The organism is Synechococcus sp. Minos11 (assembly GCF_014279855.1).
Lineage (GTDB): Bacteria > Cyanobacteriota > Cyanobacteriia > PCC-6307 > Cyanobiaceae > RCC307.
The window spans coordinates 1,567,424-1,673,248 of the sequence record NZ_CP047953.1 but is presented as its reverse complement, the minus strand read 5'-3'; the positions used below and the strand labels follow the sequence as shown (position 1 = coordinate 1,673,248).

At 62.3% G+C, this 105,825-nt stretch carries 125 protein-coding genes and 2 tRNA genes (2 of these 127 only partly in view); 56 read left to right on the top strand and 71 right to left on the bottom strand.

The window, feature by feature from the left end:
- The 3 genes in view from SynMINOS11_RS09435 to SynMINOS11_RS09425 are tightly spaced (each overlapping or abutting the next) and all read right to left on the bottom strand, a layout consistent with a single transcriptional unit that may run on beyond the window.
- Positions 1-465, bottom strand: the 5' portion of a protein-coding gene (locus SynMINOS11_RS09435) for a nicotinate-nucleotide adenylyltransferase (protein ID WP_186548149.1). The gene continues 168 nt to the left of window position 1, outside the view; the window shows 465 of its 633 coding nt (coding positions 1-465); its start codon is at positions 463-465; its stop codon lies off the left edge, out of view.
- Positions 462-1,751 (bottom strand): GTP-binding protein, encoded by a 1,290-nt coding sequence (locus SynMINOS11_RS09430; protein WP_186548147.1) that lies wholly within the window; start codon positions 1,749-1,751, stop codon positions 462-464. Before SynMINOS11_RS09430 ends, SynMINOS11_RS09435 begins: the two co-directional genes overlap by 4 nt.
- Complete coding sequence (locus tag SynMINOS11_RS09425) at positions 1,751-2,749, bottom strand: CNNM domain-containing protein (RefSeq protein ID WP_043737227.1); 999 nt, start codon at positions 2,747-2,749, stop codon at positions 1,751-1,753. The genes SynMINOS11_RS09430 and SynMINOS11_RS09425 overlap by 1 nt, the downstream gene beginning before the upstream one ends.
- 66 nt (positions 2,750-2,815) lie before the next feature.
- Between SynMINOS11_RS09425 and SynMINOS11_RS09420 the strand changes: the two genes are divergently transcribed.
- A complete protein-coding gene (locus SynMINOS11_RS09420; protein ID WP_186548145.1) occupies positions 2,816-4,126 on the top strand; it encodes an aminopeptidase P N-terminal domain-containing protein in 1,311 nt (436 codons plus the stop codon).
- A gap of 2 nt (positions 4,127-4,128) precedes the next feature.
- Here SynMINOS11_RS09420 and SynMINOS11_RS09415 read toward each other — a convergent pair whose 3' ends face one another.
- Together SynMINOS11_RS09415 and SynMINOS11_RS09410 are read right to left on the bottom strand one after the other, a co-directional pair.
- Positions 4,129-5,268: a calcium:proton antiporter gene (locus SynMINOS11_RS09415; RefSeq protein WP_255445376.1), complete on the bottom strand. Its 1,140-nt coding sequence runs from the start codon at positions 5,266-5,268 to the stop codon at positions 4,129-4,131.
- Positions 5,269-5,301: 33 nt separating this feature from the next.
- On the bottom strand, positions 5,302-6,051 hold the full coding sequence (locus SynMINOS11_RS09410; protein ID WP_186548141.1) for a TIGR01548 family HAD-type hydrolase: 750 nt from the start codon (positions 6,049-6,051) through the stop codon (positions 5,302-5,304).
- A gap of 83 nt (positions 6,052-6,134) precedes the next feature.
- Between SynMINOS11_RS09410 and SynMINOS11_RS09405 the strand changes: the two genes are divergently transcribed.
- Complete coding sequence (locus tag SynMINOS11_RS09405; protein WP_186548139.1) at positions 6,135-6,629, top strand: 30S ribosomal protein PSRP-3; 495 nt, start codon at positions 6,135-6,137, stop codon at positions 6,627-6,629.
- Between the two features lie 140 nt (positions 6,630-6,769).
- Here SynMINOS11_RS09405 and atpC read toward each other — a convergent pair whose 3' ends face one another.
- Both atpC and atpD read right to left on the bottom strand, forming a co-directional pair.
- Positions 6,770-7,177 (bottom strand): ATP synthase F1 subunit epsilon, encoded by a 408-nt coding sequence (atpC, locus tag SynMINOS11_RS09400; RefSeq protein WP_011936278.1) that lies wholly within the window; start codon positions 7,175-7,177, stop codon positions 6,770-6,772.
- A 34-nt stretch (positions 7,178-7,211) separates the two neighbouring features.
- Positions 7,212-8,678, bottom strand: coding sequence for a F0F1 ATP synthase subunit beta (gene atpD, locus SynMINOS11_RS09395; RefSeq protein WP_186548136.1), 1,467 nt, complete (start codon positions 8,676-8,678; stop codon positions 7,212-7,214).
- Between the two features lie 212 nt (positions 8,679-8,890).
- On the opposite strand from atpD, the gene groES reads away from it, so the two are divergent.
- Positions 8,891-9,202: a co-chaperone GroES gene (gene groES, locus SynMINOS11_RS09390; protein ID WP_043737222.1), complete on the top strand. Its 312-nt coding sequence runs from the start codon at positions 8,891-8,893 to the stop codon at positions 9,200-9,202.
- Between the two features lie 44 nt (positions 9,203-9,246).
- Positions 9,247-10,890, top strand: a complete 1,644-nt coding sequence (groL, locus tag SynMINOS11_RS09385) for a chaperonin GroEL (RefSeq protein ID WP_011936275.1) — start codon at positions 9,247-9,249, stop codon at positions 10,888-10,890.
- Positions 10,891-10,994: 104 nt separating this feature from the next.
- Here groL and secG read toward each other — a convergent pair whose 3' ends face one another.
- Positions 10,995-11,225, bottom strand: coding sequence for a preprotein translocase subunit SecG (gene secG / locus SynMINOS11_RS09380; protein WP_186548134.1), 231 nt, complete (start codon positions 11,223-11,225; stop codon positions 10,995-10,997).
- 15 nt (positions 11,226-11,240) lie between these two features.
- The gene (gene gpmI / locus SynMINOS11_RS09375) at positions 11,241-12,797 is read right to left on the bottom strand and encodes a 2,3-bisphosphoglycerate-independent phosphoglycerate mutase (protein ID WP_043738263.1); all 1,557 of its coding nucleotides are present in this window, start codon (positions 12,795-12,797) and stop codon (positions 11,241-11,243) included.
- A 176-nt stretch (positions 12,798-12,973) separates the two neighbouring features.
- On the opposite strand from gpmI, the gene pyrR reads away from it, so the two are divergent.
- Positions 12,974-13,549, top strand: a complete 576-nt coding sequence (gene pyrR / locus SynMINOS11_RS09370; protein WP_186548132.1) for a bifunctional pyr operon transcriptional regulator/uracil phosphoribosyltransferase PyrR — start codon at positions 12,974-12,976, stop codon at positions 13,547-13,549.
- Here pyrR and SynMINOS11_RS09365 read toward each other — a convergent pair.
- From SynMINOS11_RS09365 to SynMINOS11_RS09355, 3 genes are read right to left on the bottom strand one after another with little or no spacing between them, the layout of a single operon-like run.
- Complete coding sequence (locus SynMINOS11_RS09365) at positions 13,542-13,763, bottom strand: ferredoxin-thioredoxin reductase variable chain (RefSeq protein ID WP_043737217.1); 222 nt, start codon at positions 13,761-13,763, stop codon at positions 13,542-13,544. The two genes, pyrR and SynMINOS11_RS09365, sit on opposite strands and share 8 nt — an antisense overlap.
- A gap of 33 nt (positions 13,764-13,796) precedes the next feature.
- A complete protein-coding gene (locus SynMINOS11_RS09360) occupies positions 13,797-14,645 on the bottom strand; it encodes a hypothetical protein (RefSeq protein WP_186548130.1) in 849 nt (282 codons plus the stop codon).
- Positions 14,642-16,162, bottom strand: a complete 1,521-nt coding sequence (locus SynMINOS11_RS09355) for an Hsp70 family protein (protein ID WP_255445375.1) — start codon at positions 16,160-16,162, stop codon at positions 14,642-14,644. Before SynMINOS11_RS09355 ends, SynMINOS11_RS09360 begins: the two co-directional genes overlap by 4 nt.
- 95 nt (positions 16,163-16,257) lie before the next feature.
- Here SynMINOS11_RS09355 and SynMINOS11_RS09350 point away from each other — a divergent pair, with 95 nt between their 5' ends.
- From SynMINOS11_RS09350 to SynMINOS11_RS09340, 3 genes are read left to right on the top strand one after another with little or no spacing between them, the layout of a single operon-like run.
- On the top strand, positions 16,258-16,560 hold the full coding sequence (locus tag SynMINOS11_RS09350; RefSeq protein ID WP_050815552.1) for a hypothetical protein: 303 nt from the start codon (positions 16,258-16,260) through the stop codon (positions 16,558-16,560).
- A gap of 54 nt (positions 16,561-16,614) precedes the next feature.
- A complete protein-coding gene (locus SynMINOS11_RS09345; RefSeq protein WP_043737209.1) occupies positions 16,615-16,845 on the top strand; it encodes a DNA-directed RNA polymerase subunit omega in 231 nt (76 codons plus the stop codon).
- Positions 16,845-17,207 (top strand): DUF1818 family protein, encoded by a 363-nt coding sequence (locus tag SynMINOS11_RS09340; RefSeq protein ID WP_011936266.1) that lies wholly within the window; start codon positions 16,845-16,847, stop codon positions 17,205-17,207. The genes SynMINOS11_RS09345 and SynMINOS11_RS09340 overlap by 1 nt, the downstream gene beginning before the upstream one ends.
- Here SynMINOS11_RS09340 and SynMINOS11_RS09335 read toward each other — a convergent pair.
- From SynMINOS11_RS09335 to SynMINOS11_RS09310, 6 genes are all read right to left on the bottom strand, one after another.
- Positions 17,204-17,962 carry a hypothetical protein gene (locus SynMINOS11_RS09335; RefSeq protein ID WP_186548126.1) on the bottom strand — a complete coding sequence of 253 codons (759 nt, stop codon included), beginning with the start codon at positions 17,960-17,962 and terminating at the stop codon, positions 17,204-17,206. The two genes, SynMINOS11_RS09340 and SynMINOS11_RS09335, sit on opposite strands and share 4 nt — an antisense overlap.
- A 63-nt stretch (positions 17,963-18,025) precedes the next feature.
- Positions 18,026-18,505 (bottom strand): EVE domain-containing protein, encoded by a 480-nt coding sequence (locus tag SynMINOS11_RS09330; protein WP_186548124.1) that lies wholly within the window; start codon positions 18,503-18,505, stop codon positions 18,026-18,028.
- A complete protein-coding gene (gene murD, locus SynMINOS11_RS09325) occupies positions 18,502-19,878 on the bottom strand; it encodes a UDP-N-acetylmuramoyl-L-alanine--D-glutamate ligase (protein WP_186548122.1) in 1,377 nt (458 codons plus the stop codon). Before murD ends, SynMINOS11_RS09330 begins: the two co-directional genes overlap by 4 nt.
- A gap of 19 nt (positions 19,879-19,897) precedes the next feature.
- Positions 19,898-19,969 (bottom strand) — tRNA-Val (locus SynMINOS11_RS09320).
- A 71-nt stretch (positions 19,970-20,040) separates the two neighbouring features.
- Positions 20,041-20,826: a photosystem II S4 domain protein gene (locus SynMINOS11_RS09315; protein WP_186548120.1), complete on the bottom strand. Its 786-nt coding sequence runs from the start codon at positions 20,824-20,826 to the stop codon at positions 20,041-20,043.
- A 5-nt stretch (positions 20,827-20,831) separates the two neighbouring features.
- Positions 20,832-21,329 carry a hypothetical protein gene (locus SynMINOS11_RS09310; protein WP_186548118.1) on the bottom strand — a complete coding sequence of 166 codons (498 nt, stop codon included), beginning with the start codon at positions 21,327-21,329 and terminating at the stop codon, positions 20,832-20,834.
- A gap of 56 nt (positions 21,330-21,385) precedes the next feature.
- Here SynMINOS11_RS09310 and serA point away from each other — a divergent pair, with 56 nt between their 5' ends.
- From serA to SynMINOS11_RS09290, 4 genes are all read left to right on the top strand, one after another.
- On the top strand, positions 21,386-22,972 hold the full coding sequence (serA, locus tag SynMINOS11_RS09305; protein WP_186548116.1) for a phosphoglycerate dehydrogenase: 1,587 nt from the start codon (positions 21,386-21,388) through the stop codon (positions 22,970-22,972).
- Positions 22,973-22,976: 4 nt separating this feature from the next.
- On the top strand, positions 22,977-23,882 hold the full coding sequence (prmA, locus tag SynMINOS11_RS09300; protein WP_186548114.1) for a 50S ribosomal protein L11 methyltransferase: 906 nt from the start codon (positions 22,977-22,979) through the stop codon (positions 23,880-23,882).
- A gap of 145 nt (positions 23,883-24,027) precedes the next feature.
- On the top strand, positions 24,028-24,327 hold the full coding sequence (locus SynMINOS11_RS09295) for a ferredoxin (RefSeq protein ID WP_011936258.1): 300 nt from the start codon (positions 24,028-24,030) through the stop codon (positions 24,325-24,327).
- A 64-nt stretch (positions 24,328-24,391) separates the two neighbouring features.
- The gene (locus SynMINOS11_RS09290; RefSeq protein WP_011936257.1) at positions 24,392-24,799 is read left to right on the top strand and encodes a hypothetical protein; all 408 of its coding nucleotides are present in this window, start codon (positions 24,392-24,394) and stop codon (positions 24,797-24,799) included.
- Between the two features lie 26 nt (positions 24,800-24,825).
- Here SynMINOS11_RS09290 and psbV read toward each other — a convergent pair whose 3' ends face one another.
- Together psbV and rnz are read right to left on the bottom strand one after the other, a co-directional pair.
- Positions 24,826-25,329 (bottom strand): photosystem II cytochrome c-550, encoded by a 504-nt coding sequence (psbV, locus tag SynMINOS11_RS09285; protein ID WP_043737196.1) that lies wholly within the window; start codon positions 25,327-25,329, stop codon positions 24,826-24,828.
- Between the two features lie 79 nt (positions 25,330-25,408).
- Positions 25,409-26,368 (bottom strand): ribonuclease Z, encoded by a 960-nt coding sequence (gene rnz, locus SynMINOS11_RS09280; RefSeq protein ID WP_186548112.1) that lies wholly within the window; start codon positions 26,366-26,368, stop codon positions 25,409-25,411.
- A gap of 48 nt (positions 26,369-26,416) precedes the next feature.
- Between rnz and SynMINOS11_RS09275 the strand changes: the two genes are divergently transcribed.
- Genes SynMINOS11_RS09275 through SynMINOS11_RS09265 form a run of 3 tightly spaced genes read left to right on the top strand, consistent with a single transcriptional unit; the run spans position 26,417 to position 31,967 of the window.
- On the top strand, positions 26,417-27,610 hold the full coding sequence (locus tag SynMINOS11_RS09275) for a SpoIID/LytB domain-containing protein (RefSeq protein WP_255445374.1): 1,194 nt from the start codon (positions 26,417-26,419) through the stop codon (positions 27,608-27,610).
- Positions 27,607-28,371, top strand: coding sequence for a glucosamine-6-phosphate deaminase (locus SynMINOS11_RS09270; protein WP_255445373.1), 765 nt, complete (start codon positions 27,607-27,609; stop codon positions 28,369-28,371). The genes SynMINOS11_RS09275 and SynMINOS11_RS09270 overlap by 4 nt, the downstream gene beginning before the upstream one ends.
- Positions 28,371-31,967 carry a hydantoinase B/oxoprolinase family protein gene (locus SynMINOS11_RS09265; protein ID WP_186548110.1) on the top strand — a complete coding sequence of 1,199 codons (3,597 nt, stop codon included), beginning with the start codon at positions 28,371-28,373 and terminating at the stop codon, positions 31,965-31,967. The genes SynMINOS11_RS09270 and SynMINOS11_RS09265 overlap by 1 nt, the downstream gene beginning before the upstream one ends.
- Before the next feature lie 2 nt (positions 31,968-31,969).
- Here SynMINOS11_RS09265 and SynMINOS11_RS09260 read toward each other — a convergent pair whose 3' ends face one another.
- The gene (locus SynMINOS11_RS09260) at positions 31,970-32,584 is read right to left on the bottom strand and encodes a PCC domain-containing protein (protein ID WP_186548108.1); all 615 of its coding nucleotides are present in this window, start codon (positions 32,582-32,584) and stop codon (positions 31,970-31,972) included.
- A 39-nt stretch (positions 32,585-32,623) separates the two neighbouring features.
- Between SynMINOS11_RS09260 and SynMINOS11_RS09255 the strand changes: the two genes are divergently transcribed.
- Positions 32,624-33,262 carry an alpha/beta family hydrolase gene (locus SynMINOS11_RS09255; protein WP_011936250.1) on the top strand — a complete coding sequence of 213 codons (639 nt, stop codon included), beginning with the start codon at positions 32,624-32,626 and terminating at the stop codon, positions 33,260-33,262.
- Here SynMINOS11_RS09255 and SynMINOS11_RS09250 read toward each other — a convergent pair.
- The 3 genes from SynMINOS11_RS09250 to truB are packed head-to-tail and all read right to left on the bottom strand — an operon-like array spanning position 33,259 to position 35,672.
- Complete coding sequence (locus SynMINOS11_RS09250) at positions 33,259-34,020, bottom strand: YebC/PmpR family DNA-binding transcriptional regulator (protein WP_186548106.1); 762 nt, start codon at positions 34,018-34,020, stop codon at positions 33,259-33,261. The genes SynMINOS11_RS09255 and SynMINOS11_RS09250 overlap by 4 nt on opposite strands.
- 6 nt (positions 34,021-34,026) lie before the next feature.
- Positions 34,027-34,719, bottom strand: coding sequence for a hypothetical protein (locus tag SynMINOS11_RS09245; RefSeq protein ID WP_186548104.1), 693 nt, complete (start codon positions 34,717-34,719; stop codon positions 34,027-34,029).
- A complete protein-coding gene (gene truB / locus SynMINOS11_RS09240; RefSeq protein ID WP_255445372.1) occupies positions 34,716-35,672 on the bottom strand; it encodes a tRNA pseudouridine(55) synthase TruB in 957 nt (318 codons plus the stop codon). Before truB ends, SynMINOS11_RS09245 begins: the two co-directional genes overlap by 4 nt.
- On the opposite strand from truB, the gene SynMINOS11_RS09235 reads away from it, so the two are divergent.
- Both SynMINOS11_RS09235 and SynMINOS11_RS09230 read left to right on the top strand, forming a co-directional pair.
- The gene (locus SynMINOS11_RS09235; protein ID WP_186548103.1) at positions 35,671-36,420 is read left to right on the top strand and encodes a class I SAM-dependent methyltransferase; all 750 of its coding nucleotides are present in this window, start codon (positions 35,671-35,673) and stop codon (positions 36,418-36,420) included. The genes truB and SynMINOS11_RS09235 overlap by 2 nt on opposite strands.
- Positions 36,420-36,857 (top strand): DUF2127 domain-containing protein, encoded by a 438-nt coding sequence (locus SynMINOS11_RS09230; protein ID WP_011936245.1) that lies wholly within the window; start codon positions 36,420-36,422, stop codon positions 36,855-36,857. The genes SynMINOS11_RS09235 and SynMINOS11_RS09230 overlap by 1 nt, the downstream gene beginning before the upstream one ends.
- On the opposite strand, the gene rpmA is transcribed toward SynMINOS11_RS09230, so the two are convergent.
- Together rpmA and rplU are read right to left on the bottom strand one after the other, a co-directional pair.
- Positions 36,844-37,107 carry a 50S ribosomal protein L27 gene (gene rpmA, locus SynMINOS11_RS09225; RefSeq protein WP_011936244.1) on the bottom strand — a complete coding sequence of 88 codons (264 nt, stop codon included), beginning with the start codon at positions 37,105-37,107 and terminating at the stop codon, positions 36,844-36,846. The genes SynMINOS11_RS09230 and rpmA overlap by 14 nt on opposite strands.
- A 47-nt stretch (positions 37,108-37,154) precedes the next feature.
- A complete protein-coding gene (gene rplU / locus SynMINOS11_RS09220) occupies positions 37,155-37,565 on the bottom strand; it encodes a 50S ribosomal protein L21 (protein ID WP_011936243.1) in 411 nt (136 codons plus the stop codon).
- A gap of 145 nt (positions 37,566-37,710) precedes the next feature.
- On the opposite strand from rplU, the gene SynMINOS11_RS09215 reads away from it, so the two are divergent.
- Genes SynMINOS11_RS09215 through kaiC form a run of 3 tightly spaced genes read left to right on the top strand, consistent with a single transcriptional unit; the run spans position 37,711 to position 40,484 of the window.
- Positions 37,711-38,592 carry a circadian clock protein KaiA gene (locus SynMINOS11_RS09215; protein ID WP_186548101.1) on the top strand — a complete coding sequence of 294 codons (882 nt, stop codon included), beginning with the start codon at positions 37,711-37,713 and terminating at the stop codon, positions 38,590-38,592.
- Positions 38,589-38,921 carry a circadian clock protein KaiB gene (gene kaiB, locus SynMINOS11_RS09210; protein WP_011936241.1) on the top strand — a complete coding sequence of 111 codons (333 nt, stop codon included), beginning with the start codon at positions 38,589-38,591 and terminating at the stop codon, positions 38,919-38,921. The genes SynMINOS11_RS09215 and kaiB overlap by 4 nt, the downstream gene beginning before the upstream one ends.
- Before the next feature lie 24 nt (positions 38,922-38,945).
- Positions 38,946-40,484, top strand: a complete 1,539-nt coding sequence (gene kaiC / locus SynMINOS11_RS09205; protein ID WP_043737180.1) for a circadian clock protein KaiC — start codon at positions 38,946-38,948, stop codon at positions 40,482-40,484.
- A gap of 1 nt (position 40,485) precedes the next feature.
- Here kaiC and SynMINOS11_RS09200 read toward each other — a convergent pair whose 3' ends face one another.
- Positions 40,486-42,438 carry a HAMP domain-containing sensor histidine kinase gene (locus SynMINOS11_RS09200; protein WP_370586201.1) on the bottom strand — a complete coding sequence of 651 codons (1,953 nt, stop codon included), beginning with the start codon at positions 42,436-42,438 and terminating at the stop codon, positions 40,486-40,488.
- Positions 42,439-42,489: 51 nt separating this feature from the next.
- A complete protein-coding gene (gene purD, locus SynMINOS11_RS09195; protein ID WP_186548099.1) occupies positions 42,490-43,785 on the bottom strand; it encodes a phosphoribosylamine--glycine ligase in 1,296 nt (431 codons plus the stop codon).
- 24 nt (positions 43,786-43,809) lie between these two features.
- Between purD and SynMINOS11_RS09190 the strand changes: the two genes are divergently transcribed.
- Genes SynMINOS11_RS09190 through SynMINOS11_RS09150 form a run of 9 tightly spaced genes read left to right on the top strand, consistent with a single transcriptional unit; the run spans position 43,810 to position 53,309 of the window.
- Positions 43,810-45,990, top strand: a complete 2,181-nt coding sequence (locus SynMINOS11_RS09190) for a hypothetical protein (protein WP_186548097.1) — start codon at positions 43,810-43,812, stop codon at positions 45,988-45,990.
- Positions 45,987-46,742, top strand: coding sequence for a phosphoribosylaminoimidazolesuccinocarboxamide synthase (gene purC / locus SynMINOS11_RS09185; RefSeq protein WP_186548095.1), 756 nt, complete (start codon positions 45,987-45,989; stop codon positions 46,740-46,742). Before SynMINOS11_RS09190 ends, purC begins: the two co-directional genes overlap by 4 nt.
- Positions 46,743-46,771: 29 nt before the next feature.
- Positions 46,772-49,075: a BamA/TamA family outer membrane protein gene (locus tag SynMINOS11_RS09180; protein ID WP_186548093.1), complete on the top strand. Its 2,304-nt coding sequence runs from the start codon at positions 46,772-46,774 to the stop codon at positions 49,073-49,075.
- A 2-nt stretch (positions 49,076-49,077) separates the two neighbouring features.
- Positions 49,078-49,965 carry a UDP-3-O-acyl-N-acetylglucosamine deacetylase gene (gene lpxC, locus SynMINOS11_RS09175; RefSeq protein ID WP_186548091.1) on the top strand — a complete coding sequence of 296 codons (888 nt, stop codon included), beginning with the start codon at positions 49,078-49,080 and terminating at the stop codon, positions 49,963-49,965.
- Positions 49,966-50,424 (top strand): 3-hydroxyacyl-ACP dehydratase FabZ, encoded by a 459-nt coding sequence (fabZ, locus tag SynMINOS11_RS09170; protein ID WP_186548089.1) that lies wholly within the window; start codon positions 49,966-49,968, stop codon positions 50,422-50,424.
- Positions 50,425-50,426: 2 nt separating this feature from the next.
- Positions 50,427-51,251, top strand: a complete 825-nt coding sequence (gene lpxA, locus SynMINOS11_RS09165; RefSeq protein ID WP_186548087.1) for an acyl-ACP--UDP-N-acetylglucosamine O-acyltransferase — start codon at positions 50,427-50,429, stop codon at positions 51,249-51,251.
- Positions 51,251-52,429, top strand: a complete 1,179-nt coding sequence (gene lpxB / locus SynMINOS11_RS09160) for a lipid-A-disaccharide synthase (protein WP_186548085.1) — start codon at positions 51,251-51,253, stop codon at positions 52,427-52,429. Before lpxA ends, lpxB begins: the two co-directional genes overlap by 1 nt.
- A complete protein-coding gene (msrA, locus tag SynMINOS11_RS09155) occupies positions 52,426-53,091 on the top strand; it encodes a peptide-methionine (S)-S-oxide reductase MsrA (protein WP_186548084.1) in 666 nt (221 codons plus the stop codon). The genes lpxB and msrA overlap by 4 nt, the downstream gene beginning before the upstream one ends.
- 26 nt (positions 53,092-53,117) lie before the next feature.
- A complete protein-coding gene (locus SynMINOS11_RS09150) occupies positions 53,118-53,309 on the top strand; it encodes a hypothetical protein (protein ID WP_011936229.1) in 192 nt (63 codons plus the stop codon).
- Here SynMINOS11_RS09150 and SynMINOS11_RS09145 read toward each other — a convergent pair.
- The 6 genes from SynMINOS11_RS09145 to SynMINOS11_RS09120 form a co-directional block, all read right to left on the bottom strand.
- Positions 53,306-53,536: a hypothetical protein gene (locus tag SynMINOS11_RS09145; protein WP_186548082.1), complete on the bottom strand. Its 231-nt coding sequence runs from the start codon at positions 53,534-53,536 to the stop codon at positions 53,306-53,308. The genes SynMINOS11_RS09150 and SynMINOS11_RS09145 overlap by 4 nt on opposite strands.
- 24 nt (positions 53,537-53,560) lie before the next feature.
- Positions 53,561-54,439, bottom strand: coding sequence for a sigma-70 family RNA polymerase sigma factor (locus SynMINOS11_RS09140; protein ID WP_186548081.1), 879 nt, complete (start codon positions 54,437-54,439; stop codon positions 53,561-53,563).
- A 92-nt stretch (positions 54,440-54,531) separates the two neighbouring features.
- Positions 54,532-54,831, bottom strand: a complete 300-nt coding sequence (locus tag SynMINOS11_RS09135) for a hypothetical protein (RefSeq protein WP_011936226.1) — start codon at positions 54,829-54,831, stop codon at positions 54,532-54,534.
- Between the two features lie 21 nt (positions 54,832-54,852).
- Positions 54,853-56,358 (bottom strand): leucyl aminopeptidase, encoded by a 1,506-nt coding sequence (locus SynMINOS11_RS09130; RefSeq protein WP_186548079.1) that lies wholly within the window; start codon positions 56,356-56,358, stop codon positions 54,853-54,855.
- A gap of 45 nt (positions 56,359-56,403) precedes the next feature.
- The gene (locus SynMINOS11_RS09125; protein ID WP_186548077.1) at positions 56,404-56,973 is read right to left on the bottom strand and encodes a GIY-YIG nuclease family protein; all 570 of its coding nucleotides are present in this window, start codon (positions 56,971-56,973) and stop codon (positions 56,404-56,406) included.
- Between the two features lies 1 nt (position 56,974).
- Positions 56,975-57,562: a hypothetical protein gene (locus SynMINOS11_RS09120; RefSeq protein WP_186548075.1), complete on the bottom strand. Its 588-nt coding sequence runs from the start codon at positions 57,560-57,562 to the stop codon at positions 56,975-56,977.
- A 99-nt stretch (positions 57,563-57,661) separates the two neighbouring features.
- Here SynMINOS11_RS09120 and SynMINOS11_RS09115 point away from each other — a divergent pair, with 99 nt between their 5' ends.
- Both SynMINOS11_RS09115 and tyrS read left to right on the top strand, forming a co-directional pair.
- Positions 57,662-57,985: a DUF1825 family protein gene (locus SynMINOS11_RS09115; RefSeq protein WP_186548073.1), complete on the top strand. Its 324-nt coding sequence runs from the start codon at positions 57,662-57,664 to the stop codon at positions 57,983-57,985.
- Between the two features lie 46 nt (positions 57,986-58,031).
- Positions 58,032-59,279 (top strand): tyrosine--tRNA ligase, encoded by a 1,248-nt coding sequence (tyrS, locus tag SynMINOS11_RS09110; protein ID WP_186548071.1) that lies wholly within the window; start codon positions 58,032-58,034, stop codon positions 59,277-59,279.
- A gap of 1 nt (position 59,280) precedes the next feature.
- Here the strand turns inward: tyrS and SynMINOS11_RS09105 are convergent, their stop codons facing one another.
- Positions 59,281-59,721 carry a cupin domain-containing protein gene (locus SynMINOS11_RS09105; RefSeq protein WP_011936220.1) on the bottom strand — a complete coding sequence of 147 codons (441 nt, stop codon included), beginning with the start codon at positions 59,719-59,721 and terminating at the stop codon, positions 59,281-59,283.
- Positions 59,722-59,746: 25 nt separating this feature from the next.
- On the opposite strand from SynMINOS11_RS09105, the gene pyrF reads away from it, so the two are divergent.
- On the top strand, positions 59,747-60,499 hold the full coding sequence (gene pyrF / locus SynMINOS11_RS09100) for an orotidine-5'-phosphate decarboxylase (RefSeq protein ID WP_186550811.1): 753 nt from the start codon (positions 59,747-59,749) through the stop codon (positions 60,497-60,499).
- On the opposite strand, the gene SynMINOS11_RS09095 is transcribed toward pyrF, so the two are convergent.
- From SynMINOS11_RS09095 to hpf, 5 genes are read right to left on the bottom strand one after another with little or no spacing between them, the layout of a single operon-like run.
- Positions 60,496-61,668, bottom strand: coding sequence for a glycosyltransferase family 4 protein (locus SynMINOS11_RS09095; protein ID WP_186548070.1), 1,173 nt, complete (start codon positions 61,666-61,668; stop codon positions 60,496-60,498). The genes pyrF and SynMINOS11_RS09095 overlap by 4 nt on opposite strands.
- Before the next feature lie 37 nt (positions 61,669-61,705).
- Positions 61,706-63,112, bottom strand: coding sequence for an MFS transporter (locus SynMINOS11_RS09090; RefSeq protein WP_186548068.1), 1,407 nt, complete (start codon positions 63,110-63,112; stop codon positions 61,706-61,708).
- Positions 63,079-63,897 carry a DNA repair protein RecO gene (gene recO / locus SynMINOS11_RS09085; RefSeq protein ID WP_186548066.1) on the bottom strand — a complete coding sequence of 273 codons (819 nt, stop codon included), beginning with the start codon at positions 63,895-63,897 and terminating at the stop codon, positions 63,079-63,081. The genes SynMINOS11_RS09090 and recO overlap by 34 nt, the downstream gene beginning before the upstream one ends.
- A complete protein-coding gene (gene deoC, locus SynMINOS11_RS09080; RefSeq protein WP_011936215.1) occupies positions 63,894-64,568 on the bottom strand; it encodes a deoxyribose-phosphate aldolase in 675 nt (224 codons plus the stop codon). Before deoC ends, recO begins: the two co-directional genes overlap by 4 nt.
- A 4-nt stretch (positions 64,569-64,572) precedes the next feature.
- A complete protein-coding gene (gene hpf, locus SynMINOS11_RS09075) occupies positions 64,573-65,136 on the bottom strand; it encodes a ribosome hibernation-promoting factor, HPF/YfiA family (protein ID WP_011936214.1) in 564 nt (187 codons plus the stop codon).
- 49 nt (positions 65,137-65,185) lie between these two features.
- Between hpf and lipB the strand changes: the two genes are divergently transcribed.
- From lipB to queA, 6 genes are read left to right on the top strand one after another with little or no spacing between them, the layout of a single operon-like run.
- Positions 65,186-65,878, top strand: coding sequence for a lipoyl(octanoyl) transferase LipB (gene lipB, locus SynMINOS11_RS09070; RefSeq protein WP_011936213.1), 693 nt, complete (start codon positions 65,186-65,188; stop codon positions 65,876-65,878).
- Positions 65,871-67,823: an AMP-binding protein gene (locus SynMINOS11_RS09065; RefSeq protein WP_186548064.1), complete on the top strand. Its 1,953-nt coding sequence runs from the start codon at positions 65,871-65,873 to the stop codon at positions 67,821-67,823. The genes lipB and SynMINOS11_RS09065 overlap by 8 nt, the downstream gene beginning before the upstream one ends.
- A gap of 46 nt (positions 67,824-67,869) precedes the next feature.
- The gene (locus SynMINOS11_RS09060; RefSeq protein WP_011936211.1) at positions 67,870-68,310 is read left to right on the top strand and encodes a YlqD family protein; all 441 of its coding nucleotides are present in this window, start codon (positions 67,870-67,872) and stop codon (positions 68,308-68,310) included.
- Positions 68,311-68,352: 42 nt separating this feature from the next.
- Positions 68,353-69,687, top strand: coding sequence for a dihydrolipoamide acetyltransferase family protein (locus SynMINOS11_RS09055; protein ID WP_186548062.1), 1,335 nt, complete (start codon positions 68,353-68,355; stop codon positions 69,685-69,687).
- 57 nt (positions 69,688-69,744) lie between these two features.
- Positions 69,745-71,592: an APC family permease gene (locus tag SynMINOS11_RS09050; RefSeq protein ID WP_186548060.1), complete on the top strand. Its 1,848-nt coding sequence runs from the start codon at positions 69,745-69,747 to the stop codon at positions 71,590-71,592.
- 38 nt (positions 71,593-71,630) lie between these two features.
- Positions 71,631-72,719, top strand: coding sequence for a tRNA preQ1(34) S-adenosylmethionine ribosyltransferase-isomerase QueA (gene queA / locus SynMINOS11_RS09045; RefSeq protein WP_186550809.1), 1,089 nt, complete (start codon positions 71,631-71,633; stop codon positions 72,717-72,719).
- Between the two features lie 48 nt (positions 72,720-72,767).
- Here queA and SynMINOS11_RS09040 read toward each other — a convergent pair whose 3' ends face one another.
- From SynMINOS11_RS09040 to SynMINOS11_RS09025, 4 genes are all read right to left on the bottom strand, one after another.
- Positions 72,768-73,367 (bottom strand): superoxide dismutase, encoded by a 600-nt coding sequence (locus SynMINOS11_RS09040; RefSeq protein WP_011936207.1) that lies wholly within the window; start codon positions 73,365-73,367, stop codon positions 72,768-72,770.
- 82 nt (positions 73,368-73,449) lie between these two features.
- The gene (locus SynMINOS11_RS09035; RefSeq protein ID WP_186548058.1) at positions 73,450-74,076 is read right to left on the bottom strand and encodes an FKBP-type peptidyl-prolyl cis-trans isomerase; all 627 of its coding nucleotides are present in this window, start codon (positions 74,074-74,076) and stop codon (positions 73,450-73,452) included.
- A 29-nt stretch (positions 74,077-74,105) separates the two neighbouring features.
- Complete coding sequence (locus SynMINOS11_RS09030; RefSeq protein ID WP_011936205.1) at positions 74,106-74,435, bottom strand: phasin family protein; 330 nt, start codon at positions 74,433-74,435, stop codon at positions 74,106-74,108.
- A gap of 29 nt (positions 74,436-74,464) precedes the next feature.
- On the bottom strand, positions 74,465-75,106 hold the full coding sequence (locus SynMINOS11_RS09025) for a Crp/Fnr family transcriptional regulator (protein ID WP_186548056.1): 642 nt from the start codon (positions 75,104-75,106) through the stop codon (positions 74,465-74,467).
- 122 nt (positions 75,107-75,228) lie between these two features.
- Here SynMINOS11_RS09025 and SynMINOS11_RS09020 point away from each other — a divergent pair, with 122 nt between their 5' ends.
- From SynMINOS11_RS09020 to SynMINOS11_RS09010, 3 genes are all read left to right on the top strand, one after another.
- Positions 75,229-76,614 (top strand): apolipoprotein N-acyltransferase, encoded by a 1,386-nt coding sequence (locus SynMINOS11_RS09020; protein WP_255445371.1) that lies wholly within the window; start codon positions 75,229-75,231, stop codon positions 76,612-76,614.
- Positions 76,615-76,682: 68 nt separating this feature from the next.
- Complete coding sequence (locus SynMINOS11_RS09015) at positions 76,683-76,871, top strand: hypothetical protein (protein ID WP_255445370.1); 189 nt, start codon at positions 76,683-76,685, stop codon at positions 76,869-76,871.
- 3 nt (positions 76,872-76,874) lie between these two features.
- Positions 76,875-77,150, top strand: a complete 276-nt coding sequence (locus tag SynMINOS11_RS09010) for a hypothetical protein (protein ID WP_011936201.1) — start codon at positions 76,875-76,877, stop codon at positions 77,148-77,150.
- Here the strand turns inward: SynMINOS11_RS09010 and SynMINOS11_RS09005 are convergent.
- Both SynMINOS11_RS09005 and SynMINOS11_RS09000 read right to left on the bottom strand, forming a co-directional pair.
- Positions 77,147-77,317 carry a hypothetical protein gene (locus tag SynMINOS11_RS09005; RefSeq protein WP_186548051.1) on the bottom strand — a complete coding sequence of 57 codons (171 nt, stop codon included), beginning with the start codon at positions 77,315-77,317 and terminating at the stop codon, positions 77,147-77,149. The two genes, SynMINOS11_RS09010 and SynMINOS11_RS09005, sit on opposite strands and share 4 nt — an antisense overlap.
- A 19-nt stretch (positions 77,318-77,336) precedes the next feature.
- Positions 77,337-77,756, bottom strand: coding sequence for a DUF2721 domain-containing protein (locus SynMINOS11_RS09000; protein ID WP_011936199.1), 420 nt, complete (start codon positions 77,754-77,756; stop codon positions 77,337-77,339).
- A gap of 253 nt (positions 77,757-78,009) precedes the next feature.
- Here SynMINOS11_RS09000 and SynMINOS11_RS08995 point away from each other — a divergent pair, with 253 nt between their 5' ends.
- Together SynMINOS11_RS08995 and SynMINOS11_RS12985 are read left to right on the top strand one after the other, a co-directional pair.
- Complete coding sequence (locus tag SynMINOS11_RS08995) at positions 78,010-78,246, top strand: hypothetical protein (RefSeq protein WP_011936198.1); 237 nt, start codon at positions 78,010-78,012, stop codon at positions 78,244-78,246.
- Between the two features lie 115 nt (positions 78,247-78,361).
- A complete protein-coding gene (locus tag SynMINOS11_RS12985; RefSeq protein ID WP_255445369.1) occupies positions 78,362-78,496 on the top strand; it encodes a hypothetical protein in 135 nt (44 codons plus the stop codon).
- On the opposite strand, the gene SynMINOS11_RS08990 is transcribed toward SynMINOS11_RS12985, so the two are convergent.
- The gene (locus SynMINOS11_RS08990; RefSeq protein ID WP_186548049.1) at positions 78,482-78,796 is read right to left on the bottom strand and encodes a gamma-glutamylcyclotransferase family protein; all 315 of its coding nucleotides are present in this window, start codon (positions 78,794-78,796) and stop codon (positions 78,482-78,484) included. The genes SynMINOS11_RS12985 and SynMINOS11_RS08990 overlap by 15 nt on opposite strands.
- Here SynMINOS11_RS08990 and SynMINOS11_RS08985 point away from each other — a divergent pair.
- The 3 genes from SynMINOS11_RS08985 (at position 78,795) to SynMINOS11_RS08975 (ending at position 80,743) form a co-directional block, all read left to right on the top strand.
- Positions 78,795-79,883 (top strand): DUF819 family protein, encoded by a 1,089-nt coding sequence (locus SynMINOS11_RS08985; RefSeq protein ID WP_186550807.1) that lies wholly within the window; start codon positions 78,795-78,797, stop codon positions 79,881-79,883. The two genes, SynMINOS11_RS08990 and SynMINOS11_RS08985, sit on opposite strands and share 2 nt — an antisense overlap.
- Positions 79,884-80,116: 233 nt before the next feature.
- On the top strand, positions 80,117-80,287 hold the full coding sequence (locus SynMINOS11_RS08980; RefSeq protein WP_186548047.1) for a hypothetical protein: 171 nt from the start codon (positions 80,117-80,119) through the stop codon (positions 80,285-80,287).
- Between the two features lie 126 nt (positions 80,288-80,413).
- The gene (locus SynMINOS11_RS08975) at positions 80,414-80,743 is read left to right on the top strand and encodes a hypothetical protein (protein ID WP_186548045.1); all 330 of its coding nucleotides are present in this window, start codon (positions 80,414-80,416) and stop codon (positions 80,741-80,743) included.
- A 55-nt stretch (positions 80,744-80,798) separates the two neighbouring features.
- Here the strand turns inward: SynMINOS11_RS08975 and SynMINOS11_RS08970 are convergent, their stop codons facing one another.
- Positions 80,799-81,056, bottom strand: coding sequence for a hypothetical protein (locus SynMINOS11_RS08970; RefSeq protein WP_186548043.1), 258 nt, complete (start codon positions 81,054-81,056; stop codon positions 80,799-80,801).
- On the opposite strand from SynMINOS11_RS08970, the gene SynMINOS11_RS08965 reads away from it, so the two are divergent.
- Positions 81,040-81,225 carry a hypothetical protein gene (locus SynMINOS11_RS08965; RefSeq protein ID WP_186548041.1) on the top strand — a complete coding sequence of 62 codons (186 nt, stop codon included), beginning with the start codon at positions 81,040-81,042 and terminating at the stop codon, positions 81,223-81,225. The genes SynMINOS11_RS08970 and SynMINOS11_RS08965 overlap by 17 nt on opposite strands.
- Before the next feature lie 392 nt (positions 81,226-81,617).
- On the opposite strand, the gene SynMINOS11_RS08960 is transcribed toward SynMINOS11_RS08965, so the two are convergent.
- The 6 genes from SynMINOS11_RS08960 to SynMINOS11_RS08935 form a co-directional block, all read right to left on the bottom strand.
- Positions 81,618-81,815: a hypothetical protein gene (locus tag SynMINOS11_RS08960; protein ID WP_186548039.1), complete on the bottom strand. Its 198-nt coding sequence runs from the start codon at positions 81,813-81,815 to the stop codon at positions 81,618-81,620.
- Between the two features lie 404 nt (positions 81,816-82,219).
- Positions 82,220-82,399, bottom strand: a complete 180-nt coding sequence (locus SynMINOS11_RS08955; RefSeq protein ID WP_043737153.1) for a hypothetical protein — start codon at positions 82,397-82,399, stop codon at positions 82,220-82,222.
- 84 nt (positions 82,400-82,483) lie between these two features.
- Positions 82,484-82,657, bottom strand: a complete 174-nt coding sequence (locus SynMINOS11_RS08950) for a hypothetical protein (RefSeq protein WP_186548037.1) — start codon at positions 82,655-82,657, stop codon at positions 82,484-82,486.
- 84 nt (positions 82,658-82,741) lie between these two features.
- Positions 82,742-83,044: a hypothetical protein gene (locus tag SynMINOS11_RS08945; protein ID WP_186548036.1), complete on the bottom strand. Its 303-nt coding sequence runs from the start codon at positions 83,042-83,044 to the stop codon at positions 82,742-82,744.
- A 68-nt stretch (positions 83,045-83,112) separates the two neighbouring features.
- Entirely contained in the window at positions 83,113-83,388 is a 276-nt protein-coding gene (locus SynMINOS11_RS08940) for a hypothetical protein (RefSeq protein ID WP_186548034.1), read from the bottom strand.
- Between the two features lie 175 nt (positions 83,389-83,563).
- Positions 83,564-83,869, bottom strand: a complete 306-nt coding sequence (locus SynMINOS11_RS08935) for a hypothetical protein (protein ID WP_050815481.1) — start codon at positions 83,867-83,869, stop codon at positions 83,564-83,566.
- 119 nt (positions 83,870-83,988) lie between these two features.
- Here SynMINOS11_RS08935 and SynMINOS11_RS08930 point away from each other — a divergent pair, with 119 nt between their 5' ends.
- Positions 83,989-84,180 (top strand): hypothetical protein, encoded by a 192-nt coding sequence (locus tag SynMINOS11_RS08930; RefSeq protein ID WP_186548032.1) that lies wholly within the window; start codon positions 83,989-83,991, stop codon positions 84,178-84,180.
- Between the two features lie 633 nt (positions 84,181-84,813).
- A complete protein-coding gene (locus tag SynMINOS11_RS08925) occupies positions 84,814-85,170 on the top strand; it encodes a hypothetical protein (protein ID WP_186548030.1) in 357 nt (118 codons plus the stop codon).
- Positions 85,171-85,198: 28 nt separating this feature from the next.
- On the opposite strand, the gene SynMINOS11_RS08920 is transcribed toward SynMINOS11_RS08925, so the two are convergent.
- Positions 85,199-85,405: a hypothetical protein gene (locus tag SynMINOS11_RS08920; protein WP_186548028.1), complete on the bottom strand. Its 207-nt coding sequence runs from the start codon at positions 85,403-85,405 to the stop codon at positions 85,199-85,201.
- A gap of 435 nt (positions 85,406-85,840) precedes the next feature.
- Between SynMINOS11_RS08920 and SynMINOS11_RS08915 the strand changes: the two genes are divergently transcribed.
- On the top strand, positions 85,841-86,095 hold the full coding sequence (locus SynMINOS11_RS08915; RefSeq protein WP_186548026.1) for a hypothetical protein: 255 nt from the start codon (positions 85,841-85,843) through the stop codon (positions 86,093-86,095).
- Positions 86,096-86,115: 20 nt separating this feature from the next.
- Here the strand turns inward: SynMINOS11_RS08915 and SynMINOS11_RS08910 are convergent, their stop codons facing one another.
- Positions 86,116-86,508 carry a putative quinol monooxygenase gene (locus SynMINOS11_RS08910; RefSeq protein WP_186548024.1) on the bottom strand — a complete coding sequence of 131 codons (393 nt, stop codon included), beginning with the start codon at positions 86,506-86,508 and terminating at the stop codon, positions 86,116-86,118.
- A gap of 241 nt (positions 86,509-86,749) precedes the next feature.
- Positions 86,750-86,893, bottom strand: a complete 144-nt coding sequence (locus SynMINOS11_RS08905; protein ID WP_186548023.1) for a hypothetical protein — start codon at positions 86,891-86,893, stop codon at positions 86,750-86,752.
- Between the two features lie 827 nt (positions 86,894-87,720).
- Between SynMINOS11_RS08905 and SynMINOS11_RS08900 the strand changes: the two genes are divergently transcribed.
- A complete protein-coding gene (locus tag SynMINOS11_RS08900) occupies positions 87,721-88,434 on the top strand; it encodes an SDR family oxidoreductase (RefSeq protein WP_186548021.1) in 714 nt (237 codons plus the stop codon).
- Between the two features lie 300 nt (positions 88,435-88,734).
- On the opposite strand, the gene SynMINOS11_RS08895 is transcribed toward SynMINOS11_RS08900, so the two are convergent.
- The 5 genes from SynMINOS11_RS08895 to argF form a co-directional block, all read right to left on the bottom strand.
- Positions 88,735-88,971: a hypothetical protein gene (locus SynMINOS11_RS08895; protein ID WP_186548019.1), complete on the bottom strand. Its 237-nt coding sequence runs from the start codon at positions 88,969-88,971 to the stop codon at positions 88,735-88,737.
- 45 nt (positions 88,972-89,016) lie between these two features.
- A complete protein-coding gene (locus tag SynMINOS11_RS08890; protein ID WP_186548017.1) occupies positions 89,017-90,072 on the bottom strand; it encodes a fatty acid desaturase in 1,056 nt (351 codons plus the stop codon).
- Positions 90,073-90,316: 244 nt separating this feature from the next.
- Positions 90,317-90,389: transfer RNA gene (locus tag SynMINOS11_RS08885), tRNA-Ala, on the bottom strand.
- Between the two features lie 41 nt (positions 90,390-90,430).
- A complete protein-coding gene (lexA, locus tag SynMINOS11_RS08880) occupies positions 90,431-91,045 on the bottom strand; it encodes a transcriptional repressor LexA (RefSeq protein WP_011936172.1) in 615 nt (204 codons plus the stop codon).
- Between the two features lie 56 nt (positions 91,046-91,101).
- Positions 91,102-92,040 carry an ornithine carbamoyltransferase gene (argF, locus tag SynMINOS11_RS08875; RefSeq protein WP_186548015.1) on the bottom strand — a complete coding sequence of 313 codons (939 nt, stop codon included), beginning with the start codon at positions 92,038-92,040 and terminating at the stop codon, positions 91,102-91,104.
- A 114-nt stretch (positions 92,041-92,154) separates the two neighbouring features.
- Between argF and SynMINOS11_RS08870 the strand changes: the two genes are divergently transcribed.
- Positions 92,155-93,159 (top strand): hypothetical protein, encoded by a 1,005-nt coding sequence (locus tag SynMINOS11_RS08870; protein WP_186548013.1) that lies wholly within the window; start codon positions 92,155-92,157, stop codon positions 93,157-93,159.
- A gap of 1 nt (position 93,160) precedes the next feature.
- On the opposite strand, the gene ftsH is transcribed toward SynMINOS11_RS08870, so the two are convergent.
- Positions 93,161-95,041: an ATP-dependent zinc metalloprotease FtsH gene (gene ftsH / locus SynMINOS11_RS08865; RefSeq protein ID WP_186548011.1), complete on the bottom strand. Its 1,881-nt coding sequence runs from the start codon at positions 95,039-95,041 to the stop codon at positions 93,161-93,163.
- A gap of 82 nt (positions 95,042-95,123) precedes the next feature.
- Between ftsH and SynMINOS11_RS08860 the strand changes: the two genes are divergently transcribed.
- Positions 95,124-95,786, top strand: coding sequence for an SOS response-associated peptidase (locus SynMINOS11_RS08860; protein ID WP_186548009.1), 663 nt, complete (start codon positions 95,124-95,126; stop codon positions 95,784-95,786).
- Positions 95,783-96,502, top strand: coding sequence for a potassium channel family protein (locus SynMINOS11_RS08855; RefSeq protein ID WP_186548008.1), 720 nt, complete (start codon positions 95,783-95,785; stop codon positions 96,500-96,502). Before SynMINOS11_RS08860 ends, SynMINOS11_RS08855 begins: the two co-directional genes overlap by 4 nt.
- Here the strand turns inward: SynMINOS11_RS08855 and ribD are convergent.
- Genes ribD through SynMINOS11_RS08830 form a run of 5 tightly spaced genes read right to left on the bottom strand, consistent with a single transcriptional unit; the run spans position 96,478 to position 102,085 of the window.
- Entirely contained in the window at positions 96,478-97,542 is a 1,065-nt protein-coding gene (ribD, locus tag SynMINOS11_RS08850; RefSeq protein ID WP_186548006.1) for a bifunctional diaminohydroxyphosphoribosylaminopyrimidine deaminase/5-amino-6-(5-phosphoribosylamino)uracil reductase RibD, read from the bottom strand. The genes SynMINOS11_RS08855 and ribD overlap by 25 nt on opposite strands.
- A 10-nt stretch (positions 97,543-97,552) precedes the next feature.
- Entirely contained in the window at positions 97,553-98,035 is a 483-nt protein-coding gene (locus SynMINOS11_RS08845) for a DUF3122 domain-containing protein (RefSeq protein WP_011936166.1), read from the bottom strand.
- Positions 98,032-100,533 carry a GH116 family glycosyl hydrolase gene (locus SynMINOS11_RS08840; RefSeq protein WP_186548004.1) on the bottom strand — a complete coding sequence of 834 codons (2,502 nt, stop codon included), beginning with the start codon at positions 100,531-100,533 and terminating at the stop codon, positions 98,032-98,034. The genes SynMINOS11_RS08845 and SynMINOS11_RS08840 overlap by 4 nt, the downstream gene beginning before the upstream one ends.
- Positions 100,534-100,571: 38 nt before the next feature.
- Positions 100,572-100,805 carry a hypothetical protein gene (locus SynMINOS11_RS08835; protein WP_186548002.1) on the bottom strand — a complete coding sequence of 78 codons (234 nt, stop codon included), beginning with the start codon at positions 100,803-100,805 and terminating at the stop codon, positions 100,572-100,574.
- Between the two features lie 53 nt (positions 100,806-100,858).
- Positions 100,859-102,085 (bottom strand): autotransporter outer membrane beta-barrel domain-containing protein, encoded by a 1,227-nt coding sequence (locus SynMINOS11_RS08830; protein ID WP_186548000.1) that lies wholly within the window; start codon positions 102,083-102,085, stop codon positions 100,859-100,861.
- 733 nt (positions 102,086-102,818) lie between these two features.
- Between SynMINOS11_RS08830 and cbiE the strand changes: the two genes are divergently transcribed.
- Positions 102,819-104,045, top strand: a complete 1,227-nt coding sequence (cbiE, locus tag SynMINOS11_RS08825; protein WP_186550805.1) for a precorrin-6y C5,15-methyltransferase (decarboxylating) subunit CbiE — start codon at positions 102,819-102,821, stop codon at positions 104,043-104,045.
- On the opposite strand, the gene SynMINOS11_RS08820 is transcribed toward cbiE, so the two are convergent.
- The 3 genes in view from SynMINOS11_RS08820 to SynMINOS11_RS08810 are tightly spaced (at most 8 nt apart) and all read right to left on the bottom strand, a layout consistent with a single transcriptional unit that may run on beyond the window.
- Complete coding sequence (locus SynMINOS11_RS08820; RefSeq protein WP_186547998.1) at positions 103,963-104,427, bottom strand: DUF192 domain-containing protein; 465 nt, start codon at positions 104,425-104,427, stop codon at positions 103,963-103,965. The two genes, cbiE and SynMINOS11_RS08820, sit on opposite strands and share 83 nt — an antisense overlap.
- 8 nt (positions 104,428-104,435) lie before the next feature.
- Complete coding sequence (locus tag SynMINOS11_RS08815; protein WP_186547996.1) at positions 104,436-105,143, bottom strand: winged helix-turn-helix domain-containing protein; 708 nt, start codon at positions 105,141-105,143, stop codon at positions 104,436-104,438.
- Positions 105,140-105,825, bottom strand: the 3' portion of a protein-coding gene (locus SynMINOS11_RS08810) for an NAD(+) kinase (protein WP_186547995.1). Its footprint extends 235 nt past the window's final position; the window shows 686 of its 921 coding nt (coding positions 236-921); its start codon lies off the right edge, out of view; it ends in the stop codon at positions 105,140-105,142. Before SynMINOS11_RS08810 ends, SynMINOS11_RS08815 begins: the two co-directional genes overlap by 4 nt.

The window sequence follows — 105,825 nt, the reverse complement described above, 5'->3', positions numbered from 1 at the left end:
AGGCAGCTGCGCCACTTGCGGGCAGAGCGCCTGCAGCCGCTGGAGGTCGCCGGCTTGCATCGGCCAGCCTTGGCGCTGCACCACGGCGATCGAACAGCCGGGTAGCCAGGCTTCAACGGCATACCAGCTGGGGATTTGTGCCACCAGATCGGTGCCCACCACAAACACCAGATCGTCATCAGGGAAACAGCGGCGGGCCGCTTCGATGCTGTCGATGGCGCGGCGGCTGCTGAAGTCCTGGCGTAGCTGCAGCCGATCGCTACCAGCCTGCTCGGTGAGGCTGTTGACTACGGCTCCCAGCAGGGCCGCCCGCACGTCAAGGGGTGCACCGTGTTGCTTGAACGGGTTGTCACTGGCCCAGGTGCAAACCCGCGGGAAGAGTTGCATCAGCCCAGCGAGCACGGCGCGATGTCCCACCGTCGGCGGGTCCGCGCTGGTGCCAAACAGCGCCAGCTGGGATGTCATGGCAACCCCACTTCGGGGCTCCAGCTCTGGTGGTGAGCCAGCCAGCGTTGGGCTTGGGGGTCAGCCCGTTGCAAGCGGCGCAACAGGCTGGCGGGCCTGGCGGGCCCCCGGTGGGCTGAGAGCAGCAACTGACGGGCGGCCTCGCGGCCTGTGATGCGGGTGCCATGCACCGCCAGGGCGGCTTGGGCGAGGGCTACTGGGGCCGCCGGAGCCAGGCTGAGCCCGCCACTGAACGGCGCGGCCATCAGCAGCAGCTGTTTGATCAGGCTCAAAGCCCCTTGCAATCCCCACTGCACACCGCCAATCACCAAGCTCTGCCGGCCCACCCGTTGCAGCAGTCGCCGAGCGGAGGGGCCGCGTAGCCGCACGCCATAGAGCTGGGCCAGTTGCACAATCAAGGTGCTGTCGACTGCAGCACTGCCGGCTAAATCCAGCAGCATCAAGGGGTTGGCGGCCAGCCCCGCGGCTTTGATGCTGGCGCAGCGGCCGATCAAGGCTTGGGCAGCCTGCTGGCGCTGGCCGAGGCGCCAGGCCAACAGCTGCGCGCTGAAGTGATCGGCTGCGCGCAGGCTGTTGAGGGCCAGCAGCAATTCCCCGTGGGCCTCGAGAAGTTGATCGAGGTGCTGCTGCAACGCTCCTAACTCCGATGCTGCGGCTTGGCGGCGCACGCGGCCATCGGCGAGCACAACCGGCCGCCTTGGCGCGGCGGCCACCCACAGCAGCGGCTCATCGCTGCCGCAGCGCGCCTGGATGGTCTCTGTGAGTTGGTGGCGCTCCGCCTGGCTGTAAGTGTCAGCCCGGTTGGCCACCAGCAAAGTGGGCTTGCCGCTGTCTTGCAGGGTGCGGAAGGCGGCCAGTTCCGGCGCGCTGATGTCGCCGTCGATCACCATCACCACCAGGTCGCTGCCGGTGGCTACTCGCCGTGCCAGGCGCTCCCTAGCCGGAGCAGCGATCTCATCAATGCCGGGGGTATCCACCAGCTGCAGCAGCCCTCCATCGCCCCAGGTGCGGTTCCAAGGCACGGCTTGCTGCCGCCGGGTGCTGCCATGGGCCACATCGGTGGCGAGGGCTTCATCGCCGATCAAGGCGTTGATCAAGCTGCTTTTGCCAACGCCAACCCGGCCAAAGACCGCCACCCGGAGTTGCCGTTCCTGCAGCCGCTGCAGCTGCCGGTCGAGGCCTTGCAGCTCCGGTCCCAGCACCGATTGCTCGCGGCGGCTGAGCTGCAATCCTTCCCGCCATTGGATCAGGGCACGGGTGATGGTGGCGCTGCGCTGCTTGTCCATCAGGCTTGCGGCTCCACCCGGGGGCGGGTCCAGCCCGCCAAAACGGCCAGAACGACTTCAGCGCCGATGAGGCCAACAAAAGCGCCAAATTCATCGACCACCACACGCACCGAATCGCGGCTGCGGCGAAAACTGGTGAGCAGCCGATCAGCGCGGATCATCTCAGGCACGAATTCCACCGGCTCGGAAACGCTGGCGGCGGTGGCGTGTCCGCGGCCTTGCACCAGAGCGGTGAGCAATTGATCGCGGCTGGCCACCCCCAGCACTTCATCCACCTCAGCGCCCAGCACTACCCACCAGGGGGAGTCGTCCGTGAGGAGCAAATCGCGCAGCTCGTCGAGCCGCGTTGAACCATTGAGCGTGGGGGCGGAGACCCGCGGCAGCATCAAATCTCTGGCCGTGAGGTCATTGAGTTGAAACACCTTGGCGATCATCGCGGCTTCATCGGCCTCAATGCGTCCCTTTTGCGATCCCAGCCTGGCCAGCAAGCGAATTTCGCTTTCATCGGTGGTGAGCTCGTTTTCCTCACTCAGCGCTGGCATCAACCGTTCGAGCAGCAGCACCAGTGGCATGCCCAGCTTCAGCAGCAGCGCCAGGGCTGGTGCGGCGAGCAAGGCAGTGCTGGCTGCGGTGCGGGTTCCAAAGGCCTTCGGGACGATTTCGCCCAAAACGATCACCAGCACGGTGAAGCTGAACGAGAACACCGTCAGGGCGGTTCCCTGCAGGCCGTGGTGATGGAACACAACAGCGGCCAGGGCGCCCAACATCAAGCTGCCGAAGATGTTGAAGAGGTTGTTGGTGATCACCAACATCACCAAGACCCGGGCCAAGCGGCCCTTGAGGTTTTGCAGCAGTTGGGCCCCTTTAACCCCGCGCCCCACCATCTCGTGCACCCGCAGGGGGCTCACCGTCAGCAGGGCGGCTTCCACGCCAGAACATAGGGCTGAACCCGCCAGCAGGATGAGCACCAGGCCCGCTAAAAGGAGGAAATCGCTCACTGCACCCGGCGGCGGGCCAACCTGACACACTCATTTAACCGCCTGCACCAAGGCCCGACAGACCCCGTGCCGATCAATTACGCCCAACGGCGCCAGCAATTCCTTGATGCACTCGAGGGGCAGGCCGCTGTGATTCCTGCGGCGGCGCTGATGCAACATCACGCCGATGTGGAGTTTCCCTTCCGTCAGGACAGTGATTTTTGGTACCTGACCGGTTTCGATGAGCCGGGGGCTGTGGCCCTGTTCCTTCCCCACCGGCCAGGCAACTCCTTTGTGCTGTTTGTGCCCGCCAAAGATCCCACTGCCGAGGTTTGGCATGGCTTCCGCTGGGGCACCGAAGGGGCGGTGGCGGAATTTGGGGCCGATGTGGCCCATCCGTTGGAGCAGCTCGAGGCGCTGCTTCCCGACTACCTCCAAGGGGCGGAGGGGATTTGTTTTCGAGTGGGGCGTCACCCCGACCTCGAAAAGCTGGTGCTGCGCTGCTGGTCGAATCAGCTCGATCGCGCCTCACGCACGGGTGAAGCGATGCGGCAGCTCACGGCTCCGTGCCCAATCCTGCATGCGATGCGCCTGCGCAAAGACGCGGGGGAATTGGACCGATTGCGCCAGGCCTGCCGGATCAGTGCGGAAGCCCACGAACGCGTCCGCGCCTTGGTGCAGCCAGGACAAAACGAGGCGGAGGTGCGCGCCAACTTGGAGCAGCACTTCCTTGCCTGTGGCAGCCGCGGTTTTGCTTATCCCTCGATCGTCGCCGGGGGCGATAACGCCTGCATCCTTCACTACACCGCCAACAACGCCCCGCTGAACGATGGCGACCTGCTGCTGATCGACGCGGGTTGTTCGGTCAGCGACTACTACAACGGCGATATCACCCGCACCTTCCCAATCAATGGCCGCTTCAGCCCTGAGCAGCGCGACCTCTACAGCCTGGTCTTGGCGGCTCAAGAGGCCGCCATTGCCAAGGTGTCGCCGGGATCAACCGCTGAGGCGGTGCATGAAACCGCCGTGCGCGTGTTGGTGGAAGGCCTGTTGGAGCTGGGGCTGCTGCGCGGCAGCGTCGATGCCGTGATTGAGCAAGACGCTTACCGCCACCTCTACATGCACCGCACCGGCCACTGGCTCGGCCTGGATGTGCACGATGTCGGCGCCTACCGGCTTGGGGAGCACCCGGTGAGCTTGGAGACCGGGATGGTGTTGACGGTGGAGCCAGGCCTTTACATCAGTGATCGCTTGCCGGTGCCGGAGGGGCAGCCCGCCATTGAGGAGCGCTGGAAAGGCATCGGGATTCGCATCGAAGACGATGTGGCGGTGGTCGATGGGGGCGCTGAGGTGCTCACCGCCGCCGCCCTCAAGAGTGTGGAAGCGATGGAGCGCTGAGTTCAGACCAGCTCCAGCACGAACCAGAACAGAAACACCACGAGCAACATCAGCCCTTCGCTTCCCAGCACGCGGCTGTGGGGGCGCAGCAGAAACAAGGTGAGCGAGAGGAGCACCATTTCATATTGCTCCAGCCCCAAGATCACCTTGGTGCCAGTCACTTCTCCGATGAGCAGCACCGCAGGAACCGTCAGGCTGATTGTGGAGAGCACCGAGCCATAGAGGGTGTTGAGGGCCCGCTGCAACTTGCCTTTCCGCGTTGCTTGGATCGCATTGATGGCCTCCGGCAGCAGGATCAGCATCGCCACGAGGATGCCAGCCAGGGAGCTGGGCAAGTGCAGCTCATTGACCCCGCGCTCAATCAGTTGGCCCATGGATTCAGCGATCACCACCACGATCGCCAGGGTTCCCATCAGCAGGGCGGCGGCTTGCCAGGGGCCCCCTTCGAGTTCGGCGTGATGGCGGCTTTCTGGATTGCCGCCCTCGTCGGCAAACATCTCCATGAAGAAGCCGCGGTAGGCACCGGTTTGGTTGAACAGGAACAGGCCGTAGACCACCAGTGCGGTGACGGAGAGAACGATGTTCAGCGGCAGGCTGAAATTGCCTTCAGGGCTGTCGTTGCTGAAGTTGGGAATGATCAGCACCAGCACGCTCATCGTGCCGATGAGGTTGTAGTAGACCATCGCCCCGGCCTTGTTCGTGGCCGCCAGGTCTTCGACCCGCATCGGCTGATCACGGTCTTTTTTCTGCATGCGGGAGGTGAGGGCCATGCACAACCCGGTGATGCCGGTGAGGGCCACCATCAAGACCGAGAACATCGAATCCCGGGCCAGGGTGGGATTCGATTCCCCCGTCAGCATCGTGCTGCCAATCAGGGCCAGCTCAATCACGATCACCGAACCGGTGAGCACCAGCGTCCCGAAGGGCTCACCCAACTCTTCCGCTAACAGTTCCGCCTGGCGGGCCACCTGCAGCGAGAGCACCACCACGACGCTGCCCAGCAGGATCAGGCCCAGCACGATGGTGCTGGCGCTACCAGCCAGGAGCCATTCCAGGACTCCGGTGAAGCTCAGCAGCGCCAGCACGCCCGCTCCAATGGAGAGCGTGGCGAGCTCAGGCAGCAGAAGGCGCAGGCGATTCAACGCAGCAGGACGGTTGTCCTCCACACCTTGAACTCAGTGTTGAGGGATTGTCAGCTGATCAATGAAAAAAAGCAGCTCTGGGGTGCTGCCCAGGATGTGATCGGCACCGGCCTGCAGCAGTTGCTGCTCATAGGCCTGCCGCGCTTGGGTTTGGCCATGCAGGTGGGGAGGTGCCACCGCCAAGCTCAGCCAGGGCTGCTCAGGTCGTTGTTGCCGGGCTTGGATCACGGTTTGCACATCGGCAACGGTGTCGCCGAGATAGAGCACTGGGGTTTCAGGGGTTGGGCGTAATTGGTCGCTGAGGCGGATCAACCCGGTGGGATCGGGTTTGTCTGGTGCATCGCCCATGGCAATCAGCGGTGGCTGCTGCAGTTTCAGTCGTTGCTGCAGCACATAGCGGGCTGATGGCGGTTCAGCGCCGCTGACAAATCCCCAGCGGCATCCCTTGGCACTCAGCTGAGCAAAAAAATGGGGTTCCACCAGCAGGGGCTCACTGCCAATGAACCCTTGCCATTGGCTGGGCTCCCCGTCGGGATCGCCGCCGAAATAAAAACTGCTGAACACCGCCACCAAGGCATCTCGCTCTGGCAATGCAACGCCTTGGCGGCGCAAGAGCTCCAAGCTGGCGTCCCAATCGTTGTTCCAGCGCCCCTCGCCTTTGAGGGCATCCACACAGGCGGCATCGGGCCGCCAATGGCTGTAGTGATGCACCGTTTCCACCAAGGCCCGGCGGTAGCTGCCAGAGACATCGCGGATCACGCCATCGATGTCGAACAGCACCACAGGAGCTGGAGCGATGGGTGCTGATGCGGGGGCTGGTAGGTTAGTCGTTTGCCTGCCCCGCCAGGTCTTTCGCTGTACCTCCCTTGAGCACCGAAACGAGCCCCGTGACTGAAACCGAGACCGCAGCTGCGCCAAGCGAGGAGGCAAGCCCAAGCACTGCTTCCACAGCGACTGAGAGCGCGACTGCATCCAGTGGCATGAAGACTGCCACGGAGCATCTGGCCCGCTCCACGGTGGATGCTGATGGCGTCCCCAGTGGTTACACCCCGAAAGCTGACGAAGGCCGCTTTCTGCTGAAGATTCTTTGGCTGCCTGAGAACGTTGCTCTGGCCGTTGATCAAATCGTTGGTGGTGGCCCCAGTCCGTTGACTGCTTACTTCTTCTGGCCCCGTGAAGATGCCTGGGAAACCCTCAAAAGCGTGCTCGAGAGCAAGAGCTGGATCACCGAAAACGAGCGCGTTGAGGTCCTCAACAAAGCCACTGAGGTGATCAACTACTGGCAAGAGGAAGGCAAAGGCAAGAGCCTTGATGAGGCCAAGCTCAAGTTCCCAGAAGTCACCTTCTGCGGTACGGCCTGATTGGTTGTTCCGTTGTTGTTTGGAATCCAACCGGGGCTTGAAGCCCCGGTTTTTTTGTGCCTGTTTGTCCCAAAAAAAGAACAAAAAAAAGACGGCGCGAAGGCCGTCTTGCTGGTTGCTGAATTGGAACGTGGTGTCGTTCAGTTCGCCTTGGTGGCTTGCAAGCGAGCGCGCGCTTTCTGGAAAGCTTGCTGAGCTTTGATCTTGTCAGGGCTGTTGGGCTGACCATCAAATTTGCTCCAAGCCTGCTCAGCTTCGCTGAGTTGCTTTTGGGCTTCTTCAGCATTGATACCGCTAGCGGGCTCGGCGGCATTGACGAGCACGCTGACTTCGTCGTCGTCGACTTCAGCAAAGCCACCCATCAGGGCGATGGCGGTCCACTGGTTGCCATCGCGCATCCGCAGCACACCCACATCAAGGGCGGTGAGCAAGGAGACGTGACCAGGAAGCACACCGAGCTGACCGGTGGTGCTGGGCAGGATGACTTCGTCAGCCTGACCATCGAAGACGTTCTGATCGGGGCAAAGCACCCGCAGAGTTAGGGCCATGGATTGAAAACCTCAGAAACGGGGAAGGAAGGGATCAACCCTTGGCTTCAGAGCGGATCTTCTCGGCTTTGGCCTTGACCTGATCAATGTTGCCCACCAGGTAGAAGGCAGCTTCAGGCAGATCATCCAGCTCGCCGGAGAGGATCATTTGGAAGCCCTTGATGGTTTCATCAAGCTTCACGTATTGGCCAGGCATGCCGGTGAAGATCTCAGCCACGAAGAACGGCTGGGACAGGAACTTCTCGACCTTGCGAGCACGGTCCACGGTCAGACGGTCGTCTTCCGAGAGTTCGTCCAGACCCAGAATCGCAATGATGTCCTGGAGCTCCTTGTAGCGCTGCAGGGTGGACTGCACAGCGCGCGCGGTCTTGTAGTGCTCATCGCCCACAACGGCGGGCTGGAGCATGGTGCTGGTGGAATCCAGGGGATCCACAGCGGGATAGATGCCCTTGGAAGCCAGGCCGCGGCTCAACACGGTGGTGGCGTCGAGGTGGGCGAAGGTGGTGGCTGGTGCCGGGTCAGTCAGGTCGTCAGCCGGGACGTAGACGGCCTGAATGGAGGTGATGGAGCCCTCGAGGGTGGAGGTGATGCGCTCCTGCAGCTCACCCACGTCGGTGCCCAGGGTGGGCTGGTAGCCCACAGCAGAGGGCATGCGGCCCAGCAGAGCGGACACCTCAGAGCCAGCCTGCACAAAGCGGAAGATGTTGTCGACGAACAGCAGCACGTCCTGCTTGTTCACATCGCGGAAGTGCTCAGCCATGGTCAGAGCGGAGAGACCCACGCGCATGCGGGCGCCGGGGGGCTCGTTCATCTGGCCGTAGCAGAGGGCAACCTTCGACTTGGAGAGGTCATCGGCGTTGATCACGCCGGAGTCCTTGAATTCCTCGTAGAGGTCATTGCCTTCACGGGTGCGCTCACCCACGCCGCCGAACACGGACACACCGCCGTGCTCTTTGGCGATGTTGTTGATCAGTTCCTGAATCAACACGGTCTTGCCCACGCCGGCACCGCCGAACAGGCCGACCTTGCCGCCCTGGCGGTAGGGAGCCAACAGGTCGATCACCTTGATGCCCGTCTCGAACACCTTGGGCTTGGTCTCTAGGTCGGTGAGCTTGGGGGCGCTGCGGTGGATCGGAGCGGTGGCGTCTGTTTTCACAGGACCCTGCTCGTCGACGGGCTCGCCAAGCACGTTCATGATTCGGCCCAGGGTGCCTTCGCCCACGGGCACAGAGATCGGAGCGCCGGTGTCGACGGCTTCCATGCCACGCACCAGGCCGTCGGTGCCACTCATGGCGACTGCGCGAATGCGGTGATCACCGAGAAGCTGCTGGACTTCAGCAGTCAGAGCAATATTTTGTCCTGCGGTGTTTTTACCCTCGATCCGCAGAGCGTTGTAGATGCGAGGCAGCTTGCCGGCGGGGAATTCAACGTCCAGCACAGGGCCAATGACCTGGCGGACGACTCCTTTCGTACCGGATGTGGCTTTTGCTGCTGCGGCCATGGGTTAAAGCGTTGGGGCGGAAAGGCAGCGCCTTTCGGGCCGGGCAACCTTACCACTGCAGATGCGCTCTTTTTGGGGAGGTTCGGGGAACCGTCCATCTGTCCCAATTGCGACACGGAACGTCACAGGGATACGTTGGCACTCGAGGGCTGTGAGTGCCAGATCGGCGCTGCAGGCTCTCGCCACCAAGTTCTGAGATCAACCATCCACGTATGGCTGCCGTATCCCTCAGCGTGTCCACCGTGAAGCCTCTCGGTGACCGCATCTTCATCAAGGTCTCTGCCTCCGACGAGAAAACCGCCGGCGGCATCCTTCTCCCTGACACCGCCCAGGAAAAGCCCCAAGTGGGTGAAGTCGTCCAGATCGGCGCTGGAAAGCGCAACGACGACGGCAGCCGCCAGGCTCCTGAGGTGAGCGTGGGCGACAAGGTTCTGTATTCCAAGTACGCCGGTACCGACATCAAGCTCGGCAGCGATGAGTACGTCCTGCTCAGCGAGAAAGACATCCTGGCGGTCGTCTCCTGACCGCGACGCTGAGTCCTTAAACGCTTCCTTTATTTCCTCCCCCCATGGCCAAGCGCATCATTTACAACGAGCAGGCTCGCCGCGCTCTTGAAAAAGGCATCGATATCCTCACCGAGTCGGTTGCTGTCACCCTCGGCCCCAAAGGCCGCAACGTGGTGCTCGAGAAGAAGTTCGGAGCTCCTCAGATCATTAACGACGGCGTCACCATCGCCAAGGAGATCGAACTCGAGGATCACATCGAGAACACCGGCGTTTCCCTGATCCGTCAGGCCGCCTCCAAAACCAACGATGCCGCTGGTGACGGCACCACCACCGCCACCGTCCTGGCTCACGCCATGGTCAAGGCTGGTCTGCGCAACGTGGCTGCTGGCGCGAATGCCATCTCCCTGAAGCGCGGCATTGACCAGGCCGCTGTGTTCCTCGTGAGCAAGATCGAGGAGAACGCCAAGCCGATCACCGACAACAACTCGATTGCCCAGGTGGGCGCCATTTCAGCCGGTAACGACGACGAAGTCGGCAAGATGATCGCTGACGCCATGGAGAAGGTCGGCAAAGAGGGCGTGATCTCCCTGGAAGAAGGCAAGTCCATGACCACCGAACTGGAGGTCACCGAGGGCATGCGCTTTGACAAGGGCTACATCTCCCCTTATTTCGCGACCGACACCGACCGCATGGAAGCGGTGCTCGAAGAGCCCTACATCCTGTTGACCGACAAGAAGATCGGTTTGGTTCAGGACCTGGTGCCCGTGCTCGAGGCCATCGCCCGGACCGGCAAGCCTCTGCTGATCATTGCCGAGGACATCGAGAAGGAAGCCCTGGCCACCTTGGTGGTCAACCGCCTGCGCGGCGTTCTGAATGTGGCTGCCGTCAAGGCCCCCGGCTTCGGCGATCGCCGCAAGGCCATGCTCGAAGACATGGCTGTGCTGACGGCTGGTCAGCTGATCACTGAGGACGCTGGCCTCAAGATCGAAAACGCCAAGATCGAGATGCTGGGCACCGCCCGCCGCATCACGATCAATAAGGACACCACCACCATCGTTGCCGAAGGCAATGAGGTGGCCGTGAAGGCGCGCTGCGAACAGATCCGCAAGCAGATGGACGAAACCGAGTCCACCTACGACAAGGAGAAGCTGCAGGAGCGCCTCGCCAAGCTGGCTGGTGGCGTGGCTGTGGTGAAGGTGGGTGCGGCCACCGAAACCGAGATGAAGGACAAGAAGCTGCGCCTCGAGGACGCCATCAACGCCACCAAGGCGGCTGTTGAAGAAGGCATCGTCCCTGGTGGCGGCACCACCCTGGCGCACCTGGCTCCTGCTCTGACCGAGTGGGCCAACCAGAACCTCAGTGGTGAAGAGCTGATTGGCGCCAACATCGTGGCTCAGGCCCTCGATGCTCCCCTCAAGCGCATCGCTGAAAACGCCGGTGCCAACGGCTCCGTCGTGGCTGAGAACGTGCGCCATAAGCCCTTCAGCGAGGGCTTCAATGCCGCCTCGAACGAGTACGTCGACATGCTGGCTGCCGGCATCATCGACCCCGCCAAGGTGACCCGCTCTGGCCTGCAAAATGCCGCGTCCATCGCTGGCATGGTGCTGACCACCGAGTGCATCGTGGTTGATCTTCCTGAGAAGAAGGAAGCAGCTCCTGCCGGTGGCGGCATGGGCGGCGGCATGGGCGGCGACTTCGACTATTGATCTCGCCCGGGGGCCTGCGGGCCCCCATCGCTTTGCCAAACAAAAGCCCCCGCGGAGGCGGGGGCTTTTTCATGTCGAGAGGAGTCGGTGGTTGATGGGGAGGCTCAGCTAAGCCAGCCACCACTGAGGATTACCGCTAACCCCAGAAACGTGACCAGCAGGGTCCAAGTGATGCGATTGAGGGTCGCCTCTGCGCTGCGAGCGCTCGTGAACATCGAGCCACCACTTGAAGCGATCCCTCCCATGCCATCGCCCTTGGGGCTGTGGAGCAAGACCGAGATGATCAAGATGATGCCGCTGGCCGACCAGACGTAACTCAGGGTGGTTTGAAGCATCGCTCGCGACTGGTGTCAGGCCAATGTACGGCCGCCGAGGGCGGCGGTGCTGGCCACCAGGCTTTGGCCGCTCATGGCTGCAGGCACTGGGATGTTCAGCAGCTGCAGCACGGTGGGAGCGATATCCGCCAGGCCGCCATCACTGCGCAGCTGCACATCGCCGCCGAGTCCAGCCAATTTGCGCTTCTCCCCTTCCACCAGAACAAAGGGCACTGGATTGGTGGTGTGGGCAGTCCAAGGCCGTTGATCAGGCCCTTGCATCATTTCAGCGTTGCCGTGATCTGCGGTGATCAGCAGGGTGCCTCCCATCTGGCCGGTGGCATCCAAAATCCGTCCGATGCAGCGATCCACGCAGCCAATGGCCTCAACGGTGGCTTCCATGTCGCCGGTGTGCCCGACCATGTCGGGGTTGGCGTAATTGATCACCACTAGTGAATAGATCCCCTTCTTGATTGCTGCTACGCAGCCGTCGGTCAGCTCATCGGCTGACATGTGAGGCGACTGGTCATAGGTGGCCACCTTGGGGGAGGGCACCAGGTGACGGTCTTCCCCAGGGAAGGGCTTTTCCATCCCACCGTTGAGGAAATAAGTGACGTGGGGATATTTCTCGGTCTCCGCTGTGCGGAACTGGCGCAGCCCGGCGCGTGCCACCACTTCACCCAGCAGATCGTCGAGGGACTCTGGTGGAAAGGCCACAGCCACCGGCAGGGTTTTGTCGTATTGGGTGAAGGTGACCACCGGCAGGGGGGTAATCAGCTGCCGCTCAAAGCCTTGGAAGGTTGAGTTCACAAATGCTGCGGTGAGCTGCCGCATCCGATCGGGGCGGAAGTTGAACAGCACCAGCGCATCGTTGGGCTCAATCAGCTCCGGCGCGAAGCGAACCGGCTCCAGGAATTCGTCGCTGGTGCCATCGCTATGGGCTGCTTTCACCACATCCAGCGGTGAGGCGCTGCTCACAGGGCTGGCTTCGGTCAGCAGGCGATAGGCCTTCTCAACGCGCTCCCAGCGGTTGTCGCGGTCCATAGCCCAATAGCGGCCACAGAGGGTGGTGAGTTGCCCAATGCCGGCCTGCTGAATCTGCTCATCGAGGGTTTGCAGGTAGCCAGGGGAGCTGTCGGTGGGTGTATCGCGGCCATCGGTGATGCCGTGGATGCACACCTGCTGGATGCCAGCAGCCGCAGCCCAGCGCAGCAGGCCGCCCAGGTGATTGATGTGGCTGTGAACGCCCCCATCGGAGAGCAGTCCGACCAGGTGCAAGCGGCCACCTGAAGCTTTCAGGTCTGAAGCCAGCGCCTGCAGGGCCGCGTTCTCGCCCAGTTGATTGTTTTGAACAGCCTGGCTGATGCGCACCAGCTCCTGGCGAATCACGCGCCCGGCGCCGATGGTGAGGTGGCCGACTTCGGAGTTGCCCATCTGGCCGTCGGGCAGCCCCACATGGGCGCCGCTGGCCTCAATCAAAGCGTGGGGATAGGCGTGCCAGAGGGCATCCATGATCGGCGTGGATGCGGCATGGATGGCGTTGTGCTTCTGTTCCGGCGTGTTTCCCCAGCCGTCAAGCACCGCCAGTACCACTGGTGCCACCGGTGGTAACGAGGATTTTTTCAGACTCTGATCAGCGGTTGGGGGAGAAGTCGCCGTCAACCGATCGCTCCCGTCATCTGAGGGCAAATTACATCCCACCGGCGTGAGAACCCACTTCGGTAAGGCTGCCGTCAGGTTTTCCCCATCAGCTCCACTAACCTGAGGCCATGAGCCGTGGATCACTGCCAACCGAGGCCTGTGAGCGGCGAACCCTGCTCGATCCGCAGGATCTGCAGCGCACGGTTGCACGCTTGTGCTCCCAAGTTTTGGAGTCAGCAGGAGATAGCAAGCGCTTGCTGCTGCTGGGGATTCCCACCCGCGGTGCCGCTCTGGCGCGCGTCTTGGCCACTGAGTTGGAGCGAGAACTCGGCCACGCGGTGGATCAGGGAGTCCTGGATCCCACCTTTCATCGCGACGACCTCGAGCGCGTGGGCACGCGCTTAGCCGAGCCCACGGCGTTGCCGGTTCCTGTCGAAGGTCGTGAGGTGGTTTTGGTCGATGACGTGGTCTTCACTGGCCGCACCGTGCGCGCGGCTCTGGAGGCTCTGCACACCTGGGGTCGCCCCGCCTGCGTGAAATTGCTGGCCATGGTGGATCGCGGCCACCGGGAGCTGCCGATTCAGCCCGATTTTGTCGGCCGTGTGGTGCCCACCAGCCGCCATGAATTCATCCACCTGATGTTGCAAGAGGTGGATGGGGAAGAGGGGGTTGTCCTGCTGCGTCCGCTCCAGGACATCAGCTGATCGCTTCGAGTTCCTCGGCGCGGAAGTGGGCCTTGTAGCGGCCAAAGGCCACGATCACCGGGAGGGTGGGGCTGATGGTGCGCCCCTTCCAGTCGTTCAGCACGGTGGCCACATCGCCCTCTTGGCCCTGCATGTCAAAGGCTTGGCCGCGATGTTCTGGATGGGTGAACACCACCACAGACTCCTTTACCCGGACACGGTCACCCTGCTGCATGGCTGCGACTCTCAAGCCAGCACATCCTGTCACTCAACGTTGGCAGCTGCTCTCCGGCCCCTGTTCCAAGACCTGCCCGCCGAGTTCGCTGCAGCCCAGTTCGAATGCCTGCCAGGCGCTTAACCCCAGCGAGAGGTGGCGCTGCACGGCGGCATCGAGTTCGCTGTCGGAGATTGGTTGGTCGCCGCTGTCGCGGTGGCTGTCTTTGGGTTGATTGCTGCGCTGCATCGCTGCGGCTTGACGACTGACGTCGGTGCGCAGGCTCAAGGCTTTGCGCTGCCACCAGGGGTGGTTCAGCTGATTGAGCTGATCCAAGGCTTCCCACCAATCCTCTCCAGCAGCGGCACTGGCGGCTTGGCTGTAGGCGTAGCGGTTGGCAGCCCAGTGGTCCTCCAGCGTGGCGTGGAGCTGCTGCCCATCGGGGAAGCGGGTTTCGCCACTGCTGGTGAGCAGGGCCATGGCCTGGCGGGCCTCGCCGCGCTGGTAGGCCTCCATGGCTTGGCGTTGAATCTGCTGGCGCCATTGCTGCAGCCGCCGCTCTTCGACAGCTGGGTTGCCGCTGCGCAGCACCAGTTGGCGCTGTTGGTCGAGTGCTAACCGCAGCCGTTGTTGCTCCCAGTTGCGGCTGGCTTGCGTGCGCAGGCAGCCCGCCACGATGGCCTGCTCTTCGCTGTTGAGTTTGCGGAGCGCCGCCAGCTGTTCGCCCAGCCTCAAACAGGTATCGAGTTGGTCGTTGTCGACCGCTTGAGCCAGGCGGGCCGGGAGCTGGCTCTGCCACCAGCCCAACGACAGCGCCACGGCCCCCACCAGGCTGATGGAGCTCCAGATCCAAACCTTGGGTAGTCGCGAGCGGCGCGGCGACACCGGGGGAGGGCAAGTCACTCCACAATGCCGAGGATTTGGCGGGAGAGTCGTTGCTCGCCAACAAGATCAAACCCCTCCAGCCAAAGCTGCCGTTCGGCGTCGACCCCGAAGCGCAGCCGCAGGCAGTCTTGGCCTTCTTGAGCACCCGCTGGCAGAGGGATCTCCAACGCCGGTTGGTTCCAGGGCCGCACGCTGGCCTCGCCGGCCTCCTGACTGCGGAGCACCGGCAGATCATCAATAAACACCACCTCGGCCCTGGATTCACCGCTCGGGGTGCCCAGTTGCACCTCAACGCAGGCTTGATCACCGCGGCTGGCTAAAACCAGCTCCAGGGGTTGCGGGGTTGGCCAGGCTTGCCCGGGTAAAAACAGGGGATGCCAGCGCTGGTTCTGCAGCCTCCGGTCCCAGCAGCGCAGGCTGATGCCGTGTTGCAACACATCCATCACCTGCAGGGCTGGAGTCATGGCCAAGGCGCCGAGCACCACGGCTTGCAGGGGTTGGGTGACCAGGAGCTCTGTTTTCGGCAAGCGGCGCTGCAGCCACTGCTGCACCCAGGGCAGTGCGCTGCCGCCACCGACGGCCATCACCGCATCGATGGAATCAAGTGATTCGCCAGCCCGCCGGGCCGCAGCTTCCACTTCATTGAGCAGGCCATCCAAGAGCGGCTCCAGGCCGGCGGCGTCCAGCACGTTGTTGAGCTCCCGCCGGCTTCCTTGCAACGGCCGGGGCCCTGCCTCGCTTTCCAGCACCACTTGAGCGCTGGTGGTTTCGCTTAAGGCGCATTTGAGTGCCTCAGCAGCGTTCAACCAGGCCTGCGGAGCTGGTTCAGGGGCTCCTAAAGCTTTGGCCCACCAGCGATCGATCATGCGCCCGCCCAGGCTGATTCCCGCTTTGCCCAGCACCTTGGCGGTGCGCTGTTGTTGTCCTGGACGTTCCGCTAAGGAGCGGCCCGCAAAGCGCAGCAGTTGGGCCATGGGCATGGCGCGGCCTTCGCCCCCCTCCAGCCTGACCAGCGCCAGATCGGTGGTGCCGGCGCCGATATCGAGAACCAGCACCAGGCTTCCAGGCGATAGGCCTGCGCCAAGGGCAGCTGCTGTGGGTTCATCCACCAGGGCTACTTCATCAATGGCGAGGGACTCGGCCCACCGCTGCAGCCAGCGCCGATAGCCCGCGAAGCCCTGGACCGGCGCGGTGAGCACCAGCCGTTGGGGCTGGATGGTCTGCGGCAGCCGTTTCCAAATGCCTTGAAGCAAGGCCTCAGCCGCCTGCTCAGCTGCGGTTGGGGCATTGCTTTGCCCGAGCAGCGCTTTGAAATCCCGCAGGCACTCGGCTTCGCTGCCGGCTTCGATCACTTGCTGCCCCAACAGCCAACGGCTGCCGCCGCTGGGGCTGACCAGGCTGGGAATGCTGGCATCGCTTGTGGAGCGGCTGAGGGGCGCTAAAGCCAGCACTTCCCCAGGGCTGCCGGGTGCTGCTTGCCAGCCCACCAGGGTGCTTGAGCTGCCCAAGTCGATCGCAAGGGTCCCCTGGCTCAAGGCAAATCCTTTCCTGAATGCTGAAACCATTGCAGAAAGTACGGCCATCCACACCCAGCGCGGTTCACATTGAGATCAATGAGTCCGGGTATGAGATGGCTGGCGAGCGGTTGTTGCGGGCTGTGCTCTCGTTTTACCGGGAGGAGACCGAAGATCTCGCCCGGCTCGAGCCGTTGCTGAGTTGCCGCCTCAGCCGCGGGTGGTCGGCCTTGCGGATTGATTGCAGCGACCGTCTTCACCTCGAGCAGATCAACGAGTTGGTTCCGTTGCTGCGGGCTCCTTTGGATGCGTTGCAATTGGTGCGTCAAATCCGCTTGATGGCCCCTGGTGTGCCTGATCGCATCTATCCCGTGCGGGTCCCCCAGCTGCACGACGGACAGGCTTCAACCGCTGAGTGACATGAGTGCCGAGATAAGATTGAGAGTCCGAAGGGCGGTTTGAGCCGCAGCGCGATGTATCTCACTCAGCAACCGGAAGCCAAGGATCTTGCCAAGCGTGGTGAAAGCTTGATTCGGAAGTCGAGCAATCGCTACTTGACCACCGTCCGGGTTGCCTTTCGCGCCAAGCAGCGCCGTTTCGATGACTTTGAAGGGCTGCTCGATGACTCGATGGTGAAGCCTGTGCAGCGCGCCATCATCGAGCTCAGTGACGAGCAGGATCAGCCTGATCTTCTGCCTGGTTGATGCAGGCGGAGGGAGCGGGTTGGCGCTTGGCCGTCGATCCATCCCGCGATGGCTATCAGGCCTTAATCGGTGGTGAGGGCTGGGCGATTGAGCTCAGCCTCGAAGAGCTGGCCTCGCTCAGCGCGCTATGCGTGCGCCTGCAGGAGCAGCATCTCGCCATTGCAGACCAGCTGATGGCAGAAGAAGTGATCGAGATCGCTTTGGAGCGGGGCCCCTGGTGGTTGGAGCTCAGCGGTGATCGCGAGCGCTGGGGGCTTCGCTTCGTGTTGAGCTCTCCCAATGGCCGTGGCGCGGAGGGGATGTGGCAGCCTCCGGCCAGTGGGGAACTGTGCTTGGCACTGGCGAAAGCCGGCAGTTTCTAGTTGGCCTGCAAAAAGCCGGTGCGGTCGTCGCTGCCGAAGAGGTGTTGGTAAGCCGCCACCAGGCTGCAAATCACAACCGGAGCTGCCACCAGCAAGCCCACGCCAAAGATGAGCACGCCCAGCAACACAATCAGGATCATCAAGGCCCCAAAACCCAGCACGCCGAAAAACTGAGGGTCCACGCCCTGGCGCCCCGCTTTGAACGCTGGCACTGGGCTATCACCGCGGGCAATCACCAGGGGCAAGTGGAACATCTGCGTGACGCCCACATAGATCATCACCAGCAAACCAGCCAGCAAGGGCAAGGCGCTGAGCTCGAAGCGGATCAGGCTCAGCAGCGCTCCTGAGAGCCCCGCGATGATCAAGATCAAGATGTTGACGCCGAGTAGCAGCAGGGCCATCAAGAACAGACGCCCCATGGCGTTTCCATCCCAGCGGAAGAAATCGTCCCAGCTGGGTTTGCGGCCCGACAGCGCAATCCAGGCGCCGCGGAACAGGCCGATATTCATCCAAAGGCTGACCAGCACATTGAGCACCAGCCCGATGACCACGACCAGGCCCCAGCCGATGGCACCAAAGCCTTCGCTATCGCCGCCATTGCTGCCCAAGTCTTGCAGCCACTGGGTGAAAAAGGTGAGCACCAACCCCAGCAGGGTGAAACCCACAAACACCCAGGGGGCGCGGGTAAAGGCTTGCCAGCCGCGGCTAATCGAGCCGCCAATCGGCAGAGGTGCTGTTGACCCGGCTGCCGTCATCTCGTTGCCCCGCATTTGGGCGGAAATTAGCTCTGCTTAGCGGCTGCTGCCATGAAGGGATGCTTAGGGCGTGGCTGGCCCGAGCAGCGCAAGCAGTCGCTCGGCGCTGGCGCCGATCACTGGAAGGATGGATAGGCGGTTGCCCCGCTTGATGACTCCCAGCTCGTCTTCGGTAAAAGACTGGCGCAGGTCATCGAGGCTGAGCATTGCGGCAAAACGGCCCACATAGCGAAGCTTCACGCAATCCCAGCGCGGCGCTTCGGGTTTGGATTTGGGGTCGAAGTATTTGTTGTCCGGCTCGAATTGGCTGGGGTCGGTGATGCCCGTCTCCACTACCTCCATCAGGCCAACAATCCCCGGTGGCTTGGCATTGGAGTGATAAAAAAACGCGCGATCACCCACTTCCATGCTCCGCATGAAATTGCGGGCCTGGTAGTTGCGGATGCCATCCCACAGCGTGGTCTCCTCGGCCTTGAGGTGGTCAATTCCATAGACATCGGGCTCGCTTTTCATCAGCCACCACTTGGGTTCAGGTGCGCTCATGCCATGGCCTCCACCAACTGACGGAAATGATCACCCCTGACCTCGAAATCGCGGTATTGGTCAAAGCTGGCGCAGGCCGGTGAGAGCAGCACCGCTTGGCAGTTGAGCTGTTCGGCCAGCCGGCGTGCCAGCGGCAGCGCCTGATCAAGGTGCTCCTGCTGCTCGATCACGCCGGGATAGCCAGCACTGCCGAGCAGTTCGCGGAAGGTGCTTTGTGCTTCGCCGAAGAGCACCACAGCCGCTGCTTTCTGGCCCAGGGCCTCCAGCCAGGCGCCGGGCTCTCCGCGTTTGGCGCGCCCACCAGCCAGCACCACCAGCGGGCGTTCCAGCGACTGCAGGGCCACCAATGAGGCGTCGTAGTTGGTGGCTTTGCTGTCGTTGAAATAGGTGATGCCGCTGAGCTCGCGGATGCGTTCCAAGCGATGGGGCACGCCAGGGAAGCTGCGGCAGCCCGCTTCGATTTGAGCGGGGCTGAGGCCGCACTCCAGGGCCACAGCCGTCGCCAAGGCCAGGTTCTGGCGGTTGTGGGCGCCAGGCATGGCCAAGGCTGCGCAGGGAAACAGCGGCCCGGTTTGATTGCAGAGCTGTTCGCCACTGACCCATAGATGCGGGGTCATCGCAGCGCTGAATTGGTCTTTGTCGCCGCCGCTCACCCAAAGCGCTTGGGGCCACTCGGCTGCATGGGCGTAGAGATCGCGATCATCGGCATTGAGAAATTGCCGCCCGCTCTGCTGCAGCAGCCCCGCCTTGATGCTGCGGTAGCGCTCGAGCGTGCCATGGCGATCGAGATGGTCAGGGGTCAGCGTGGTCCAAACACCAATGCTGGTCTGCACCGATGGCGCCGCTTCGATCTGATAGCTGCTGAGTTCCACCACCACCCGTTGAGGCTGCTCCCCCTCGAGGCAGGCGAGGGCGAGTTCAGCGGCGGAGGCACCGATGTTGCCGCAAGCCGGAGCATCGAGGCCCCCCTGTTGCAGCAGATGGGCCACCAGGGACGTGACGGTGGTTTTGCCATTGGTGCCGGTGATGCCAATCCAGGGGATGCCCGCCATGGCCTGCCAGGCCACTTCCACTTCACCGACGACGCGGCAGCCCCGATCGCGCAATTGGTTGAGCACCGGATGATCGAAGGCAATGCCAGGGCTGATCACCACTGTCGAGGGCCAGCGTGGCAAGGCCTCAAAGCTCTCCAACGCCAGGGGCTTGCCCAGCTCCACCTGAATGCCGATGGCGTTGAGCTCATCGGCCCGTCGCTTCAACTCAGCGCTGCTGTTGCTCTCCAATAGCCACACGTCGGCACCGCGCGCGTTGAGGAGCCGCGCTGCGCCGATGCCAGAGCGGCCCAAACCCACCACCACGACAGGAACTTGCATGCTTGGTGAATGGTTGAAATGGGCGATACTGGAATCGAACCAGTGACTCCTACCGTGTCAAGGTAGTGCTCTACCTCTGAGCTAATCGCCCGCTGGGCTTTGGCCAGGCGGGAGGCCCGCTAGCCGTTGGCCGAGAAAGGAACTTACCACCACACCGAAGGCCTACCGGCGCCGCGTCATTTGCAGGCGCCAGCGGTCCCGTTTGGTGCGATCCACACGATCCAACACCAGTTCGCCCCGCCCCTCCAGCTGGACGCGCTCTCCGCTTTGCAGCTCGCGGCTCGGTGTGGTCACCACGGCCCAATCCACGCGGATGCGTCCTTGACGGATCCAGGTGGCCATCTTGCTGCGAGAAACCCCAAAACCAGCTGATGCAATGGCATCGAGCCGCAGGGAGGCTTCCACGCTGGTCAGGCTTTTGCTGCTGCTGGCCTGGCTGGGCAGCCGGCTCCAATCCCCGGCTTGCAGCTGGCAGTCCACGCTGCGCACCTGAAGGGATTGCTCCTGCAGGCGTTCAGCCATGGCGCTGGTGACGATCACCAGAGCGCCGCGATCACCGCGCACCAACACATCGCCAAGGTGGAGCGGATCGATGCTGTGCTGGTCGATCAAGGCCGCCCGGATCGCCGTTGGCTCAGCGGGGTCAAAAAGGAAATTGCCGCTCACCTCGACCAGCGCCAGTGGCGCTGGCTCGCCGGCATCAGCTGCTTGATCGCTGCGGCTGATCTGCAGCAGGCGCCGCTCAGCTTGAGGAAAGCCACCGGCACTGCGCAGGTGCAGCTCGCCTAAAGGGGCGAAGCGCTCTTCAGCCTCCTCGCGCTGGGGACCTGTGAGGAAGGCGCTCCAGCTGGGCTGATAGGTGCGCAGCACCACTTCGGCTTGCTGAATGAGGGCTTCGAGGGCCTGGGGATCGCGGGTCCCTTCGAGCAGGTCGCGGCGCGGCAACATGGCGCTTAATCGTCCTTGAGCCGCACGACGCTGGCCGGGCGGCAGCGCTGGATCAAGGCCCAGGGCACCATTTCGCTTTGGATGGCATCAATCAACAGCACGCATTGGCCTTCGTTGAGGCGATTGCGCACCACGCGAATTTGGTCATCGCGGTCGCTGGTCACGCTGGCTGCAGCGGCATAGCTGCCCATCCAGCCAGATCCCAGCCCCAACAAGCCTCCAATCAAGGGCTGGCCGATAGGACCGGCGAAAGCAAAGGTGTCGAGGTTGGTGATGAAGGTGAACACCATGCCGGCACCGAAGCCAAAGGGCAGCAGCCAGGTGGCCATTTGCCGTTGGCGCCCCTGACGCTGCAGCGCTGGGTTGAGCTCCACCACCTGCTCTGGCTCGATCCCGCCGCTGCCCACCGCACGCAGTTGCAGCCCCGGTTGCCCGTCCAAGAGGGCCTTGAGTTCGGAGCGGCTGCCTGTGTCCTTCAGCAGCACAGCCACGCACAGTCCCATCAGTTTTGGCCCTTCAGCAGTGGTCTCTACACTGGACCACCGCATGCCTGCGGACGATGACAAAAGTTTTGGTGTCTGACCCCATCGACCAAAAGGGGATCGACATCTTGTCCCAGGTTGCCCAGGTCGATGTGCGTACGGGCCTGCCAGCTGACGAGCTGAAATCCATCGTTGGCGAGTACGACGCCTTGATGATCCGCTCCGGCACCCAGGTGACGGCGGACATCATCGAAGCGGCGCCCCGCTTGAAGATCATCGGCCGCGCCGGCGTTGGCGTCGACAACGTTGATGTTCCGACGGCCACCAAAAACGGTGTGCTGGTGGTCAACTCACCGGAAGGCAACACGATTGCGGCCGCTGAGCACGCCCTGGCGATGATGCTGGCCCTCTCGCGGCACATCCCTGCAGCCCACAGCAGCACGGCCTCTGGTGGTTGGAACCGCAAGGCTTATGTGGGCAATGAGCTCTACAAAAAGACCCTCGGTGTGGTGGGTCTTGGCAAGATCGGCTCCCATGTGGCCCGTGTGGCCCAGGCCATGGGTATGGAGGTGCTCGCCTACGACCCCTTCATCTCCAGTGAGCGGGCGCAGCAGTTGCGGGTCCGTCTTCGCCCACTGGACGCGCTGTTCAAAGAAGCCGATTACATCAGCCTGCACCTGCCCCGCACGCCAGACACCGAAAACCTGGTGAATGCTGAGCTGATCGCCACGATGAAGCCCAATGCGCGGCTCGTGAACTGCGCCCGCGGCGGCATCATCAATGAGGCGGACCTGGCGGCAGCCCTGAACAACGGCGTGATCGCCGGCGCTGCGCTCGATGTCTATGCCAATGAGCCGCTGGAGGCGGATTCCCCGCTGCGTGGCGACTGTGATCGCCTGATCCTCACGCCCCATTTGGGAGCCTCCACCGAAGAGGCTCAGGCCAACGTGGCCATCGATGTGGCCGAGCAAATCCGCGATGTGCTGCTGGGCTTGCCAGCCCGCAGCGCCGTCAACATCCCAGGCCTGACGCCTGATGTGATGGAGCGGCTCAAGCCCCATCTGCAGCTGGCTGAAACCCTTGGCTTGCTGATTAGCCAGCTGTCGGGCGGCCCCGTGCAGGAGCTGCAGGTGCTGCTGCAGGGTGAATTTGCGGAGCACCCGAGCCAGCCGTTGGTGGTGGCCTCGTTGAAGGGCCTGCTCAGTTCGGCGTTGGGCGATCGCATCAACTACGTCAATGCAGCCCTGGAGGCCAAGCAGCGCGGCGTGCATGTGTTGGAGGTCAAAGACGAGGCCAGCCGTGATTTCGCTGGTGGCTCGTTGCAGCTCTCCTGCCGCAATGCCAATGGCAGTCACACCGTGACGGGTGCTGTCTTTGCCGATGGTGATCTGCGCATCACCAGCATTGATGAGTTCCCCTTGAATGTGCCCCCAAGCCGGCACATGCTGTTCACGCGGCACCGCGACATGCCTGGAATTATCGGCAATTTGGGTTCCTTGCTCGGTGAGCACAACGTCAACATTGCCTCGATGCAGGTGGGCCGCCGCATCGTCCGAGGTGATGCCGTGATGGTGCTCAGCCTGGATGACCCCATCCCCAGCAGCACCCTCACCAGCGTCAAGGACATCAACGGCATTCAGGAAGCCCACCCCGTCACCCTGTGATCTGATGCCTGCCGCTGCTCAACCCTCTTGGTGGCGCCTTGAGCTGGAGCCTCCCGGTGAGCTGGAGGAATCCCTGCTGTGGCGCCTCGAGAGTTTGGGGGTGCACCGCTTAGCGGTGCGTTTCCGTCCTGAAGCCCCCGAGCAGCGCACCCTGCAGGCGTGGTTGCCCGAGGTGGATTGGCCCGATCCAGAGCGGCTGGCTTTGGCTGAAGCCTTGGCTCAGATGGCCGAGCCCTTTGGCGTTGCATTGCCCCCGCTGCGCTGGGAGCTGCAGCCTGAAGAGGACTGGGCCCTGAGCTGGAAGCGGCATTGGCAGCCCGATCCGGTGGGGCTGCGCCTCTTGATCCTGCCCGCCTGGCTCCAGGTGCCCGCTGAACATGCCGAACGCCTGGCGCTGTTGATTGATCCAGGCAGTGCCTTTGGCACCGGCTCTCACCCCACCACACGCCTTTGCCTCGAAGCGCTGGAGAAGCGTTCGCTCACTGGCTCGCGCGTGGCTGACCTGGGCTGCGGCAGCGGCATCCTCGGGATTGCCTCGCTGGTCCTCGGCGCCAGAGAGGTGCTGGCCAGCGACACCGACAGCCTGGCCGTGCGGGCCACGGCAGAGAACGCCGCACTCAACCAAGCCGGGGCGCATCTACGGGTGCAGCTGGGTTCAGCTGATGTCTTGCAGCAGTTGCTGGCTGGGGCCCCAGCTGATCTGCTGCTCTGCAACATCTTGGCGCCGGTGCTCACGGCCCTGACGCCGGCTTTCTCGGAGCTGCTAACAGCGCGTGGGGAGGGCTTGCTCAGCGGTTTGCTTGTGGATCAAGCGCCCGCGTTAACGGCGCACCTGGAAGCCCATGGCTGGCGGGTGACAACCGAGGCAGAGCAAGGGCGTTGGGCCTTGCTGGCCATCCAGCGAGCCTGAGCGGAAGTCATATAAATCTGGCTTATATGTGCTCGATGATCCATTGGCCTTGCCCGGCCTGGGGCACTGATGGGCCCTGATCAGGTGTACAACAGTGCCGCCCCACAGGCCCGGCTTGCCGCGGACCTGAGCAACGATTATTCCCATGGCGTCCTACAAGGTCACCCTCGTCTCGGAAAGCGAAGGCCTGAACAAGACCATCGAAGTCCCCGACGACCAGTACATCCTCGATGCTGCTGAAGAGCAGGGAGTCGACCTCCCCTATTCCTGCCGCGCTGGCGCTTGCTCCACCTGCGCCGGCAAGCTCACCGCTGGCACCGTTGACCAGAGCGACCAGAGCTTCCTCGACGATGACCAGATCGAAGCTGGTTTCGTGCTGACCTGCGTGGCCTACCCCACCAGCGACTGCACCATCAAGACCCACGCTGAAGAAGAGCTGTATTGATCAGCTGCTTTCCATAAGCGTCCTTCAAGCCACCCCTTGAGGGTGGCTTTTTCGTATCTGCACCATGGCCGCGACAGCTTCTGTGACCCACGATCAGCTGCTGCCATCAGGCAGTGAGCAACCCAGTCCTGGGGGCATGTACAGCTTTCGGGTGCTGGGGCCCTGCTGCCGCTTGTTTGATCGCGAAGAGCTGCCTTGGCCCTGCTGCCGCTTGCAATGGCGCAGCAAGGAGCCCAGTTGGCGCCGGGTGGGAAAGCGCTTTGTTCCCGACCTGGCCGCCCGCCGCTGCCCCTCCTATGCCGTGGAGTTGCTGCAACCTGGGCTGCGACCTACCCCCACGGTGTTGACCCTGTTTGCTGAACGCCTGAGCCCTGAGCTCCAGGGCTGGTGGTACAGCCGCCGCCCGGAGCAGGAGCAACCACTCCCTGACCCCCCAGACACAACAAAGCCCGCCGTTGAAGCGGCGGGCTGAAAGCTGTTGGGTTTAGCAGGGCTGAATCAGAAGTAGATCTTGCCGCCGCCCCACTGGGTTCCCTGCGCTTTCGGGGACGTCAGGATGTAACCGGCCATGCGGCGCAGGTCTTCATCGTTGAGATCGCGCATTTTTACAAACACGTCGGCGCTGCGCATGCTGGGGTGGAATTCAGCGATCGAGATCTCACCGTCATAGGAGGTGGGATCTTTCATGTAATCCACCAGGGCATCCACGGAGTCCCGAGGCGGGGTAGCCAGGGCCAGAGTCTCGGGATCAAGTCCCACGTTCTGGTTGGTCTTGGTGATGCCACCGGCGTGGCATTCGCCGCAACTGTTGTTGAACACCTTGCGCCCGGCTTTGATCTCGGACTCGGTGAAGGTCACCGTGCTGCCGCTGGCATCCGCCGGAACAGTCAGAGTTTCTGCGTCCCACTGCACGGCATGGGCCGCTGGGGCCAAGAGCAGCAAGGCGATGGGCAGGAGCAGCAGAGCGCCGAGACGCCGTAGACCCTGAAGAACGGTGCGCATGGAGTGGGGCAAAAGAGACAGTCTCCTGAGCCCTTGTATCACGCGCAGGCACTGCTCCGGGGCTGAATCGTCATGCCACTCACAGACTGTTGCAGGCCGTGGTGCTCACTTCGATGCAGAGGAAGTCCTTGGCCAGCACGGTGTTGGGAAAGATCGCCTTGGCTTCCTGCAACAAATCATCCGGGCTTTCGGTCGCCCCAGGCACGTAGCGCGGGCTCAGGTGCGTGAGGGCCAGTTGCTGTACGCCTGCTTCCGCTGCGGTCTGCGCCGCCATGGTGCTGGTGGAGTGCTGGCGTTGATAGGCCATCGCGGCATCGCGATGGGAAAAGGTGGCTTCGTGGATGAGCAGATCAGCCCCTTGGGCCAAGGCCACAGCGCGCTCGCTGAACACCGTGTCGGTGCAATACACAACGGAGCATCCCGGCTGCCTGGGCCCGCAGAGCTCGCGGCCATCGATGCGCCGCCCGTCGGCAAAGGTGACGGTTTCTCCGGCTTTGAGGCGCGCAAACTCTGGCCCTGGCGGCAGCCGCATCGCTTTGGCCTTGGCAATGTCAAAGCGGCCTGGGCGCTCGCTTTGCTGCACGCGATAGCCAAAGGCAGGCACCCGGTGTTTGAGCGGTGCGCAGCAGACGCTGAACTCCCCATCGATGAGCAGGGGTTCGCCGCTGTTGGCCGCTGATTCCACCGGGTGAAAGCGCAGGGGATAGCCAATCCGAGTGGCGGAGTGCTGCAGGGCACTCAGCACAAAGGCCTCCAGGGGTTCGGGGCCATAAAGGTCGACCCCATCACAGGTTCCCGCCATGCCCAGGCTGGCCAGCAAGCCTGGCAAGCCGAAGACATGGTCTCCATGCATGTGGGTGATGAAGATGCGCCTCAGCTGGGAGACACGCAGCTCGCTGCGCAGGAATTGGTGTTGGGTGGCTTCGCCGCAGTCGAACAGCCACAGGTCGGCGCGCTGCGGCAGACGCAGAGCCACCGCAGAGACATTGCGGCTGCGGCTCGGGACTCCGGAACTGGTGCCGAGAAAAGTGACCTGCAATGGCGCTGGTTGGCTGCCCCAGCTTTGATGGTGCCACGGCAAAGCTCAATGAACCTGCGTTGGACCTTTGGCAGCCTCATGGGGCTGCTCCTGCTGCTCTGGCCTGGGGCGGCCCGCTCCGCCCAAGAGCCCCAGGTGCGGGTGTTGTTGGCCCAAGCAGCCGCCTTAAGGGTTGTTCCCGTTGCCGGCAGCAGCCTCACCCTGCGCGATGGCCACGGCAGGCTGTTGGGTCAGCGCGATGAAGGCCTCACCTTGCGGGCCTCTCGCGGCCGCATTGCCGGTGTTGCGGGCGAGCCCCAGCTGTTGTGGCTGCTGCCTGAGCAGCCCAACGGCAGCTTCTGGCTGCAACAGCGGCGTTACCGCGGTGCGTTGCTGGTGCAGCTCAAAGAGGGGCGCTTGCAGGCCATCAATCGTCTGGGTGTGGAGAGCTATCTCCCCAGCGTGGTGGGAGCTGAGATGCCCCACCAATGGCCTGCTGAGGCCCTGCGCGTGCAGTCGGTCGCAGCACGCACTTATGCCCTGCGGCAACTTCGGCCTGGGGCGGATTACGACCTGGATTCCACCCAGCGCAGCCAGGTGTACCTCGGCTTGGAATCCGAGACCCCCAGCACCCGCAGCGCTGTGGCCAGCACCCGGGCCCAGGTGCTCAGCCATGGCAGCCGGTTGATTGAAGCGGTGTTCCACAGCAGCAGCGGTGGCCGCACCGAAAACAGTGGCGAGATCTGGCGCAACCAACTGCCCTATCTCAAGAGCGTGCCGGATTTTGATCAGATCAGCCCGGTGTATCGCTGGAGCAAGCCCCTGGACGCTGAGCAGTTGCTTGAGGCCTTCAGCGAAACCGGCGGCGCCGAACAGATTGAGGCTGTGCAGCGCACCAGCACCGGACGCCTTAAGCGTGTTGTGGTGCGCGGGCCCGGCGGAGAGATCGAGTTGCCGGCGCGCGAGTTGCGCCGCCGCCTCAAATTGAAAAGCACCTACGTGCGCTTTGACCCCCCTGAGCCCAACAGTGGTCCGTTTGGGGACTCCGAGGATTGGCTCAACCCCGCGCCTGGGCCCCAACCCCAACTCATCGCCAAAGGCCGCGGCTTTGGCCACGGCGTTGGCATGAGCCAGTGGGGCGCCTATGGCCTCAGCCTTCAAGGCAAGGGCTATGCCGCGATCTTGAGGCACTACTACCCCGGAGCCAAGCTGGACCTCTATCAGGCACCCAGCGCCTGGCCCAAACCACCCCCGCAGCCGTGACGGCATTCCCTTTCCAGCTGGTGCAGCGCGATGAGCCCGCGGCGTTGATGCAGGCCTGCAGCCAGCATCTGGAGCAGTGCCTTCAGCAGCGCCTCTCTGAGCCCAGTCCGCGGCCTTTGGGCCTGGCCACGGGCCGCACGATGGAACCGCTCTACGGCGCCTTGGTGGCGCGTCTGCAGCGCTGGCCCCAGCCGCAGCTGCAGCAATTGCGCCGCCAGTGGCTCAGTTTCAATCTCGACGACTATGTCGGCTTAAAGGCCGGCGACCCCTCCGGCTACGGCGCCTACATGCAGAAGCATTTGGGTCAGCCCCTTGGCTTGGGTCCTGGGCAGCTCTGTCTGCCGGAAGCGGCTGCGGCCGATCCTCAGGTTGTGGCACTGGCCTACCAACAGCGCCTGGCTGCCGCTGGTGGTGTTGGGGTGCAGTTGCTGGGATTGGGCAGCAATGGCCATGTGGGGTTCAACGAGCCCCCCTGCGGCGCCGAGGTGGGCTGCCGGGTGGTGCAGCTCTCTGTGGCCACGCGGGCGCAGAACGCTGGCCTGTTTGGTGGCGACCCGCAGAAAGTTCCCCAGTCCGCCATCACCCTTGGGCTCAAGGAGATCCTTGAGGCCACAGAGATCCATCTGGTGGTCACCGGCAGCGGCAAGGCCGCAATCCTGCAGAAGCTGCTCAACGAAGGCCCCAGCGAGCAGTTGCCAGCCAGTTGGTTGCGGCAGCACGGGCGCGTCTGGCTTTGGGTGGATCGGGCCGCTATGGGCTGATGGCCTGGCAGTTTTGGGTTGATCGCGGCGGCACCTTCACCGATGTGGTGGGCCGTGACCCCCAGGGGCGCCTGCAGGTGCGCAAGGTGCTCTCGGTGCAGCCTGAGCAGACCGGTGATCCAGCGGTGAGCGCCATTCGCGGCCTCTTGGATCTGCCACCTGGGGCGGCGATTCCCGCAGGCTGCATCGAAGAGCTACGCCTCGGCACCACCGTGGCCACCAATGCCCTGCTGGAGCAGGCCGGCGATGGGGTGCTGCTGATTACCAACGAGGGCTTGGCTGATGTGTTGCGCATTGGTGATCAGCACCGGCCGGAGTTGTTTGCCTTGCAGATCCAGCGGCCAACTGGTCTTGAGCAAGCCGTTGTGGAGGTGGCTGGCCGGTTGGATGCGCGGGGCGAGGAAATCGCTCCCTTGCGGCTGGATGGCCGCCTGCGCCAGCAGTTGCAGCAGTCGCGAGCTGCCGGGCTGCGCAGCTGCGCGATCGCCTTGATGCACGCCTACCGCAACCCCTGCCATGAGTTGGCCTTGCAGCGCTTGGCCCGGGAGCTGGGCTTTGAAACGGTGGTCTGCTCCCATCAGGCGTGCCCCCTGCCGCGGCTGGTGCCCCGCGGCCAGACGGCCTTGGTGGAAGCGGCGGTGTCTCGCGTCTTGCACACCTATTTGGCTCAGGTGCGTGGTGATTTGGGGGAGGCCACCGCGTTGCGGGTGATGGGATCCAGCGGAGCGCTGCTGGACCCTTCGACCTTGCTGGCCAAAGACACGATCCTCTCTGGCCCTGCGGGCGGGATGGTGGGTGCTGCCGCGGCAGCGCAACAGGCCGGTGTGGCCGCTGGGGCCCTGGTGGGGTTCGACATGGGCGGTACCTCCACCGATGTTTTTTGCATTCCAGCCGGTGTGGGCCTTGAGGCCTTGGAGCGCAGTCCCCAGACCGAGATTGCTGGGCTGACGCTGCTCGCCCCGCGGCTTCCGATTCACACCGTTGCCGCCGGTGGGGGCTCGATCCTCAGCACAGACGAGCAGCGCCTGCAGGTGGGGCCGCGCTCAGCCGGCGCTGATCCAGGACCTGCCTGTTACCGCCGGGGCGGGCCGCTCTGCCTCACCGATGCCCATCTGCTGTTGGGTCGCTTGCAGGTGGCCCATTTCCCAGCGGTGTTTGGCTCCCAAGGTGATCAGCCGCCCGATCTGGCGGTGGTGCAGCAGCGCTTTGCAGAGCTGGCCGCACCGCTGGGGCAAAGCGTTGAGGCCTTGGCCCATGGCGCGCTTGATCTGGCCGTTGAGACCATGGCTGCGGCGATTGAACAGGTGTCGCTGTTCTGCGGCCACGACATTCGCGGTGGGGTGCTGGTGGCCTATGGCGGTGCTGGCGGCCAGCTGGCCTGCCGCTTGGCTGAATCCCTGGGGCTGGGGCGGGTGCTGCTGCATCCCCTCGCTGGGGTGCTCTCGGCTTGGGGCATTGGCCAGGCCCAAGAGCGCCGCTGGCGGCAGCGCGCCGTGCGTGAACCGCTCAGCCTTGAGTTGCTGCAGCACTTGCAGCAATGGCTGGTCCAGCAGGAGGCTGCTGACGGCCCCCAGCGCCGTTTGGAATTGCGTGATCAAGCCCATGAGCAGGGCTTGCTGCTGCCCTGGCCAGTGGGTGCGGGCCCCGCTGAGCTGGAGCTGGCCTTTGCTGAGGCCCATCAGCATCGCTTTGGCTATCGCCCTGCTGCTGGAACGCGGTTGGTGGTGGAACGCCTTGAGGCCGAGTGGCCGCTGCCCAAGCCAAGGGAAGCCACCACCAGCTGGACGGCACCAGCCCTGGAAACATGGCCACCAGCACCAGCCACCGCGCCGGTGCATATCCCCGGACTGGGTTGGCAGCCCGTGCCGGTGGTGCCCCGCGCCAGCCTGCATCCCGGCCAGAGCCTGGTGGGGCCAGCGCTGATTCCGGAAGCCACTGGTTGCACGGTGCTGGAGCCCGGCTGGACGGCTGCCGTCGATGGCCTTGGCAATCTGCTGCTGGACCAGCAGGCCTCGGTTGCGGCGCCCAAGCCGCAAGCTGTTGACCCAGCCAGCGCTGATCCGGTGGAGCTGGGACTGTTTCACCATCGCTTTATGGCCATTGCCGAGTGCATGGGGGAGCGCTTACGGCTCACCAGCCGCTCGGTGAACATCCGCGAGCGGCTTGATTTTTCCTGCGCCCTGTTTGATCGCCATGGCGCCCTGGTCGCCAATGCGCCCCACATCCCGGTGCATCTGGGCTCCATGGGCGAGGTGGTGGCTGATCTGCTCAGCCAGGTGCAGGCCGGGGTGCGTCCAGCCCTGCAGAGCGGAGAAACCCTGCTCAGCAATGACCCGTTCCATGGCGGCACCCATCTGCCCGACATCACGGCCATCACCCCGGTCTTTGCCGGCCAGGCGGAGCCGGTGGCGTTTGTGGCGTGCCGCGGTCATCACGTGGATGTGGGTGGTACAACCCCTGGTTCGATGCCGCCCTTCAGCCAAACCATTGCTGATGAGGGGCTGCGTTTGAGGCAGTGGCCGTTGGTGCGAGAGGGCCGTTTGCAGCTTGAGGCCTGGCAGCAGCGGCTGGCCCAAGAGCCGCAACCGCCCCGCTCCCCTGAGCTGCTGTTGGCCGATTTGCAGGCCCAGGTGGCAGCCAATCAGCTGGGCCTGCAGCAGCTGGAAGCCTTGATGGCCACCAGCGGCGTGGAGCTGGTACAGCGCTACATGGGCTTTGTGCAAAGCAATGCGGCAGCCGCGGTTCGGCGCGTGCTCTTCACCCTGGAGGACCGTCAGTTTGATGTGGAGCTCGACAACGGCGCGCGCTTGCAGCTGGCCATCAGCGTGGACCGCTCAGCAGGCCGCGCCAGGCTTGATTTCAGCGGCACCTCCGTGCAGGGCAGCCATAACTTCCATGCGCCCTTGGCGGTCACCAAGGCGGCGGTGCTCTACGCCTTTCGCGCCTTGGTTCCTGAGCCGATTCCGCTCAATGCTGGCTGTTTTGAGCCCTTGGATCTGGTGGTTCCCAAGGGGTGCTTGCTCAATCCCGAGCCGCCGGCTGCGGTAGTGGCCGGCAATGTGGAAACCTCTCAGGCCCTCTGCAACTTGCTGTTTGGGGCCATGGGCGTGATGGCGGCAGCCCAAGGCACGATGAACAATCTCAGCTTTGGCGATTCCAGCCGCCAGTACTACGAAACGATCGCCGGCGGCACTGGAGCTGGCGCAGGCTTTGCTGGAGCCGATGGCATCCAAAGCCATATGACCAATTCCCGGCTCACCGACCCTGAGGTGCTCGAAGAGCGCTTCCCTGTGCGTTTAGAGCGATTTGCGCTGCGGCCGAATAGCGGTGGGGCCGGCCAGTGGCCTGGTGGCCGCGGCCTAGAGCGGCGGCTGCGGTTCCTCGAGCCGATGACGGTGTCGCTGCTCAGTGGCTCACGCCGGATTGCCCCCTTTGGCTTGGCGGGAGGTGGAGCTGCAGCAGCAGGACTCAACCGCCGCTGGCGCATCGATGGGAGCGTTGAGGAGCTCGGCGGTTGCGCGCAACTGGAGCTGGCGGCAGGTGAGGCGCTGGAGGTGTTGACCCCCGGTGGTGGCGGCTATGGCCCGCCGGCTTGAGTTCAGCGCAGGGAGGCCAAACGCCCCTGGCTGTGCCACTCGCTGAGGGCGTCGTAGCCGCCAATGGCGTCGCCATCGACGAACACCTGCGGAAAGCTGCGCATGCCGCTGCGCTCCATGAAGCCCTTGGCGGTGTCGTCGTCTTCCACGCTGACCACCTCATGGGGGATCTGCAGGGTGCGCAGCAGCCGCACGGCACGGCGCGACCAGGGGCAGCTGGGCAGCACGGCCACCTCCACCCGCGCTGGCTGGCTGGGCGCAACCTCTGAAGCTGCGGCTGCAGGGCTGGCGCTCTCACTCCAGCCCACCAACACATCGGCTCCCTTGAGCACCAAGGTGCCGGGCTCCAGGTGCCCTCCCCACACGTGGCAGGCCCCATCCGAGAGGCTCAGGTGCAGGTGCACCCCGGTGGGGCTCACCGTGCCGTTGAGGGTGATGATTTCCAGATCCCCTTCCATCACCGTGGGTTCCGGAGGCCCGGGGCATTGGAAAGCGGCCCTGGAGAGGTTGCCCACCACACCCAGCACAAAACCGGAGGCCTGCTCCTCGCGCGCCAGCTGCTCTAGGCGCAGGCGCAGGTCATCGCCAGGGGCCAGTTTGATTGGCGTGGTGCGCATGGGGGCCGGTAAGGGATGCGGTGAGATTACGTTCAGGCCATGGCTGATTTCGAACCCCCCCGGCTGGTTGATGGGCCGCAGACGGCGCCGGCCACGGTGCTGTTGGCCCACGGCGCTGGAGCGCCGATGGATAGCCCCTTCATGGCGGCCATGGCCTCGGGCTTGGCGGATCAGGGCTGGCGCGTGGTGCGCTTTGAATTCGCCTATATGGCCCGGCAGCGATTGAGTGGCCGCAAAGCAGCGCCGGATCGCCTGCCGAAATTGCAAGAGGTCTTTCGGCAGCAGGTGGCGCTGGAGGCAGCCCAGGGCCCGGTGATCATCGGGGGCAAGTCGATGGGCGGCCGGGTGGCGAGCTTGTTGCTTGATGAGCTGCAGGTGCTGGGCGGGATCTGTTTGGGCTATCCCTTTCATCCCTTGGGCAAGCCTGATCAGCTGCGCACCGAGCATCTGCGCGAGCTCACAACGCCCACCTTGATCCTTCAAGGCGAGCGCGATGGCTTTGGCCACCGGAATGAAGTGGAGGGCTATGAGCTTTCAGCATCGATCAGCCTGCAGTGGCTTCCCGATGGGGACCACAGCTTCAAGCCGCGTAAGAGCTCTGGGGTGAGCGAAGCGCAGAACTGGCAGCAGGCGGTGGCGGCGGCTGATCGCTTCTGCCGCGGTTTGCTCAGCCCCTAAGAACGCTCGTTCTCCAGCTCGGGGAACTCCCCCAGATTGCAGCTGACGCTGCGCACGTCATCGAGAGCCTCGAGGGCCTCCAGCAGCTGCAGGCACTGGCGAGCTTGATCGCTCTGGTGCAGGTCTATGCTGTTGAGCGGATGCCACTGGTGGCCCCAGTCCTGCACGCTCCAGCCCCGCTGGCGCAGGCCGTCTTGAAGGATCTCCAGCGCGGTGAAGGGACCATGCACCAGGGCTCCTTCTGCGGTGAGTTCATAGCCGTCGGCCTCCAGCTCGAGAAGGTCTTCCAGCAGCGCGTCTTCATCAATGCCTTCTGCGCTGGTTGCATTCAGCGACACCTCGCTGCGGTGACTGAACAAAAAGCCAACACAGCCGCTCTCGCCGAGGTTGCCGCCGTTTTTGCTGAAGGCCAGCCGCAGTTCTGCCGCCGTGCGGTTGCGGTTGTCGCTGAGCACCTCCACCAACACGGCCACCCCGCCAGGGCCGTAGCCCTCGTAGCGGATCTCCTCAAAGGCTTGGCTGCCATCACCGCCAGCTCCGCAGCCTTTGGCGATGGCGCGCTCGATATTGGCCGCCGGAACGCCTGCTGCTTTGGCTTTGTTGATGGCGGTACGCAGTTGGAAATTGCCATCTGGGTCGGCGCCAGCCCTGGCTGCCACGCTGATCTCGCGCCCCAGCCGGGTGAACACCGCGCCTCGCTTGGCATCCACAACGGCTTTGGTGCGCTTGATTTGTGACCATTTGCTGTGGCCGGCCATGGCAGTTCAGCGCTCCTGCAGATCAAAGCTGGTGAGCAGTTGAGCCTGCTGGATGCCGGCGCGGCGCGCTAGCCGCGCGGCGCTTTGGCGGTCCTGGGGTGTGGTGCTGGCGGACTGCAATCCCTGGGTTTGCGTCACGATCGCCCCGAGAGCGGCGCAGGCCAAGGGTTTGGGCAGCACCACGCCCAAGCTTTGGGCCTGCTGCTCAAGGATTGTTGTCGTCGCTCCCCAAGGGCGTATGTCGATGCGCTGCGCTTGCGGCAGGCTCAGGTTGCCGGTCCCTGGGGCGCGGTGATCAACGACCGCCACCAGGTGGTTCGCTGCGATCGCAGCATCCCAGCCGTTGCCTTGATTGGCGCCCACCAGGCCGATGGTGCTGCCGTTGAGCCCGCTGGTTCGTTGGGGAGCGCTTTGCTCGCAGCGTTGCAAGATCGCTTGTGTTTGGGCTGTGGGCTCCCCGCTGATGCGGGCTTGGCCGCCATAGAGGTGCGCTGCCAGCAAGCTGGCAATGGCCCCATCAGCATCTGGAGAACGGCGGCTCGTCCAAACCAAGGGCTCCTGGCTGCTGGCGGCTTCGCCGAGATAGCCCGCCCGTTGCCGCGCCTGGCGCTCAGCGAAGCTTTCCAGCTGACAGCCGCTCAGCAGCACCAACACCGCCAGCAGCAGCCTGGATCCAAGGGCCATGGGCTGAGTGATCATCCGGCGGCGTCGAACACCAGTTTCGGCTGCAGCAACCCATCGCTTCGGGTGCGGGCCATGCCCGCCAGGCTGCCATCGGGCCGCAGCATCACCAAGGCGCTCTCCTCGGGCTGCTCTGGGCCCTCCAGTGGCAAGCGCTGGCCGCGGGTCCAAGCCAGCCACTGCTCCTCACTGAGCCGTTGCTGAGGCAGGTGCGCCAGGGCTGTGAGCGGATTGCTAAGCGCGGTCTCTGGGCCCAGGGCCTCCAGCGGCAGGCTGGCCTCCAGCGTGAAGCCCAAGGCAGCGGTTCGCCGCAGCTGGGCTAAGGCGCCGCCGCAGCCCAGCTGATCGCCTAGGTCTCGGGCCAGTGAGCGCACATAGGTGCCCGCCGAGCAGCGCAGCTTGATGTCCAGTTGGCCCGTGCTGGGATCCCAGCGCATTAAATCGAGTTGCTCGATCTTCACCGCTCGGCTGGCCAGCAGCAGCTGTTCGCCGCGCCGGGCCCGGGTGTGGGCCCGTTCGCCATCGACATGCACCGCACTCACCGCTGGCGGCCGTTGTTGGATCAGGCCGCGGAAGGGCTGCAGCTGCCTGTCGAGCTCTGCTTGGCTCAAGCTCGGCCAGTCTTGTTGCTCCAGCACCTCCCCACTGAGGTCGTCACTGTTGGTGCGTAGGCCCAGCTGGATGGTGCCGAGGTATTCCTTGCCGCCATCGAGGTAAGGCAGCAGCCGCGTTGCAGGCCCTACCGCCAAGGGCAACACGCCGGTGACGGCTGGATCGAGGGTGCCGCCATGGCCCACCTTGCGGGTGCCCAGGGCTCGCCTGGCCTTCGAGACGCAGTCATGGGATGTGCAGCCGGCCGGCTTGTCGATCACCAAAAAGCCGCACAGGGGGCCGGTCACAGCGGGCAGGGCAATCACTGGGGTGATGCTGCCATTTGCCAAAGTTGAAGGCTCACGAACGGCAACGTCCATGACATCTGCGCAGGCTGAAGTGATTGCGGCGTTTGGCCGCGATGGCTTCGCTTTGCGGCAGCAGTTGGCCAGCTTTCTGCAGCTCAGCGCTGAGCAACTTGATGAGCGCCTGCCCCACAGCACTGAAGCGCTGGCAGCCGCCCATCCCGGTGCCCTGGCTCCGGAACAGGCTGAGCAGTTTTACGAAGATGAGGTGGGTGACGGCCACCTCTATGAATTGGCGGCTTGGCATTTGAGCAGCCGCGATTACATCGGCGACACCTTGCGCGTCCAGGGCGAGATGGCCCATGGACTGCACCTGGATTTCGGCGGTGGCATTGGCACCCACGCCTTGGCTGCGGCGCAACTGCCCCAGGTGGAGCAGGTCTGGATGGTGGATCTCAACGGCCACAACCGCGCCTTTGTGGAGCACCGCGCCCAGCAGCTGGGCTTGGGCCACAAACTCAGCTGCTTGCGGGATTTGAATTCAGCGGTGTTGCCCCAGCGCTTTGACAGCTTGGTGTGCCTGGATGTGCTGGAGCATCTGGCTGATCCAGCAGCGCAGCTGCGTTGCTTTGCTGAGCGCCTCACCCCCTCAACTGGGGTGGCCCTGCTGAATTGGTATTTCTTCAAAGGATTTCAAGGCGAATATCCCTTCCACTTCGATGATCCGGAGATGGTGAAGGCCTTCTTCAGCACACTGCAAGATCTGTTCTTGGAGCGCTTTCACCCGCACCTGATCACGGCTCGCACCTACACCCTGCGCTGATGCTGCTGCGGTTGATCATCATCAAGAAGCTCGTGGTGGCCGCGCTGCTGCTCACCGTGGCTGTGCTGGCGTTGGTGGGCAGCTACCGCTACGACCAACTGCCGGAATTGCTGCAGGAGTGCACCGATAACGACCATGCTCTGCTGGCCGCTGTGGTGGGACGTGGCTTGCAAGAAGGCCAAATGACCCTGCTGCTGACCGCACTGGTCACCAGTGTCTATGGCGTGTTGATTGCTATTGCCGCGGTTGCCACCTGGCTGGGGAAGCGTTGGGGCGAATGGCTGCTGCTGGCCGTGCTGCTCTCCTCACTGCCGCTGGAGCTGCATGAGATCACAACAGAACCCAGCACCGTGAACCTCGCCTTGACCGGCGTCACGCTGCTGGGCATCTGGATTGTGATTGGGCAGTTACGCCGCTCTCGCCTCAGAGGGGAGTGACGCAAACGCGCTTGCGCTCGCGGGTGGCGCGGCGAATGGTTTCAAAGTTGACCACGCCATCCACTAGGGCAAACAGGGTGTCGTCTTTGCCCTGACCAACGTTCACGCCAGGGAGAACCGAGGTGCCGCGCTGGCGGATGAGGATGGATCCGGCGGTCACTTTTTCACCGCCATAGCGCTTGACGCCAAGACGCTTGGCATTGGAATCGCGGCCGTTACGGGTTGAGCCTGTGCCTTTCTTATGAGCCATGAGGTGGAGAGTTAGCGGAGTGGACGTGCAGACAATTCGGGGCCGGATTAGCTCAGCGGCTTACCGCCAACCGTGATGGACTCGACCATGACGCGGGTCAATTCCTGACGGTGACCGTTCTTGCGGCGCGTCTTTTTCTTCTTCTGCATCTTGTACACAATCACCTTAGGGCCGCGTCGATGGGCCAGAACCTTGAGGTTGACCACTGCGTCTTTGACGTAGGGCTGGCCCAAGCTGGCGCCTGCTTTGCCGCTGACCAGAAGCACCTCTTTCAAGCTGACCTTGTCGCCGACCTCTCCCTCGAGGCGATCGAAGTCGTAGTAACGGTTGGGCTGCAGCCAGAACTGCTGGCCGGACGCTTCAACGATGGCGTACTGATTTGCTCCGCTGGAGTCAGAGGCCTGGGCCTTGCTCTCTGCGGGCTTGCTGGCCTTGGCCTTGCTGGGGGTTTCGCTCATGGCGTCAGTTGGCGTGGGCAGGCAGACCGGAGAGGTCTTTGGGCCTGGCGCACCACCAATCGAAAGACAAACAATGATCCTGCCTGGTTGCTTTTCCTTCCGTCAAGACTGTTGAGGCAACGTGAGGCTGTTCCAGCGCTGAACGATGGCGGTGACGGAACTGGTAATCGGCGCCCTGGTTCGCAATGAGTTGCTCTTGAAGTCTTGCCGTCAGTGGTTGCGTGAGGCGGACCGTTTTCGGCTGGAGGTTATCCCGCTCAATCCAGAGTCTTTGTTTGATGCGCTGCAAGAACGTTGGGAAGATCTTGATGGGGTGCTGATCGAGCAGGGAGCCCTTGATCGCCATGGGCTGGATCAGCTGAGAACCCAAGGCATGTTGCTGCCAGCCGTGGTGCTCGGAGATGTCACCGGCGAGGTGGATTACCACGACGCCGAGGTGCATTTGCAGGCTGATCAGCTCGAGCAGCTGCCCTACAACCTTGATGCTGCGGTGTTGCGCTTTCTCGAGCGCAGCCAGGCCAAAGGACGAAGCCCCTCACCGACTGAGTTGCCCCAGGGCAGTGATCAGTGGCGGCTCTCCCAACGGCTTGAGGAGCGCATTGGCTTTTTAGGGGTCTTCTACAAACGCGATCCCCGCCTGTTCCTGCGCAACCTTCCAGCTGATGAGCGCAGTGAACTGCTGGCGTCGCTCGAGCGCAGCTACCGCGATGTGCTGCTCAGCTATTTCCGCGACCCACCGGCGGCGAACCAAGCCATTGAAAGCTTTGTGAATACGGCGTTCTTCTGTGATTTGGCTATTACTCGTGCGGTGGAGATCCATATGAAGTTGATCGATGGCTGGTCTAAGCAGCTGGCCCTAGAGGGACACAAGAGCGATTTCCTGCAGGACTGCCGCCTCGCCCTGCTGGATGTGATGGCTCACTTGTGTGAGATGTATCGGCGCTCGATCCCGCCAGAGAGCGTTGGCGCCGGTGCTCGCGCCTCGGCTGGTTCGGCCGTTGCCCAACAGGAGGAGTCCCCCTCATGAGCCCTCGCAAGACCTACATCCTCAAGCTGTACGTGGCGGGCAACACGCCCAATTCCATGCGTGCACTGAAGACCCTGCGGAACATTCTTGAGACCGAATTCCTTGGCGTCTATGCGCTCAAGGTGATTGATGTGCTCAAGCAACCTCAGCTGGCTGAGGAGGACAAGATTCTGGCTACACCCACCCTGGCCAAGATCCTGCCGCCTCCGGTGCGACGGATCATTGGTGACCTGTCTGACCGTGAGCGGGTGCTGATTGGACTGGATCTTTTGTATGAGGAACTCAGTGATGATTCCAATGCTCAGGTCCTTGACGATTTTTCTGAATAGCCTGGGGCTATGACCTCTCCATCGATGCCTGATCCGTCCCCTGAGATGCGTCTGTCGCAGGTCCAGAAGTTGCCAACTGGCATCGAGGGCTTTGATGACGTCTGCAAGGGCGGCCTGCCGATTGGGCGCTCCACCCTGATCAGTGGGACCTCCGGTACGGGCAAAACCGTCTTTTCGCTGCATTTCCTCTACAACGGAATCCAGCACTTTGATGAGCCCGGGATTTTTGTCACCTTTGAGGAATCGCCCCTCGATATCCTGCGCAACGCGGCCAGCTTTGGCTGGGATCTGCAGTCGATGGTGGAGAACGACAAGCTCTTCATTCTTGATGCCTCCCCTGACCCTGAAGGCCAGGATGTTGCCGGTAATTTCGATCTCTCAGGCCTGATTGAGCGCATCAATTACGCCATCCGTAAGTACAAAGCCAAGCGGGTGGCCATTGATTCGATCACCGCTGTCTTTCAGCAGTACGACGCGGTGTCCGTGGTGCGGCGGGAGATTTTCCGCCTGATTGCTCGGCTCAAGGAGATCGGCGTCACCACGGTGATGACGACCGAACGCATCGACGAATACGGCCCGATCGCTCGCTACGGGGTTGAGGAGTTTGTCTCCGACAACGTGGTGATCCTGCGCAACGTGCTGGAGGGTGAACGCCGCCGCCGCACCTGCGAAATTCTCAAGCTGCGCGGCACCACGCACATGAAGGGGGAATTCCCCTTCACCATGGGCTTGCATGGCATCAGCATCTTCCCGCTGGGGGCGATGCAACTGACCCAGAGCTCCTCGAATGTGCGGCTCAGCTCGGGTGTGCCGCGGCTCGATGAGATGTGTGGCGGTGGCTTCTTCAAGGATTCGATCATCCTGGCCACCGGCGCGACGGGCACCGGCAAGACGCTGTTGGTGAGCAAGTTCCTGGAGGACGCTTGCCGCAACAAAGAGCGGGCCATCCTGTTTGCCTACGAAGAGTCCCGTTCGCAGCTGCTGCGCAATGCCACCAGCTGGGGCATCGACTTCGAGCAGATGGAGTCCGATGGACTGCTCAAGATCATCTGCGCCTACCCCGAATCCACTGGTTTGGAGGATCACCTTCAAATCATCAAGACCGAGATCAGCCAGTTCAAGCCATCACGCATGGCGATCGATTCCCTCTCGGCCTTGGCACGGGGCGTTAGCCACAACGCCTTCCGCCAGTTTGTGATTGGTGTGACGGGTTATGCCAAGCAGGAGGAGATCGCCGGCTTCTTCACGAACACCTCCGAGGAGTTCATGGGGAGCCACTCGATCACTGACTCCCACATCTCCACCATCACCGACACGATCCTGCTGCTGCAGTACGTGGAGATTCGCGGTGAGATGTCGCGGGCGCTGAACGTGTTCAAGATGCGTGGCTCCTGGCACGACAAGGCCATCCGAGAATTTGTGATCACGGGCAATGGCCCAGAGATCAAAGATTCCTTTGCCAACTTCGAGCGGATCATCAGTGGTGTGCCCCACCGCATCACCACCGACGAGCGCAACGAGTTGGCCCGCATTGTCCGCGGCGTCGACAGCGAGCCTGGTTAGGTCAGCTCAACGCCAACGCTTTGCGTTCGGCGTTGACGATCAACTCATCCTCATCGGCTCCCTCGAGGGGGAGATCGAACCAGAAGGTGGTGCCCACGCCCAGCTCGCTCACCATTGAAATGTCGCTGCCGTGCTTCTGCAGGATGCCCCGCACGATCGAGAGGCCGAGGCCGGTTCCGGCTTCAGTGTGGACAGCGTTTTCAACGCGGTAGAAGCGTTCAAACACCCGCCGGCAATCCTCTTCGCTGATGCCGGTTCCGCTGTCGGCCACCTCTACGCGTAGACGCGGCAGCGGGGAGCTGGCGTCATCCGCTTTGATCGGGCAGGTGTCTGGCCATAGATAGGCCCGCAGCTGCACCATGTCGCCAGAGGTGCTGAACTTCACGGCGTTGCCCACCAGGTTGTCGAATACCTGCAGCAGGAGGTCGTAATTGCCGCGGACGCGGGGCAATGAGGGTGGCACGGCCAAATCAAGGCTGACACCTTTGTCATCCGCGTTGAGTTTGTAGGTGCGCAGGGTTTGCTCCATCGCGGCTTCCACCTCGGTGGGCTCAAAGCTCCAGACCCGATCGGACTCCAACCTGGAGAGATCGAGCACGTCATTAACTAATCGGGTGAGGCGATCGGTTTCGGCATTGGCGGTGGCCAGGAACTCACGGGTCATCTCCTCATCAAGCTGGTCGCCCATGTCGTGGAGGGTTTCCACGTAGCTCTTGATGTTGAACAGCGGCGTCCGCAGCTCATGGGAGACGTTGCTGATGAAACGGCTCTGGGCCGCATTGAGCTCCACCTCCCGCGTTAGATCTTGAACGGTGACAGCAATCCCTTTAAGGGTTTCGCCGCTGCCATCGCGCACCGCTTGCAGCACCAAGCGCAAGGTGCGGTTGGGTTCATTGATCGAGCAGCGCACCTCAGCGCTGTCCCGCTCACGGCTGCGCACCGCATCGAATGGCTCCTGCAGCTCCATCGTGAGGCTGTCGGGCAGCAGGCTGAGCAGCTCTTGGCCCTCCAGCTTGCGGCCCTCCCAGCGAAACAGCCGCCGCGCTGTTGGATTCACCAGCACCACCTGCCCCTCCGGATCCAGCAGCAGGGCGCCATCGGCCATGGTGGCAATCAGCGACTGCTGTTTCACTTGGGCAGCGGTGAGCTCCTCGATATTGGCTTCGTCGTAGGCCTCCAATTGGGTGGCCATGGTGTTGAAACCATTGAGCAGCTCACCGAGCTCACCGCCCACCGGCAGAGCGATTCGCGCGCCAAAGTCACCATCAGCAACCGAGCGCACCCCGCGCAGCAGCTCTTTCACGGGCCGCGTGATGGTGAGGGCGTTAAACACAGCGCCCAAGATCACCAGCACCCAGATCGATACGAACACCGCCACCGTCACATTGCGGGTGAGGGCTGCTGTGGCCAGCACCGCTTCGTTGGGATTGACGCCCAGGGCCATCACACCGAGGTAGTCCTTGCCGTTGACCATCGGCACGAACACGTCGGTGACTAACCCATCGGGGGTGAGGTGCTGGCGGATCAGGGGGTTTTGGGGCCTCTGACGCAGATCAGAGGGCAGTTCCAGCCGGCGGCTGAGCAGTAGATCGTTGCCGCTATCGACCTTGCTGATCGGGATGCCGAGGTAGATCACTCCCTCGGGGTCGGCATAAAAGATGTAGCGAAGGCTGCGGCTGCTGCGCCAGAACTCTTCGGTGACCCGGGCTAGCTCGCGGTCATTGCCTTGAGCCGCCAATGGGGTCACGTTGCTCGCCAGCAGCAGACCCAGGTCGCGGGCGTAGCGGGTATCCCCCATGCGGGCTTCGGTCTGAATGCCGTTGAGGGCAAAGAAGGTCAGCCCCGTCATCACGATGCTGACCACCAAGGTGGCGATGGCCAACAACTTGGTCTGCAGGCTGAACTCCGCCCACCAGCCGCTGGTGAGGGCTGGCAGCCGGCGCCACCACGGCAGCGTTTCAGTAGCGGCGGAGTTGCTCAGGTGACCGGTTTGGTTGCTCTCAGCCTAAAGACGCCGCACCTGATGGCCGATGTCGCGGCGCAGCTGCATGCCTGCAAACTTCACTTGAGCCAAGCGCTTGTAGGCCCTGGCAAAGGCCTCATCAAAATCATGGCCTTGGGCGACGGCCGCCAGCACCCGGCCACCGCTGGTTTGCAGCTCGCCATTGGCATCGGCCTTCACACCTGCAGCAAAAAGCTGGCTGGAGTCCTGGCTGCTCGCAAGGCCTGGACCTTCATCGCAGATGGGGTCACCCAGTTGCGGTGTGCCTGGATAACCAGCCGCAGCAGCCACCACACAGGCGCTGCAGAGGGGCGCGATGGTGAGCGCAGGTGCTTGATCAAGATGTCCGTTGGCGCAGGCCAACAGCACTTCGGCCAGGTCGCCCTGAAGCAGGGGCATCAGCGTTTGGCATTCCGGATCACCAAAGCGGCAGTTGAATTCGATCACCTGCGGCCCAGAGCTGGTGAGCATCAGCCCCGCATAGATCACCCCGCGATAGTCGATTCCCCGTTGGCGCAGGGCCTGCACCACCGGCTCCAGGATGCTCTTTTGCACCCGCTGCAAGCCCGCTTCATCAAATAGTGGCGCTGGCGCGTAGGCACCCATGCCCCCGGTGTTCGGCCCCGTGTCGCCTTCGCCGATGCGTTTGTGATCCTGCGCCGGCGGCAGTAGCACCAGCCGCTCCCCATCACAGAGGGCAAAGACCGAGACCTCTGGCCCCTGGAGGCACTCCTCCAGCACAACCCGCTGGCCGGCATCACCAAAGCGGCCGGAAAAGCACTCCTCAATGCCGGCAAGTGTTTCTTCCAAGCTGCTGGCCACCGTGACGCCTTTGCCGGCAGCTAGCCCATCGGCTTTGACCACCAAGGCTTTGCCCTGCTCTTGGGCGATGGCTTTGCCCTGCTCAGCGCTGGTGGCCACCCAGAAGCCTGCGGTGGGAACACCGGCTTGCTGCATCAAGGTTTTGGCCCATTCCTTGCTGGCTTCCAGTTGGGCGCCATCGGCTCCCGGACCAAACACAGCGATCCCAGCACTTCTGAGTTGATCGGCGAGGCCAGCGGCCAGGGGGGCTTCTGGGCCAATCACGGCCAAGTCGATGCCCAGGGTTTGGCAACAGCTCGCTAGCGCTGCAGCATCACTGGCGGCATGGTTCAGCACGGTGCAGCCAGGAATTGCGGCGCTGGCGCCATTGCCGGGGCTAATCCACACCTGCGGCTGCTGCGGGCTGCGAGCCATTGCCCAGGCCAGGGCGTTCTCTCGCCCCCCATTGCCCACGACCAAAATGCGCTCCACGGCCATACTTGCCGCACCTCCAGCGTTGTTGTGCTCTTCCCTCCTAACGCGGCAATGCTCTCGGCCTTGTTGGTGGCGTTAGCACCAGCGCCTTTGCCTCCAGGTGCTCTCTCAGAAGACGCCTTCACGGAATTGCTTGAGACAGGGACCCGCCAGGAGCTGGTTGAAGGCTGTGAGCGGGTGATCACCCTTGGCTTGGATCAACGCCTTAGGCAGCTCAGGCAGACGCTTCTGACGCTCAATACAGAGACCAGCAGTCTTGCGGTGGTCTTCGCTGACACCAGAGCCCTGCTGCGTTGCAAGGCGCCGGATGCTGCGCTGCAAGTGCTTGAGCGCATCAGCCCGAATGTGGGCCCTGAGCGGCAGGAGTGGTTGCTGCTGCAGTGGCGAGCGGCATCGGATGGTTTGGATCAGCGCCGGGCGGCCCTAGCTCTTGAGCGACTTTCTCAGGGATCTGCGGAGGTGCTCGATGCCCAGCTGCTCACACTCGCTGAGCCCCAGGCGCCGAGTGAACTCCCCATCCAGCGTTCAGCACTCGATGTGCAAGCCGACCAGCTCGAGGCCATGGGCCAAGAGCGAGCGGCGATTGAGCTCTTGCTGCAAGAGGGTCAGACCGCTCAGCTCACGGCCCAGCGGCGTCAACGGGCGGCAACGCTATTGGCTGCAGAAGGAGAGCCAGAGCAAGCCGCTGAGATTGCTGGAGCGGCTGTTGATGCGGCGGCTTCGGCTTCCGCATGGGGACTCAGTGGTGCCCTCTTGGATGATCAGCGCAGCTATCAATTGGCTGCGGCTGATCTTCAGGGCGCGGAGCAAACCAATGCCCGGCGTCTACGCCTTAGTCGCCGCTTGGCCGATGGCATGGGGGAGCGGGCTGCAGTCCTGTCGGCCATTGCAGATCAAACCTCAGATCCAGCGCTGGCTCAGCAGCTGCTCGATCGCCGTGACCCTCTGGAGCGCCGCCGTGGGGCTTTGCTTGATGTCTTGCTCAGTCTTGAACCGTCGTCCCTAGAGAGTCCAGAGGACCGCTTAAGCCGGTTGGATTTGGCCGTGCAGGTCGCCCAGCGCTTGGGTCATCAGGAGCGCTTGATGGATCTACTCCTGCTGCAGGAGCGCGAAACGAGGGTGCAGGGCAAGGCCTGGCTGAGGGATCGGGTGACGACCCTGGCCATGCAGCAGTCGGGTGGTAACCCAGTCCGCCGGTTGCAGGCCTTGTACCGGCGGCAGCGCGCGTTGCTTGAAGATCCCGTTCTGCCTCCTAGCCAGAGACAGACCTGGGATGCCAAGCAGGAGCAGGAGCGTCTTTTGGCCTTGCAGCGCCAGGAGCAAGTGGTGGCTGAGCAAGACCGGCAGCTGGGCTTTGCGCCTTTCCCCGTCACCTATCGACTGCCTGCGCTTTTTGAAGATTTGGCGCGGCTCGCGCAAGCCCAGCGAGCTGCTGCTGGAGAGGTGCTGAGCTTGCCTCCGGCCGTTTTTGGTGTCTTGCCGCGGCAACTGCCGCCTGCTGAGGCCGCCTCGATGGCCTCTCAGCTCAGACAAGCCCAGCAAACAATGGGGCTCAGTGATGCGGAGATCGCCGAGGGCACAGAGCTGTTCCGTCGCCATGTGCAGCGACTGGCTCGGCGTGAATGGTTGCAGGCTGCGCTCAGCGCCGATTTGGCCGCAGAGGTCTTAAGCCCTCAGGCAATCCAACGCCGTGCGGAGTGGCTTGCGCTGGAAGAGGAGCTGGATTCACGCTCGGAGTCGCTGCGGGCGTTGGCGCGGTTTGGGCGCTCCGCCGCTGGCCTCCAGGCGCTGGCTGCATTGCATCAACAGGAAGACCTGATCTGGTCGGGGTCACGCCAGCAGGAGTTGCAACGTCTGCCTGTTGAGATTTTGGCAGTTGAGGCCAAGCTCCAGAGCGATCTTGCGACTGGTTTCCAGCCCCGCGCCGTCAGCACGCCGCCCGAGCAAGCGGCCATCGCCTTGAGTGAGCAGTGGGAGCTTTTTATCAGCAATCCGACGGCGGACTCGGCCGCTGAGCTGCAGCAACAGGCTGCGGCTGCCAACCAGGACGCACTTGAGCTGGAGGCCTTGCGTTTTCGCCTGGCCTCATTGCTGCCAGCGGGAGTTGTTGAGCCGCTGTTGCTGGAACAACTGCGCGGGCTTGAGCTGCGTTTACGGTCGCCTCAGTCGCGCGGTGGCCATCTCGGGCCACCTTCTTCAAGCCGATGACGGCGTTGCAGATTCAGGACCTGCTCCATGAGGGCAAAGCCAAAAAGGTCTTTAAAACCGATCGCCCAGGCGTTGTGGCGGTCCAATACAAGGACGACGCCACGGCGTTCAATGCGCAAAAAAAAGCCCAGCTGGCTGGTAAAGGCCTGCTGAACTGGGAAATCTCAGCCCGTTTGTTTGAGGCCCTCGATGGGCACGGAATTGCTAGCCACTACCTGGGTTGCTTGGAGCCGGGCTGGATGGTGGTTCAGCAGGTGGAGATCGTTCCGGTGGAGGTGGTGCTGCGCAATCGAGCTGCTGGCTCGCTGTGCCGTCAGCTCCCGATTGCGCCGGAGACACCCCTAGAGCCAGCCTTGCTGGACCTCTATTACAAAGACGACGCTCTCGGGGACCCGCTGCTGACCGAGGCTCGCCTTGCGTTGCTGAAGCTGCTCTCCACCTCTGAGCGCAGTGAGTTGGAGCGGCTGGCCAGGGCCGTTAATGCTGCTTTGCAAACGCTGATGGGGCCGCTGCAGCTGGAGCTGGTGGATTTCAAGTTGGAGTTTGGCCGCAGTACCGATGGCCGCTTGCTGTTGGCTGATGAGATCAGCCCAGACACCTGCCGGCTTTGGGATGTCGGGGTGGCGGATGCCGAGACCCGGATTTTGGATAAAGACCGTTTCCGTAAGGATCTCGGCGGTGTTGTCGAGGCCTATGGGGAGGTCCTCAAACGGGTCCAAGGCCTGGGGGCAGCGCCCCGTCAATACCGGTAAGTTCGGCCCGCTTGCGGCTCTGCCGCGGAATGCTGCCGCTCACCATGGCCCAGGGCTTGACCCGTACCTCTCGCACCCAACTGCTTGGAGGCCTATTGGCCGCCGGTGTGGTGGGCCCTGTTATTGCAGTTGGAAGCACTGGCTTGCCGGTGCAAGCCCAAGAAGGGGCTCCCGCCCCGTCTTCTGAGCAGGTGGATCGTCCAGGTATCACCCCGGCACAACCGGCGTCTGAGCCACAGGTTCTGGTCAGCGAAGTATTGGTCAAAGGCCTGGAAGGGCACCCAGATCGCGAACGACTTGAGCGCGCCGTTTATGACTCCCTAACAGTTCGCCCTGGTGCCACCACCAGCCGCAGTGCCATTAAGGCGGATCTTGATGCGATCTATGCCACTGGCTGGTTTAGCGATGTGCGCGTTCAGCCCAGTGATGGCCCCTTGGGGGTGCGCCTGGTCGTAACGGTGTCTCCCAACCCTGTGCTCACCGAGGTTGTTCTCAACAACCCTGAGGCTTTGCTGCCTGCCTCTGAAATCAGCGAGGTGTTTGCCACCGATTACGGGCGCACCTTGAACCTCAAGACGCTGGAGCGCCGCGTTAAGGAGCTGCAGAAGTGGTATGCCCGTGAGGGCTATTCCTTGGCCCGGATTACAGGCCCCACCCGCGTTAGCCCTGAAGGTGTTGTTGAGCTTTCCGTGCGCGAAGGCGTGGTGGAAGGGATCAAGGTCCAATTCCTTAATGCCAATGGTGATGCCACCAACGAAAAAGGTGAGCCCATCAAAGGCAAAACCAAAGAGTGGGTTGTTGATCGGGAGATTTCCCTGCGACCTGGTGAGTTGTTCAACCGGCGCGAACTCGAGGGCGATATCAAGCGCCTCTATGCCACAGGTCTGTTTTCCGATGTGAAAGTCACCCTGAAGCCGATTCCAGCCAAGCCTGGTGAGGTGCAGATTGTTCTTGGAATTATTGAGCAGTCCACCGGCTCACTCTCTGGTGGTATTGGCTATAGCCAAAGCCAGGGCTTGTTTGGTCAGATTCAGCTCAATGAGAGCAATCTCTTCGGCAATGCATGGGATGTAGGCACCAACATAACCTACGGCCAGTACGGCGCCCTGGCTGATATCAGTTTCAACATTCCTTGGCTCAAGGGAGATCCCAACCGCAGCGGCCTGCGGATGAAAGCCTTCTTGAGCCGTGAAATTCCCCAGGTGTTCCAGAGCACCGAAGATGGCAGCATCCGGACTCTCAAGGGTTTCTACCAGCCACCTGCAGCCAACTTGCTTGATGCTCAGGCGGTTAATCGCGCCTTTGGTAACCCTTCTGACTTTGTCTGGAATGTTGATGACCTTGGGGAGCCCAATATCAAACGAGCCAAACAAGTTCCAATCGCCATTATCAATGGCAAGTTGCTGACCGGTGCTGATTTCAATCTTTATAACCCTGAGGGTGATCTCGTTCGCGTTCAGCGCGTTGGTGGCAATGTTCAGTACATCCGCCCATTCAGAGGTGGTGATCCCTACAAGAAAAATCTTTGGACCCTCATTGCAGGCATCAGTGGTCAAGAAGCCACCCCGATGAATGGTTTGGGTGAGCTTCGCCCTTACGGCGCTGCGCCCTTCAAGAACACAGGGATCAAAAACACCCTTACAGGACGTACAGCGGCGACAACTGAGAGCATCATTTGTTTGGCTTACAACTGCGCGGAATCCAACCAGTTGGTTGGGGCGCGATTAGCACTGTCGTACAACAATCTCAACGACAACAAAAATCCACGTTCTGGCAGCTTCTTGACAATGAGCTCCGAGCAGTACGTGAGCGTTGGAGAGAACTCACCCACCTACAACCGTCAGCGCATCGGTGCGACCCATTTCATCCCGGTGAATTGGATCAACTTCTACAAAGGCTGCCGGCCCAAGAAAGGAGAAGCGGAAGATTGTCCGCAAGCCCTCGCCTTCCAGGTCACAGCAGGCAACGTGGTTGGCACTGGAAGTCTCCCGCCCTATGAAGCCTTCTGCGTTGGTGGTAACAACTCGGTCCGTGGTTTTAACAACTGCGATCTCGGTGTTGGTTCCAGCTACGTCGAAGCGACCATTGAGTACCGCTTCCCGATCTTCAAGATTGTTGGCGGTGAGGTTTTTGTGGATGCAGGTTCACTCTTGGGCACCCAAGGCGATGTTCCAGGCAAGCCCGGTGAGCTTCTGCTGAAGCCGGGTCAGGGCTTCTCGGTAGGTACTGGTGTGATCCTCACCACCCCAGTGGGCCCGCTGCGTTTGGAGGTGGCGACGCGTGATTGGACTGGTGACTACCGCTTCAACGTGGGTGTGGGCTTTAAGTTCTGAGCGTGATCTGGGCTTCTGACTACAGCCGTGCCTACACGCTGGCGGCAGCTGTTGAGCGCCGTGGTGTGGGCTTGCATTCGGGTAAGGACTGCCTGGTGCGCCTGGAGCCTGGTTCTAAGCCTGGCTTTTGGGTTGGCTTCCTCGATCAACCCGATCAAGAGCCTGTGATGCTTGCGCCAGATCAAGTGCGCGACACCCGCCTGTGCACGGCCCTGGAGATTGGCGGCCGCCCCTTGGCCACGGTGGAACACCTGCTGGCTGCCTTGGCTGGCGTTGGGCTGACCCAGGCGGAGATATGGCTTGAGGGCCATGAGATCCCTCTGCTGGATGGTTCGGCATTGCCCTGGGTAGAGGCGATTGCTGAAGCCGGTTTGGAGGATCTAGGGCCTCGGGCGCCATTGCCGGCTTTGGCGGCCCCAATCAGCTGTCAGCGCGGCAACAGCTTTGTGCAGGCATTGCCCTCTGAGCAGCTGCTGCTTTCAGCAGCTATTGAGTTTCCGCAGCCTGCGATCGGCCGCCAACTGTTCAGCCTGGTGTTGAGCCCGGAGTCGTTTGTGAGGGAGATTGCCCCCGCGCGCACCTTTGGCTTCAAAGATCAGGTGGAGCAGCTCAGGGAAGCTGGTTTGATTCAAGGCGGCGCCTTAGATAACGCCTTGGTGTGCGATGGCGATCAGTGGGTGAACCCGCCTCTGCGCTTTACCGATGAGCCTGTGCGCCACAAGCTTCTCGATTTGATTGGTGATTTGGCTCTGGTGGGCTTGCCCCTGGCCCAAGTGATGGCGTTTCGGGCGTCCCATAACCTCCATACCCAGTTGGCTGCTGCTTTGGCCGCCAGCTCTGCTCCTCTCGCTGCGGTCACATCCCGCGGTGATCTCCCCAGCGTTGCCTGAATGTCTGCTTCCTCCACGGCCCACTCCCCCTTGATGAGCAGCGAGCAGATCATGAATCTGCTGCCGCACCGGTATCCCTTTGCTCTGGTGGACCGGGTTTTGGAGCATGAGCCCGGAAAGCGGGCTGTGGCGATTAAAAACATCACCTTGAATGAGCCTCAATTCCAGGGGCATTTCCCTGGTCGGCCATTAATGCCTGGGGTGTTGATCGTCGAAGCCATGGCCCAGGTGGGCGGGTTGATCGTCACTCAGATGCCTGACCTGCCCAAGGGCTTGTTTGTTTTTGCTGGCATTGATGGAGTTCGTTTCCGCCGCCCGGTTGTGCCTGGCGATCAGTTGCGCATTACTTGTGAACTGCTCAGCCTCAAGCGTCAGCGCTTTGGGAAGGTGCGGGCTGAAGCCACCGTTGATGGTGAGCTGGTCTGCTCTGGTGAGCTGATGTTCTCGTTGGTGGATTGACGATGGGCAGCTCCGCACTCGCTCCTCAGATTCATCCCACCGCGGTGGTTGATCCGGCGGCGCAGATCGAAGCTGGCGTCAGCATTGGCCCCTATGCCGTGATCGGCCCGGAGGTGCGGATCGGCTCAGGCACCTCGATTGGTCCCCATGTGGTGCTTGATGGCCGCGTCCGCCTGGGACGTCACAACAAGATTTTTGCCGGAGCCTGCATCGGTCAGGAGCCCCAAGACCTCAAGTACCGCGGAGCACCGACTGAGGTGGTGATTGGTGATCAGAACACCATTCGTGAGTGCGTGACGATCAACCGCGGCACCAACGAGGGTGAAATCACCCGCATCGGGGATCGCAACTTGCTGATGGCCTATTGCCATCTCGGCCATCAATGCGAACTGGCCAATGACATCATCATGTCCAACGCCATCCAGGTGGCGGGCCATGTGGTGATTGAGGACCGTGCGGTGATTGGTGGTTGCTTGGGCATCCACCAATTCGTTCATATCGGTCGCATGGCCATGGTGGGTGGCATGACTCGCGTGGACCGGGACGTGCCTCCCTTCTGTTTGGTGGAAGGACATCCAGGCCGGGTTCGTGGACTCAATCGTGTTGGCCTGCGCCGCAGTGGCTTAGCCGAGCAGCATGAAGGGCGCGAGATGCGTCAGCTGCAGGACATCTGGTCGCTGCTTTACCGCTCTGACCATGTGATCGCTGAGGGGTTGAAGCTCGCTCGCCAGCAAGACCTGCTCCCGGCGGCGGATCATCTCTGCTCGTTTTTGGAAGGATCGCTGACCAAGGGGCGCCGCGGACCGATGCCAGCCGCGAGCCGCTAATGGTGCGTGTGCTGATCAGCACCGGTGAGGTGTCTGGTGATCTGCAAGGCAGCTTGCTGGTGCAGGCTCTCCACCGGCAGGCTTCAGTGCGCGGGATCCCTTTGGAGGTGTTGGCCCTCGGTGGCCCGCGCATGCAGGCCGCTGGCGCTGAGCTTCTTGCTGACACCGCCCCGCTGGGTTCGATTGGTCTTTTGGAGCATCTGCCCCAGGTGCTGCCAACCCTGAAGCTGCAGTCCCGGGTGAACCGCGAGCTGCTGCAGCGGCCACCGGATGCTGTGGTGTTGATCGACTACATGGGCGCCAACGTGCGTTTGGGCAAGCGCTTGCGGCGACAGCTCCCCAAGGTGCCCATCACCTATTACATCGCTCCCCAGGAATGGGCCTGGAGCATGAACGATGGCGGCACCACCAGCCTGCTGAAGTTCACCGATCGCATCCTGGCGATCTTCCCGGATGAGGCCTCGTTTTATGAGTCCCATGGAGCGGCGGTCACCTGGGTGGGCCATCCCCTGGTGGATTTGGCGGCTCATCAGCTGAGCCGCAGCGAAGGGCGCCGGCGGCTGGGTCTTGCTCCCGAAGGCCGCCTGCTGCTGCTACTGCCGGCCTCCAGGCCGCAAGAGCTGAACTATTTGATGCCGGTGTTGGCCCAGGTGGCGGCTCAGCTGCAGGCCCGAGATCCTGATTTGGCTGTGATCGTTCCAGCTGGCCTCAGCCGTTTTGAGCAGCCCTTGGCCGAGGCCCTTGAGGCTGCGGGGGCCCGCGGGCGTGTAATTCCTGCTGATCAAGCCGATGCCCTCAAGCCTGCCCTGTTTGGAGCGGCAGATTTGGCGCTTGGCAAGTCAGGCACCGTCAACCTGGAGCTGGCGTTGCAGGGGGTTCCCCAGGTGGTGGGCTATCGGGTAAGCCGGCTCACGGCTTGGGTGGCCCAGCATCTGCTGCGTTTCAAGGTGGAGCACATTTCGCCTGTGAACTTGCTGCTGAAGGAGCGTTTGGTGCCGGAGCTGCTGCAAGACAGCTTCACGGTGGATGAGTTTTTGGCCCAGGCTGTGCCGCTGTTGGAAGACGAGTCATGCCGCGCCCGCATGTTCGATGGCTACCGGCGGCTGCGGCAGACCCTTGGCAGCCCTGGGGTGACCGACCGCGCTGCAGCGGCCATCCTCGAGGCCATTCCCCAATGAAGCGGCGTCTGCTTTGGCTGCTGGCTTCTGTTCTGGTGGGGTTGTCATCCCTGCTGGGGCCATCGTCTGCTGTTTGGGCTGCTGATCCCCAGCAGGCGGTGTTTGCAGGGGGGTGTTTTTGGTGCCTTGAGCACGATCTTGAGGTGCTGCCTGGGGTGATCTCGGCTGAAAGCGGCTACTCCGGCGGCACAACAGCCAATCCCACCTATCAACAGGTGAGCAGTGGCCGCACCGGCCATGCCGAGAGTGTGTTGGTGCGTTTTGACCCGGATCGCATCAGTTACGCCACCTTGCTGCGGGCCTTTTGGCGCAATGTGGATCCGTTGGATGGCGAGGGTCAGTTCTGTGATCGCGGCAGCTCCTATCGACCGGTGATCTTCACCGGCTCAGCCGATCAGCTGGAGCAGGCCAGCGAAAGTGAGCGCTTGGCGCGCCAAGAACTGGGAACCTCTGGGGCCTTAGCGGTGGCGATCGAACCGCTGAAGCGCTTCTGGCCGGCTGAGGACTATCACCAGGATTACGCCGAGCGCCAGGCGCTCACTTACAACTTCTACCGCTGGCGTTGCGGCCGTGATGCCAGGCTCGATGCGGTCTGGGGAGAGCAGGCTCGCTTGCCTGTGGTGTGGAAGACCGCCACTGCATTTCCTACAAACGCAGGCTAAGTTGCGGGCAGACAGCGAGGGGTGGAATGTATCTGCTGACCATTCGCGAGGGGTTGTCGACCCGTTACATCGGTCCATACGAGAGCCCCAAGCACGCAGCAGATGACCTTGACCGTCTGCTTGAGAACTGTGATGACCGGGCTCGCTGGCAGATTCATGAGCTGCAATCGCCTGCCTCGCTGACGGATCAGCAAGAAGCTGAGGCTGTGGTGGCCTAGGGCCTCGGGTAGCCCCTGAGCAAGCCACTTTCAATCATCAAGCCGATGCCTGCATTGATGCAGATCAGGCTCAAGGTGCCAATCCAAAACCAGGGTTCTGGTGGTGTGGACCCGCGCCGCACCACCGCTTCGCCAAATAGGCAAAGCCCCGCTGGCAGCAGTAGGACTCCCACTTGAGCCCGCAGGTACCACTGCCATTTGGGACTGATTCGGCGCCGCGCAGCCATGCCATCGCGCTGAGGGATTTCAACCTACGCCGCTGCCGTTTGTGCTTCAGCGCAGTGGCGCAGCTTGCGTAGGGCGTTGTGCTCCAGCTGCCGTGTGCGTTCACGGCTGATGCCAAAACGATCGGCCAGTTGTTGGTAGGGGATGTGCTCTTCGCTATGCCGCGCTTGCACCACGGTGGCTTCGCGCTCGCTTAGCCCAGCGCTGCTGAGCAGTTCTGCCAGTTGCTCGCTGCGCAGGGCTTGCTCCAGCTGGTCCATGGGACTGGTGCGGTCATCTTCGAGTAAGTCCACCAGGCTGCCGTGGTCGGGGTCTGAGCCCATGGGGGTATCGAGGGAACAGCCGCGGCTGATCACCTGGGCGCGCTCGAGCTCGTGGAGTTGATCGATGCGTTCGCCCATGGCCTCAGCGAGCTCCTCTGGCCTGGGTTGGCGTCCCAGCTCTTGGCTGAGCCGTTGCCTGGTGCTGCGTAGTCGCCCCAACCGCTCGCTCACCCGGCAGGGCAGCCGCAGGGCTGGGGTTTGCAGCTGAATTGCCCGGTGCAGGGCTTGCTTGATCCACCAATAGGCGTAGGTGCTGAAGCGGTAGCCGGTGCTGGGGTCGTATTTCTCAGCGGCGCGCTGCAAACCAATCGAGCCCTCCTGCACCAAATCTTCCATGGCCAAACCGCGCAGGTGCTGTTTTTTGGCCAGGTGCACCACCAACCGCAGGTTGGCTTGCACCAGCCGGCCGCGGGCCCTGAGTCCACGCTTTTGCACGGCAGCTGGTGCTTGCCCAGGGCCGCCGGGGTGGTCCTGCCAGGCGCGCACTTGGCGACCCAGGCTCACCTCTTCTTCAGGGGTTAAGAGGGCATGACGGCCGATGCCATTGAGCATCCAGCCAAAGCAATCGTTGCTGCCTTTCACCATCACCGCGCTCCTCGCGGCTCTCCCTTCACGGTGAAACGCTCAGCCGTTTGGGGCGATGGGGAGAACCGGACGCTTTGGTTCGGCTCTCCTCAGGCGTCGAGCGGTTGATGCAGCGTTTCCAGGCTGAGGGCCTCCTCCTCTTGGCGCCAGAGCTGGCAGGCGGGGCTGAAGGCTTCAGGGAAGGCGTGGTTGGCCAGATCCATCGTCAGGTGATGGCGCACGCGCAGGTTGGGAATCACCGGCTCGAGGATCGACTCGGCTTCCCGTTGGAAGCGCTGCCAATCGGCCACAGCGGCTTCACAAGCCCGGCCGACATCGCCATCCCACTGGCTCGGACTGGTGTCCTCGAACCAGAAGGCGCTGTGATCTGAGCTGGTGGGCTGGAACAACTTATAAACACCGGGAGTGGATCACCCCTGGCTTAACCCTTCCTTCGCATCAGCAGCAACTGCCTGGCACCACTCCACCAGGGTGCGGACGCCGTAGCCGGTGGCGCCAGAGGGATCGGTGCTGCGGCCCTTGTCACTCCACACCGGCCCGGCGATGTCGATGTGGGCCCAGGGGATCTCAGGCTTGACGAACTCCTTGAGGAACAGGGCTGCGGTGATCGAGCCACCGGGACGGGGCCCGGTGTTTTTCATGTCGGCGAGTCCGCTCTTGAGCCCGTCTTTGTAGGAGCTCTGCAGCGGCATGCGCCAGAGCCCTTCGCCAGCGCGATGGGCGGCATCGTTGAGCTGCTGGGCCAGGCCATCGTCGGGGCTCCAATAGCCAGCGATTTCATCGCCCAGGGCAATCACGCAGGCCCCGGTGAGGGTGGCCAAATCAACGATGGCATCTGGCTCCAGGCCGCAGGCATAGACCAGGGCATCGGCCAGGGTGAGGCGCCCTTCGGCGTCAGTGTTGTTGATCTCGATGGTTTTGCCATTGGAGGCCGTCACGATGGCGCCGGGGTAGATCGCCTCGGCGCTGACCATGTTTTCGGTGGCTGCGCTGATCACATGGATCTCCAGCCCCTCCAGCTTGAGTTCAGACAGGGTCCGGGCCGCTCCAAGCACCGCGCCGCAGCCGCCCATATCGAACTTCATCAATTCGATCTGGCTGCCGCCCACTTTGAGGTTGTAGCCGCCGGAATCAAAGGTGAGGCCTTTGCCCACCAAGGCCAGCTTGCGCTTCACAGGTCCTTGCGGGCGAATCACCAGGTGCAGGAACCGAGGCGGGATGCTGGCCCCTTGGGCCACGGCCAAATAGGCCCCCATGCCGCGCTCGCGGCAAGCCGCTTCATCGAGAACGGTGAGCTCGCAGCCAAATTGATCAGCGATGGAGCGGGCGGTGGATTCCAGGCTCAGAGCATTCACCACATTGGGCGGGGCCGCCACCAACTCGCGGGCCAGCATCACGCCTTGGCAAATGGCTTCCTGCTGCGCCAGCTGTTGATCCAGCTCGCTGGCGAGGCCCTGAAGCACAATCTCGCCGGGATCCAGGCTGGGCTTGTTTTCACTGCGGAAGCGCTCGTCTTTGTAGAGGGCCAGCCGGCAGCCCTGCATCAAGGCTGTGAGGGCTTGATCGGGGGCAAAGGCTTCGATCGGCAGACCCAGCGCTAGCGCCTTGAGGTTGGAGCCGCGGCTGGCCAGGGCCAGGCTGGCGGCGGCTTTGCGCAGCGCCAGGCCGTCAAAGCCGTCCGGCTCGCCCAAGCCACTAATGATCACCAGCGATGGCTGCTGGCCAGGAAAGCTGAAGCTGTGCTTCTCACCGCCTTTGGCTTTGAACTCGCGCTGCTCCAGGAGCAGCTGCAATTGGGCGGCCATCGCTGGCAGCAGGGCGGCCAGTTGTTGCTGCCAGCTGCTGCTGAATAGGCCCAGGGCAACACCATCACAGCCGAGCTCCGCCAGGGGAGCGGAACTGCAGCGGAAATTCATGACGGCGCAACGGGGTGATCGCGCGATCGTACCGGTGCTGCCTGATTAGTGGAGGTCGCTCTGGAACGGTGTCTGCCAGCGCTGGCGGCACTCCTTGTTAAACGGCGGCAGCCAATGGCGAATCTGCTGTTGCTCCACGCGCCTGCGGGCGCGCGCCTCAGCCGGGGCATCACACCAGAAGCGGATCGTGAAGCGTGGCTGCTGACCACAGCGCACCAGGGCTTCGCCGTAGGCCGCCAAATACGACTTGCAATCGTGCTCCCCCTTCCAGCGCCGATCGGCCTGGCAGGTTTCGCCCACATACAGCAGCAGCTCCTGCCCATCGCCGCGGCTGTGGTCGAACACGAAATAGAGGGCGGCCCCCTGTTGCAGCGAGTCTGGCCAGCGCCAGAACTGCAGGTGCTGTGGGGGCAGGCTCAGCGGCTCTGGTGGAGCTTCGCTCGGCTCGTGTTGGCCAAACAAGCTGCCCTGGGCGTTGTTGCTGGGCTGCTGGCGTTGCTGCTGTTGAAACACCAACACCCGCTGCTGCCAGGCCGCCAGCACCTCAGGGCTTAGGGGCAGCTCTGCATCGGGCTGCAGGCCGGCTTGGGACGTGAACAGATCGAACTGGCGCATCTCAGGATTTCGCCAGGGGGAGTTCCGGTCCGCTGCTGGCGCGAACGGGTCCAAAGCAGACCTTGCCGATCAGCTCTTCGATCACGCCGGCCGGCAGCAGCAGGCGCTCCTGCAAATCAGCGATGTCGCGGAAGGGCTGGCGGCTGCGTTCGCACAGCAGCCGTTGTTGCCGCTCGGGGCTTAATCCCAGGGCCTGCAGTTGCAGGCTGCTGGCGTTGTTGAGATCAAGGACTGCAGCCACTGGATTGGGTGGTTCGCTGTACCAGCGGAATAGCAGGTGGGGCTGCCACAGCTGCATTTGCCCAGCGCTGAGTTCCAGCAATCGCGCCAGGTCATCGGCGCCGCTGAATTGCACCCCGCCCCGTTGCAGCCGCACCAAGAGATCGGCTTGCTCGCTGCTGCAGCCCGGCAGCTTGAGCCAGTCGCTGTGGCTGGCCCGGTTCACATCGATTTGCCAGGTGTCGACCGTGGGGCTGTCGAACACCAGCGGGGCGACGGGTTTCAGCGGTTTGGGCGGGCTGGGCAGTTCGCCGGTGGCCTGGAGCAGGCGGCGAGCCAGTGGATCCAGCCAGTGGCGCGGCCGAGCCATGGGCGAAGGCAATGCAATCGATGAGCCAGTATCCGGTCGGAGAACCGCCCTGGCCAGAGGCTGTGGGCCGCTCAGAATGGCGTGAAGAAAAGATCGGCCATGGGGTTCTTTGAATCAGAGATCGTTCAAGACGAAGCCAAACGCCTGTTTGGCGACTACCAATCGCTGATGCAGCTGGGCGGGGAATACGGGAAGTTCGATCGCGAAGGCAAAAAGTTATTTATCGAGCGCATGGAAGAGCTGATGGAGCGCTATCGCGTCTTCATGAAGCGCTTTGAGCTCTCCGAAGATTTCCAGGCCAAGCTCACCGTCGAGCAGCTGCGCACCCAGCTGAGTCAGTTCGGCATCACGCCTGAGCAGATGTTTGAGCAGATGAACCTCACCCTTGAGCGCATGAAATCCCAACTCGAGGCTGAGAGCTGAGCCGCGCCCGTACGATCCACTGCCTACAAGCTCCCGCGCCCTGACCATGCCGGAACAACCGCAGTCTTTGCCGGCATGGCTGGCCCGCGGCATGGCCGACCTGTTTCCGGCCGGTGACCCGGGCGATGCAGATCAGGCCTTGGCTGCACGGCTGGTAGCAGCGGAGGCGGAGGGCCGGCCGCTGCGCATCAAATTGGGCATCGACCCCACCGGCAGCAACATCCACCTGGGCCACAGCATCTTGTTCCGCAAGCTGCGGGCTTTCCAGGACGCGGGCCACACGGCGGTGTTGATCATTGGCGATTTCACTGCGCGCATTGGTGATCCCACCGGCAAAAGCGCAACCCGCGTGCAACTCACTGCTGAAGAGGTGGAGGCCAATGCGGCCACCTATTTGGCCCAGTTGGGCCAGGGGCAGCCCAAGGAGAAGGCCCTGCTCGACTTTGAAACGCCAGGCCGCCTTGAGGTGCGCCGCAACAGCGAATGGCTGGCTGATTTGGACCTGCCCCAGGTGATTGGCCTGTTGGGCACCGCCACCGTGGGCCAGATGCTGGCCAAAGAGGATTTCGCCAAGCGCTACGGCAGCGGCACGCCCATTGCCCTGCACGAATTCCTCTACCCGTTGCTCCAGGGCTACGACTCGGTGGCCGTCGATGCCGATGTGGAACTTGGCGGCACCGACCAGAAATTCAATGTGGCCATGGGCCGCGATCTGCAGCGCAATTTCAACCAGGGCACCCAGTTCGGGCTGCTGCTGCCGATCCTCGTGGGCCTCGACGGGGTTCAAAAGATGAGCAAGAGCCTCGGCAATACCGTGGGCCTCGAGGAAGACCCGCTCTCGATGTATTCCAAGCTCGAGAAGGTGGGTGATGCCGCCATTGATGACTACATCACCCTGCTGACCGATCTGGACCTGGCCTCGTTGCCCCAGAACCCGCGCGACAAGCAGAAGGCCATGGCCCTGGCGGTGACCGCCAGCCGCCACGGACTGGAGGCGGCTAGCAAGGCTCAGAGCGATGCTGCGACCCTGGTGGGGGGCGTTGGTGATGCCGCTGCGGACGTGCCGGAGGCGTCGCTTGCGCAGGTGAATTTCCCAGCCAAAGCCTTCTATTTGCTCAGTGCGGTTGGCATCTGCGCCAGCAGCAGTGAGGCTCGCCGCCAGATCAAAGGCGGTGCTGCGCGTCTGGAGGGAGAGAAGCTCACCGACCCCAACCAGGAGTTTGCCTCGGCCGCAGAGCTGGAGGGCAAGGTGCTGCAGCTGGGCAAAAAGACATTCCGCCGGCTGACGGCCTGAGCTACAAGCTTTTCAGCACTGCGAGATCTTCAGCGTCCAAAGGCGTAGGAATCCCTTGCATCAGTGCATCAGCAAAGCCTTCGTCTTTGCTCAGCATGGTCAACAGGTAAAGCCTGCCTGGACCGGGGTTTTCAAGATCGTGCAAGGTGGCCGAGGGCACGACCACAAAGTCTCCACCGCCGCTGCGAATGGCTCGATCCTTGAGGTGAAAGATCACTTGGCCGCGCAAGACAAAGAACAGTTCAGCTGCCTGGTGGTGGGCATGGGGCGGAACCCGATCACAGGGGTCGTGGATCTCTAAAAACAGCGATGGCACAGCCTCCGGATCCGAGTTGCCACTGTCGCCATCAGCCGGAGTGCTGAGCAGGGCCAAGCGGCAGTGATCGCCAGCGCTGAGGCGAAATCCCTGGAGCTGTTCTGGATGAACGATGCGCGGCAGCATGTTTTTGCGCCAGGACCGTCTCAGGATGGTGGGAGATCGACTGGCTGCCTTGATTCCGTCGCTTTTTAATCACCCCGCTGATCGGATCATCGTGGCCCTCGATGGCATGGCGCCTCAGCAGGCTTTGGCCTTCAGCCGCGAGCTCGAGGGTCTGCGTTGGGTGAAGGTGGGCCTGGAGCTATTCGTGCAGGCGGGTCCAGAGGTGGTGGCTCAGCTGCGGGAGCAAGGGCTGCGTGTCTTTTTGGATCTCAAGTTTCACGACATCCCCGCCACCATGGCGGGGGCTTGCCGGCGGGCTGCGGCGCTGGGGGCGGAGTTGATCACTGTGCATGCCTGCGCCGGCAGCGAGGCGTTGCAGGCGGCGCAAGCCGCCGCCGTTGAGGGAGCCCAAGCCGCTGGGCAACCGCTGCCCACCCTGTTAGCGGTGACGGTGCTCACCAGCTGGCAGGAGCAGCGACTGCAACAGGAACTCGCTATTGCCCAGGGCATCGCTGAGCGGGTGCCGGCATTGGCGGAGCTGGCAGCAACTGCCGGCATCGGTGGCTGTGTTTGCTCACCGCTGGAGGCAGCAGCCCTGCGTCGTCAGCACCCCGAGCCGTTTGCCTTGGTCACCCCGGGGATTCGCCCGAAAGGAGCAGCCGCTGGTGATCAGGCCCGTGTGATGGGCCCTGCCGAAGCCATTGCGGCTGGAGCTAGTCAGTTGGTGATCGGCCGGCCGATCACCCAAGCCAGTAATCCGAGCGCCGCCTTTGAGCGTTGCTGCGCCGAGTTGGCTTAGGCCACCAGGGGCAAGGGGCTGTTGAGCTCGCGGTAGAGGCGCTCAATGGAATCAATGTTGGCGCTGAGGGTGTAGCGCTCCATCACCCGGCGGCGGGCCTGGCGCCCCAGCTCTGCTGTGAGCAGGCGCTGATCGCGCAGCACCGGCAGCAGGGTGCGCAGTTGGGTGGTGACGCCTTGGGTGCTGATCACGATGCCAGCGCCTCCGGCCAACACTTCGCCATCGGCTCCCGCATCAGTCGCAATGCAGGCGCAGCCGCTGGCCATGGCTTCCAGCAGGGCCAGTGAGAGCCCTTCCACCAGCGATGGCAGCAGGAACACCTCTGCGGCCTGCAGCAGAGCGGAGCGGCGCTGCTGATCAGCCTCGTAGCCCCACCAAATGATGTTGTCCGAGTTGTAGGAGGTTTCCAGGGTGTTGCGCAGGGGGCCATCGCCCACCACCACCAGCACGCAGCCTTCCGGCTGCACCAATTTCCATGCCCGCAGCAGGGCCTCCACGTTTTTTTCGGTGGCCAGTCGGCCCATGTAGAGAAAGACCCGGCGGCCGTCGAAGCGCTGCTGCAGTTCTGAGCTGCCCGGATGCCAATGGCGCGGATCCACGCCGTTGGGAATCACCGCCAAACGATCCTCAGGAACCCCCAGCCGATTGAGCACCTCGGCTTGTAGATCGGAGAACACGATCACCTTGTTGTAACGAGCCAAGGAGGGGGCATAGAGCTGATAGGTCAGCTGCTGACCTCCGGCGGTGATGTTGCGTAAGGACGCATCAAAGGGGGGGTGGAAGGTGGCCACCAGCGGCACCCGCAGTTGCTGGCAGAGCTCAGGCAGGCCGAAATCCAGCGGTGAGAGGGTGAGGCTGGCATGCACCACATCGGGCTGGATACGCTCCAGCGATTCCCGCAACTCGCGGTTGGCCCGCGGCGAGGGAATTGTGTACATCTGCGATTTGACCAGATATGGCAAGGCCACATCGGGTTGGTCTTCGCCGGCTAGCTCCTGCTCATCGCCAGGCCCTGCTTTCAGCAGCCGGCCGATTTGGGTGGCTGGGGTGTCGAAATGGATGAAATGGATTTCATGGCCCCGATCGCGCAGCGCGGCGGTGGTGGCCATGCCGTAAGAAACGTTGCCGCAGAAGGGCGATTTTTTCCCGAGCCAGGCGATCCGCATCAACAAAGGATGGGCCAGGGAGAAAAGCTAGCAGCGGAGTTTAGTTGCGTTGCCATGGCCGCTCCATGCCGGCACCGGCAAACACCAGCAGGGCCAACAGCAGCAGCACCGGTTGCAGGCCAACGCTGCCCACCAAGGTGCCGGCCAGCACCAACGGCAGGCTGAGGGCGATGTTCACCAGATTGTTCTGCAGGCCGAACACCTTGCCCATCAGTTCTTCCGGGGTGTCTTCCTGGATCGTGGTTTGAGCCGGAATGCCCACCAGAGCGGTGCCAAGCCCGAGCACGCCGCAGAGGGCCAGGGTGGTCCAAAGATTGGGGCGCAATTGGGCCAACAGCACCAGGCAGAAGCCCATGCCGCCCAGGCCGATCGCCGCTAACACGGAGCGGCGGAAGCGATGGCCCAGCTGCGCAATCAGCACCGCGCCAATGGCTAGCCCCAGTCCCACCATGGCCAGCAAGCTGCCGAAGCGTTCGGCGCCGAGCCCCGCCACGCGGATCGCCAAGCTGATCGATAGGGCCCACAGCGCCGCCAGCAGGCTGTAGAGCAGCACCAGATGCAGCATTGCCCCGCGAACGCTGGCCTGGCGGCTCAAGAAGCCCAGGCCATCTTTGATATCAGCCCAAACACTGGTGCCCGTGCTGTGCCGCTGCGGCTCATTGGTGCGCACAAACAGCAGGATCAACGTGGCCACCCCATAGGCCAGGGGCACCAGGGCGAATTCGCCATGGCTGATCCCCAGGGGACTCAACAGCTGGCGCAGCAGCTGCATCACCGGTTCGCCCAAGGCGAAGCCCACGATCGTGGCCGCCATGGTGGTGGTGGTGTAGAGCGAATTGGCAGGTAGCAGCAGGGGTTTGTCCACCAGCAGCGGGATGGCTGCCAGCTCCGCTGGGGCAAAAAACTGCGTTAGGCAGGACTCCAAAAAGGTGATCACCAATAGGCCCCAGTAGCCCCAGCTCAAGCCCAGCCAACTGGGCCCGGGCAGCAGCATGAATGGCACCGCCAGGGTGATCAGGGTGCGCAGCCCGTTGGAGGCCACCATCACGGCTCGCTTGGGCCAGCGGTCAGCCCAAACACCCGCCAAGCTGCCCAGCAGGATCGCCGGCAGGGTGTTGGCGGCAAAGATGCCAGTGGTGAGCAGGGTGATCAGCTGGGCATCGGGGCCCGCGCCGCCGCTGCTGAGGCCAGGGTTGCTGCCTACGCCCTGCTGGCGCAGCAAGTCGGCTGCTTCCGCCAGTGGGCCTGAGCTGATGTCGGTGGTCTGCGCCCAGTTCTGGGCGATCAGAAACACCATCAACACGATGTAGAACTTGTCGGCCAGCTGGGAAAAGATCTGCCCCAGCCAGAGGAGCCTGAAACCCGGAAGGGCCAGCACGGCCTGGAGACCGCTGCCTTGTTGGGCCTGATCGCTCACCCGTTCTGCCGCTGCGCTGATGCCGGCCAATCCTGCCGCAGCAATGTCAATGCTTTGGGACTGCGACCGAGATGTTCACGGCACCAGATCTGCAGCAGCTCCTGCAGGTGAAGCCACACCCGTTCGGGCCCCATCAGTTCACCATCGCGCTTGCGCGGCAGTTGGGGCCGCAGCAACCGCTGCAACAGAGCGAGCTCTGAAGCATTGAGCATCAGCACGGCACCGCTTTTGCGGCCGCTGCAGAAGCCATCGGCCGGCAGCAGGCTGCAGCGCCACTCCCAGTTGCCAATCGGCGGTACCAAATCGCCACCGCCATTGAGATCGGTGTTCATTGGCAGCCCCAGACCAGCGAGTTGCAGCAGCTGAACGCCGCCCTGAACGGCCGTCGCCAAGGCCTCCAGCCGTTGCACCTCGGCTGGGGCCGATCGCAACTCCTCCAGCTGTCCGAGCCGGTGCAGCAGCAGGGCCAAGGCTCCGGGGAGGGGTTCGGCTTCGGCGATCAGCAGCCGTGCCAGCTCCAACAGCCATTGGCCGGCAGCCAGCAATTCGAGCTGCTCACCGAGGCGGCTGTAGCTGCGGATCACCTGGGCTTGGCGCAGCCGATCGAGGCTGCGGCCTCGTGCCACCTGGGCTTTGATCAGCGTTAGGGCTCCGGCAGCGGCCAAGCTGCTGCGCGGTTTGCGGGCACCGCTAGCGGCCAGCTTGAGCAGCCCCTCTTCTTCGGTCAGCAACAGCAGCAGGCGGTCTTGTTCACCCAGCGGTGTGGCTTTCAGGCAGAGCCCTTCGAGAGTGCGCTCGCGCGGCGGTGTGCTCATTCCCGCTGGGCCTGCACCAGCTCCACGCCGCGGCTGGTGCCCAGCCGCTCGGCCCCTGCCTGCACCAGCTCAATGGCATGGCCCAGATCACGGATACCGCCAGAGGCCTTCACCTTGGCTCGCCCGGCTGCCAGACCATGCAAGTCCCGCACCATGGCGCTGCTGGCGGGTTGGCCATAGCCACTTCCGGTTTTCAGAAACGCGACGCCAGCATCGAGGGCAACCTCCACCAGGGCCTGCAGCTGATCGCTTGTGAGTTGATCGGCCTCCAGGATCAATTTGAGCGGCAGACCTAGCTCCACCACAGCTGCAATTTGATCGTGCAAGGCCGTGAGCTCGCCATCGAGCAGCAGGGCAAAGTCCGGCACCAGATCCAGCTCATCAGCGCCAGCTTCCACGGCGGCTTCGGCTTCAGCGCGCTTCAGCTCACTGCTGCAGGCGCCAAAGGGAAAGCTCAGCACGCTGATCAGGCGAACGCTGCCGCGCTCCCCCAGCCATTGGCGGGCTTGCGGCATCCAGCGCGAGGCCAGGCAGATGCCGGCAAAGCCGTAATGCAGAGCCTGCTGGCAGCCGCGTTCGATTTGCTCACTGCCAAGCCGCGGTTGCAGCAGGGCGTGGTCGATCAGTGGGGCGAGATCGGGGATCTCGGCCGGGTCGAACGCGGCAGGCACGCCATCAGCTTCGGGCTTCGATCACACCGTATCCGCCGTGGTTGCGCTGGTACACCACTTGAAGTTCGCCGTTGTCGGCATTGCGGAAGACGTAGAAGTCATGGTCGATCACCTCCAGCTGGTGAATCGCTTCTTCCACGCTCATCGGCGGCATGGCGAAATACTTCCGCCGCACCACAGGAGCCGGCAGCTCAGCGTGACGGCCTTGGAGCATGTCGCCCTGCAGCGGCATCACTTCGGGCTCGGCCTGGAGATCACTGTGGTGCCCGTGGCCTTGGCGGCGGTCCTTATGACGTTGCAGCTGGCGGGCCAGTTTCCCGGCCACCAGATCAATGCTGGCGTAGAGGTTCTGGCTGCGTTCTTGGGCGCGGATCACAGTGCCGCTAGCAAACAGGGTGACTTCAGCGGTTTGCTGCGGCACCCGCGGGTTGCGCGCAACCGACAGATGCACATCGGCTTCCTGCACCATGCCGTTGAAGTGACTCACCGCTCGCGAGAGCTTGGTTTCGGTGTAATCCCGCAGCGCGGGCGTGACTTCGAGATTGCGGCCATGGATCAGAAGCTTCATACCGGCACCTCACTGCCATGTGGGTTGAATTCAATGTATTGACGACGGCATGGAACGGGTATTGCCAGAAGCATTCCTTTGTGCTCTCGCCAGGGAAATTTCCCTGGAGCAGGCCTGGCGCTGGCAGCAGCAGTGGCAGCAACGCCTGTTGAGCTCTGGTGGGCCGGAGCTGTTGCTGTTGCTGGAGCACCCCGCTTGCTACACGCTCGGCCGCGGTGCCAGCCTCGAGCACCTGCATTTCGACCCTCAACATCCACCGGCCCCCCTGCATCGGCTCGATCGCGGTGGTGAAGTTACCCACCATGCCCCTGGCCAATTGGTGGCCTATCCGGTCGTTGATTTGCAGCGCCATCAGCCGGATTTGCACTGGTATCTGCGTCAGCTTGAGGGGATGGTTCTCGATGTGCTCGAGCAGCAGGGGCTCAGCGCTGAGCGGCGCGAGGGGCTCACGGGCGTTTGGTTGGAAGGAAAGAAGGTGGCGGCGATTGGGGTGGGCTGCCGCCGCTGGGTGACCCAGCACGGCTTGGCCCTGAATGTGAGCTGCGATTTGGCGGGTTTTGACGCCATCACCCCCTGCGGCCTCCAGTTGCCGGTGGGGCGGCTGGATCACTGGCGGCCGGGGGTAAGCGTGCAGCAGTTGCAGCAGCCCCTGGCAGCAAGTTGTTGCAAGCGATTGGGCTGGTCCGCTGTGGAGTGGATCAACGAGCAGACTCTGCGCAGCTGGCTGGAGAGCGATGGCTGACGCCTTGGTGTGCTGGCAGGGTGATCGCGCGGATCAGCGGGCCCTGGAGCAGCAGCCTGATTGGTCGGAACTGAAGGGAATTGATGGCCTCTGGCCGCGGCTGGCGCAAAGCCACGGAACACTCATGGCGGTGGAAGCTGCCCACGGCCCAGCTCCAGAGAGCCTCAGCTTCCAGGCGTTGCATGAGCGCATCGCCCAGGTGGCTGCTTGCCTGGCAGCCCAGGGCATTGGCCCAGGGGATGTGGTGGCTCAGTTCGCCGAGAACGGGCCCCGCTGGTTGGCGGTGGATCAAGGCTTGATGCGGCTGGGGGCCGCCAATGCCGTGCGCGGCAGCCAAGCCCCGGTTGAGGAGTTGGCTTACATCCTTGGCGATTGCGGTGCCAGGGCCCTGGTGCTGGAAGACGCCAGCTTGCTGGAGCCGTTGCAAGCCGCTGGTGCCTTGGCTGGCTTGCGCTTTGTGCTGTTGCTGCATGGCGAGGTGCCCGCCAGCGGTGCTTCCGTGCCACTGCTGAGCTGGCAGGAGCTGCTCGCCAGTGGTGTGCACCGTTCAGCCGTGCTCGAGCCGGCTGAAGGACCCGAGAGCCGCCTGGCCACGATCCTCTACACCTCCGGCACCACAGGACGGCCCAAGGGGGTGCCCCTCTCTCAGGCCAACCTGTTGCACCAGGTGCGCACGCTTGGGGTGGCGGTGTCTCCCCAGCCGGGCGAGCGGGTGTTGAGCGTATTGCCGATCTGGCATGCCTATGAACGCAGTGCCGGCTACCTGTTGCTCTCGCGCGGTTGCAGCCAGAGCTACACAAACCTGCGCCAGTTCAAGGGAGATCTGCAGCGGGTGCGCCCCCACTACCTGATCAGCGTTCCGCGCCTTTGGGAAGCCCTCTATGGCGGATTCCAAGGAGCTCTTGAAGGGATGCCGGCCAGCAAGCAAAAGCTGCTGCGCACGGCCCTGGCGGCATCGCAAACCCATGCCCGCTCGCTGCGGCAGTGGCGCGATCTGGCTGATCACCCCCTTCCTTGGTCTGAGCGGCTGGCTGGTTTGGCCTTGGCTGCCCTGAGTTGGGTGCCTGCAGCGTTAGCCGGCCGGTTGCTGTGGCCGGCGGTGCGGCGCCAACTCGCTGGTGGCTCTTTGGGCACCGCCATTAGTGGCGGCGGGGCTCTGCCCAAGCACATTGATGCCTTTTTCGAGGCCATCGGCATTGAATTGCTCGTGGGCTACGGCCTGACGGAAACCAGCCCGGTGCTCAGCTGCCGGCGCCGCTGGGCCAACAGGCGCGGCAGTGCTGGCCGGCCATTGCCAGGAACCGAGCTGAAGATTGTTGATCCCGATAGCCGCCGCACCCTGCAGCAAGGGGAGCGGGGCTTGGTGCTGGCCCGCGGCCCCCAAGTGATGAAGGGCTACCTCAATCGGCCTGAGGCCACCGGGGAGGTGCTTGATACCGAGGCCTGGTTCAACACCGGTGATCTCGGGCATTTGCTGGCTGATGGCTCGCTCTTTCTCACCGGCCGCGCCAAAGACACGATCGTGTTGAGCAGCGGCGAAAACATCGAGCCTGGCCCTCTGGAGGACGAACTCGCCGCGTCGGAGCTGGTGGAGCAGGTGATGGTGGTGGGCCAGGACCAACGTCAGTTGGGTGCCCTGGTGGTGCCTCGCGCCGAAGCTCTAGCGGCTTTGGCTGCTGAGTTGGCTCTGCCAGTGGCTGAGCAATGGCCCGATGGCTCGGCTTTGGGGGGTGATCCCGCGTTGCTGAAAGCCTTCACCAGCCGGCTGAATCGCCGCCTAGCTGAGCGCAGTGGCGCGCGGGCTGATGAGCGCCTGGCGGGGGTGGCCTTGGTGGCACCCTTCAGCATCGACAACGGCTTGCTGACCCAGACGCTCAAACAACGGCGCGACCGCATCACGAGCCGCGACGGCGCGGCGATTGCGGAGATCTATGGCGCTGGTTGACCCCAGCTGCTGCGACTGACAGTCTTGGGCGCCACTTTCCCTTCCCATGGCTGACGCGCTGACCATCAAACGCAACATCACGGTTCAAGCGGTTGTGACGCCGACCTGGAAGCAGGAGGCTGAGCGCGAACTGAGCCAGGGCATCACCACCACCGATCAGCAGCTGGCCCAACTGGAGCAAGAAGGCCAGCAGGTGATCGAGGAAATCCGCCGCCAGAGCGCCAATCCCCTCGATCCGCGCGTGCAGGAGCAGGTGGCTGGGGTGCAGCAGCAGGTAGCCGCTAAGCGCGCTGAGCTCGAGGAGCAAAAGCGGAACTTGCTGGATCAGCAGACCACCGTGCAGGGGCTGCAGATGGATGAGGTGGTGGAGCAGGGCCAGATCGAAAGCACCTGCACCGTCGCGGTTGGCGACAACCTGGTGCAGAAGCTGCAGGCCTCGATCGTTGTCAAAGACGGCGTCGTTCAGTCCATCAGTGAGGGCGCCTGAGCCGGGAGATAAGATCCCCGGATCCTTGTGCGGAAGCGGCTGATGGCGACATTCGAGATCTTCATGCCAGCCCTCAGCTCAACGATGACTGAGGGGAAGATCGTTGAGTGGCTCAAGCAGCCCGGCGACCGCGTTGAGCGCGGTGAATCGGTGTTGGTGGTCGAGTCCGATAAGGCCGACATGGACGTGGAGTCCTTTGAAGCCGGCTTCCTCGGTGCTGTGTTGCTGCCCGCTGGCGGCACAGCGCCTGTTGGCGAAACCATCGGCTTGGTGGTGGAAACCGAGGCTGAGCTCGCCGAACTCAAGGCCAACGGCCCAGCCACACCAGCGGCATCTGCGCCTGCAGCAGCACCGGCCCCAGCACCAGCTGCTGCACCCCCAGCGGCCCCTGAGCCCGCCCCCGCGCCAACCCCTGCGCCGGTTGCCGTGGCCGCTCCGCCTGCCCCTGCCAGCAGCAATGGCCATGGCGGACGTGTCGTGGCGAGCCCCCGCGCCAAGAAACTGGCCCAGCAATTGGGCGTGCAACTCGAGGGCCTGCGCGGTAGCGGCCCCCATGGCCGCCTGATCGCTGCTGATATCGAGCGTGCTGCCGGTCGCACCCCCACCGCGCCAGCGGCTGTTCCAGCTGGAACCCTGGCGGCGGCGCAAGCTGCTGCCCCTGCTGTGGCTCCGCTGCCAGCAGCTGTGGCTGCCCCAGTGGCGCCCGGTGAAACCCTGCCCTTCACCACCTTGCAGCAGGCGGTCAACCGCAACATGGTGGCCAGCCTGGCGGTGCCCACCTTCCGCGTCGGCTACACGATCACCACCGACAAGCTCGACGCCTTCTACAAGCAGGTCAAGCCCAAGGGTGTAACCATGACCGCACTTTTGGCCAAAGCTGTGGCGTCTGCTCTGGCCGGCCACCCCAGGGTGAATGCGGCCTTCAGCGAGGCCGGCATCGCTTATCCAGAGGGCATCAATGTGGCCGTAGCTGTGGCCATGGAAGACGGCGGCTTGGTGACCCCGGTGCTGGCCGCCGCTGATCGCAACGACCTCTACAGCCTCTCGCGCAGCTGGGCTGATCTGGTCTCCCGGGCTCGCAGCAAGCAGTTGAAGCCTGAGGAATACAGCACGGGCACCTTCACCCTCTCCAACCTGGGCATGTTTGGTGTCGACCGCTTTGACGCGATCCTGCCGCCCGGCACCGGCGCAATCCTGGCTGTGGGTGCCTCGCGTCCAGTGGTGGCCGCCAACAGCGATGGCTCGATCGCCGTCAAGCGCCAGATGCAGGTCAACCTCACCGCAGACCACCGCGTGATCTACGGCGCTGATGCCGCCGGCTTCCTCAAGGATCTGGCCAAGATCATCGAAACCCAGCCCGAAAGCCTGGCCCTTTGAACTAGCTGCCATTGCCCGCTGCTCTGGTCACTCTGAGGGGGTGATGGCGGCGGTTGGGTGACGTTTTGGAAGAGGTTGTTGGGGCGGCCCCTGTCGCGCTATGCCGCTGCTGATCAGCGTCTGCCCAACATCCAGGCCTTGCCGATCTTGGCCTCCGATGCCCTCTCCTCGGTGGCCTACGCAACGGAAGCCGCCCTGGGCGTGTTGGTGCTGGGAGGCAGTGCAGCCCTCGGGCTTTCGGTGCCAATCACCGTGGCGATCATCGTCCTGATCGCGATCGTGGTGCTCTCCTACCGCCAGGCGATCTCGGCCTATCCCGATGGCGGCGGCTCCTATGTGGTGGTGCGCGAAAACCTTGGCCGCAACGTCGGCTTGATTGCTGCAGCGGCCCTGTTGATCGACTACACGCTGACCGCTGCCGTCAGCCTGATGGCGGGGACCCAAGCCATCAGCTCGCTGTTGCCGGAGTTGCGGCAGCACGAGGTGTCGTTTGCGCTGTTGCTGCTGGCTTTGGTCGGCTGGGCCAATTTGCGCGGGCTTAAAGAAGCTGGGCGTGTGTTTGCCATTCCCACCTACGCCTTTGTGGTGATGGTGGTGGTGCTGACGCTGGCGGGTCTGAAGGACCTCACCTTCAGCCATGGCTTTGTTCCTGATCCACCGCCGCTGGTGAACGCCATTGAGCCATTGGGGTTGTTTCTGATTCTGCGCGCCTTTAGCTCGGGCTGCTCGGCGATGACTGGCATCGAGGCCATCGCCAATGGCGTTCAAGTGTTCCAGGAGCCAGCGCCCCGCAATGCCCGCAAAACGTTGCTGGTGATGGGGATCCTGCTGTCGGGGATGTTTTTTGCCATCAGCGGCCTGGGTTTCATGTATGGGGTGGCCCCTAGCAGCGATCTCACCGTGATTGCCCAGATCGGCACACGGGTGTTTGGCGCCAACAGCGTGCTGCTGTGGGCGATGCAGATCTCCACCCTGTTGATCCTGGTGTTGGCGGCCAACACCGCCTTCTCTGGGTTCCCGCGGTTGGCGGCGATGCTTGCCGATGACCAATGCCTCCCCCGGCAGATGCGCTGGGTGGGAGATCGCCTCGTTCACCAAAACGGGATTGGCGTGCTGCTGGGCGTGACGGCCTTGATCATCTTCATCTGCCGTGGCGACACCACCGTGGCGGTGAACCTCTATGCCCTTGGGGTGTTCACCGCCTTCACCCTCTCGCAGCTGGGCTTGGTGAAGCGCTGGTGGCAGCGCCATGGCAATGGCTGGCACGGACGGCTGTTGATGAATGCCCTTGGGGCTGTCGCCACCTTCGTGGTGCTGCTGGTGATTGTGGTCAGCAAGTTCGATGAAGGCGCGTGGACCGTGGTGATCGCCATCCCGCTGTTGATCTGGGCTTTGACCCGGATCCGTGAGCGCTACCGGGCCCTGTATTCCGCCATGGCCTTGCCAGTGGACTTCGTGCTGCCGCGCATGGAGCCCCATCACCCCCTGATCGGCAATCGCTGTGTGGTGTGGGTGCCGCGGATTAGCCGGCCCACCATGCAGGCGGTGCGCTACGCCTGCTCGATCGCTGATCAGGTGGTGGCGGTGGCGGTGTTGGAGCGCCCCGAAAACGAGTCAGCGGCCCAAGAGCAGTGGAAGCGCTTGGTGGGGGAAGGGCCGATGGTGCCGCAGTTGGTGCTGCTGCAAAGTCCCTACAGCTCCTTGATCGATCCTTTTCGCCAGTACGTCATGGAGCAGGAACATGCGGCGCCGCCGGGTGTGTCCGTCACGGTGGTGATTCCAGTGGCGATTCCCCGCGATCGCTTTGACAAGCTGCTGCTCAACCAGCGCGCCAATGTTCTCTACGAAGCCTTGGCCGATGACCGCAGTCGCGTGTTTTCCGTGGTGCGCAGCTTCATTGCTTAGGCCATCAGCTAGGAGGGATCCATCCCTTTGAGCTGGTGTTGATCGATCCGCGCGACTCGCTGTTGAGCTCCTACGACTACGAGCTGCCGGAGGCTTGCATCGCCCAGCGGCCGCTGGAGCCGCGCCATGCCGCTCGGCTGTTGATGGTGGAGCCCAAAGCTGGCTGCCGCGATAGGCAGGTGTGGGATCTGCTCGAGGAGCTCAGCCCTGGTGATCTCCTGGTGGTCAACGACACCCGTGTGCTGCGGGCGCGGCTGCAAGTGCGCCGCGCTAGTGGAGGACTTGGCGAGCTGCTGGTGCTCGAGCCCCAAGGACAAGGGCAGTGGCTCTGTTTGGCCCGCCCTGCCAAGCGCCTCAGGCCTGGCGACAGCATTGCCCTGGTGGCCGATGGTGAGCCCGATCTACCGCTGCAGGTGCTGGCGGTGGAGGAAAACAGCGGCGGCCGCCTGATTCAGTTCCCGCCGGAGTGCATCGATGCGGCCAGCCTGGAGCCTTTGCTGCTGCGCTATGGCGTGATGCCGCTACCGCCCTACCTCCACCAGCAGGATGAATCCGATAACGCCCGCTACCAAACCTGCTTCGCTTCTAAGCCGGGGGCGGTGGCTGCTCCAACGGCTGGACTGCACCTGAGTGAGGAATTGCTCGCTGCCCTAACGCAGAAAGGTATTGAGCGGGCCAGCGTGACCTTGCATGTGGGACTCGGCACCTTTCGGCCGGTGGAAACCGAAGACCTCAGCCAGTTGGAGCTGCACAGCGAATGGGTGGAGGTGAGTGAGGCCTTGGTGCAAGCCGTTGCCGCCTGCCGCAAGCGCGGTGGGCGTGTGATTGCTGTGGGCACCACCAGCGTGCGCAGCCTTGAAGGGGTGGCGGCGCTCCATGGCGGCGTGCTGCAGCCGTTCCGCGGTCCGGTGAATTTGGTGATTCAGCCGGGCTTTCGCTTTGCCGTGGTGCAGGGCCTGCTGACCAATTTCCACCTTCCTAAAAGCTCGCTGCTGCTGCTCGTGAGTGCCTTGATCGGACGCGAGCGCTTGCTGCAGCTGTATCAGCACGCGATTACAGCGGGCTACCGGTTTTATTCCTATGGCGATGCCATGTGGATTCCGCCTGAGTGCAGCCGTCAGCCATAAAAAAAGCCCCCGCTGCTGCGGGGGCCGGCTGATCACTCGGCTGCTGAATCAGGCAGCGGCGAAGTTGGCAGCCACGAAGTCCCAGTTCACCAGCTTCTCGAGGTAGGTGGTGATGTAGTCGGGGCGGCGGTTCTGGTAATCCAGGTAGTAAGCGTGCTCCCAGACATCCATGGTGAGCAGAGCCTTCTGGCCGTGGGCCAGGGGCAGGTCGGCGTTAGCGGTCTTGGTCACCTTGAGGGTGCCGTTGTCGAGCACCAGCCAGGCCCAACCACTTCCGAACTGGGTGGCGCCAGCGGCTTTGAAAGCTTCGATGAACTTCTCAAAGCTGCCGAAGTCAGCGTTGATTTTGTCGGCCAGGGCGCCGGTGGGCTGGCCGCCGCCACCGGGCTTGATGCACTGCCAGTAGAAGCTGTGGTTCCACACCTGGGCGGCGTTGTTGAACACGCCAGCCTTCTCGGCGTTACCGGCCACGGCGGTGATGGTGTCCTCGATGCTCTTGCCGTCGAGATCGGTGCCTTCCACCAGCTTGTTGAGGTTGTTCACGTAGCCAGCGTGGTGCTTGCCGTGGTGAAACTCCAGGGTCTGGCGGGAGATATGAGGCTCGAGGGCATCGAGCGCGTAAGGCAGAACAGGGAGGGTGTGGGCCATGGCCGGATCAAACGGTCGCGGCGATCTTAACGATGGACTCCCGCCCTCCACTGTCGCCTAGGCGTGGGGATAACCGGCCGGCTCAGTTGCCCTGCACCTTCACCAGCTCGATTTCAAAGATCAGGGTTTCGTTGGGCCCGATCACACCGCCAGCACCGCGGGAGCCATAGGCCAGATCCGGTGGGATCACCAGACGACGCTTGCCGCCTTCTTTCATGCCCACAACGCCTTCATCCCAGCCGCGGATCACTCGGCCGCCGCCAAGGGGGAAGGTGAAGGCCTGGTTGCGGCGGTAGCTGCTGTCGAACTCCTGACCGTTGGTCAAGGTGCCGCGGTAGTTCACCGAGACGGTGTTGCCGCTTTGGGCTTCTGTGCCTGTGCCTTCCACCAGGTCGGTGATCTTGAGGCCTGAGGGGGTCATGCGCTCTTTGGTGGCTTCCATGTCGCCACCCAATAAATCAGCTGCTGAACCTTGGGCGACCTGATCGCTGGCTTCGGGAGCCATCGCAAACAGACGAGGGTTGCTCTCGTTGGGATCGAGCTCAGCGGGCGGTGCAGCGGGGTTGACGGCTGCTGCCTTGGCGGCTGGGCGCACTTCGCTGGCCGCAGGAGCAGTGGCCTGGGCTGGGGTGGGGGCCACGATCTGGCTAACCAGAGCCAGCATCAGGCAGCCCACGCAAACGGCGGAGCTGATCAGGATGTCGCGCATCAAGGGCTGAGAAAGACCGGTTGATTCTGTCAGCGAAGTTCGCCGTTTTGACGCAGCTGTTGCTCAAGGCGATCAATGCGGCCCCGCAGTTCATCCACCTCGCGCTGACGCGCCAGGCCCATTTCATGCAGCAGTTGATCGAGGTTGCGCTCGATCTGTTGCTCGGCCTGCTTCTCAGCAGCAGGGTTGTCACCCCGCATCGCGCCGCTGACCTCTTCAATCAGGCTGGAGGCCTGGCTGGCATCAATGCGGCCGCTGGTGACCCAGCCCTGGATCACCGACTTGAGCCGATCGGCCACCACATTGGTGGTGCCAATGCCGCGCACCAGCAGCTGCTGCAGTGGGTTGCTGCTCTCCATCGGCTGGGGCCGCTTGAACTGATTGCGGTTTAGCGCTTTTGAGCGGATTTTACGACCACATGGCGGCTGTGTTCGACCTCGAGCCAGCCTTGATCACGCAGTTGACCGATGAAGCGGGTCACGGTGACCCGCGTGGTGCCCAGCAGGTTGGCGAGATCTTGGTGGGTGAGCCGCACGCTGATGCGCACTCCCTGCTCGCAGGGCTGGCCGTATTCACTGGCCATCAATTCAAAGAAGCTGCGCAGGCGCTCTTCCACGCGCCGTTGCCCCACCAAGGCCAGCAGCGCTTCCACCTGGCGGTAGCGCTTGGCGGTGGCCAAGAGCATGCCCCTGCTCAGGCTGGGGTTGCTGGTGAATTCACTCCAGCGCAAACACAGCAGATCGCACTGGCTCAAGGTGATGGCCTCATAGGGATCCACCTGGCTGAGGGGTTCACCAAAGGGCTCGCCAGGGCCCACCAGGCCCAGCAGGGCCTCATCCCCATTCATCGATGAGGTCACGAGCTTGGTCATGCCGCGCACCACCAGCCAGATGTGTCCCTTGAGCAGAGGCACCGGGCTGCCAGGAGCCATGGTGACCAGATCGTGATTGTGAAAGCTGTTTTCGAGTAGTTGACGCAGCTCTAACTTGTCGGGATTGGCGTCGCGTTGAGGCTGTGGGGTGGCGACCATGACTCCATGTTCTGCACGACACGCGGAAATGTATGAGGCATGACCTGCCCCTTGGGCTAAGGCACGGAGGTCGTCCGCTTAAGAGTTGGCTAACAACTATCGAACCCCCCTGGTGGCTTGCCTTGCTGGCGGGCGGATTGGCTGGGTTCGCGCTGCCGCCGCTGGGTTGGCCATGGCTGTTGTGGATCGCCCTGGTCCCCTTGTGGCGTCTGTCATGGCGGGGCGGAGCGGTGTGGGGCGCTGCTGCTGTGCTGGTGAGCCATCGCTGGCTGTTGGCCCTCCATCCCCTCGATTGGTTGGGGGTGCCGGGGCTGCTCAGTGCTCCTTTGGTGATTGGGCTGTGGCTGATTTGCGGCGTTGCTGCGGCGTTGTTGGTGGGGTTGTGGTGTGCCTTGGTGCAGCGCGCTGGGCCTGCGCGGCTGAGCACGGCGTTGAGTGCGGCATGGCTCTGGGCGTTTGCGGAGTTGCTGCTCGCGAAAGGCCCGCTGTTTTGGATTGGTCTGGGTGTGGCGCCGCTGCCAGGTGATCGCTGGCTGGCGGGTTTGGCCTGGTTCGGTGGTGCGCCTCTGTTGGCGGCGGTGCAGCTGCTGATCAGTTGGTTGCTGTGGCGGCTGCGCTGGCGCGCATTGCTGCTGGTGCTGGTTGCGGCCCACGGGCTGGGAGCTGCCGCCTTGGCTTCCGTGCCCAGCGCGGGGATGGCGGAAGCCGAGCTGAGCTTGGTGGTGGCGCAGCCCAACTTGCCCACGCGGGAGAAATTCAGCGCTGAGCAGCAGCAGCGTCAGCGTCAATTGCTCATGAAGGCCATGGCCGCTGCCGAGCAGCAGGGAGCCGATGCGGTGGTGTTGCCTGAAGGAGCGTTGCCGTTGGGCCAAGCCTTGCCAGCGATGCCCGTTGCGCTGCTCTCCGGCGGCTTTCGCCGCCAAGAGCTGGACGAGCGCAGCAGCGTGTTGTGGTTTCCGGCTGGCAGCACACGCCCGCAGCAGTGGCTTGATAAGCAACGCCTGGTGCCTTTGGGCGAGTGGATGCCTGGCGGCTTGGCTGGGCTGTCAGCTGTGGGTGGCGTTAGCCCTGGTGAGGCGCCGCGTTTGTTGGAGCTGCCGCCGCCGTTAGGCCCTGCAGCGGTGGCGATTTGCTATGAGCTCAGCGATGGCTTGGGGCTGAATCAAGCCGTGCGCGATGGGGCTGGCTGGCTGCTGGCGATCGCCAACCTGGATCCTTATCCGCTGGCTTTGCAACAGCAGTTCACGGCCTTGGCGCAGTTGCGCGCGATTGAAACCTCTCGATGGCTCCTCAGTAGTGCCAATACCGGGCCATCGGCTCTGATGAGTCCACGCGGGGAGCTCCAACAGCAACTGCCCGCCAATCAGGAGTCGTTGGACTTGATGCAAGTGCCTACACTGAGCAGCGAAAGTTTGTGGACGCGCTTGGGGGTGTGGCCGCAATGGCTGCTGTGGCTCGGATTCTTAAGCCGAACCTGTTTTTCTAACGATGAGAGGCAATCCCCCTAGGGTTTTTAAAGATCTTTTAGGACTGAATGCACGCCACCACTCAGCCTGAGGGAACCCTTCAGATCACCATGACCCAAGAAGAGGTCGCCACCTTGGTGGACCTCTGCTTTGCTGGCGCTGCCTCCGACATGGTTCCTCGCCGCAAGGACAGCCAACTCCGGATTAATCGCTTCCTCGTGGAGGTGCAGTCCACTTTGTTTGAGCGCGCCCAGAGCTATTGGAGCTCGCGTCAACAATCGCAAGAACAGGTGGCCTGAGCCATGTGTTTCATCGCTCTGTTGGGCCTGCTCGCTCCGCGCATCGTCTTCTTTTTGCTGTGGCTGTTCACCCCAGCCTTTGTGTTGGCTCCCTTCGCCGGGGTGTGGGTTTGGCCGCTACTGGGGATCATCATTTTGCCCACCACGACGCTCGCCTATTGCTGGGCGGTGGCCATGGGCTACGCCTTCGGCAGTATCAGCGGTCTGTTCCTGCTGGCCGTTGGTCTGCTGATTGATTTGGGCTTGTTTGGTGCTGGCCGCGGCGTGGCCAGGCGTTAACTGCGCTTTTGCCAGATCAAATACAGAAGGATGCTGAGGGCTAGCCAGGGCAGCAGCGGCCGCAGGACGACGGCCACCACAAGAATCGCTAAGGCACTCCAGCCAATGCGGCGCGTGACCGCTTTGGCGTCATCGCTCATGTAGCGCCAGCGAGGAATCAGAGCCATGGGCTCAACTTACGGCGTTTTAAAAACTGCCAGGGAACTTCAGGCGCGCTGAGCGGATCGCCAGTTGCAGTTCCTTGTGAAAAGTGATCAGCGAATGCACCACCAGCACCATCGCTGAGATGAAGAGGATGCTCACCGCCAGGGTCAGATCCATGCGCTGGCTCACATTCAAGAAAAGACAAATCACCACCCCGCAGACCAAGGCGGCGGCAATGGCTACTTCGCGAAAGGCCAGCGCGATACAGCGCATGCGTTGCTTCTGCAGGCTGATCAGCTCGGCTTCGCTGGCCTGCAGCACGAGCAGGTTGTCAACGATGCGGGTGGAGCGCGCACTCAGCACTCCGAGGTAGGCGATCAGCGAGCTGATCAAAAACACAGGCGCTACGGCCATCGTGATGATGTCGCCCAGGGTTTGCGGCGCCACTTGCGGGCTGCTCATCGCTTTGAGGGGTTGCGCACTCTCTTGGTGGTAGCGGTTGGCGTGTTGCAGGACTGCTGATTGTGTGCTGGCCGTTATTGATGAGGGGAAGATGTTATTTATTCATTCTCAAAATTAAATCAATAGGCCATTTTTTGTTCCAAAAAGAGTCGGTTTGTTGGTACTTTTTGGCTGAATCTGAAGAGATTCCTGCGGATTAAGCGATGGCGCGAGCGATTGTTTTCACGATGTTGGGAGAATTCACATTCGACCCATGCGTGCCGCTCTGCTCGCTTCCGCTGCACTCCTCGGCTCTGCCGCTGTGCTGCCCGCCACCGCTGCTGAAGTTCTCAAAAATGAGAAGTATGGCAACGACGAGGCTGGTGTGGTGCTGACCTGCTACACCCCTGATGACAGTGGCATCAGTGGTGACTGCCAGTACTACGCCCTCTACCTCGAACCCGTCATCCGCTTCACTGAGTACCGTCGCGCTGTGCGTGGCCTGTGGTGATCAATCAATGCTTTTAAAGCATTGATTTCAGCTGATTGTTGACAACCAAGGGGCGGAGCCAGGGTTCACTTGGCTCCGCTTTTTGCTTTCTATTTTTTCTGTTTTGACTCTTGCCATGGACCGTCGCCACTGGATCTTGTTGATTGTGGCGCTGGCCTGCATTGCAGCGCTGGGAGCTTGGATCGTGGAGCTCGACTGGGGCCTTTCCGAATCGATGGATCCAGCACCTGCCACCTCACAGCCCCGCTGAGGGGTGCATGTAAACCCACACCTGGCGGCCATCGCGCAGCTGCCGCTGCAGCCGGATGTAGTCGTTGGGGACGCCTTCATAGGCATCGAGCTGTGCCATCAGCGCTGGATCGACTCGGTAGACCTCGCCATCGATGGCTTGATCGCCGCTCCAGAGCATCGGATAGCCCTCAAAGCGGCCCAGTCGCACACCATCAAGCCATCCATCGCTCTGGCGCTCAGCCCCTGCCAGCAGATGATGGGCGGATCGGCCTGATTTCAGGCTGCCGTAGACAAAGATCTGCTCAAAGGAGGTGGCCATGGCGGCTGCGGTGTTGGTGATCCTGCTGTTGACAGCGCTGGGCTGGTGGTTGAGCCGCTCCACAGCCTGGGGCCGTCAGCTCGGCATGACCATGGTGGTGCTGCTGATCGGGCTGTTGGTCACCAACATCAGCGGCTGGCAGCCCAGTAAGGCAGCAGCAGGTTGGATCAGCGGACCGCTCACCTCCTTGGCCATCGCTCAGTTGCTGCTGGCGGTGGATCTGCGTCGGGTGTGGCCCGATGCCCGGCGCCTGTTAACGCCCTTTGCTGCTTCGGTGCTGCTCACCTTGGTGGCTGTGCTGCTGGGCGGGCTGGTGTTCGGGTCTTGGCTGGGGGCTGAGCGCAGCATCTTGGCGGGGGTGTTCACCGCCACCTTCACCGGCGGCAGCCTCAATTTCGTTTCGGTGGCACGCACCCTTCAGCCGCCGGAATCGCTGCTGCTGGTGGCCACTGCTGCCGACCATGTGGTGTTTGCGATTTGGTTTGCCGTCAGCCTGTGGCTGGGGCAGCGGGGCAGCCGCCCGGAGCCTGAAACTCCTGCGCCAACGCCTGCTGCTGCCACCAATCAGGGTGCGGCTGCCTATGGCTTGGCCTTGCTGTGGGGGCTTGGTGTGCTGCTGGCATCTCAGCTGGTGGGCCTTGCGCTGCCAGCGGTGCCTTCGATCTTGGTGCTCACCACAACGGCCTTGATTGCCGCGCAGCTGCCTTGGGGGCCATCGCGGCGGGGCTGCTACGACGAAGGCTTGCTGTTGATCCAGCCGTTTTTCACCGTGATCGGCTTGAGCTCGCCCGTGGGCGGGCTGCTGGGCGAGGGGCTGCCGGTGTTGATCTATGCCGCATGGATCGTGGCGTTGCAGGCGGCGGCTTTGCTGCTGCTGCGCCGTTGGCGCCGTTGGCCCTTGGCTGAAACCTTGGTCGCTTCGCAAGCAGCGATTGGCGGGCCCAGCACGGCCCTGGCCTTGGCCACTTCGTTGAAGCGCGGCGAACTGGCGCTGCCGGCTGTGGCGATTGGCTTGTTGGGCTATTTGGTGGGCACCTATCTGGGTTTAATCGCCAGTGCTGTGCTGTTCACCCCAGCAGCGCTTTAGGGCCGTTGAGCTGATGGCGAAACGCAAGCCTCAAAAGAAACCAGCGATGAGCCGGGCCACCATGGCCTTGATTGTGTTGCAGGTGCTCACCGTGCTGGCCCTGCTGTGGTTCAAAGGTGGCCAGCTCTTGTAGGCCTTGCCGCTTTGGTCCTTTTGGGGGATCACAGCTTTGAGGTTTTCGCTGATCTTGGATCCAGGAGCGAAAAGCCGTCGCTGGGCTTTTCAAATCATCCATGGAACGGCTCAAGCAGGAGCTGAAGGGGCTCAAATGCCTCATCGACGAGCAACAGCAACCGGCTGAAGCGTTGATTCGCCGCTGGCTCAAGCAACGAGACCCCAACTTCACCGCCGCTGAAGTCGACGAGCACGTGCAGCTTGTGAAGCGGGAGCTGGCGCAGTTGTGATCAACGGCGCTGCAGTGCTTCTCAGTGATGGCTCGTCTTCAACTGCTCAGGCGAAATTCGCAAAACCGAACCGGCCAGGCCGGTTCTCGGGCTGACGCACTTTTAACCAGTGCCTTTAGGAAAGAGATGTCGTTTGAAATAACTCCCATGCGCAACCGAGTTCTTCCCATTGCCCTTGGCGCCGCTGTTGCTGTTGTCAGCCTCGGTGCGATCGCGATTCCCGCAGCCAACGCCCAGCAAATGGTGGTGGTTCGTCCTGCTCGCCACCATCACCATCACCGCGGTAACTGGAATGTTCCCCCTGCTGCAGCTGCCATGGCTGGAGCCGGCATTTTGCTGAATGGCATCGCCCACATGGAGCAGGCCCAGCAGCCGGTGGTGTATCAACAGCCCGTTGTCTACCAACAGCCGGTGTATGCCCAGCCCCCGGCGGTCATGGCTCCTGCGGGTTGGTGATGCATCGCCCACCAGCTGTGGGCATCAACGCAAAGCAACAAAGCCCTGGCTCTGCTCAGGGTTTTGTTGTTGGTGGAGTCTTGTTTTGTTTTGAGATGGCTTTCGCTTGCTCCTCTAGGGCTGTGATTTGCTCGCTGCTCAGCTGCTGTTGGCCTGAGTTCATCATCTCCGTGTAGGAGAAGGCCCGCCGCTTGGCTGGCTGCTGATCGGGGTTGGTCATGGCTTGGAGATACAACGCAATAAAGCTTGCATTCCTTGGTGTGGAAGTCAGATTGAAAGCACGAATGGGCCGAGGTATGGAGCGCACGTTCATCTCGAGTACCAAAGCTCACTCCCTGGCCTATCGCTCGCTGCCAAGCGATCGAATGAGCCGTAGCCCGGTTTATCTCTCCACCTACCTCTCACGCCTGATGCGCTCTGTTTTGCGCATGTCCAAGGCGGTCTTGGGGTGGTGGATCAACCTGGTGTTGAGCCTGTTTTGAGCGTTTAGGCGCTCAAGCCAAAGGCGGCAACGAGTTCACGCACTGACGCTGCGCTCAGTGTTGACGTTGAAGATGAGGGCGACGTTGCAGGTTGCTGAGAGGGCCTCCAGGTTGAGCCCGGTGAGCAACGCGTTGGGGGGTTGAGCCAAGTGCTTCTCACTGCTTTTTCCGCGGGAGATACCACCATCAAGCAACTTGGCTTGGGTTTCCGTTAGTGCTGAACAGACGCAGATTGGACTGTCCTGATGCGGCTCAATCGTCGCTGGAGCGGCGAGCTCTCCAGATGTTGACCACAGCGATGGAGATCAGCAGCAACCCGAGATCCCAGGCGAGCGAGGGCAGAAGCATCGATGGGCTGCGGTGAGGCCGACCCTAGTGGCGATCTTGAGGGATCAGGGCAGCTCGATGGGGATGTAGCAGCGGCGGCGCAGCTGATTCACCAAAGCAGAGCCCGCTTCTGTGCGGTATTTCTCTTTGAGCCGCTCCACCATGGCCTGATCGGCGTAGGCGTCGGTGACCAGGTCGAGGGCGAAGTCGATCAGTTCAGCTTCTTCGGCGCTGAGCCGCACATCCACAAACGTCTCTGCCATGGGTCACCAACCATCAAGCCCCATCGTGCCTGGGCATGGGTTAGAGCTCCATGGGTTTGCGGCGGTTCAGGTAGGCCACAAACAGCAGCAAGACACCAAGGGAGATGAGGGGTTCCACAGATTGTTTGGCGGCTCACTTTGATCTTTTCTGCTGCTGAGCTGCTTTGGAGGGTGGTTTGGCTGATGAGTGTCTGAGAACTGCCTAATGACTCGTTGTTCGCTCGTTTGGGGGATCCGCAAACCCCACCACTGCGGCGAAGTTGAAGTCAGAGATTCAACCAACCAGCCATGGCCCTGATCGCTTTTATTGCCGGTGCTGTTGTCGCGTTGATTCTGCGCACACTCATCCGCGCAATGGCCGATGACGATGCTCGCGCCTTGATCTTGCGCTGGGCCTGATGCCCTCAGGCTGCCATCTGCTTTTGGGCCACTTGGCTGATGCGAATCAGAGTGTCGCTCACATCGGCAGGCAGCGGGTTGGTTTCGTTGGTCTCGGGGTCAGGGCTTTCCGCCGCGATCCGCAACCGATCCACAGCGAAGTGGATCACATGCCAATCCAGGGGGGTCAGCTCAGAAGCGCTCACGAATCTGACCAACCAAGGGCACACAATTTATTGACTTTCCTGCTGTTGTGCAGGAATTCATAACTATGAAACGGCCAAGACGGCTTAGCTCTGGGCGCTCAGGTGCTCTTTTCTGGCTTCCAGTTTGCTGAGCTGCCGGGTGGCTTCCATGCCCAGCTCACTGGCAGCGCCATGGGTCAGCAGGCGCAGGCGCCAGCGATCCATCATCTTGTCGATGACTTGGATATCGATAGAGGTATTGGCTTGATCTGCATCCATGCCTCGAAACCTAATGGCCTTGGTCTGCAGAAAGCTCGCTTTCGAGCTGAATCTCTTTTCTGGCTGGGGAATGCTTATTCCTTCTTAAGCCCCAGCTGCGGTTGCCTTTTCTTTGGCCTCGCGTTTGCCTTGCTCCCATTTCTGCTGGGCCAGCAGACCAAGGGCCTCCATCTCTTGTGATTCCTCTGGAGTCAGGGAATCGCTGATCTCCATCACCTCAGCGGCCTTTGGGCCATAGATCAGCAGGGCACCAAGCACGCTGAATCCATATTCAGCCCAAAGGTTGGCCGGGTCCCCGGTGGCATCCTTTTGCACTTTCCAGCCATCGGATGGGGTCATCCATTCGATCGTTTTGCGGATCTCACTGAGATCCATGTGGTTCGACATGGTGCCGCTCCAGCTAGCGATAAAAGTAGAGACGGCGACTGCTCATCGCACGGCACCTCCTTTTTTGTTCATCTCAGCGGGCTGATCTTGCGCCCCATGGCATTGAACTGTTGCCCTTCCCAAATGAATTGCTGCAGCGAGTGGCCGGTGCGCTGCGCGTGAAAGCGGAGGTGTGAGGCCACATGGCCAGGGCTATCTGCTTTGGCTGGCGGAATGAGCTGCTTGCTCCAGGCCAGGTAATCGTCTTCTGGTGGGTTTCCAGGACCCTTGAACTGCGCTTGCGCGAAATATTCGGTGTTGGGGTCCAGATGAATCATGCCTTCATGGTGGCGGCAGATGGTCATGCCAGCATTCGATCCCGCGCTGTTGCGCCTCGATTCCGCTGCTCTGCTCAAGGAGCTCTCCGCCGCTTTGGCCCGGCAGACCGTCAGCTCTCAGCCGGGCGTCTATGTCGAGATCAAGTCGATTGGAGCGTTGAAGCCTGCGGCGATGACGTCGGCGTTTTGCGAGTTGATCGAATCAAGCGCTTTCGTCCAACGGCTCACGCACTTTCTTCACGGCCAGGCCTGCTTCGGTGGCAGTGCCTCCTGCCAGGAGCAGCAGGCCGATGAGGCCCACCAATTGGTTCTGAGCTTCAGCGGCTGGTTCAGCGTCTTGCCCCAGCACCGCGCCGGCAACAAACCAGGCGGTCGCCAAAGCTGAGGTGATCCAATAGGCCTTCCAACGGCGCTGGTAGAGATAGCCAGCCCCTAAACCGGGGATCACATTGAGAAGCACCGCCACCCAGCCAGCGGAGGCGGCCAAAATCTGTTCGCGGCTGGGCATGGCAATAGGCGTTGCTCTTGCGGCCATCTTGATTGATTTGGAGCTCAACTCGATCTGACCGTTGCCGTGCCCCGTTGCCGATTCCGCGTCGTTAGCGTCCCACCAACAGTGAGTTGTTGATGGCCTGGTGGGTGGCGCGTTTTGAGTGCGGTGATGAATTGGAAGTCAGCACCACAACGCAGGACAAAACGGCTGCTTGGGAGAAGGTGAGAGGGATGTTCCCCAATAAAGAACTGGTGGTGCTGATGGCTGAAGGTGAAGGGGATCCATCGCAAGAACTCACCCTCGAGCAGTGGGGCTACCGCAGTTGAGCCTGTGGCTCAGTCTTCCCTGAGGCGTTGTGCGCGCCAGATGTTGACGACGGCAATCGAAATCAGCAACAACCCAAGATCCAGAGGCAAAGAGGGAAGGATCATCCGGGCGCTTCAGTGGCGGTGACCCTAAGCGCAAAAAAAGACCCCCTGGAGCTCGACATCCAGAGGGACTTGCATCCGACTCGCTCACGTCGATCAGCTCATGCGATCTGATCTGCAGCCATGCTCGCTACGGCGGCTTGAGGTTGATAGGGGAGAGGACCGAACGGACGTGGGCGGTTCTCCGCTGCCCAGGCTTCATGGGTTGGTCATCATGCCCGCAGTTGTTGTCCTGGCCCAATGCGCTTGCTGCTTTCGGTTGCTGCTGCCGCATCCCTGGTGATCGCAGCACCTGGCCAGGCTCAGGTTTGCCGGGGTCATACAGGCTGGGCGGCGATGGGCTACCGGCAAGGAATCGCGATGCGATGGTTCCAGGAGCACGGCCGCACAGTGGGCCCGGACGATGCAGAGAGAGCCTGCAACAACAACGCCGAATGCAGGGACTACCTCCAGCAACGCTGCGCTTACCAGTGAGTGCACTCCGCCGGATCCAAGCAGGCGTTTCAGTGCCCTCAATGGGTGGCTCTTTGAATGCCCTTGGTCCCTGTAGTGCAAGAAATCAGCCAGGAGCGCAGGGGAACCATCAAAGCCCGCCAGGCTTTTGGTATGGATCAACCGGATCTGCCACAGAACGAAGCGGATGTGCAGGCCATGGCCCTGGCTGCACACCTGCTGTATGACCGGTTGCAGGCCCTTTCGCGCCATTGCTCAGACATTGAGGCTTTGAAGCTGGAACTGGCGACAGATATGGACCATGTGTCGCCGGAAGTTCGCAATCTGCTCGGTCTGGCAACGATCGATCTGATGGCCAGCGCGAATCAGGTGGCAGCCAGCGTTGCTGATGCGGTGTTGGGCCATGAAATGACCGAGCCTGCTTCCGAGGACTGAACGATTGGCTTTCAAGCTCTTAAGGAGCTCAGGCGGCCAGATCGCTGAGTTGCATCCGTTGGGAAACGCTCAGCAGTTTTGGAGGGACTTGGCGTAGAAGCTCCATCTCAGCCTGCTCAGAGAGGGCGGCGTGAATGGTTGTTCCGTCGGTGTTGGTGTAGCTGAAAACGTCTTCTGGAGCCGCTTCGGTATCGATATCGATCAGGCTTCCGTCGCGCAGCAGGAATTTCGTCATAGCTCTCCAGCAACCGCCATAGGAAACCCCGAAGTGCTTGAACGTGCCACCCGATGTGTGAGCTTGCGCAATCGGCGCGACTGCCTTGATCAACCTGATCAAGAGAGCGCAAAACCGAACACCCGTTGTGCGGTTTGAGGTATCGACTCGCGAGTGCTTTCGGCGTAGATCAAGGTCAGCCGAGAGAAAGAACAATGTCTGCACTCAAACTGATCCGCGAGCGCGCCAAGAAAGCCATCAATCTGGAGGCTGCTCGCAACCTGATGGCCCGCCGTCAACTGGCTGGCGCTTGAAGCGTGATTCCTAAAGCCGTGTCTGCTGAGTGGATCTGAGATGGGGCCTTGTTGATGACGGCGTGCTCGAAGCCGAACCCGAAACGAGCGATGACGGCGGGCCCCCCGATGAATTGATTGTTCTGTGGCCACAATCGGGCTGATGAAACGCTCTTTTCAACAGGCCCTCTCTGGCCCCCTTGGTGTCTGGACTGGTACCGGCCTGGTCGTTGCTGCTGTGGCCATGGCCTTTGTGAATGGCAGCGCCGTTTTGCAGGCGATCCACAGCCCACTGGTCACCAGCGAGCACAAGGCCTGGGCTCAGTGCGTGCTGCGGGTATGGGATGCCAACGAACAGCTGAACATCAACACCGAGTGCGGCGAACGGCCACGCCGCTGGGTCTGGGAAGGCCGCTAAGAGTGATCCCAAGCCACCCATCAGACAACTCGGCTGTAGCCGAGTTTGGTTTGGAAAATTTTCAGCGGTAGGCCGAAGGATTCCATCAATGCCTGGCACTCGCTGCCAACGGTTCCGTACACCTCAACGCTGAAACCATCACCCAGTTCAGCGTGCTTCTGCAGGTATTCCTGCACGGGAGGGTTGCTGACGTGGGCCTCAAAAGCAGCATCGTTCGCATAGACCTCTGACCAGACAAAAGCTTGAGGATCATCTGGATCCTGGTCAAAGGTGTGGTGAAGCATGCCTGGCTCACTGCTCTCGACGGCGGCATCAGTCGCTCGCGCGAGTTCTAAGTAGTCCTCCACACAGCCAGGCTTCACGTGGATTCGTGCCAGCAACATGAAAGGGGTGTTGCTATCGAAGCTGTTCATGCTGGGATGTGGTTGCCTTGGCCCACTGTCCCACTTTTGACGTGACAGAGGTGTGATCTGTTGTGCAACCAATTCCTATCGACTGCAGGCAGTTTTGTTGTTGTTTTGAGTGCAGTGGCGATCGCCACTGCACCGGTAGGTGTTTAAGCAGTCCTATTGCTTCAGCGCATCAGGTGCTGAACGCTGGAAACCATGCCGTTGAAGTCCCAATCCAGCCATCACAGCATTGTGGTGTTGTGATTCAGGCCGCAATCGCCTCTAGTTCATCAGTAATGCCGGGCTCTGCATCAAACAGACCATCTTCCTCGGCGTACCAGTGATCAACGTCTTCCAGTGGGTGAGTCAGATAGTCAGCAAGGGCATCAGACACAAGTGCAATGGTCATCGGAGAACTCTGCAGCTGCACGCTCAACATGACGGGGGCGGCTCTGAAGACAAGGCCAGGGCAAGGGTTCTCCCGATTGGATGCAGGATTGCCGCGCCTGGCGGGTAGACCACCGATGAATGCTGCTGATCAGCGTGCCCTCGGACGTCTTGATCCGCCCCAGCCGGGCAATAGGCCGTATGGCGTGTGTCGAACGAGAGGGTTAACCGCACTGTCTTCAAGCCCGATCCCTAGAGCGATCTGTTTACGGTTGATTGAATAGATCTAAACCAATGTCTACTTGGTGGGTTGCTGAGTTCAAGAACGGCGAAAGGTTCCAGGTTTGCACTGAATCAGAACTCAAATACGAGGCTTGGCAGAAGGTCTCAAGGATGTTCCCAGGACGAGAGCTTGTCTCGATCTGCACTGAGCAAGAAGAGGCTTACTTGCTGGAGACGCTGGGAATGAGGAGCTAACACAACGCCCCTCTGGATCAAAAGGGGGTCTTGCCATCTGAGCAGCGCGCAACACCACCACACAGGTCGTCATTCTTCAACGCATCTCGCAACGGCGGATCTGCTCAGGCTCATTCGAGGCCTCTGCTCATATGACTGAGCCAACCGTTCCCTTGTTCTCCGCCATGGGATAGGAGCGCCCCCTGAGTTCGGCTTTTCTCAGGTTTTTGTCTTTGCCCCGCCTAAGTCAGCGGGGCTTTTTTCTTGCCTGACTCTCCCCCCTAGGCGGGGTATCCCTCCGAGGATTGGGGGCTGGGCATGAAAAAACCTGCCGAAGCAGCCGCAGCGATGGCCAGCTGTGGCCAGCTTTGGAGCTGCAGGACGATGGCAGTCATGGCGGCAGAACTTGTCGTGGTCACAGGCGCTGGGGCTGGGATTGGTCGTGCCCTTGCCGGTGTTTTCTCAGCTGCCGGGCATCCCTGTCTGCTGATTTCTAGACACCTAGAGGCTCATCCAGAACTGGAGGGTCAGCCAGTTCTTTATCGCCAACTTGATGTCAGTGATGCCGATGAACTGGGGGCCGCGATCACGGCTGCAGAAAGCCAGTACGGACCTACGGGATGCCTTATCAATAACGCTGGAATGATCCACATCGGCGGCCTGGAGAGTTTGAGCCTGGCCCAGGTCGCCGAAGAGGTGGACACGATGGTCACTGGGGTGATGAACGGCATTCACCACGTGCTGCCCGGCATGCGTGAACGCAAAGCCGGCACGATCATCAACATCAGCTCGATCGGTGATCGCAAGCCGGCGCCGGGTGCACCGGTGTACCACGCTTGCAAGCACGCCGTGCGCTCCCTCGGCGAGAGCATGAACATGTCGGAGGCCGAGCACAACGTGCGGGTCATCAACGTGGCGCCGGGTCTGATCCGCACGGCCATTCATCAGAAGATGGGGATCAGCTTCGAGCAATACTGCGAGATGCTCGGCAACCCCACCTTCATTAGCCCAGCGGAGCTAGCTGAGATCGTGCTGTTCTGCTGGCAGCAGCCATCCCATATCTGTATTCGCGATATCGCAGTCATGCCGACTGACTGCGCTTTTTAAACGCCTCACTTGCCGTAGAGGTCATAAAAAAGCCCCCCGTATCCGATTAGGGGGCTGTTGTGGTGTCGATCCGCTCCCGAGGTCAGACGGGAGCATCTCCATGAGTGCGTGGGAGACCTTCTAACAATGACCTGATCAAAGGGATTTCCTCTGCCCCCAGATGGGGACGTTTCACGTCAACGGCTAATCAGCTGGTCCCAAACGTCTATCGGCTCGCCAGTGGCAGGTTGCCGCCCAAGATCGTCGCCGCCCAGCCGCTGAAGAGGATGCTTTCTGCGGTGGCTTTTGATTGGGATTGGCTTAACCGCTGAATTTCCACTTGGCGTCTTCCGGGATTTCAGGACCTTTCTTCAAGTCGGCCGGCTCCTGATCGCTGATGCGCCAGCTTGGAACCACGCAGTCTTTGAATTCGCCGTGCTGCAGCGTCACCGCTTCCTGGTGCTCGACGTTATCGGTCGCATAGAACCCACTGCGCCATTCGCCGCCGTCTAGGCCCCCTTTGAACCACACCCAAACTTTCGTGCGGGAATAGCTCATGCGGATTTCTCCAAGCAGCTGACCCTACGGGAAAAAACCTGCATTTCAAGCAGCCGTTGTGGTCGTGAGCTCCAGCTTGTCTCGATCCCAAAGAATGAGCGAGAAGCAGGTTGAAACCTCAGAGAGGCGAAGGCGCCGAACACCACCGAGCAAATGACTATTGGCCTGATGGCACTGACTGAGCCGGTAATTGGGAATTCTCTCGGAGAGGTGATGAATATGGTGATAAGCAATGTCGGCCGTGAACCAGTTCAGAATTGCAGGCATTAGAAGAAAGGAAGAACCTTCGAGAGCTCCCTTGAAGTAACTCCAGTCTTCTTCATTGCTTGTGTAAGACCCTGGAAAGTTGTGCTGAATGAAGAAAACGGCAATCATTAATGCAGCACTTGTGCTCATCACCAAGAAGTAGAGAGTCCAGAAATGGACGTATCCGATCGAACTTCCAGCCCACCACCAAAGCAAAGCAACGCAAATTGTGTTGATCGTGGTGTCAATGGCTTCTCCTTTGGTGTAAAAGAAGTTTGATTTGTGGCCTGCGGCGATTTTGCCGATGTCGGGGAGTTTTCCAGCAAATATGCTTTTAAAGCAAGCGCTGATTGAATGCAATGCAAATTCGAAAAAGCCGAGCAAAAGAGTGGCTCTTGGTTTGATAATCAAGTAGAAAAACCCACCTGGAAACAGCAGCAGTGGATGACGGAGAATCTTGTATAAGCGCTTTGAGGAGTCTGTTTTTTGATCGAACTCCTGACTAGTGATCAGGGCTGAGGGGCCTCTGTAACGGTCCCAATTGCCATTGTGTTTGTGATGAAAAGCATGCCCGCGTGACCATGGATGATGAGGCATCCCATGAATCAAGCTAAGCAAAAATGCCGCCATACGATTTGCGTTCTTGCTTCGAAATAAGCTCTGATGGCCGCAATCATGCATCAGCGAAAAGCTGCGGCTCAAGAAAAGAACAAGCAGCGCGAACAGCGCGGTAGAAATTGCCAATGTCTGTGCGCTTAGAGATTGTGTTGCTACGCCTAGGCCTATTGAAATAGCAACAATAGGAAGAACCGTGCTGATGATTTGCCAAAGGGCGATGCGATCATCGCTCTTCATATAAGCTGCTAACTCGAAATCAATTCGCCTGGGTGATTGTGTTGCTTGCAGCGTTGTTGTAGTTGTATTCAAGGGTCTTCAAAGCCTCATGGGTGAGGCCGTCGTCGACCAATCGAATTACTCTAGGCGAAATATTTGGAATTGATGTCTGTTTTTGGCGGGCAGCCAGGCCGTTGGCTTGCGCCGCGGCGCTGAGCAGTTCAGGCCATCAAAAAACCCAGTCAAAGACTGGGCTTCTATCCAATGGAGCCAAGGAGACTCGAACTCCTGACCCCCTGCATGCCATGCAGGTGCTCTACCAGCTGAGCTATGGCCCCATGTGTGCGAGCAGCGCTCAGCACGTGTGAGAGCTTACACCTCAGACCTGGCGCCAGACGGCCACGAGTTGGCCCTGCACGGTGACCTCTTCGGCGGGCAGGGTGATCGGCTCGTAGTTGGGATTGGCGGCTTCCAGACTCACTTCGCCGCCGCGCAAGTGGAAGTGCTTCAAGGTGGTGCCGCTGCCGGCCACCAGGGCGCTGACGATGGTGCCGGGCTTGAGGCGCGAAGGATCACGCACAGGCTCCATCAGCACCACATCGCCGTCGGCGATGTGGGCATCTTTCATGCTGTCGCCGTTGACGGTGAGCGCAAACAACCCGCGCCGCTCCAGGGTGGGGGCGATGTCGAGGTGCTCTTGCACGTCGTCAAAGGTTTCGATCAGGCCGCCAGCGGCGACAGCGCCGAGCACGGGGATGCCGAGGGAGTCGGCGGCGTCACCCAGCAACTGCAGGGTGCGGGCCTGACCCTCTTGCCAGGTGATCCAGCCCTTTTGCTGCAGGTGGCGCAGGCGGCTCTGGATCGGCGCTGGGGAGCGCAAACCCATGCCCTGCATCATCTGGCGGATGGAGGGGCTGTGACGGTTGTCGGCGATGAATTCAGCCAGCCAGTCGTAGAGCTCTTGCTGGGCGGCGGTCAGGGCCTCAAGGGGCATGGCAGGGGCGTGGGCAACAGCACTAATACATTTGTGCCACTGAAAAGCCGGTTTGTCTACCCCTCGGCGCCCAAAAGTGTTGCCAACAGAGCCTGTTGGGCATGCAAGCGGTTCTCGGCCTGATCAAAGATGCGGCTGGCGGAGCTCTCCATCACCGCGGCGCTGATCTCTTCGCCGCGGTGGGCCGGCAGGCAGTGCAGCACGATCGCCTTGGCATCGGCGTGGCGCATCAGTGATTCATCCACGCAGAAGCCGCGGAAGGCCTGCACGCGGGTGCTCTGCTCTTCTTCTTGACCCATGGAGGCCCACACATCGGTGTACACCGCATGGGCGCCGCGCACGGCTTCTGCGGGGTCTTCGCTGATCACGATCTCGCTGCGGCCGGCAGCGATGGCCTTGGCCTGGGCCACTACTTTTTCGAGGGGATAGAAGCCCGCGGGGCAGCCGATGCGCACGTTGACGCCCAATAGCGCGCCAGCAATCAGCAGTGAATGGGCCACGTTGTTGCCATCGCCCACGTAGGTCATGGTCAGCCCTTCTAGGGAGCCGAAGGCCTCCTGCATGGTCAGGTAATCGGCCAGCGCCTGGCAGGGGTGCTCCAGGTCGGTGAGGGCATTGATGATCGGGATCGAGGCCGCATCGGCGTAGGCCTGCAGATCGCTCTGGGCGAAGGTGCGAATAGCCACGGCGTTGAGGTAGCGGCTCAACACGCGTGCGGTGTCTTTAATCGGTTCACCGCGGCCCACCTGGCTAACCGATGGGTTGAGGTCGATGGTTTGCCCGCCCAGGCGCGCCATCGCCACGGTGAAACTCACCCGCGTGCGGGTGGAGGCCTTGGAAAAAATCAGCCCCAACACCTTGCCGTCGAGGCGCGGGTTGCGGCGTCCTGCCTTGATATCGGCCGCCAGGGTCAACAGCGCCTGGGTTTGGGCGCCATTGAAGTCGGCTGAGGAGAGGAAGTCGTGCCCTTTCAGGGCCGAAAGCTCGGCTGACATCGCCCGGATCCAAACCACACTTATCCGGGATTAGGCCTCATTTCGTCAAGGTCAGAGCAGTACTGCGGCCTTTTGGAAGACAGATCGTTAGTTTCGGTTAGCCGAGCAGCTCTGATGCAGAAGCGCGTGATGGGGCTCTTCCTCGCCCTTGCTGTGCTGCCATTCGGAGCAGGTTCAGCCAAAAGCCAACAACTTGCTCAGATTCAAGCCGGGGGGCGATGCCCTGCCGAAGCTCCGAATCCCTATTGCGGTGGAGGACAGCTCGGCCCTGCAGGTGAGCTCAGTTGCTCACCGTTTCAATACAGGCCTTGGACCTACAACAACGAAAACGGCCCGCCTAACTGGTGCAACGATCCGAAGGTGAGCACTCTGGCTGGAGGTGCCTTTGACACCACGCGGGCTTGGATGCACTTCAAGGACAGCCAAGGCACGCAGGACAGCAGTTATTGGGTCTTTCACGGATGTGATGGTGCCGGGATCATGCCCGACTGCCGCGGAGACGTGAAATTCGTCGAACGCATCTATGAACCTTCCCCAGATCAGTCGACGGTTCACTGCCAGGGCGATATCACCCTTGATCAGGTGCCTGCTCGCAGGAATGACCCTGGCAGTGCCCGAAGGCAGTGCAATTTCAAGCACCCTGGCACTGGCACGATCTACAGCAATTACGAAGCTGGTAACTGGTCTTGGGGGGAGTCGCGCGTCCCGAACTGGATGGTGGCTTCCGGTGCATCAGGTCCCTGGGGACAAAGCGTGGGGCAAATCGTTGCAGGTGTCCCCAACCCCTTTGGACAGCCAGCAATCGTGATGGTTACGTACCCATGGGTTTGCACCGGAGTTGGCTCAGGGGATAACCAGAAGGGTCTGTTTAGTAACCCCGTGACCCCAGGTGCCAAGTGCTACTGGGATAACGAACCGCTCACCGATGGCCGTGGGGGCCGTGGTTATCCGCCGCAGATCCAGCTGTACTGGATGCGTCTGGATAAAGATGGCAATAAAGATCGACTCACCGTTCAGGGGTATTACCTCAGCAGCGCTGGAGGACCACAAATGGTGCCCATGAACGGAGGATCAGCTTGGACGCTCTATCCATGTGAACGCGGTGAGTGCCCCTGGTGAATCAGGCTGCAATGGGCTGCGGGTCAACGCTGCGGGAGAGCAGCTCTTTGAGCTCATCGCCTTCAATCACTTCCTTTTCAAGGATGCGCTGGGCGATGTCCTCGAGCAGCCCGCGGTTGTGGTGAAGGATCTCTAGGGCCTTGTCATGGCCGCGGTCCACCAGGGCGCGCACTTCCTTATCGATCTCCTTGGCGGTGGAGTCGCTCACGGCGCGGCGAGGGTTGTTGCCCTGGCCCAAGAAGCGGCTGCCGCCCTGCTTGTCGTAGGCCAAGGGGCCAAGGGTTTCGCTCATGCCGTAGGTGCCGATCATCTGCTCGGCGATGTCGGTAGCGCGCTGCAGGTCGTTGGCGGCGCCGGTGGTTATTTTCCCGAACACCACCTCTTCCGCTGAGCGTCCGCCCAGCAGGGTGGCGATCTGACCTTGCAGGTCTTCGCGGGAGTTGAGGAAGCGGTCTTCTGTGGGCAGCTGCAGGGTGTAGCCCAGGGCGCTCATGCCGCGCGGCACGATCGAGATCTTGGCCACCTTGCTACCGCCAGGCATCAGGTGACCAACGATGGCGTGGCCCACCTCGTGATACGCCACCACCTTCTTCTCATCGGGTTGCAGCACGCGGCTCTTCTTCTCCAGGCCCGCCACAACGCGCTCGATGGCTTCGTTGAGATCACCCTGTTCAACCGATGTGCGGTTGACGCGGGCGGCCAGTAGCGCCGCTTCATTGACCAGGTTGGCCAGATCAGCGCCGGCAAAGCCGCTGGTGGCAGCAGCGATTTTGTCGAGGTCAACGCCCTCCGAGAGCTTCACCTTCTTGGCGTAGATCTCGAGAATCGTTTTGCGGCCCGAGAGGTCGGGGCGGTCCACCAGCACCTGACGGTCGAAACGGCCGGGGCGCAGCAGCGCGGCATCGAGGGTTTCGGGCTGGTTGGTGGCTGCCAGCACGATCACTGGCTTGTCGGTGGCACTGAAACCATCCATCTCGGTGAGCAGCTGGTTGAGCGTTTGCTCGCGCTCGTCGTTGCCGCCGACCACGCCCATCGAGCCCGAACGGCTCTTGCCGATGGCATCGAGTTCGTCGATGAAGATGATGCAAGGCGCTTTTTTCTTGGCCTCTTCAAACAGGTCGCGAACGCGGGCCGCGCCAGCACCAACAAAGAGCTCAACGAATTCCGAGCCCGAAATGATGAAGAAGGGCACATCGGCCTCACCGGCCACGGCTTTGGAGAGCAGCGTTTTGCCGGTGCCAGGAGGGCCCACCAGCAGCACACCTTTGGGAATGCGGGCCCCGATGGCGGTGTAGCGCTCAGGCTTTTTGAGGAAGTCGACGATCTCGGTGAGTTCGGCTTTGGCTTCATCAACGCCAGCCACATCAGCGAAGGTGACGCGCGATTGCTCATCGGGCACGTAGACCTTGGCCTTGCTCTTGGTGAAGCTCAGGGCACCTTGAGCGCCGCCAGCACCACCCATGGCACGGCGGGCAAAGAACTGCAGCAGCACGATGAAGATCAGTGGCGGCACCACCCAGCTCAAGATCGTGCTGAAGATTCCAGGTTTTTTGGGAGGTGCAGCAGCGAACTCAACGCCGTGCTCTTCGAGGCGCTGAGGCAGCTCCATGTCGAAGATTGGTGTGGTGGCCAGCAGGGCGGGCTGACCTTCTTCAGGGTTGCTGAGCTCGTAGCGGATCTGCTCTTGGGTGATGAAGGCGCGCTTCACCTCGCCATCGTCGACCTGATTAATAAAGAGGGAGTAGGGAACCCGCGGCACCTGCTGCATGCCCTGGCTGGGGAGGAAGCTGCTCAGCAGCAGCAACACGCCCACCCCGATCAACACCAAGTTGACGATCCCGATCTTGCGGCGGGGCTGGTTGTCGTCCTGGCGGATCGGCATGCGCTACTCATGCGTTTGGACCAAGCTAGGCCGCATCTTTGCTTTGGCGTTGGGGTGAGAACCGAACGCTTGTGCTTGCCCGATGTGCGGACGCTTTGCCCTGGGTTGTGCGCTGGATGCCCTGCTGCCCCATTTGCAGGGGCCAATGCCGCCTGGGCTGGCACAGCACTACGCCCCAAGAGCCCTGATTCGTCCGGGAGAACCTGTGCTGCTGCAGCGCCAGGAGCATGGAGCGATGGAGAGCGCTTTGGTGCTGTGGGGCTTGCTGCCGGAGTGGCGCAAAGATCCCTTGGAGGCCCCGAGGCCCTTCAATGCACGCGCTGAAACGGTGATGGAGAAGGCCAGCTTTCGCGTGCCCTGGCGGCACCGGCGCGGGCTGTTGCCGGCCGATGCCTTTTTTGAAAAGGGCCACCGCATCGCGCGCACCGATGGCGAACCGTTTTGGCTGGCGGCGCTGTGGGACCGCTGGATTGGCCCCGATGGCAGTGAGGTGGAGAGCGCGGTGGTGCTCACCACCAAGCCCAATGCCTTGGTGGCGCCTTTGCATGAGCGCATGCCGGTGATCATTCCCGCAGGGCTTGAGCAGGCCTGGTGCGAGCCGCTTGATGGCCCTGGCCTGCGGGCCCTCGAGCCGTTGCTGTCGGGTTGGGATCCAGCCGGCTGGCAGGCCGAAGCCATTCCCGCTGGCTTGACAGGACCGCCCAGCTCCCGACCCTTGGATCAGTTGAACTTGGATCTGGGGTGAAGTGGCTGCGGCGGTTGGTGAACCGCTATCCCAATCAATTGCTGTTGCTGCTCAGCCTGGGCGTGCTGGTTTGCTTTGCCTTTCCGCAGATTGGCCGGATCAGCTACGTCTTCTATTCGTTAATTGCACTGCTGCTCACCTGCGGACCTGCTGGGCGCGGGCACAGCAGCGCCATGGACGACCGGCTCTATCGCGCCTTGGGCGCGGTGGCGGTGGCGGCGATGTGGGTGTGGCTGATCACGCCGATGAATTTGCTGGCCAGTGGGGTGCCGTTGGCTTTGAGCTGGAGCGTGCTGGTGGGCTGGAGCCTGGTGCGGATGATCCAATCGCTGGCGGCCCATGCCCAGATCACGCGGCCGCTGCTGCTGGGAGCGATCGCTGGCTATCTGCATTTGGGCCTCACCGCCGGGCTGGTGATGGGGGCGGTGGAAACGATTCAGCCCGGCAGCTTTCAGCCCCTGGAGCTCACCAAAGCGGCCTTGGCTTCGGGTGATCTCAGCGTGATCGAATCCAGCGGCGCCTTTGCCGAGATCAATTACTTCGCCTTTGTGTGCCTCACCACCGTGGGCTTTGGCGACATCAACCCCGCCTTGCCGTTGGCGCGCATGCTCAGCGTGGTGACCAGCATTGCCGGCCCGCTCTATCTAGCGGTGGTGATGGGGGTGCTGATTGGCCGCTTTGCCGGCTCAGCTCAGTCTTCTGGCAGCAGCGACTGAAACAGCCAATCGCTGCCCAGCTCTTGAGGGCTGCTCGGCGAAAGGCGAATGACTTGATCCATGGCGCTAAAGCCCAGATCGCCCAGGGGCGTGCGGGCCGCTGCGCCGCCCAACAGCGCTGGCGCCACCACGGCCGCGGTTTCTTGCACGCAGCCGGCAGCGATGGCGGCCGCCGCTAATTGCGGGCCGCATTCCCACAGCACCCGGTTGCAGCCGCGCTGCGCCAAGGCCTCGAGCAAGGCTGTTGGTTCGCAGGCCACGAGCTCGATGCGCTCCACCCCCAGCTGATCGAGTTGCTGTTTGGCTTGCGCTGGGGCCTCGGGGCCATGGGCCACCAGGGTGGCGGCGCTGCTTTGATCCCACAGCTGGGCGGCCTTTGGCAGCTCAAGAGTGCGGCTGAGCACCACCCGCAGCGGCTCGGGGTTGCGCTGCCCGCGGCTTGTGAGCAAAGGGTTGTCGGCGCGAAGGGTGCCGCCGCCAACGATCACCGCATCAACGCCAGCGCGCAGGTGATGCACCCAGCTGCGGGCCGGCGGACTGCTGATCCATTGGCTGGCGCCATTGGGCAGAGCCGTGCGGCCATCGAGGCTCATGGCCCACTTCAACAGGCCCCAGGGGCGGCCTGTGCGAATGCGGTGCAGGAAGGCGCGATTTTGCTGGGCGGCTTCGGCTTGGCGCACGCCGCTGATCACCTCAATCCCTGCGGCTTTGAGCTGGGCGATGCCGCCGCCGGCCACACGGGGATCGGGATCAGCCAGGGCAATCACCACCCGGCGCAGGCCCGCAGCAATCACCGCTTCTGAGCAGGGGGGCGTGCGCCCGTGGTGGCAGCAGGGCTCCAGTGTCACGTAGAGCGTGCCGCCTTTGGCGCGATCCCCGGCGCGGCGCAACGCCATCACTTCAGCGTGGGGTTGACCGGCTTGGCGGTGGTAGCCCTCACCCACAAGCTCGCCCTCGGCATCAAGCACCACGCAGCCCACTAGGGGGTTGGGGCTGGTGCGGCCATCAGCGAGGGCAGCGAGGGCCAAGGCCCTGGCCATCCAATGGCGATCAGAGGGGATAGGTGGGCAGCTCACGCCATTCCTTCACCACAAAGGGGGGCACCGGCAGTTCGTTGAACACACCAGGCAGTTGCAGCCGCAGCGGCCGGTTCTTGTTTAGTTCAGCCAGTAGCGGCGCCAGATCAAATTCAGCGGCGGCTTCCCGGCCATCGCTTTTGAGCAGGCTGTTTTCCAAGGTGCGATCGGGCAGATCCCAGCGGTGGCTGCCGCTGAGCACGATCAATTCGGTGGGGTGATCCAGCCGCACCCGGCCGGGGTAGCCCACCACCCGCAGCCTGAGTTCACCGCCGGGCTCTCCTTCGCGGTAGGCCACCAGCTGCCAGGCCTGGTAATCGAGATCGCGCAGGCTTTCGAGGCTGCGCACCACCGGGGTGCCGTTGTCGCCGGGATGGCTATGCAGCTCAGCAGCTGCTGGGCCCGCTGGCAGCAGCGTCAGCACCAGCAGCGTCAGGGCGGCCAGCAGCCGGCTCATGGCTGCCGTTCCGCGCCGGGAATCAGTTCCCAATCGGTATGGGTGGCCCACAGTGCCCAAATCGCCATTGCCCGCAGATAGTGGCAGGCCCGGAAGGTGTTCTGCCCGGTGAGGGCTTCTGGGGTGCGGAATTGCAGGCCGCCTGCATAGACCTGATTCACCACGGCTTGGGTGATGGCCACCGCTGTGTTGGTCTCGCCCATCAGCCGGTAGTAGGCGGCCAAACCGAAGTTGATGCCGGTCCACACCTCCAGCGGGTGGGTGCCATTGGGATCGAGCGGGGTGCCATCGCGGCGCAAGCCATTGGCGACGCCCAAGCGGCCACCGGCAAAGCCCTCAAAGCAGGCCTCTTTGATCGCCTGCAAGCTGCTGCGGGCATTGGCCTCACTCACCACCGGCGGCAGCCCCAGCAGGCGGGCGTAGAAATCGCCGCAGAGCTGATCGGCCATCACCACCGGCGTGCCGCTCTCGGCATCGATTTTGTAAAACTCGCCGTTCCAGAGCAGCTGATCGAAGTTGCCCCGTGATTGCTGCAGCCACTGGCTGAAATCGCGCTGTTCAGCTGCGGTGTCGACCCCCAACTCCAAAGCCAGGGTTTGGCCCATCGCGAGGGCCGCCTCCAGGGCAGCGATCCACAGGGCGCCGCAGTAGGCGCTCACGCCTTTGAGCGCCCAATCATCAAAGGTTTGATCCGGCGCTCCGCCGTTGTCGGGCAGGCCGTCGTTGTTGATGTCGAAGGTTTTCAGGTAGCGCAGGGCCTGCACCGAGGCTGGCCAGCAGTCGGCCAGGAAGCTGAGGTCTTTGCCATCGGGAGCGAGCTGGTAGGTGCGCCACACCTGCAGCACAAAGTCGCTGCCCAGGTCTTTCCAGAGGTTGCAGTCTTGATAGGCGGTGTAGTTGGTGGCATCCCAGGGCTGCTCGTTGGGGGCGCCGAGGTCGTGGGGGGTGGCGCCTGCCACCTTGCGATCGGCTTCCACGCGGCCGCGCCCTTGGGTGAAATACCAACCAATCGGCCGCTGGGTGGCATCGGCTGCGGGGATCGCGCGGGCAAAGCTGCGCAGCACCGAGCGATCCAAGGCCGGCCACAGCTGCAGCAGGGCAAAGGAGCCGTAGAGCCGCACATCAAGGCTTTCGTACCAGGCGTAGTCGAGGCACTCGAGCACGCCAAAGCGGCCCACTGGATCACTGGCGCTCGCCGCGCTCCACAGCGTGCCGCCGCTGGCCAGGTCGTAGAGCTCATTGCAGAGGGCCATGCGCAGCTCCTCGGGCAGGTCGTCGCGCAGCAGCACGGGCGCTTGCCATTCCTCGATCTGCTGGCGCCAGCGGGGCCAGCGCAGCAGCGCATCGGCGGCAATGGCGGCGGCTTGATCGCCGCTGGGGCTAAAGAAATCCGTGTAGCGCCTGAGGCATTGGCTGCCGGTGGCAAAGGCGGTGACGGGCAGATCCCAGCTGATCACCACCGGCAGCTCCAGCTCAGCGCCAGGGGCGAGCTCAAAGCGCAGAGCCATGGCGGCACTCACCGGATCGTTGTTGCCGCTGCGCCGGTCGTTGTTGCTCTCCGGCACCGAGCCATCGGCGGCAAAGCGCTGCCAGATCTCTGCTCCATCGCCATGGGGGTTCCAGCGGCTGCAGCGCATCAGCTCAACGCCCTCGAGCTCTTCGGGTACAGCGATGCACCACTGGCCTTGGCCCTCAGCGATTGGTTCGCTCAAGGGGCCTTCCATCACCACGCCGCGCAGGCCGGGGGCATTGATGGCGCGGTTGCGCTGGCCTTTGGTGGCGCCGATGGCGGGCAGGTAGTTGTGCTCGGGGCTGCCATCGTCGCGGAAGTGCACCGCTGCGCTGGGGTCGGTGTTGCAGAACCAGCCGGTGGTGTTGCGCCAGCTCAGCAGCAGCGAGAGCTTCAGGGGCTTGCGGCTGGGGTTGCGAAAACGCCAGCGGAACACCGCTACCGGCAGGGCGGTGTCGCGGTAGTTGCCGGGAATGATTGGGCTGAAGCTTTCGCAGCTGGCCTCACAGCCAAAAACGCCGCTGTACTGAAACCAGCTGAGGGGATAGCGGGCGCTGTAGCTGCCAGTGGGCTTCTCAGCCGTGCTGGCCGGATACCAGCTCCAGCTGCTTAGGGGCGCTTCTCCTTCGGGTTTGGAGCTATCGACCTCGGGCGCCACCGCCAGGGCATGGGCCCGTGTTTCTGAACCGTTGTCTTCAAAGAGGGCGAACTGGCAATCGGGCAATGAGCCAAACCAGTGCTCACCACCATCGATATTCCAGAGGTTGAAATCACCTTTGGAGCTGCGGCCAATGCAACCGGCGCCAAAGCCGCCTAAGGGCGCTCCATGCCAGGGGCCGTCATCGAGGTTGCTGGCGTAGCGAACGGTGTAAGGGGACTCCCAGCCCTGGCCAAATGGCCGGCTCCAGCTGGCGGTGGGGGTGGTGTGGCCTTGGCGGCCTTCTCGGCGCAACAGGGAGCGCAGCCTGGAGAGCCCAAAGGGCGCCATGGGTTAGTTGGAATTCGTGTCAGCTTGCCGGAAATCCCCTAGCGCACAAGGGGGTTGCTGCGCACCCAACCGGCGCCGATCTTGCGGGCCGCCATGCTGCGCTTCACCCCCACCTCTTGGCGTGGGGTGTAGGTGGCCAGGCTCATCAGGCCAACTGGCAGCAGAAAAATGGTCCAACCAGCGAGGGTCACCAGCAGGAAGCGGCGGCTGCGGTAGGGGGAGAGACGGGAGAGCAGAAGGTGACCGGCGATGGCGAGCGGCCAGTTTTGCAATCGTCCGTCAAATTTGTCTACCCCTTGATTGTGAGCAAATCCAAATCAGCTGATCAGAACTGGAAGGTGATGCCGCCTGAGGTGCGCCAATCGGTGTTGGCATCAGCCCAGATCTTGGCGCCGCCTTTGGCGTAGAGCTTCCAGCCCGATGTGGGCCCTTGGAAGATCGAGTAATCGATGCCGCCCTCGACGAGCACACCGTTTTGTGTCTCTTGGTTGGAGGGGATTTCAGCGGTGCGGCTGCGCGCCAAGCGTGAGTAGGCGCGTTTGAACTTGACGCTGTCATTGCCCGTGTCCCAATCAGCGAGCCAGGCGACCTTGAGGTTGGGAACCAAGAGGTTGCGCGTGCCTTGCTTGATGGGCCAGGCGAGCTTGGCGCCAACGGTGGTTTCCAGGAAGTTGTCGGAATAGGAGTCAACCTTGAGGGCAAAGGCTCTGTAGCGGCCGGATTCTTTGTAGGAAGCGTCCTCATTGCCATTCCAGATGGCCGTGGCTTGCGGTTCGAGGATCAAGCTGCCCCAGGTGAGTGGTGCCCCAACACGCAAAGCACCGACATAGGAGGTGGTGTCTTTGGTGGCGGTGTAGGTCTCATTGAGGATGTTGCCAACTTTGACCTGCCGCTTGTTGTCGCCGGAGAAGGATGTGGCGCCAAAGAGGCCTTGAACGTAGAAGTTGTCTTCCCAGTAGCTGGCCATGACGCCACCACCAAAGCCGGAGGGATTCCAAGAACCACCACCGGTGGAAGCACCAGCGAACTGGGTGAGATTGATATCGCCGTAGTTGCCAAAGATGCCGAGCTGGATGTTCTCGCTTAGTGAGGTGTCAACACCAACGACGATGCCGCCGTGGGAGGAATAGAAGTCGTTGTAAACATCGGGATAGAAGATGACACCGCGCTTGCCGTAGGCGCCACCGGTTTTGTAGGGCTGTTTGGAACCACCAAAGCCGCGTGCCCAAACGCGGGTGCCATTGGGCTCGGTGTAGATGGAGGCGAGGTTGGGATTTTCGGCGTAAACGGTGTCGTTGATGGTGAGCGTGGCGATCTCAGCGTCGAGTTCAGCGGTGCCGGATGTTTTCCAAAGGCCGCGCACGGGCTCAGTGATGGTTTCTTCTACCTCAACCTCAGTGATCTCCTCCTCGATGGTGATGGGAGAGAACTGGCGCATGGGCAAGCGCTCCAGGATGGTGTCAGCGAGATCGTTGACGTAGGCCTGAGTCGCAAGACCACCAGCAGCAGTGACGTTTTTGGGCAGTGCTACGGCACTAATGAATTGGCCCAAGCGGCGCCGACGCGTGACCGGATCAGCGGCCCGTAATCGAGCTGTGAGTTGTTGACGAAGAGTGGGATCTAAATCAGCTAAGAGATCATCAAAGTCACCGCCTCCGAGAATCGGGTTGCAGCTGATATCTCCAGGGCTTGCAGCAACATAAAAATCTGTAGGGGCTAAGCCCTGACTAATAAGCTGGCCACTACTTTCATATACAGAGAATGATTTATCAACGCCGTTGTTACGCCCGGCATAAAGGAAATATATTCCGTCTGCTCCGAGAAGGCCATAGATAAAAGCGGCTTCATTCTGGAAATAGCTTTTGCTTAATTCGTCTGCTAGTGGGCCATTTTCGTCCCATGGGGCTGAATCTGACCTGACGTAGGCCATTCCTGCTTCGCTGTTGTAATTACTAGGGAAATTTTTTGTAGTTAAAGAATAGCTTTCATCATCTATGCAAACTTGAGTCGAAGCCTGAGCTGGCTGTGCCGACAGAGCCAATGGCGCAAGACCTGAGCCAACTAGGATGGATGCAGCAAGTCCTGAGTTCAACTTGAGGGCCACCGAAAACTCAGCGAATTCTCAGATTTTTATAGAAGAAAGTTGGCTGTTGAGCGCCGGCAGGCTGCAAACCGTGCCCTTTCGGGACCATGGCGATGCCAACAGGCGCGATTAGCTGTGTTTCACGCCGACTCCCTAGCTGGCAGCCGGAGGGATGCGCGCCCTCACTCGTCACACTGGTGGCATGCTCCATGTGATTGGCACCACCGCTGCTGGCCTTTCTGGCCTGGCTTCTGCCCAGCGCCAGTTGCTGGATGGGGCGGCTGTGATTGCAGCCCCCAGCCGCCTGCATCACGAGTTGCATGCGAGCGCCCAGCTGATCAACACCGATCAGCCCCAAGCAGCGATTGAGGCTCTAGCTCTTGAATTGGCCGCTGGCCGCAGCGCCGTGCTGCTGGCCAGTGGGGATCCGCTCTGGTTTGGCATTGGCCGGCTGCTGCTGCAGCATTTTTCCGCTGAGCAGCTGCGCTTTCATCCCTGCCCCTGCTCGATGCAGCTGGCCTTCTCCCGTTTGGGGCGGCCGTGGCAAAACGCTCAGTGGCTGTCGCTGCATGGCCGTGAGCCCGATGCCTTGGCGGCTTGCCTGCAGCAGCGCCCCGAGGCCTTGGCTGTGCTCACCGATCCGGGCCGCGGCGGTGCCGGTGAGGTGCGTCAGATCCTCAGGGCATCGGGGCTAGAGGCCGCCTATGGCTTTTGGATCTGTGAGCGGCTGGATCACCCCAAAGAGCGCGTGATTGAGCTGGCCAGCACCGATCCACTGCCAGAGGATCTTGATCCTTTGCATTTGGTGGTGCTGATCGCTAAAGCCGAGCCATTGGCCGCTGAACGGCTACCACTTTTCGGGATTGCTGATGGCGCCTATCACCAGCACGCCGATCACCCCGGCTTGATGACCAAGCGCGAGGTGCGCATTCAATTGCTGGCGGAGCTGGATTTACCCAGCGCTGGGGTGCTGTGGGATCTCGGGGCCGGCACCGGCAGCGTGGGGTTAGAGGCGTTGCGGCTGCAGCCTGCGTTGCAGCTGTATGCAGTTGAGCGCCGCAGCGGCGCGGTGCCCCTGATCCAGGCCAATGCCCAGCGGCTGGATGTGCAGCCGGCGGCGGTGTTGCAGGGCGATGCCCGCACCTTGCTGGCTGAGTTGCCCGATCCCGATCGGGTGCTGCTGGGCGGTGGTGGCGCAGCCAGAGCTGAGCTGCTGGCGGCGTTGTTGCCGCGCCTGAGAGCTGGCGGTGTGGTGGTGATTCCCTTGGCCACCTTGGAAGCAGTGGCTGAGCTGCGCCCGGTGCTGGAGGCCTACGGCCTGCAGGTGAGCCTGATGCAGCTGCAGGTCAGTCGGGGGATGCCGCTGGCTGGCGGAACGCGCCTAGCCCCGTTGAACCCGGTCGTGGTGCTGCGGGGCTGCCGGGCTTAAGCCCCAGCTCCTTTGCGCGGCCAGCGCGCAATTCGATCACCCCATCCACTGGCCCCGGCGAGCGGTAGCTGGGGCATGGATCGGCTGTGCAAGGCGGCACATCGGCTTCGATGCCCACCACCTGGCCACCTTTGGTGAACACCAAATCCAACGGCGCCAGGCAGTTCTTCATCCAAAAGCCCACCGGCCGTGCCGGCTCAAAGCGGAACCACATGCCGCGCCAGGGATCCAAGGCGGGGCGCTGCATCAAGCCCTGCTGAAATTGCGCTGAGGTTTGCGGCACCTCCAGGCCAATGCAGCCCTGGGGCAGGCACCACTTGGCGCTGATCGGCAAATACTGCGGCGTGATCGCCAGCAGCAGCGGCAACAGGGGAGCGAACATCGCCTGAATCAGCTCCTGAGCGTGTAGCCCACGCCGCGCACGGTGTGAATCAAGCGCCGTTCGCCGTTTTCTTCCAGCTTGCGGCGCAGATAGCGCACATACACCTCAATCACGTTGGCGTTGGCCTCTTCATCGCTCTGGCCCCACACCTCTTCCAGAATCGTTTGGCGGCTGACACTGCCGCCTTGGTGCTCCAGCAACAGCAGCAGCAGCGAGTATTCCCGTTCGGTGAGCTGCAATTCGCGCTCGCCCCGCCAGGCACGCCGTTGCCGCGGCTCCAGGCGTAGATCCAGCAGTTTCAATGTTGCCTGCTTGGTGTTGCCGGCGGGGGCATCAAACAGGCTGTGGGGCCGTGGCTCCAGGGCCAGTTGCAGCCTGAGGCGCTGCAGCAGATCGCTGGGCGGGCCGTCTTGCACCCAAAAGTCGTTGGCGCCGAGCTTGAGGCATTGGCTGCGGGCGGCTAGGTCATCGGCCATCGCTTCCACCAGCAGCGGCACCCGATCGCCAGCGCCGCAGCTCTTTTGCAGCAATGGCACCACCGCCAGCTCATCGCTGGTGATCAGCACCGCCTTGACCCGATCTTGCGGGATCAAGCCGGCTCCAATCGATTGGACGGCATCGGCGCCGCTCCAACCCACGGTGTCGTAGCCGGAAGCCTCCAGCCGCTCGCGCAATTCCAAGGCGCGCTCACCGATGAGCAGCAAAGTGGGCTTCATGAGGCCAAAGGAAGTGTGCCAGGCTTGGCCACATGGGGCAGGCCCCAGCCCAGCTTTTCGCCCAACACGCGGAAGTATTCGTGGTCGGCCAGGCGCACAAAGCGGGCGGCCTGCTCGCAGCGGCGAATCAGCACCCGATCCTCCGGCCAGACATAACAACCAGCGCTGCCATCAACCACCATCATCAGCCGCTCTGGGGTGGCCGGGAAGATCGTGACGGGCTCGCTATCGCTGAACACCAGCGCCCGTGAAGCCAGCGAGTGGGGCGCAATTGGGGTGAGCTGCAGCACTGGGCAATCGGGCGTGATCACCGGGCCGCCAGCGCTGAGGGCATAGGCCGTCGATCCCGTGGGGGTCGAGAGAATCACCCCATCAGCGGAGATGTCTACCGGCGCATGGCGACCGATGGCGATCTCGAAATGGCACATGCTCGTGAGTGGCTCGCGGTGCAGCGCCATCTCGTTGAGGCAGAGCACTTCCCAGCGCCGCTGGTCGCCGCGCAGCACGCTCACCACAACCAAGTTGCGTTCTTCAACGGTCCACTCGCGGCTGATCAGCTGCTCGAGAGCCTCTTCCAGGTGGCTCACATAGGTTTCAGCCAGAAAACCCAAATGGCCTGTGTTGATCGTGAGCATCGGCACGCCCACCGGTGCCGTTTGCCGCGCCGCTGAAAGCACCGTGC

Coding starts and splice junctions, on each gene's coding strand:
- SynMINOS11_RS09430 (WP_186548147.1), bottom strand. CDS start 1,751: ATGGACAAGCAGCGCAGCGCCACCATCACCCGTGCCCTGATCCAATGG.
- atpC (WP_011936278.1), bottom strand. CDS start 7,177: ATGGCCCTAACTCTGCGGGTGCTTTGCCCCGATCAGAACGTCTTCGAT.
- atpD (WP_186548136.1), bottom strand. CDS start 8,678: ATGGCCGCAGCAGCAAAAGCCACATCCGGTACGAAAGGAGTCGTCCGC.
- groES (WP_043737222.1), top strand. CDS start 8,891: ATGGCTGCCGTATCCCTCAGCGTGTCCACCGTGAAGCCTCTCGGTGAC.
- groL (WP_011936275.1), top strand. CDS start 9,247: ATGGCCAAGCGCATCATTTACAACGAGCAGGCTCGCCGCGCTCTTGAA.
- secG (WP_186548134.1), bottom strand. CDS start 11,225: ATGCTTCAAACCACCCTGAGTTACGTCTGGTCGGCCAGCGGCATCATC.
- pyrR (WP_186548132.1), top strand. CDS start 12,974: ATGAGCCGTGGATCACTGCCAACCGAGGCCTGTGAGCGGCGAACCCTG.
- SynMINOS11_RS09365 (WP_043737217.1), bottom strand. CDS start 13,763: ATGCAGCAGGGTGACCGTGTCCGGGTAAAGGAGTCTGTGGTGGTGTTC.
- SynMINOS11_RS09350 (WP_050815552.1), top strand. CDS start 16,258: ATGGCTGGCGAGCGGTTGTTGCGGGCTGTGCTCTCGTTTTACCGGGAG.
- SynMINOS11_RS09345 (WP_043737209.1), top strand. CDS start 16,615: ATGTATCTCACTCAGCAACCGGAAGCCAAGGATCTTGCCAAGCGTGGT.
- SynMINOS11_RS09340 (WP_011936266.1), top strand. CDS start 16,845: ATGCAGGCGGAGGGAGCGGGTTGGCGCTTGGCCGTCGATCCATCCCGC.
- SynMINOS11_RS09335 (WP_186548126.1), bottom strand. CDS start 17,962: ATGACGGCAGCCGGGTCAACAGCACCTCTGCCGATTGGCGGCTCGATT.
- SynMINOS11_RS09330 (WP_186548124.1), bottom strand. CDS start 18,505: ATGAGCGCACCTGAACCCAAGTGGTGGCTGATGAAAAGCGAGCCCGAT.
- murD (WP_186548122.1), bottom strand. CDS start 19,878: ATGCAAGTTCCTGTCGTGGTGGTGGGTTTGGGCCGCTCTGGCATCGGC.
- SynMINOS11_RS09315 (WP_186548120.1), bottom strand. CDS start 20,826: ATGTTGCCGCGCCGCGACCTGCTCGAAGGGACCCGCGATCCCCAGGCC.
- SynMINOS11_RS09310 (WP_186548118.1), bottom strand. CDS start 21,329: ATGGGACTGTGCGTGGCTGTGCTGCTGAAGGACACAGGCAGCCGCTCC.
- serA (WP_186548116.1), top strand. CDS start 21,386: ATGACAAAAGTTTTGGTGTCTGACCCCATCGACCAAAAGGGGATCGAC.
- prmA (WP_186548114.1), top strand. CDS start 22,977: ATGCCTGCCGCTGCTCAACCCTCTTGGTGGCGCCTTGAGCTGGAGCCT.
- SynMINOS11_RS09295 (WP_011936258.1), top strand. CDS start 24,028: ATGGCGTCCTACAAGGTCACCCTCGTCTCGGAAAGCGAAGGCCTGAAC.
- SynMINOS11_RS09290 (WP_011936257.1), top strand. CDS start 24,392: ATGGCCGCGACAGCTTCTGTGACCCACGATCAGCTGCTGCCATCAGGC.
- psbV (WP_043737196.1), bottom strand. CDS start 25,329: ATGCGCACCGTTCTTCAGGGTCTACGGCGTCTCGGCGCTCTGCTGCTC.
- SynMINOS11_RS09275 (WP_255445374.1), top strand. CDS start 26,417: ATGAACCTGCGTTGGACCTTTGGCAGCCTCATGGGGCTGCTCCTGCTG.
- SynMINOS11_RS09265 (WP_186548110.1), top strand. CDS start 28,371: ATGGCCTGGCAGTTTTGGGTTGATCGCGGCGGCACCTTCACCGATGTG.
- SynMINOS11_RS09260 (WP_186548108.1), bottom strand. CDS start 32,584: ATGCGCACCACGCCAATCAAACTGGCCCCTGGCGATGACCTGCGCCTG.
- SynMINOS11_RS09255 (WP_011936250.1), top strand. CDS start 32,624: ATGGCTGATTTCGAACCCCCCCGGCTGGTTGATGGGCCGCAGACGGCG.
- SynMINOS11_RS09250 (WP_186548106.1), bottom strand. CDS start 34,020: ATGGCCGGCCACAGCAAATGGTCACAAATCAAGCGCACCAAAGCCGTT.
- SynMINOS11_RS09245 (WP_186548104.1), bottom strand. CDS start 34,719: ATGATCACTCAGCCCATGGCCCTTGGATCCAGGCTGCTGCTGGCGGTG.
- SynMINOS11_RS09235 (WP_186548103.1), top strand. CDS start 35,671: ATGACATCTGCGCAGGCTGAAGTGATTGCGGCGTTTGGCCGCGATGGC.
- truB (WP_255445372.1), bottom strand. CDS start 35,672: ATGGACGTTGCCGTTCGTGAGCCTTCAACTTTGGCAAATGGCAGCATC.
- SynMINOS11_RS09230 (WP_011936245.1), top strand. CDS start 36,420: ATGCTGCTGCGGTTGATCATCATCAAGAAGCTCGTGGTGGCCGCGCTG.
- rpmA (WP_011936244.1), bottom strand. CDS start 37,107: ATGGCTCATAAGAAAGGCACAGGCTCAACCCGTAACGGCCGCGATTCC.
- rplU (WP_011936243.1), bottom strand. CDS start 37,565: ATGAGCGAAACCCCCAGCAAGGCCAAGGCCAGCAAGCCCGCAGAGAGC.
- SynMINOS11_RS09215 (WP_186548101.1), top strand. CDS start 37,711: ATGGCGGTGACGGAACTGGTAATCGGCGCCCTGGTTCGCAATGAGTTG.
- kaiB (WP_011936241.1), top strand. CDS start 38,589: ATGAGCCCTCGCAAGACCTACATCCTCAAGCTGTACGTGGCGGGCAAC.
- kaiC (WP_043737180.1), top strand. CDS start 38,946: ATGCCTGATCCGTCCCCTGAGATGCGTCTGTCGCAGGTCCAGAAGTTG.
- purD (WP_186548099.1), bottom strand. CDS start 43,785: ATGGCCGTGGAGCGCATTTTGGTCGTGGGCAATGGGGGGCGAGAGAAC.
- purC (WP_186548095.1), top strand. CDS start 45,987: ATGACGGCGTTGCAGATTCAGGACCTGCTCCATGAGGGCAAAGCCAAA.
- SynMINOS11_RS09180 (WP_186548093.1), top strand. CDS start 46,772: ATGCTGCCGCTCACCATGGCCCAGGGCTTGACCCGTACCTCTCGCACC.
- fabZ (WP_186548089.1), top strand. CDS start 49,966: ATGTCTGCTTCCTCCACGGCCCACTCCCCCTTGATGAGCAGCGAGCAG.
- lpxA (WP_186548087.1), top strand. CDS start 50,427: ATGGGCAGCTCCGCACTCGCTCCTCAGATTCATCCCACCGCGGTGGTT.
- lpxB (WP_186548085.1), top strand. CDS start 51,251: ATGGTGCGTGTGCTGATCAGCACCGGTGAGGTGTCTGGTGATCTGCAA.
- msrA (WP_186548084.1), top strand. CDS start 52,426: ATGAAGCGGCGTCTGCTTTGGCTGCTGGCTTCTGTTCTGGTGGGGTTG.
- SynMINOS11_RS09150 (WP_011936229.1), top strand. CDS start 53,118: ATGTATCTGCTGACCATTCGCGAGGGGTTGTCGACCCGTTACATCGGT.
- SynMINOS11_RS09145 (WP_186548082.1), bottom strand. CDS start 53,536: ATGGCTGCGCGGCGCCGAATCAGTCCCAAATGGCAGTGGTACCTGCGG.
- SynMINOS11_RS09130 (WP_186548079.1), bottom strand. CDS start 56,358: ATGAATTTCCGCTGCAGTTCCGCTCCCCTGGCGGAGCTCGGCTGTGAT.
- SynMINOS11_RS09125 (WP_186548077.1), bottom strand. CDS start 56,973: ATGCGCCAGTTCGATCTGTTCACGTCCCAAGCCGGCCTGCAGCCCGAT.
- SynMINOS11_RS09120 (WP_186548075.1), bottom strand. CDS start 57,562: ATGGCTCGGCCGCGCCACTGGCTGGATCCACTGGCTCGCCGCCTGCTC.
- SynMINOS11_RS09115 (WP_186548073.1), top strand. CDS start 57,662: ATGGGGTTCTTTGAATCAGAGATCGTTCAAGACGAAGCCAAACGCCTG.
- tyrS (WP_186548071.1), top strand. CDS start 58,032: ATGCCGGAACAACCGCAGTCTTTGCCGGCATGGCTGGCCCGCGGCATG.
- SynMINOS11_RS09105 (WP_011936220.1), bottom strand. CDS start 59,721: ATGCTGCCGCGCATCGTTCATCCAGAACAGCTCCAGGGATTTCGCCTC.
- pyrF (WP_186550811.1), top strand. CDS start 59,747: ATGGTGGGAGATCGACTGGCTGCCTTGATTCCGTCGCTTTTTAATCAC.
- recO (WP_186548066.1), bottom strand. CDS start 63,897: ATGAGCACACCGCCGCGCGAGCGCACTCTCGAAGGGCTCTGCCTGAAA.
- hpf (WP_011936214.1), bottom strand. CDS start 65,136: ATGAAGCTTCTGATCCATGGCCGCAATCTCGAAGTCACGCCCGCGCTG.
- lipB (WP_011936213.1), top strand. CDS start 65,186: ATGGAACGGGTATTGCCAGAAGCATTCCTTTGTGCTCTCGCCAGGGAA.
- SynMINOS11_RS09065 (WP_186548064.1), top strand. CDS start 65,871: ATGGCTGACGCCTTGGTGTGCTGGCAGGGTGATCGCGCGGATCAGCGG.
- SynMINOS11_RS09060 (WP_011936211.1), top strand. CDS start 67,870: ATGGCTGACGCGCTGACCATCAAACGCAACATCACGGTTCAAGCGGTT.
- SynMINOS11_RS09055 (WP_186548062.1), top strand. CDS start 68,353: ATGGCGACATTCGAGATCTTCATGCCAGCCCTCAGCTCAACGATGACT.
- SynMINOS11_RS09040 (WP_011936207.1), bottom strand. CDS start 73,367: ATGGCCCACACCCTCCCTGTTCTGCCTTACGCGCTCGATGCCCTCGAG.
- SynMINOS11_RS09035 (WP_186548058.1), bottom strand. CDS start 74,076: ATGCGCGACATCCTGATCAGCTCCGCCGTTTGCGTGGGCTGCCTGATG.
- SynMINOS11_RS09030 (WP_011936205.1), bottom strand. CDS start 74,435: ATGGAGAGCAGCAACCCACTGCAGCAGCTGCTGGTGCGCGGCATTGGC.
- SynMINOS11_RS09025 (WP_186548056.1), bottom strand. CDS start 75,106: ATGGTCGCCACCCCACAGCCTCAACGCGACGCCAATCCCGACAAGTTA.
- SynMINOS11_RS09015 (WP_255445370.1), top strand. CDS start 76,683: ATGACCCAAGAAGAGGTCGCCACCTTGGTGGACCTCTGCTTTGCTGGC.
- SynMINOS11_RS09010 (WP_011936201.1), top strand. CDS start 76,875: ATGTGTTTCATCGCTCTGTTGGGCCTGCTCGCTCCGCGCATCGTCTTC.
- SynMINOS11_RS09005 (WP_186548051.1), bottom strand. CDS start 77,317: ATGGCTCTGATTCCTCGCTGGCGCTACATGAGCGATGACGCCAAAGCG.
- SynMINOS11_RS09000 (WP_011936199.1), bottom strand. CDS start 77,756: ATGAGCAGCCCGCAAGTGGCGCCGCAAACCCTGGGCGACATCATCACG.
- SynMINOS11_RS08995 (WP_011936198.1), top strand. CDS start 78,010: ATGCGTGCCGCTCTGCTCGCTTCCGCTGCACTCCTCGGCTCTGCCGCT.
- SynMINOS11_RS12985 (WP_255445369.1), top strand. CDS start 78,362: ATGGACCGTCGCCACTGGATCTTGTTGATTGTGGCGCTGGCCTGCATT.
- SynMINOS11_RS08985 (WP_186550807.1), top strand. CDS start 78,795: ATGGCGGCTGCGGTGTTGGTGATCCTGCTGTTGACAGCGCTGGGCTGG.
- SynMINOS11_RS08990 (WP_186548049.1), bottom strand. CDS start 78,796: ATGGCCACCTCCTTTGAGCAGATCTTTGTCTACGGCAGCCTGAAATCA.
- SynMINOS11_RS08980 (WP_186548047.1), top strand. CDS start 80,117: ATGGAACGGCTCAAGCAGGAGCTGAAGGGGCTCAAATGCCTCATCGAC.
- SynMINOS11_RS08975 (WP_186548045.1), top strand. CDS start 80,414: ATGTCGTTTGAAATAACTCCCATGCGCAACCGAGTTCTTCCCATTGCC.
- SynMINOS11_RS08965 (WP_186548041.1), top strand. CDS start 81,040: ATGGAGCGCACGTTCATCTCGAGTACCAAAGCTCACTCCCTGGCCTAT.
- SynMINOS11_RS08970 (WP_186548043.1), bottom strand. CDS start 81,056: ATGAACGTGCGCTCCATACCTCGGCCCATTCGTGCTTTCAATCTGACT.
- SynMINOS11_RS08960 (WP_186548039.1), bottom strand. CDS start 81,815: ATGGCAGAGACGTTTGTGGATGTGCGGCTCAGCGCCGAAGAAGCTGAA.
- SynMINOS11_RS08950 (WP_186548037.1), bottom strand. CDS start 82,657: ATGGATGCAGATCAAGCCAATACCTCTATCGATATCCAAGTCATCGAC.
- SynMINOS11_RS08945 (WP_186548036.1), bottom strand. CDS start 83,044: ATGTCGAACCACATGGATCTCAGTGAGATCCGCAAAACGATCGAATGG.
- SynMINOS11_RS08940 (WP_186548034.1), bottom strand. CDS start 83,388: ATGACCATCTGCCGCCACCATGAAGGCATGATTCATCTGGACCCCAAC.
- SynMINOS11_RS08935 (WP_050815481.1), bottom strand. CDS start 83,869: ATGCCCAGCCGCGAACAGATTTTGGCCGCCTCCGCTGGCTGGGTGGCG.
- SynMINOS11_RS08930 (WP_186548032.1), top strand. CDS start 83,989: ATGGCCTGGTGGGTGGCGCGTTTTGAGTGCGGTGATGAATTGGAAGTC.
- SynMINOS11_RS08925 (WP_186548030.1), top strand. CDS start 84,814: ATGCCCTTGGTCCCTGTAGTGCAAGAAATCAGCCAGGAGCGCAGGGGA.
- SynMINOS11_RS08920 (WP_186548028.1), bottom strand. CDS start 85,405: ATGACGAAATTCCTGCTGCGCGACGGAAGCCTGATCGATATCGATACC.
- SynMINOS11_RS08915 (WP_186548026.1), top strand. CDS start 85,841: ATGAAACGCTCTTTTCAACAGGCCCTCTCTGGCCCCCTTGGTGTCTGG.
- SynMINOS11_RS08910 (WP_186548024.1), bottom strand. CDS start 86,508: ATGAACAGCTTCGATAGCAACACCCCTTTCATGTTGCTGGCACGAATC.
- SynMINOS11_RS08905 (WP_186548023.1), bottom strand. CDS start 86,893: ATGACCATTGCACTTGTGTCTGATGCCCTTGCTGACTATCTGACTCAC.
- SynMINOS11_RS08900 (WP_186548021.1), top strand. CDS start 87,721: ATGGCGGCAGAACTTGTCGTGGTCACAGGCGCTGGGGCTGGGATTGGT.
- SynMINOS11_RS08895 (WP_186548019.1), bottom strand. CDS start 88,971: ATGAGCTATTCCCGCACGAAAGTTTGGGTGTGGTTCAAAGGGGGCCTA.
- SynMINOS11_RS08890 (WP_186548017.1), bottom strand. CDS start 90,072: ATGAAGAGCGATGATCGCATCGCCCTTTGGCAAATCATCAGCACGGTT.
- lexA (WP_011936172.1), bottom strand. CDS start 91,045: ATGCCCCTTGAGGCCCTGACCGCCGCCCAGCAAGAGCTCTACGACTGG.
- argF (WP_186548015.1), bottom strand. CDS start 92,040: ATGTCAGCCGAGCTTTCGGCCCTGAAAGGGCACGACTTCCTCTCCTCA.
- SynMINOS11_RS08870 (WP_186548013.1), top strand. CDS start 92,155: ATGCAGAAGCGCGTGATGGGGCTCTTCCTCGCCCTTGCTGTGCTGCCA.
- ftsH (WP_186548011.1), bottom strand. CDS start 95,041: ATGCCGATCCGCCAGGACGACAACCAGCCCCGCCGCAAGATCGGGATC.
- SynMINOS11_RS08860 (WP_186548009.1), top strand. CDS start 95,124: ATGTGCGGACGCTTTGCCCTGGGTTGTGCGCTGGATGCCCTGCTGCCC.
- ribD (WP_186548006.1), bottom strand. CDS start 97,542: ATGGCCAGGGCCTTGGCCCTCGCTGCCCTCGCTGATGGCCGCACCAGC.
- SynMINOS11_RS08845 (WP_011936166.1), bottom strand. CDS start 98,035: ATGAGCCGGCTGCTGGCCGCCCTGACGCTGCTGGTGCTGACGCTGCTG.
- SynMINOS11_RS08840 (WP_186548004.1), bottom strand. CDS start 100,533: ATGGCGCCCTTTGGGCTCTCCAGGCTGCGCTCCCTGTTGCGCCGAGAA.
- cbiE (WP_186550805.1), top strand. CDS start 102,819: ATGCTCCATGTGATTGGCACCACCGCTGCTGGCCTTTCTGGCCTGGCT.
- SynMINOS11_RS08820 (WP_186547998.1), bottom strand. CDS start 104,427: ATGTTCGCTCCCCTGTTGCCGCTGCTGCTGGCGATCACGCCGCAGTAT.
- SynMINOS11_RS08815 (WP_186547996.1), bottom strand. CDS start 105,143: ATGAAGCCCACTTTGCTGCTCATCGGTGAGCGCGCCTTGGAATTGCGC.